100 protein-coding genes and 1 riboswitch (1 of these 101 running past the window's edge) are annotated in these 115,343 nt (G+C 54.5%); of the genes, 51 read left to right on the top strand and 49 right to left on the bottom strand.

Annotation, left to right across the window (positions count from 1 at the left end; all coding sequences use genetic code 11):
- On the bottom strand, positions 1 to 233 hold the 5' portion of the coding sequence (locus AAC086_RS16680; protein ID WP_339780358.1) for an undecaprenyl-diphosphate phosphatase. It extends 598 nt beyond the left edge of the window; only the first 233 of its 831 coding nucleotides appear in the window; its start codon is at positions 231 to 233; the stop codon falls past the left edge of the window.
- Positions 234 to 498: 265 nt separating this feature from the next.
- On the opposite strand from AAC086_RS16680, the gene AAC086_RS16675 reads away from it, so the two are divergent.
- Both AAC086_RS16675 and gltB read left to right on the top strand, forming a co-directional pair.
- On the top strand, positions 499 to 1,929 hold the full coding sequence (locus tag AAC086_RS16675) for an NAD(P)-dependent oxidoreductase (RefSeq protein WP_339780357.1): 1,431 nt from the start codon (positions 499 to 501) through the stop codon (positions 1,927 to 1,929).
- 30 nt (positions 1,930 to 1,959) lie between these two features.
- A complete protein-coding gene (gene gltB, locus AAC086_RS16670; protein ID WP_339780356.1) occupies positions 1,960 to 6,510 on the top strand; it encodes a glutamate synthase large subunit in 4,551 nt (1,516 codons plus the stop codon).
- A gap of 130 nt (positions 6,511 to 6,640) precedes the next feature.
- Here gltB and AAC086_RS16665 read toward each other — a convergent pair whose 3' ends face one another.
- From AAC086_RS16665 to AAC086_RS16650, 4 genes are all read right to left on the bottom strand, one after another.
- Entirely contained in the window at positions 6,641 to 6,877 is a 237-nt protein-coding gene (locus AAC086_RS16665) for a hypothetical protein (protein ID WP_339780355.1), read from the bottom strand.
- Between the two features lie 190 nt (positions 6,878 to 7,067).
- The gene (locus AAC086_RS16660) at positions 7,068 to 7,283 is read right to left on the bottom strand and encodes a hypothetical protein (RefSeq protein WP_339780353.1); all 216 of its coding nucleotides are present in this window, start codon (positions 7,281 to 7,283) and stop codon (positions 7,068 to 7,070) included.
- 220 nt (positions 7,284 to 7,503) lie between these two features.
- A complete protein-coding gene (locus AAC086_RS16655; protein WP_339780351.1) occupies positions 7,504 to 9,858 on the bottom strand; it encodes an ATP-binding protein in 2,355 nt (784 codons plus the stop codon).
- Between the two features lie 44 nt (positions 9,859 to 9,902).
- Positions 9,903 to 11,816: an ABC transporter substrate-binding protein gene (locus AAC086_RS16650; protein WP_339780350.1), complete on the bottom strand. Its 1,914-nt coding sequence runs from the start codon at positions 11,814 to 11,816 to the stop codon at positions 9,903 to 9,905.
- Positions 11,817 to 12,178: 362 nt separating this feature from the next.
- Between AAC086_RS16650 and AAC086_RS16645 the strand changes: the two genes are divergently transcribed.
- The 3 genes from AAC086_RS16645 to AAC086_RS16635 all read left to right on the top strand — a co-directional run bounded on the left by AAC086_RS16645 (position 12,179) and on the right by AAC086_RS16635 (position 14,649).
- On the top strand, positions 12,179 to 13,282 hold the full coding sequence (locus tag AAC086_RS16645; protein ID WP_339780348.1) for a hypothetical protein: 1,104 nt from the start codon (positions 12,179 to 12,181) through the stop codon (positions 13,280 to 13,282).
- A 161-nt stretch (positions 13,283 to 13,443) separates the two neighbouring features.
- On the top strand, positions 13,444 to 13,737 hold the full coding sequence (locus AAC086_RS16640; RefSeq protein ID WP_339780346.1) for a hypothetical protein: 294 nt from the start codon (positions 13,444 to 13,446) through the stop codon (positions 13,735 to 13,737).
- 189 nt (positions 13,738 to 13,926) lie between these two features.
- Positions 13,927 to 14,649, top strand: coding sequence for a hypothetical protein (locus AAC086_RS16635; protein ID WP_339780344.1), 723 nt, complete (start codon positions 13,927 to 13,929; stop codon positions 14,647 to 14,649).
- Here the strand turns inward: AAC086_RS16635 and AAC086_RS16630 are convergent.
- From AAC086_RS16630 to AAC086_RS16620, 3 genes are all read right to left on the bottom strand, one after another.
- Positions 14,616 to 15,413, bottom strand: coding sequence for a Crp/Fnr family transcriptional regulator (locus AAC086_RS16630; RefSeq protein ID WP_339780343.1), 798 nt, complete (start codon positions 15,411 to 15,413; stop codon positions 14,616 to 14,618). The genes AAC086_RS16635 and AAC086_RS16630 overlap by 34 nt on opposite strands.
- A gap of 192 nt (positions 15,414 to 15,605) precedes the next feature.
- Positions 15,606 to 16,286 carry a response regulator transcription factor gene (locus AAC086_RS16625; protein WP_339780341.1) on the bottom strand — a complete coding sequence of 227 codons (681 nt, stop codon included), beginning with the start codon at positions 16,284 to 16,286 and terminating at the stop codon, positions 15,606 to 15,608.
- 120 nt (positions 16,287 to 16,406) lie between these two features.
- Positions 16,407 to 17,810, bottom strand: a complete 1,404-nt coding sequence (locus AAC086_RS16620; protein ID WP_339780339.1) for a cache domain-containing protein — start codon at positions 17,808 to 17,810, stop codon at positions 16,407 to 16,409.
- A 458-nt stretch (positions 17,811 to 18,268) separates the two neighbouring features.
- Between AAC086_RS16620 and pyc the strand changes: the two genes are divergently transcribed.
- The 4 genes from pyc (at position 18,269) to glcF (ending at position 26,112) form a co-directional block, all read left to right on the top strand.
- Positions 18,269 to 21,736 carry a pyruvate carboxylase gene (gene pyc, locus AAC086_RS16615; protein ID WP_339780337.1) on the top strand — a complete coding sequence of 1,156 codons (3,468 nt, stop codon included), beginning with the start codon at positions 18,269 to 18,271 and terminating at the stop codon, positions 21,734 to 21,736.
- 13 nt (positions 21,737 to 21,749) lie between these two features.
- Positions 21,750 to 23,234 carry an FAD-linked oxidase C-terminal domain-containing protein gene (locus AAC086_RS16610; RefSeq protein WP_339780418.1) on the top strand — a complete coding sequence of 495 codons (1,485 nt, stop codon included), beginning with the start codon at positions 21,750 to 21,752 and terminating at the stop codon, positions 23,232 to 23,234.
- A 94-nt stretch (positions 23,235 to 23,328) separates the two neighbouring features.
- Positions 23,329 to 24,636, top strand: coding sequence for an FAD-binding protein (locus tag AAC086_RS16605; protein ID WP_339780335.1), 1,308 nt, complete (start codon positions 23,329 to 23,331; stop codon positions 24,634 to 24,636).
- Positions 24,637 to 26,112, top strand: coding sequence for a glycolate oxidase subunit GlcF (gene glcF / locus AAC086_RS16600; protein ID WP_339780333.1), 1,476 nt, complete (start codon positions 24,637 to 24,639; stop codon positions 26,110 to 26,112).
- A 25-nt stretch (positions 26,113 to 26,137) separates the two neighbouring features.
- Here glcF and AAC086_RS16595 read toward each other — a convergent pair whose 3' ends face one another.
- Complete coding sequence (locus AAC086_RS16595; RefSeq protein ID WP_339780331.1) at positions 26,138 to 26,431, bottom strand: hypothetical protein; 294 nt, start codon at positions 26,429 to 26,431, stop codon at positions 26,138 to 26,140.
- Positions 26,432 to 27,054: 623 nt separating this feature from the next.
- On the opposite strand from AAC086_RS16595, the gene AAC086_RS16590 reads away from it, so the two are divergent.
- The 6 genes from AAC086_RS16590 (at position 27,055) to phoB (ending at position 33,210) form a co-directional block, all read left to right on the top strand.
- Entirely contained in the window at positions 27,055 to 28,086 is a 1,032-nt protein-coding gene (locus AAC086_RS16590; RefSeq protein WP_339780329.1) for a PstS family phosphate ABC transporter substrate-binding protein, read from the top strand.
- Positions 28,087 to 28,225: 139 nt separating this feature from the next.
- Positions 28,226 to 29,605: a phosphate ABC transporter permease subunit PstC gene (gene pstC, locus AAC086_RS16585; protein WP_339780327.1), complete on the top strand. Its 1,380-nt coding sequence runs from the start codon at positions 28,226 to 28,228 to the stop codon at positions 29,603 to 29,605.
- On the top strand, positions 29,598 to 30,947 hold the full coding sequence (gene pstA, locus AAC086_RS16580) for a phosphate ABC transporter permease PstA (RefSeq protein ID WP_339780325.1): 1,350 nt from the start codon (positions 29,598 to 29,600) through the stop codon (positions 30,945 to 30,947). Before pstC ends, pstA begins: the two co-directional genes overlap by 8 nt.
- Before the next feature lies 1 nt (position 30,948).
- Positions 30,949 to 31,755, top strand: coding sequence for a phosphate ABC transporter ATP-binding protein PstB (pstB, locus tag AAC086_RS16575; RefSeq protein ID WP_339780323.1), 807 nt, complete (start codon positions 30,949 to 30,951; stop codon positions 31,753 to 31,755).
- 20 nt (positions 31,756 to 31,775) lie between these two features.
- Complete coding sequence (gene phoU, locus AAC086_RS16570) at positions 31,776 to 32,507, top strand: phosphate signaling complex protein PhoU (protein WP_339780321.1); 732 nt, start codon at positions 31,776 to 31,778, stop codon at positions 32,505 to 32,507.
- Positions 32,508 to 32,511: 4 nt separating this feature from the next.
- Positions 32,512 to 33,210 (top strand): phosphate regulon transcriptional regulator PhoB, encoded by a 699-nt coding sequence (gene phoB, locus AAC086_RS16565; protein ID WP_085579332.1) that lies wholly within the window; start codon positions 32,512 to 32,514, stop codon positions 33,208 to 33,210.
- Between the two features lie 215 nt (positions 33,211 to 33,425).
- On the opposite strand, the gene AAC086_RS16560 is transcribed toward phoB, so the two are convergent.
- A complete protein-coding gene (locus AAC086_RS16560; protein ID WP_339780319.1) occupies positions 33,426 to 35,198 on the bottom strand; it encodes a cation:proton antiporter in 1,773 nt (590 codons plus the stop codon).
- A gap of 435 nt (positions 35,199 to 35,633) precedes the next feature.
- Here AAC086_RS16560 and AAC086_RS16555 point away from each other — a divergent pair, with 435 nt between their 5' ends.
- The 4 genes from AAC086_RS16555 (at position 35,634) to uvrC (ending at position 40,316) form a co-directional block, all read left to right on the top strand.
- Complete coding sequence (locus tag AAC086_RS16555) at positions 35,634 to 36,596, top strand: calcium/sodium antiporter (RefSeq protein WP_339780318.1); 963 nt, start codon at positions 35,634 to 35,636, stop codon at positions 36,594 to 36,596.
- Between the two features lie 100 nt (positions 36,597 to 36,696).
- Positions 36,697 to 37,467 (top strand): SDR family oxidoreductase, encoded by a 771-nt coding sequence (locus tag AAC086_RS16550; RefSeq protein WP_339780316.1) that lies wholly within the window; start codon positions 36,697 to 36,699, stop codon positions 37,465 to 37,467.
- A 71-nt stretch (positions 37,468 to 37,538) separates the two neighbouring features.
- On the top strand, positions 37,539 to 37,964 hold the full coding sequence (gene folB, locus AAC086_RS16545; protein ID WP_339780314.1) for a dihydroneopterin aldolase: 426 nt from the start codon (positions 37,539 to 37,541) through the stop codon (positions 37,962 to 37,964).
- Positions 37,965 to 38,450: 486 nt separating this feature from the next.
- Positions 38,451 to 40,316 carry an excinuclease ABC subunit UvrC gene (uvrC, locus tag AAC086_RS16540; protein WP_339780417.1) on the top strand — a complete coding sequence of 622 codons (1,866 nt, stop codon included), beginning with the start codon at positions 38,451 to 38,453 and terminating at the stop codon, positions 40,314 to 40,316.
- A 78-nt stretch (positions 40,317 to 40,394) separates the two neighbouring features.
- Here uvrC and AAC086_RS16535 read toward each other — a convergent pair whose 3' ends face one another.
- The 7 genes from AAC086_RS16535 to AAC086_RS16505 all read right to left on the bottom strand — a co-directional run bounded on the left by AAC086_RS16535 (position 40,395) and on the right by AAC086_RS16505 (position 46,316).
- Complete coding sequence (locus AAC086_RS16535) at positions 40,395 to 40,919, bottom strand: 2,4'-dihydroxyacetophenone dioxygenase family protein (RefSeq protein WP_085587004.1); 525 nt, start codon at positions 40,917 to 40,919, stop codon at positions 40,395 to 40,397.
- Positions 40,920 to 40,970: 51 nt separating this feature from the next.
- Positions 40,971 to 41,663, bottom strand: coding sequence for an RraA family protein (locus AAC086_RS16530; protein WP_339780310.1), 693 nt, complete (start codon positions 41,661 to 41,663; stop codon positions 40,971 to 40,973).
- Positions 41,664 to 41,690: 27 nt separating this feature from the next.
- Positions 41,691 to 42,398: an SDR family oxidoreductase gene (locus AAC086_RS16525; RefSeq protein ID WP_339780309.1), complete on the bottom strand. Its 708-nt coding sequence runs from the start codon at positions 42,396 to 42,398 to the stop codon at positions 41,691 to 41,693.
- 49 nt (positions 42,399 to 42,447) lie between these two features.
- Positions 42,448 to 43,953 carry a tripartite tricarboxylate transporter permease gene (locus AAC086_RS16520; protein ID WP_339780308.1) on the bottom strand — a complete coding sequence of 502 codons (1,506 nt, stop codon included), beginning with the start codon at positions 43,951 to 43,953 and terminating at the stop codon, positions 42,448 to 42,450.
- Entirely contained in the window at positions 43,953 to 44,426 is a 474-nt protein-coding gene (locus AAC086_RS16515; protein WP_339780306.1) for a tripartite tricarboxylate transporter TctB family protein, read from the bottom strand. Before AAC086_RS16515 ends, AAC086_RS16520 begins: the two co-directional genes overlap by 1 nt.
- 130 nt (positions 44,427 to 44,556) lie before the next feature.
- Positions 44,557 to 45,519 (bottom strand): tripartite tricarboxylate transporter substrate binding protein, encoded by a 963-nt coding sequence (locus AAC086_RS16510; protein ID WP_339780304.1) that lies wholly within the window; start codon positions 45,517 to 45,519, stop codon positions 44,557 to 44,559.
- Positions 45,520 to 45,599: 80 nt separating this feature from the next.
- Positions 45,600 to 46,316 (bottom strand): FCD domain-containing protein, encoded by a 717-nt coding sequence (locus AAC086_RS16505; RefSeq protein WP_339780303.1) that lies wholly within the window; start codon positions 46,314 to 46,316, stop codon positions 45,600 to 45,602.
- Positions 46,317 to 46,993: 677 nt separating this feature from the next.
- Here AAC086_RS16505 and pgsA point away from each other — a divergent pair.
- Both pgsA and AAC086_RS16495 read left to right on the top strand, forming a co-directional pair.
- A complete protein-coding gene (pgsA, locus tag AAC086_RS16500; RefSeq protein ID WP_339780301.1) occupies positions 46,994 to 47,545 on the top strand; it encodes a CDP-diacylglycerol--glycerol-3-phosphate 3-phosphatidyltransferase in 552 nt (183 codons plus the stop codon).
- Positions 47,546 to 47,686: 141 nt separating this feature from the next.
- A complete protein-coding gene (locus tag AAC086_RS16495) occupies positions 47,687 to 48,136 on the top strand; it encodes a molybdenum cofactor biosynthesis protein MoaE (protein ID WP_339780300.1) in 450 nt (149 codons plus the stop codon).
- 22 nt (positions 48,137 to 48,158) lie between these two features.
- Here AAC086_RS16495 and AAC086_RS16490 read toward each other — a convergent pair whose 3' ends face one another.
- The 4 genes from AAC086_RS16490 to AAC086_RS16475 form a co-directional block, all read right to left on the bottom strand.
- Complete coding sequence (locus AAC086_RS16490) at positions 48,159 to 48,449, bottom strand: hypothetical protein (RefSeq protein ID WP_339780298.1); 291 nt, start codon at positions 48,447 to 48,449, stop codon at positions 48,159 to 48,161.
- 52 nt (positions 48,450 to 48,501) lie between these two features.
- Positions 48,502 to 49,365: a hypothetical protein gene (locus AAC086_RS16485; protein WP_339780297.1), complete on the bottom strand. Its 864-nt coding sequence runs from the start codon at positions 49,363 to 49,365 to the stop codon at positions 48,502 to 48,504.
- Between the two features lie 85 nt (positions 49,366 to 49,450).
- Entirely contained in the window at positions 49,451 to 50,113 is a 663-nt protein-coding gene (gene metW, locus AAC086_RS16480) for a methionine biosynthesis protein MetW (RefSeq protein WP_339780295.1), read from the bottom strand.
- 4 nt (positions 50,114 to 50,117) lie between these two features.
- Positions 50,118 to 51,275 (bottom strand): homoserine O-acetyltransferase, encoded by a 1,158-nt coding sequence (locus AAC086_RS16475; protein WP_339780293.1) that lies wholly within the window; start codon positions 51,273 to 51,275, stop codon positions 50,118 to 50,120.
- 163 nt (positions 51,276 to 51,438) lie between these two features.
- On the opposite strand from AAC086_RS16475, the gene AAC086_RS16470 reads away from it, so the two are divergent.
- The 6 genes from AAC086_RS16470 (at position 51,439) to AAC086_RS16445 (ending at position 57,173) form a co-directional block, all read left to right on the top strand.
- Positions 51,439 to 52,329 (top strand): chorismate mutase, encoded by an 891-nt coding sequence (locus AAC086_RS16470; protein ID WP_339780292.1) that lies wholly within the window; start codon positions 51,439 to 51,441, stop codon positions 52,327 to 52,329.
- Between the two features lie 37 nt (positions 52,330 to 52,366).
- Complete coding sequence (gene hisC / locus AAC086_RS16465; RefSeq protein WP_339780291.1) at positions 52,367 to 53,464, top strand: histidinol-phosphate transaminase; 1,098 nt, start codon at positions 52,367 to 52,369, stop codon at positions 53,462 to 53,464.
- A gap of 1 nt (position 53,465) precedes the next feature.
- Positions 53,466 to 54,503 carry a prephenate/arogenate dehydrogenase family protein gene (locus tag AAC086_RS16460; RefSeq protein ID WP_339780289.1) on the top strand — a complete coding sequence of 346 codons (1,038 nt, stop codon included), beginning with the start codon at positions 53,466 to 53,468 and terminating at the stop codon, positions 54,501 to 54,503.
- Between the two features lie 114 nt (positions 54,504 to 54,617).
- A complete protein-coding gene (locus AAC086_RS16455) occupies positions 54,618 to 55,508 on the top strand; it encodes a DMT family transporter (RefSeq protein ID WP_339780286.1) in 891 nt (296 codons plus the stop codon).
- A gap of 58 nt (positions 55,509 to 55,566) precedes the next feature.
- Entirely contained in the window at positions 55,567 to 56,136 is a 570-nt protein-coding gene (locus tag AAC086_RS16450; RefSeq protein WP_339780284.1) for a gamma-glutamylcyclotransferase, read from the top strand.
- 74 nt (positions 56,137 to 56,210) lie between these two features.
- A complete protein-coding gene (locus tag AAC086_RS16445; RefSeq protein WP_339780282.1) occupies positions 56,211 to 57,173 on the top strand; it encodes a DMT family transporter in 963 nt (320 codons plus the stop codon).
- A 142-nt stretch (positions 57,174 to 57,315) separates the two neighbouring features.
- Here the strand turns inward: AAC086_RS16445 and AAC086_RS16440 are convergent, their stop codons facing one another.
- From AAC086_RS16440 to ftsE, 4 genes are all read right to left on the bottom strand, one after another.
- Complete coding sequence (locus tag AAC086_RS16440) at positions 57,316 to 58,125, bottom strand: lysophospholipid acyltransferase family protein (RefSeq protein WP_339780280.1); 810 nt, start codon at positions 58,123 to 58,125, stop codon at positions 57,316 to 57,318.
- A 113-nt stretch (positions 58,126 to 58,238) separates the two neighbouring features.
- Entirely contained in the window at positions 58,239 to 59,075 is an 837-nt protein-coding gene (locus tag AAC086_RS16435; protein WP_339780279.1) for a YdcF family protein, read from the bottom strand.
- A gap of 191 nt (positions 59,076 to 59,266) precedes the next feature.
- The gene (locus tag AAC086_RS16430; protein WP_339780277.1) at positions 59,267 to 60,169 is read right to left on the bottom strand and encodes an FtsX-like permease family protein; all 903 of its coding nucleotides are present in this window, start codon (positions 60,167 to 60,169) and stop codon (positions 59,267 to 59,269) included.
- Between the two features lie 29 nt (positions 60,170 to 60,198).
- Positions 60,199 to 60,882 carry a cell division ATP-binding protein FtsE gene (ftsE, locus tag AAC086_RS16425; protein ID WP_339780275.1) on the bottom strand — a complete coding sequence of 228 codons (684 nt, stop codon included), beginning with the start codon at positions 60,880 to 60,882 and terminating at the stop codon, positions 60,199 to 60,201.
- Positions 60,883 to 61,270: 388 nt separating this feature from the next.
- On the opposite strand from ftsE, the gene AAC086_RS16420 reads away from it, so the two are divergent.
- Positions 61,271 to 62,125, top strand: coding sequence for a DUF3426 domain-containing protein (locus AAC086_RS16420; RefSeq protein WP_339780273.1), 855 nt, complete (start codon positions 61,271 to 61,273; stop codon positions 62,123 to 62,125).
- Between the two features lie 223 nt (positions 62,126 to 62,348).
- On the opposite strand, the gene AAC086_RS16415 is transcribed toward AAC086_RS16420, so the two are convergent.
- From AAC086_RS16415 to argH, 4 genes are all read right to left on the bottom strand, one after another.
- Positions 62,349 to 64,868, bottom strand: coding sequence for a DUF4175 family protein (locus AAC086_RS16415; protein WP_339780416.1), 2,520 nt, complete (start codon positions 64,866 to 64,868; stop codon positions 62,349 to 62,351).
- Positions 64,869 to 65,025: 157 nt separating this feature from the next.
- On the bottom strand, positions 65,026 to 66,291 hold the full coding sequence (gene lysA / locus AAC086_RS16410; protein ID WP_339780272.1) for a diaminopimelate decarboxylase: 1,266 nt from the start codon (positions 66,289 to 66,291) through the stop codon (positions 65,026 to 65,028).
- Entirely contained in the window at positions 66,288 to 66,449 is a 162-nt protein-coding gene (locus tag AAC086_RS16405; protein ID WP_339780270.1) for a lipoprotein, read from the bottom strand. The genes lysA and AAC086_RS16405 overlap by 4 nt, the downstream gene beginning before the upstream one ends.
- The gene (argH, locus tag AAC086_RS16400) at positions 66,449 to 67,864 is read right to left on the bottom strand and encodes an argininosuccinate lyase (protein WP_339780268.1); all 1,416 of its coding nucleotides are present in this window, start codon (positions 67,862 to 67,864) and stop codon (positions 66,449 to 66,451) included. The genes AAC086_RS16405 and argH overlap by 1 nt, the downstream gene beginning before the upstream one ends.
- A gap of 33 nt (positions 67,865 to 67,897) precedes the next feature.
- Here argH and AAC086_RS16395 point away from each other — a divergent pair, with 33 nt between their 5' ends.
- The gene (locus AAC086_RS16395; RefSeq protein WP_339780267.1) at positions 67,898 to 68,452 is read left to right on the top strand and encodes a TlpA disulfide reductase family protein; all 555 of its coding nucleotides are present in this window, start codon (positions 67,898 to 67,900) and stop codon (positions 68,450 to 68,452) included.
- 270 nt (positions 68,453 to 68,722) lie between these two features.
- Here AAC086_RS16395 and xylB read toward each other — a convergent pair whose 3' ends face one another.
- The 7 genes from xylB to AAC086_RS16360 all read right to left on the bottom strand — a co-directional run bounded on the left by xylB (position 68,723) and on the right by AAC086_RS16360 (position 75,120).
- Positions 68,723 to 70,189, bottom strand: a complete 1,467-nt coding sequence (gene xylB, locus AAC086_RS16390; RefSeq protein WP_339780265.1) for a xylulokinase — start codon at positions 70,187 to 70,189, stop codon at positions 68,723 to 68,725.
- A 197-nt stretch (positions 70,190 to 70,386) separates the two neighbouring features.
- Complete coding sequence (locus tag AAC086_RS16385; RefSeq protein WP_339780263.1) at positions 70,387 to 71,274, bottom strand: 3-hydroxybutyryl-CoA dehydrogenase; 888 nt, start codon at positions 71,272 to 71,274, stop codon at positions 70,387 to 70,389.
- A 36-nt stretch (positions 71,275 to 71,310) separates the two neighbouring features.
- A complete protein-coding gene (locus AAC086_RS16380) occupies positions 71,311 to 72,246 on the bottom strand; it encodes an FAD-binding protein (protein ID WP_339780261.1) in 936 nt (311 codons plus the stop codon).
- 15 nt (positions 72,247 to 72,261) lie between these two features.
- Positions 72,262 to 73,011 carry an electron transfer flavoprotein subunit beta/FixA family protein gene (locus AAC086_RS16375; RefSeq protein ID WP_339780259.1) on the bottom strand — a complete coding sequence of 250 codons (750 nt, stop codon included), beginning with the start codon at positions 73,009 to 73,011 and terminating at the stop codon, positions 72,262 to 72,264.
- A 241-nt stretch (positions 73,012 to 73,252) separates the two neighbouring features.
- On the bottom strand, positions 73,253 to 73,855 hold the full coding sequence (locus AAC086_RS16370; RefSeq protein WP_339780258.1) for a cob(I)yrinic acid a,c-diamide adenosyltransferase: 603 nt from the start codon (positions 73,853 to 73,855) through the stop codon (positions 73,253 to 73,255).
- A 103-nt stretch (positions 73,856 to 73,958) separates the two neighbouring features.
- Positions 73,959 to 74,153, bottom strand: a complete 195-nt coding sequence (locus tag AAC086_RS16365; RefSeq protein ID WP_339780256.1) for a twin transmembrane helix small protein — start codon at positions 74,151 to 74,153, stop codon at positions 73,959 to 73,961.
- A 334-nt stretch (positions 74,154 to 74,487) separates the two neighbouring features.
- Positions 74,488 to 75,120, bottom strand: coding sequence for a hypothetical protein (locus AAC086_RS16360; RefSeq protein WP_339780254.1), 633 nt, complete (start codon positions 75,118 to 75,120; stop codon positions 74,488 to 74,490).
- Positions 75,121 to 75,274: 154 nt separating this feature from the next.
- On the opposite strand from AAC086_RS16360, the gene AAC086_RS16355 reads away from it, so the two are divergent.
- The 4 genes from AAC086_RS16355 (at position 75,275) to AAC086_RS16340 (ending at position 79,151) form a co-directional block, all read left to right on the top strand.
- Complete coding sequence (locus AAC086_RS16355) at positions 75,275 to 75,721, top strand: hypothetical protein (protein ID WP_339780252.1); 447 nt, start codon at positions 75,275 to 75,277, stop codon at positions 75,719 to 75,721.
- A 165-nt stretch (positions 75,722 to 75,886) separates the two neighbouring features.
- Entirely contained in the window at positions 75,887 to 77,053 is a 1,167-nt protein-coding gene (locus tag AAC086_RS16350) for an adenosylhomocysteinase (protein ID WP_339780250.1), read from the top strand.
- A 34-nt stretch (positions 77,054 to 77,087) separates the two neighbouring features.
- Entirely contained in the window at positions 77,088 to 77,543 is a 456-nt protein-coding gene (locus tag AAC086_RS16345) for a hypothetical protein (protein WP_339780248.1), read from the top strand.
- 264 nt (positions 77,544 to 77,807) lie between these two features.
- Complete coding sequence (locus tag AAC086_RS16340; protein WP_339780247.1) at positions 77,808 to 79,151, top strand: ferric reductase-like transmembrane domain-containing protein; 1,344 nt, start codon at positions 77,808 to 77,810, stop codon at positions 79,149 to 79,151.
- Between the two features lie 80 nt (positions 79,152 to 79,231).
- Here AAC086_RS16340 and AAC086_RS16335 read toward each other — a convergent pair whose 3' ends face one another.
- The 3 genes from AAC086_RS16335 to ccrA form a co-directional block, all read right to left on the bottom strand.
- A complete protein-coding gene (locus tag AAC086_RS16335) occupies positions 79,232 to 81,346 on the bottom strand; it encodes a methyl-accepting chemotaxis protein (protein ID WP_339780245.1) in 2,115 nt (704 codons plus the stop codon).
- 190 nt (positions 81,347 to 81,536) lie between these two features.
- Positions 81,537 to 83,213, bottom strand: a complete 1,677-nt coding sequence (locus AAC086_RS16330; protein WP_339780243.1) for an acyl-CoA dehydrogenase family protein — start codon at positions 83,211 to 83,213, stop codon at positions 81,537 to 81,539.
- A 272-nt stretch (positions 83,214 to 83,485) separates the two neighbouring features.
- A complete protein-coding gene (gene ccrA / locus AAC086_RS16325; RefSeq protein WP_339780242.1) occupies positions 83,486 to 84,766 on the bottom strand; it encodes a crotonyl-CoA carboxylase/reductase in 1,281 nt (426 codons plus the stop codon).
- Between the two features lie 251 nt (positions 84,767 to 85,017).
- Between ccrA and AAC086_RS16320 the strand changes: the two genes are divergently transcribed.
- Positions 85,018 to 87,093 (top strand): protein meaA, encoded by a 2,076-nt coding sequence (locus AAC086_RS16320; RefSeq protein WP_339780240.1) that lies wholly within the window; start codon positions 85,018 to 85,020, stop codon positions 87,091 to 87,093.
- 87 nt (positions 87,094 to 87,180) lie between these two features.
- On the opposite strand, the gene AAC086_RS16315 is transcribed toward AAC086_RS16320, so the two are convergent.
- From AAC086_RS16315 to ispH, 4 genes are all read right to left on the bottom strand, one after another.
- Complete coding sequence (locus AAC086_RS16315) at positions 87,181 to 89,598, bottom strand: EAL domain-containing protein (protein WP_339780238.1); 2,418 nt, start codon at positions 89,596 to 89,598, stop codon at positions 87,181 to 87,183.
- 236 nt (positions 89,599 to 89,834) lie between these two features.
- Positions 89,835 to 90,278: a ribonuclease HI gene (gene rnhA / locus AAC086_RS16310; protein ID WP_339780236.1), complete on the bottom strand. Its 444-nt coding sequence runs from the start codon at positions 90,276 to 90,278 to the stop codon at positions 89,835 to 89,837.
- A gap of 5 nt (positions 90,279 to 90,283) precedes the next feature.
- A complete protein-coding gene (locus AAC086_RS16305; RefSeq protein WP_339780235.1) occupies positions 90,284 to 91,261 on the bottom strand; it encodes a homoserine kinase in 978 nt (325 codons plus the stop codon).
- A 14-nt stretch (positions 91,262 to 91,275) separates the two neighbouring features.
- Positions 91,276 to 92,223 carry a 4-hydroxy-3-methylbut-2-enyl diphosphate reductase gene (gene ispH / locus AAC086_RS16300; RefSeq protein ID WP_339780234.1) on the bottom strand — a complete coding sequence of 316 codons (948 nt, stop codon included), beginning with the start codon at positions 92,221 to 92,223 and terminating at the stop codon, positions 91,276 to 91,278.
- A 124-nt stretch (positions 92,224 to 92,347) separates the two neighbouring features.
- On the opposite strand from ispH, the gene AAC086_RS16295 reads away from it, so the two are divergent.
- The 8 genes from AAC086_RS16295 to AAC086_RS16260 all read left to right on the top strand — a co-directional run bounded on the left by AAC086_RS16295 (position 92,348) and on the right by AAC086_RS16260 (position 99,741).
- Positions 92,348 to 92,563: a hypothetical protein gene (locus AAC086_RS16295; protein WP_339780233.1), complete on the top strand. Its 216-nt coding sequence runs from the start codon at positions 92,348 to 92,350 to the stop codon at positions 92,561 to 92,563.
- Between the two features lie 56 nt (positions 92,564 to 92,619).
- Complete coding sequence (locus tag AAC086_RS16290; RefSeq protein ID WP_339780232.1) at positions 92,620 to 93,174, top strand: hypothetical protein; 555 nt, start codon at positions 92,620 to 92,622, stop codon at positions 93,172 to 93,174.
- Between the two features lie 108 nt (positions 93,175 to 93,282).
- Positions 93,283 to 93,387: riboswitch (glycine riboswitch) on the top strand.
- 174 nt (positions 93,388 to 93,561) lie between these two features.
- The gene (gene gcvT / locus AAC086_RS16285; RefSeq protein ID WP_339780230.1) at positions 93,562 to 94,677 is read left to right on the top strand and encodes a glycine cleavage system aminomethyltransferase GcvT; all 1,116 of its coding nucleotides are present in this window, start codon (positions 93,562 to 93,564) and stop codon (positions 94,675 to 94,677) included.
- Between the two features lie 69 nt (positions 94,678 to 94,746).
- Positions 94,747 to 95,124 (top strand): glycine cleavage system protein GcvH, encoded by a 378-nt coding sequence (gene gcvH / locus AAC086_RS16280; RefSeq protein ID WP_339780228.1) that lies wholly within the window; start codon positions 94,747 to 94,749, stop codon positions 95,122 to 95,124.
- A complete protein-coding gene (gene gcvPA / locus AAC086_RS16275) occupies positions 95,124 to 96,479 on the top strand; it encodes an aminomethyl-transferring glycine dehydrogenase subunit GcvPA (protein ID WP_339780226.1) in 1,356 nt (451 codons plus the stop codon). The genes gcvH and gcvPA overlap by 1 nt, the downstream gene beginning before the upstream one ends.
- Positions 96,476 to 97,972, top strand: a complete 1,497-nt coding sequence (gene gcvPB / locus AAC086_RS16270) for an aminomethyl-transferring glycine dehydrogenase subunit GcvPB (protein ID WP_339780224.1) — start codon at positions 96,476 to 96,478, stop codon at positions 97,970 to 97,972. The genes gcvPA and gcvPB overlap by 4 nt, the downstream gene beginning before the upstream one ends.
- A 226-nt stretch (positions 97,973 to 98,198) precedes the next feature.
- Complete coding sequence (locus AAC086_RS16265; protein ID WP_339780222.1) at positions 98,199 to 99,134, top strand: protein phosphatase CheZ; 936 nt, start codon at positions 98,199 to 98,201, stop codon at positions 99,132 to 99,134.
- Between the two features lie 196 nt (positions 99,135 to 99,330).
- A complete protein-coding gene (locus AAC086_RS16260; protein WP_339780220.1) occupies positions 99,331 to 99,741 on the top strand; it encodes a hypothetical protein in 411 nt (136 codons plus the stop codon).
- Positions 99,742 to 99,877: 136 nt separating this feature from the next.
- On the opposite strand, the gene AAC086_RS16255 is transcribed toward AAC086_RS16260, so the two are convergent.
- Together AAC086_RS16255 and AAC086_RS16250 are read right to left on the bottom strand one after the other, a co-directional pair.
- On the bottom strand, positions 99,878 to 100,360 hold the full coding sequence (locus AAC086_RS16255) for a peroxiredoxin (RefSeq protein WP_339780219.1): 483 nt from the start codon (positions 100,358 to 100,360) through the stop codon (positions 99,878 to 99,880).
- A gap of 149 nt (positions 100,361 to 100,509) precedes the next feature.
- Positions 100,510 to 102,735, bottom strand: coding sequence for a thioredoxin family protein (locus tag AAC086_RS16250; protein WP_339780217.1), 2,226 nt, complete (start codon positions 102,733 to 102,735; stop codon positions 100,510 to 100,512).
- A 258-nt stretch (positions 102,736 to 102,993) separates the two neighbouring features.
- Here AAC086_RS16250 and AAC086_RS16245 point away from each other — a divergent pair, with 258 nt between their 5' ends.
- The gene (locus AAC086_RS16245; RefSeq protein WP_339780215.1) at positions 102,994 to 103,572 is read left to right on the top strand and encodes a YqgE/AlgH family protein; all 579 of its coding nucleotides are present in this window, start codon (positions 102,994 to 102,996) and stop codon (positions 103,570 to 103,572) included.
- Positions 103,573 to 103,590: 18 nt separating this feature from the next.
- Here AAC086_RS16245 and AAC086_RS16240 read toward each other — a convergent pair whose 3' ends face one another.
- The gene (locus AAC086_RS16240; RefSeq protein WP_339780213.1) at positions 103,591 to 104,463 is read right to left on the bottom strand and encodes a LysR family transcriptional regulator; all 873 of its coding nucleotides are present in this window, start codon (positions 104,461 to 104,463) and stop codon (positions 103,591 to 103,593) included.
- Between the two features lie 129 nt (positions 104,464 to 104,592).
- On the opposite strand from AAC086_RS16240, the gene AAC086_RS16235 reads away from it, so the two are divergent.
- On the top strand, positions 104,593 to 105,765 hold the full coding sequence (locus AAC086_RS16235) for an MFS transporter (protein WP_339780211.1): 1,173 nt from the start codon (positions 104,593 to 104,595) through the stop codon (positions 105,763 to 105,765).
- 152 nt (positions 105,766 to 105,917) lie between these two features.
- Here the strand turns inward: AAC086_RS16235 and AAC086_RS16230 are convergent, their stop codons facing one another.
- Both AAC086_RS16230 and AAC086_RS16225 read right to left on the bottom strand, forming a co-directional pair.
- The gene (locus AAC086_RS16230; protein WP_339780415.1) at positions 105,918 to 106,217 is read right to left on the bottom strand and encodes an antibiotic biosynthesis monooxygenase; all 300 of its coding nucleotides are present in this window, start codon (positions 106,215 to 106,217) and stop codon (positions 105,918 to 105,920) included.
- 64 nt (positions 106,218 to 106,281) lie between these two features.
- Positions 106,282 to 107,301, bottom strand: coding sequence for an NADP-dependent oxidoreductase (locus AAC086_RS16225; RefSeq protein ID WP_339780209.1), 1,020 nt, complete (start codon positions 107,299 to 107,301; stop codon positions 106,282 to 106,284).
- 89 nt (positions 107,302 to 107,390) lie between these two features.
- On the opposite strand from AAC086_RS16225, the gene AAC086_RS16220 reads away from it, so the two are divergent.
- Positions 107,391 to 107,963, top strand: coding sequence for a helix-turn-helix domain-containing protein (locus tag AAC086_RS16220; protein ID WP_339780207.1), 573 nt, complete (start codon positions 107,391 to 107,393; stop codon positions 107,961 to 107,963).
- Between the two features lie 197 nt (positions 107,964 to 108,160).
- Here AAC086_RS16220 and AAC086_RS16215 read toward each other — a convergent pair whose 3' ends face one another.
- Complete coding sequence (locus tag AAC086_RS16215; RefSeq protein WP_339780205.1) at positions 108,161 to 108,976, bottom strand: hypothetical protein; 816 nt, start codon at positions 108,974 to 108,976, stop codon at positions 108,161 to 108,163.
- 1,151 nt (positions 108,977 to 110,127) lie between these two features.
- Between AAC086_RS16215 and coxB the strand changes: the two genes are divergently transcribed.
- The 6 genes from coxB to AAC086_RS16185 all read left to right on the top strand — a co-directional run bounded on the left by coxB (position 110,128) and on the right by AAC086_RS16185 (position 115,270).
- Positions 110,128 to 110,979 (top strand): cytochrome c oxidase subunit II, encoded by an 852-nt coding sequence (gene coxB, locus AAC086_RS16210; RefSeq protein WP_339780204.1) that lies wholly within the window; start codon positions 110,128 to 110,130, stop codon positions 110,977 to 110,979.
- Between the two features lie 11 nt (positions 110,980 to 110,990).
- Positions 110,991 to 112,580 (top strand): cytochrome c oxidase subunit I, encoded by a 1,590-nt coding sequence (gene ctaD, locus AAC086_RS16205; protein ID WP_339780202.1) that lies wholly within the window; start codon positions 110,991 to 110,993, stop codon positions 112,578 to 112,580.
- 80 nt (positions 112,581 to 112,660) lie between these two features.
- The gene (locus AAC086_RS16200; protein WP_339780201.1) at positions 112,661 to 113,587 is read left to right on the top strand and encodes a heme o synthase; all 927 of its coding nucleotides are present in this window, start codon (positions 112,661 to 112,663) and stop codon (positions 113,585 to 113,587) included.
- Positions 113,584 to 113,727 carry a hypothetical protein gene (locus tag AAC086_RS16195; protein ID WP_339780199.1) on the top strand — a complete coding sequence of 48 codons (144 nt, stop codon included), beginning with the start codon at positions 113,584 to 113,586 and terminating at the stop codon, positions 113,725 to 113,727. Before AAC086_RS16200 ends, AAC086_RS16195 begins: the two co-directional genes overlap by 4 nt.
- Before the next feature lie 5 nt (positions 113,728 to 113,732).
- Positions 113,733 to 114,398, top strand: coding sequence for a cytochrome c oxidase assembly protein (locus tag AAC086_RS16190; RefSeq protein ID WP_339780197.1), 666 nt, complete (start codon positions 113,733 to 113,735; stop codon positions 114,396 to 114,398).
- 71 nt (positions 114,399 to 114,469) lie between these two features.
- Positions 114,470 to 115,270 (top strand): cytochrome c oxidase subunit 3, encoded by an 801-nt coding sequence (locus tag AAC086_RS16185; RefSeq protein WP_339780195.1) that lies wholly within the window; start codon positions 114,470 to 114,472, stop codon positions 115,268 to 115,270.
- Positions 115,271 to 115,343: the final 73 nt, after the last annotated feature.

Raw genomic sequence — 115,343 nt, 5'->3', positions numbered from 1 at the left:
ATCCGGCCACTAAACAGGCGGAAAAAACCGACAATCATCGCAAGGACGTCGCGCCAGAAATAGATCAACACAGCCAGAAGTGTTCCGACATGAACCGAAACATCCAGCAGCAGGCCTTGGTCGGCTGCGCCGGTAATTGCGGGGGTCAGGACAAGATGGCCGGAAGAACTGATGGGCAGGAATTCAGTGATACCCTGAACGACTGCAAGAAGAATTATGTGCTGAAGAGTCACACCTGCCTCGGTGCTGATTTTTGAAGGGAGATCTGCTTATAGCAGCTTGTTTTCTCTCGGCGAATACCTGAATTAGTACCATTTCGGTACTAATTAAACTTTTATGACCGGGTATGAGCGCCTTGAAACCCGAGATTTCGGCGGGGCTTTTTGTTAAATTGGTCAGTATTATTGACCTATGGTGTATTTTGTGCTGGATTCTCGTTTCGCGGGCGGGTATATAAAGGTCCACTCCCGCAACAAAACAGCCTTTTTGGGGGCCGCCATGACAGAAAAGATGCTCAAATTTGTTCATCTTGAACAAAAATATCCGCAGAAGCGTGAAGCCGCTGAGCGTCGGACGGACTTTGACGAAATCTATGCCAGCTTCGAACCTGATGCCGCCGCCGATCAGGCCGGGCGGTGTTCGCAGTGCGGTGTTCCGTTCTGTCAGGCTCATTGCCCGCTTTATAATAATATTCCCGACTGGTTACGTCTGACGACGGAAGGCCGGATGGAAGAGGCCTATGCCATTTCGGCGGCGACCAACAATCTGCCGGAAATTACCGGTCGCATTTGCCCGCAGGATCGCCTGTGCGAAGGCAATTGCGTGATCGAACAATCGACCCACGGTGCCGTTACTATCGGGTCGGTCGAAAAATACATTACCGATACGGCCTTTGAAAACGGCTGGGTCAAGGCGCCCGTCCCGGGGCAGGAAAATGGCCTGTCAGTGGGAATTATCGGTGGTGGTCCTGCGGGTATGGCGGCGGCTGAACAGTTGCGCCTTAAAGGCTATGACGTTCATATCTATGACCGCTACGACCGCATGGGCGGCCTGCTGGTTTATGGTATTCCCGCTTTCAAGCTGGAAAAACACATTGTTGAACGCCGCATCAGGCTGCTTGAAGAAGCAGGCATTGTGATGCACACCAACTTTGAAGTTGGCCGTGATGCTTCGCTGGAAGAATTACGCCGCAAGCATGACAGCGTGTTGATCGCAACCGGTGTTTACAAGGCCCGTGATCTTAAGGTACCGGGTGTCGGCCTTAAAAATATCTATCCCGCACTGGAATATCTGACCACGTCGAACCGTCAGGGCATGGGGGATGCCGTTCCGGCCTATGACGATGGCACGCTGAATGCCAAAGACAAGCATGTTGTTGTTGTTGGCGGGGGCGATACTGCGATGGATTGTGTGCGAACTGCTGTTCGCCAGGGGGCCAGGTCGGTGAAGTGCCTGTATCGTCGTGACCGTGCCAATATGCCCGGATCGCAGCGCGAAGTTGCCAATGCCGAGGAAGAAGGCGTTGAATTTGTCTGGCTGACCAACCCAGAAGCCTTTGTTGGTGATGACAAGGTAAATGGTGTGCGCGCGGTCAAGATGCGCCTTGGTGCCCCCGATGCCGGTGGTCGCCAAAGCCCCGAAGTGATCGAAGGTTCCAGCTATACGATGGAAGCCGACATGGCGATCCTGGCCCTTGGGTTCGAGCCCGAAGACCTGCCGTCTCTGTTTGAAGCCCCTGAACTGGGTGTTTCACGCTGGGGAACAGTGAAAATTGATTTCCGCTCGATGATGACCAATCTGGATGGTGTTTTTGCCGCCGGTGACATCGCACGGGGTGCGTCACTGGTGGTTTGGGCGATCCGTGATGGTCGCGATGCTGCTGATCGCATTGACGAATATTTGCTGGCGCGGAAAGAAGCCGCCGCTTAAGCCCGCCGCCGCATTTTGGAGAACTAAGCCATGAACGAAATGATCAAGGATCACGGTGCCGAAGAAATTGCCCGGTTCGAGCGTAACGCCGAACACCTGACGGCAACCGGCCTGTATGATGTGGACGACGAACATAGCAGCTGTGGCGTCGGCCTGATTGGTGCGATTGACGGCAAGCCGCGTCGCGAAGTTGTCGAAGCCGGGATCGAGGCCCTCAAAGCGATCTGGCATCGCGGTGCGGTCGATGCCGATGGCAAAACCGGCGACGGTGCCGGTATCCACCTTCAGGTGCCGCAGGACTTTTTCAAGGCGCATCTAAAGCTGATCAATCAGGAAGCACCCGATTCCATGATTGCGGTTGGCCAGGTGTTTTTGCCGCGTATCGACATGTCGGCACAGGAACGCTGCCGCGCGATTGTTGAAACCGAAATTCTGAAAATGGGCTATTCGATCCTTGGCTGGCGTCAGGTGCCGGTCAATGTGTCGGTGATTGGTGAAAAAGCCAATGCAACCCGCCCGGAAATCGAACAGGTTCTGGTCGGCGGCCCCGCAGCGGTTGATGATGAACAGTTTGAAGTCGATCTGTATGTCATTCGCCGTCGCATTGAAAAAGCGGTGATGTCGGAATCGATCAAGGATTTTTACATCTGTTCGCTGTCATGCCGTTCGATCATTTACAAGGGTATGTTCCTGGCTGAACAGGTTGATATTTTCTATCCTGATTTGCGTGACGAACGCTTTACCTCGAATTTCTGCGTGTATCACCAGCGTTATTCAACCAACACATTCCCCAGCTGGCCTTTGGCACAGCCGTTCCGTGTGCTTGCCCATAATGGCGAAATCAACACGCTGCGCGGTAACGTCAACTGGATGAAAAGCCACGAAGCCCGCATGGGGCATGAAGCTTTTTCGGAAACGATTGAAGACGTCAAACCGGTTATTCAGCCCGGATCATCAGACTCGGCAGCCCTTGATGCCGTGTTTGAACTGATGGTGCGTGCCGGTCGTGATCTGCCGATGGTTAAAACCATGATGGTGCCCGAAGCATGGTCGAAAAAAGCGACCACGCCGGACAGCTATAAAAACCTTTACGCCTATTGTAACGCGGTTATGGAACCGTGGGATGGCCCGGCGGCGCTTGCGGCTTATGGCGGCAAATGGCTTTTGGGGGGCACCGACCGGAACGGCCTGCGTCCGCTGCGTTATGCCGTGACCGGCAATGGCCTTCTGATTGCCGGTTCCGAAGCCGGGATGGTTCATATCGACGAGGAAAGCTGCATCGAGAAAGGCCGCCTCGGGCCGGGACAGATGATTGCGATCAACCTTGCCGAAGGCAAGCTGTATCACGATACCGAATTGAAAGATAAGCTGGCACATCGTCGTGACTGGTCAAAATGGGTGGATCGGACCAAGGTTCTGGATGACCTGTTGTCGCCGGAAAAAACCGAGCCGGCCCATTTTAGCAAAGATCATCTTTTGCGGATGCAAAAGGCAATGGGCCTGTCACACGAAGACCTTGAACTGATCCTGCATCCGATGGCCGAAGACGCCAAGGAAGCGATTGGCTCGATGGGGGATGACACCCCGCTTGCGATCCTGTCGGATCGGTATCGCGGTATGCATCATTTCTTCCGTCAGAATTTCGCCCAGGTGACCAATCCGCCGATCGACAGCTTGCGCGAAGCCCGCGTCATGAGCCTGAAAACGCGCCTTGGCAACCTTGGCAATATTCTGGAAGAAGACGAAAACCAGTGCGATCTTCTGCAGCTTGACAGCCCGGTTTTAACGACCGGCGAGTATGACGCCATGCGCGATTACATGGGCGACAGTGCTGTCGAGATTGATACCACGTTTGATATTAATGCTGGTGCCACCGCCCTGCGTGATGCGATTACCCGTATCCAGAAAGAAGCCGAAGAAGCCGTTCGTGGCGGTGCACTGCATGTTATCCTGACCGACGAGCGCATTGACGCAACCCATGCGGCCATTCCGATGGTTCTGGCTGTTGGTGGTGTTCACAGCTTTTTGGTTAAAAATTCGCTGCGGACTTATATTTCGCTTAACGTGCGCTCGGCTGAGTGCATGGATGTGCATTATTTTGCTGTTCTGATTGGTGTGGGTGCGACCACGGTGAACGCCTATCTGGCCCAGGAAGGCCTTTTGGATCGTTATGCCCGTGGCCTGTTCCCGAACATTCACAGCACGGCCGAAATCATGCAGCGCTTTAAAACCGCGATTGATCAGGGTCTGTTGAAAATCATGTCCAAGATGGGCATTTCGATCATCAGTTCCTATCGTGGCGGCTATAACTTTGAAAGCATCGGCCTGTCGCGCTCGCTTGTGGCCGAGTTCTTCCCCGGTATGCCGTCGCGTATTTCGGGCATTGGTCTTCAGGGTATTCAGCGTCGCACGATTGCCCAGCACAAAGATGCCTTTTCCGGTAATGTTGTCAGCCTGCCGGTTGGCGGGTTGTACAAATACCGCCGCAGTGGCGAACGCCATGTCTGGACCGGTCCGCTGATCCATACCTTGCAGTCTTCTGTCACCACGGGCAGCTATAATACCTTCCGCAAATTCAGCGAAGGCCTGCGCCAGCGCGAACCGTTGCATCTGCGCGACCTGCTGGATTTCCGCAGCGACCGTAAACCGGTGCATCAGGAAGACGTTGAAAGCATCACGCAAATTCGCAAGCGTTTTGTAACGCCTGGTATGTCGCATGGTGCGCTTTCAACCGAAGCCCACGAAGCCCTGGCCATTGCCATGAACCGGATTGGTGCCAAGTCCAACTCTGGCGAAGGTGGGGAATCGCGCGAACGTTTCCGTCCGCGTTCCAACGGGGACAATGCCCGTTCCTCGATCAAGCAGGTGGCTTCTGGCCGCTTTGGCGTGACGGCTGAATATTTGAATAACTGTGAAGAAATTCAGATCAAGGTCGCCCAGGGGGCAAAGCCGGGTGAAGGTGGCCAGTTGCCGGGCTTTAAGGTGACGGTGGAAATCGCCCAGTTGCGCCATGCAACACCGGGTGTGACCCTTATTTCACCGCCGCCGCACCACGATATTTATTCGATCGAGGATCTGGCACAGCTGATCTATGACCTCAAGCAGATCAACCCGCGTTGCCGCGTGTGCGTGAAGCTGGTGTCGCGTTCGGGGGTTGGTACCATTGCCGCAGGTGTCGCCAAGGCCAAGGCCGACGTGATCCTTATTTCCGGTTACGATGGGGGAACGGGGGCAAGCCCGCAAACCTCGATCAAATATGCCGGTATTCCGTGGGAAATGGGCCTGTCCGAGGTTAACCAGGTTCTGACCCTTAACAATCTGCGTCACCGGGTGAAGCTGCGTGTGGATGGCGGTTTTAAAACCGGTCGCGATGTGGTGATTGGTGCGATGCTCGGTGCCGAAGAATTTGGTATCGGTACGGCATCCCTGATCGCGCTTGGATGCATCATGGTGCGTCAGTGCCATTCCAACACCTGCCCGGTTGGCGTTTGTACCCAGGACCCGGCATTGCGGGCCAAGTTTAACGGCACGGCAGACAAGCTGGTCAACCTGTTCACTTTCATGGCCGAAGAGGTCAAGGATGTGCTGGCCGAGCTGGGCTATGATAATTTGCAGGACGTGATCGGGCGTTCCGATTTGCTCCAGCAGGTTCACCGGGGTGCAAAAGACCTTGTTGACCTTGACCTGAACCCGCTGCTGGCCCAGGCCGATGCTGGCGGGCATCCGCGTCATTGTACGACGGTTGGCCGCAACGAAGTGCCCGATACCCTTGATGCCCAAATGATCAAGGATGCGCGTCCGCTGCTTGATGACGGCGAAAAAATGCAGTTGCAGTATAATATTCAAAATACGCAACGTGCCATTGGGACGCGCATTTCCAGCCTGATCACGCAGAAATACGGCATGTTCGGCCTTAAACCCGGCCACTTGCATGTTCGTCTGCGCGGTTCTGCCGGGCAGTCTTTGGGGGCGTTTTCGGTTCAGGGCCTTAAAATTGAAGTCCACGGCGATGCCAACGACTATGTTGCCAAGGGCCTTTCCGGTGGCACCATTGTTCTGCGTCCGCGTCCGTCAAGTGCGCTTAAAACCAACGAAAACACCATTATCGGCAATACTGTTTTGTATGGTGCGACGGCAGGCAAGCTGTTTGCCGCGGGCCAGGCCGGGGAACGTTTCTGTGTTCGTAACTCCGGTGCGACTGTGGTGGTCGAGGGATGTGGTTCTAACGGTTGTGAATATATGACGGGCGGGACTGCCGTTATCCTTGGCGATGTTGGCGAAAACTTTGGTGCTGGCATGACCGGCGGCATGGCCTTTATTTATGACCGTAACAATCATTTTGGCGATGTAGTCAATGACAGTTCGGTTTTGTATCAGCGTATTGAAACCCCGTATTGGGACGATCTGTGCCGTAGCCTGATCGAGGAACATGTTGCTGAAACCGACAGTGGTTTCGCACGCAACCTCCTTGATAACTGGGACCGCGAGCGTGGGCACTTCTGGCAGGTTGTGCCAAAGGAAATCGTCGACAAGCTGGAAAACCCTATTCGCTCGCAGAGCGAAAATCAGGCAACTGCGTGACCTCGGTCACGCAGCTTGCGTAAGCTCCCTTGTCCACACACCCGGACAAACCAACTTACCCCGCATCTTGGTGCGGGGTATCTTTTTTGGGGAAAGGCTTGGGTCTGGATGTGTTTAAGGGAAAAGTGCTTTAGAGCAGCAAATCCAGATAGGTGCCGCGTCGTGCCGAATGGTCGATCTGGTCGGCGGCAATCAGGTTTCGCAGGCGGGCAAGCTGGCTGAGGATATCAAGCTCGGTCGAGGGACGATCTGTCGCAGAACGGCGATTCCCGGCGTTATTGCTGGTCCGGCCCGGACCATGACGGTGCGGGGCTTCGGTAATATCGCCAGTGCTGGTACGTGAACTGCCAAGCGGTGGTAGTGCCATTATGCTTCCCTTGTTAGCCTGAGACTATTCTAGGGGGTTTTTGTCGAAATCTGAACCGTTGTGTTGAGGTGTTGCAGTTTTTGCCATTTTATTTGCACCGTTTGGCATTGGTGTTCGATGACCACCAAAGAAAGAGGGCAGCACTTATGCTGCCCAGTAGAAGCCAACGGGGAGGGAGGCGATGAAAGAATCAGGTCACGATATTGACCCGTGTGCCACGGGAACCACTGGTTTCCAGAGGCTGATAATCTGTCACGATAGAGGCGATGCTTTCCATCAGGCCTTCGGCCTTTTTCATCGACGACCCGGCAGCACTCAGGGGAGCGCCCTCCGCACGTTGTGGTGTGACCCGGTCTGACAGCGCCTGTTGCGCCGAGCTTAAGCCTGAACCGATTGAGCCGACCATGATGATGTCCTCGCCTTTTGCGCCGGATGCGCGATGCTATCGAAAGCGTGCATGCGCCAAACGGCATTTTCATCGTGTTACTAACATATATGTCTGTTTTGGCGAATTTGAAGTGATGGCTGTCACAAACCGATAGAAAAATATGAAACCCCAAAGAAAACGCCTCTGACGGGCAGGGGCGTTAAGAATTTTGACCGGTTTTTTGGCTTTGAGGTTCGCTTTAGGTGCGGCGGCGTTCTGCTTTTTGCACCAGGGCCTCATGTATTGCCTTTTGCAGTTGTGCCGGGCGGAATGGCTTTTTGACGAAAATGTATTCGCCGAGCATTTTTTCCATTTCCTGGCGGGTTCGCGCCGGGTATCCCGACATGAAAACAATGCTTAGATGTGGGTACTGACGCAAAGATTCAATCGCTAACTGCGTTCCACTTAGTCCTCTCATGACCACATCACTTAAGATAATATCGATCTTTTCGCCATCTTTCTGCTCGGCCAGAATTTTCAGGGCCTCGTCGGCATTCTGTGCGCAAATGGCGTTAAAACCGGCATCTTCGAGAATGATTTTTGCCGTTGTACGCAGGGATGGCTCATCGTCAACAATCAGAATACGTTCGCCATTGCCCGGGTGGTAGCTGATGGTGTCGATTTGCTGGGTGGTAACAGGGCCAGGTTCGCAGCGCGGTAGATAGATGGAAAAGGTTGTGCCTTCGCCTTCGACAGTCTGCACATCGATGCAACCGTTTGATTCCTCGACCCAGCTATGAACAATCGACAAGCCAAGCCCGGTGCCTTTGCCCGGTTCTTTGGTCGAATAGAACGGCTCGAATATATGGTCCAGAATTTCATCTGGGATGCCGGTTCCGGTATCCTGCACGGTAATGACCACATAATCGCCCGGTGCACAATCGGGGCTGGTGATTTCATCAAGCGGGTCGCGTTGATCTTCTTCGGGTATGATTTCTGAAGAGCAACTGATTTGAAGATTTCCGCCATTTGGCATAGCATCGCGGGCATTGATCGCCAGGTTAAGAATGCAGGCTGAAAGCTGGGTCGGGTCAACCCGTGTATAAAGGGCGGTTTCGCAGGTCCAAATATCCAGGGTTATTCGATGCTCCAGCAACGTGGTCAGCAATTTTTCCATATCAAGAACGGCATCGTTAACCTGAACAACGGTTGGCTGTTCGACCTTGCGACGCGAAAACATTAAAAGCTGGTCGGCAACGCTGGTGGCGCGTTCGCCAAGCGAAATAATGTGGCCGATATATTCCTTGACCCTCTCATGATCGTCGATCCGGGCGCGGGCAACTTCAGCAAAACTGAGGATACCCGCCAGGCAATTGTTAAACTCGTGGGCAACCCCCCCGGCCATCTGGCCGACAGCTTCAAGTTTCTGCGACGTGGCAAGCTGGCGTTGCAGGGCGTGCTGTTCCTCGGTTGCCTGATGTTGTGCGGTTACGTCGCTGCCCGTACCACGATAACCCTTGAAGACACCATCGAGATCAAAAACAGGGACACCATTGATGCGACCAAAATGATCTTCGCGGTCCTTGCCTTGCCACGAAAATTCAAAATTCTGAAAGGCAAGGTGGCTTTCAAGGCGGCTCATCAGCACGCCCCAGCTTTCGTGGTCGCGTGCGGTCAAACCCAATGTGTCAAATCGTTGTCCTTGCGGGGAGCCGTGCAGTTCCTCGATCAGCTGATAGAATTTGTATGATGCAAAGGTAATGCGCAGGTCCGGGCCCATTTCCCAATACCAGTCGGCCGAGGACAGGGTAAAGTCGCGGAAGCGTTCTTCGCTGTCGCGCAGGGCATCCTGTGCAATCTGGTGCTGGTTGGTGCGGCGTTCCAGGCTTTCGGCCATGGCATTCAGGCCGCGTTCAAGGGAACCGATTTCGTCCTGGCGGGCCGGGTGTAAACGGGCGCCAATTTTACCAAACTGAATATCGCTGACAAATTGTGCGACAACGGTCAGGCGGCGCAATACAGCCTGTTGCATCAGTAAAAAGATCAGGCCCGATGTCAGGAACAGGCACAATAAAGACCCGATCAGCAAAACCGACTGCATACGGTTCTGGCTTTCTTCAAGGCCGACGGTCGAGACCTTTAAATAAACAAACATGAACGGCTGTGTGGCATTCAGGCTGAAAAGCGGCGTAATGCTGATCATTTGCCGGCCGCTGTCGTCATGGATTGTAAAGAGTTTCGGTTCAACAACATCAGAGCCAAACCAGGACTGCGGGTATTTGTTGAGGTCGGCGATGTTGGCGCCGATCAGGGCCGGGTCCATTGAATGGTATATTGTACCGTCAAATCCTATGGCCATGGCATCAATCACATGGGGGCCAAGCAGGCGGCGCAATTGATCCTTGTCGCTGAGGATTGAAATTTTAAGCTGTTCTTCCTGGATCAAACGGCCAGGAGCACTGATTTGTTCTGCGGTGCGACGATCAATTTCTGCGCCGAAATACTGGATGTAATATCCACCAAACAGACCTAGAAAAATGGTTTCGACAATAACAATGGCAAAACCGATTTTGAACGCCAGGCTACCAAACAGCCGGTCGAACAGTTTTTTCAACTTACCCTCTACCCCTGATCCGGTCGTCTCCCGGCTGATGTCGATTACTTGTTCTCAATGTAATATTGCGCCGGATTTGTCGGTGCCGGTGTGGCAAAGCTCCAGGCGGCGGGCATTACCTTGGGAACGTTTTTGAAATTATTTGCGACAATTCCCTTGCGGTTTGGCGGAAGCGCGACACCCATAACATAAAACTGATCCGCACTGATGTCGAGAATTGCGCGCATGAGTTTGTTTTGTTGGCTGGCGTCCGCTGTCGTCTTTAACTGGTCATAAAGTGACAGTTGTTTTTGAACGATTGGCGGTGGCGCTTTTGCCATTTTGCTTGTGTGATCAAGGTACCAGGCCGCCCAGGCTGGCGCGTACCAGGAATCTTTCGAGATCGGCAAGTAGTTGATGGGAAACAGCATGGCGTCCAGGCCGCCATCACCGCCCCAGGCTGTGGCATCGAAATCATTGTCTTTGCGCTGTTCGTAAAACTGGTCGCGGGCAATATTGCGTGCGGTCACATTGATGCCCAGTTTCCGCCAGTACGAGACAACAGCATCCAGGATTTCAAACCGGTTGCTGCCAACGGTATCAATGTTGAAGCTGACCCGGTTGCCATTTGGCAGCAACAAAAAACCCTGGCTATCACGGTTGATCAACCCTGCTTTGGCAAAATAGTCCAGCGCCAGGTCGGGGTCATATGTAATATATTGGCGTGCCAGAACCGAATGAAATAGCGGGCTTTCGGGCCGGGGAGCTGCCTGATGGGGCAGGGCTGTTGGCATGAACTGGTCGATGATGGCGTCGCGGTCAAAGGCATAGGACAGGCCGACGCGAAAGTTTTTGTTCTGAAACAGCGTGCGCAAAACCGGGTCGCGATGGTTCAGGTTAAGTGACAGGGTCAGCTTGTTCATGTCACTTTCGATCAGTGTAAAAGACGACATGTCTTTGCGGCGCGCCAGAATTTCATCGGTGCTGGTGCTGATATGGCGTTCTTGCATGTTGATGCCGCCATCCATCGCCAGTTTGATGGCATCGGTTTTGTTCTCAACCAGTTTGAACGACACAGTATCGATATAGGGCAACTGGCGACCGGCCGGGTCGATTTTCCAGTAATACGGGTTCCGTTTGGCGATCAGCGGGTCCTGTTTGCCATACACCCCGGTGAGCAGCCACGCATTCAGGGTTGGCACGTCAGGATGGCGCCAGCGCGATGGGTCGTCAATTGTGCCAGGCTGGCCAAAGACATTGACGAAACGGTCCTGCCAATTGGCGAACCCCCGTTCTTGGGCCTCGGCATCGGCATCGGGGTTATATTTCGGCAGATATTTTTTAAGGTAATGCGCCGGGTATGAAATCGGTTCGACGGCTTCTGGTTGGGCCAAAAAGGTGGGGAACAGGCCATAGGGGGCGGCAAAATGGAATGTGACCGTATAATCGTCGATTTTTTCAACACGAACCGGCAGGCCACCGCAGGTCAGCCAGTCAGGGACGGTTGATGTCAGGGCCGGGTTTTGTAAAATATTTTCGTACCAGAACAAAATATCTTCGGCATTGAACGGTTCGCCATCGGACCAGCGCATGCCAGGGCGCAGGCGGAATGTAAAATCGGTGGCATTTTTGTTGGTCTGAAAAGACAATGCTACATTGGGAACCGTACCGGTCCATTGTGGGGTCCAGCGCAAAAGCGGCTCGTAACCAATGGTGCGGATAAACAAGGCATAGTCGCGTTTGGCCAGTTGTGCCATATCCCATGTGCCACCATAGTTGCCCAGGCTGTCCACGGGCGATACGATCATGGGGGTACGGGGCAACCGGTCTTCGACCGGTGGCAACTGGTTGTTTTTTACCAGGTCATCAAACAGGGGAGCCTGCCCGAATTCCGCTGCATGGCTGCTGTTCGCGGTGATCGCAAACGCAAGGACAACCGCGGTAATTACGGTGCAGGTCTGGAAAATATTTCGGGGCACGCAGGGCTCCACTGATTTATGCTTTGGTATTATAGCAAGCGGTACGTATCGTGTCCGCTATCCATAGGTGGTGAATAGAGAAAAATTGAGCCAAGGTAAAGATTTGATAGCGTTTATTTGATTATCCTCACGAAAAATTCATGACAATAGCTTTGGGCAGTATTTGTTTACGGTGGTTTCATTCATGATGCTGAACTGGCATCGACATTGCGGGATAAGTATAGATGATAGATTACAATGGTATGATAAATAAGCAATTCTGCATCTTTGATCCAAATTATATTTCACTACAGAAAAAATTCGCCAGCAGGTTGTCCCCTCTGGAAGATCGGCTTTCAACCTTGCAAGAGCAGGGCAACAGCATGGCCGCATCAGACCAAAGGATGATCGAGTGCAAGTGGCTTTTGCAATACACGGCGGACTGGAATTCGCTTCAGGAGGCTATCGGTAAGCTTGCCGAGTCGCTAAAAGACACAAATCAGGACTGGGCTGAGGAACAATCATCGATTGATGGGTCCTGGGGGCCTTGCTATACGCAATGGTTCCTGAAGGTTGATGCGATGATTGATGCGGTCAATGAACTGGCGGACCAGGGCGAGGCACCGCAATATCCGTTCGATTTTCTGGCACCGATTGCCACCATCGAGGGGATGCAGAACTGGTTGAATGATCAGCGCACCTCGAAAATTTGTGTCGATGGCATTGATCGCCGTGATGCGCTGGGGGCCGTGAGTGCGGCCTTGTCGGAAATGTGCTTCAAAAGCGAAATCCGTGATTATTTCCGCCAATATGTCAAAGGCTTCGATCTTAGCGATGATTATATCGCAGCTTATAAAATCTGGCTTGAAGCCTGGCAGGACCCGGAAACCGGTTATTGGGGGGCGTGGTTTGAGCAGGAAGACGGGCCGATTGTCAAAAGCACGGATCTGAGCCTGAGCTTTCACAATATTTCCTATCAGCACGGCAAAGTTGCCTATTGGCCAGAAATATTCGCCACCACATTGTCGTTGCGCGATGGCACCTATCCTTATGGATGGAAACACAATGGAGATTTTAACAACCACAATAATTATGATGTTGCCAAGATTTTCGCCGAAGGCTGGTCCAGTGTCGATGATGCGGCACACCGGCAGGCCAGCGACGACCTGTCGACCCTGCTTGATTGGTGCCTGAATGTCTCCATGACGCAGGATGGCGGTTTTATTGACGATGACAGCTTTTATAATTCGGTTGGCGCTGCCTATTATTACGGTGTGTCGTTCCTTGACGAGATTGGCTATTTCGACCCGTCAAAATGTTTCTGGACCGACGAAACCTTCCCCGAAGGTTCGGCCTTGTGCTGCAAAATCCAGAAAAACATCAAATCCCATGATCTTGATGATGACGAAGCCGATGCCGCAATGGAAAAGCTGGTCGATGCATGTGGCGATTGCAGCAAAAGCAACAAGCGCCGCACTGTCCATTAAGGCATAGGGCAAACGCGCCAATCACGTTGCCGCGGGCTTGATATTGGCAGGGCAGGGGGCAAACATCTCTCTGCCTGTTTGCCTTTATGCCAAAAGCGGGGCATCGTCAGCATGATCGAGATTTAACTTGTTTGCGACGGGGATCGGATCAACACTTCATTATGAACCCTGAAGACACCAATATTCCGGCCATGCCGATGGCAAGTAAACCTGCGCCACCCTTGCCGCGTCAGTTGCCAGGGCGTGCGCCGCAATTAACGTCTAATCGGGGTGCCAGCAATGCTGTGGCCGCAACCGGGATGCCTCATGCACTGCAAAATGATGTGACCCTGGCCCTGGACGGGGTTGAAGGGCGGATCGCGCAAAACCTGATGCATCGCACCAGTGCACTGGTTGATACCGAACCCGACCGGGCATTGGCCGTGCTGCGGCGCTGGTTGCATGAACCATCGTGAGGGTGCCCGATGTCTTCCCTGTTTAAATTGCGACCCCATATTAACCCCGTTGATGTCGCATCAAAGCTGTCGGTATGAAGGTGGGGCAGGTTTAAATTGGCGGGTAATTTGACGGGTTTTTGGGGGCCGCTTTTGCCACTGTGTTATGGGCGTTTTCGGGTGAAGTTCCTGTCGGGTCCATGTCGATGCTTGCGCCGTGCCCGTGCGGTGCTGGCGGTTTTCGCTGCGACCTGTGTGCTTGTTGGCACCTCGGCGCTGGCGATAAACCCGGCACAGGCGGCGGTTTGCCCTGCGGTTAATCCCCCGGAAATCACGTTTGATTTTATTCCCAAATCCCCGCAACTTGATCGCAACCGGTCGGTTAAATGGCTAAACCACAAGGCGGCGTCGCATAATTCGGGCTGGTTTGTCACCGGGCTTACCCGTTATGCCATGCAGGCAAAATTTGAAATGCGGATTGAACCGATTGCCCTTGGGGACGGCAGTTATTGTTTGTTGCCAGCCCTTATTCACCCCACCGTCACAGTCAGCGAACATTTGGTTTACATTGCCAGCGAATTGCCCCGGGGAAGTTGTGAATATAACGTTGTTTATGCCCATGAAGGCCAGCATGTGGCGATCAACCAACATATGGAACTTGATATTCGCAATGCCTTGCCAAAATTTTTAGACGCAGTAACAAGCGATTTTTCGCAAATGCAGCCCCTGTCGCCCCGGCTGGCGGCATCGCGCATTCGTAATTTTCTGTCGAAATATGGCCGCGATTTCAAATTGTTGCTGGCGAAAATAGACAGAAATCGCCAACTCGATCATGGCAAGATCGATACCGCCGCTGAATATGACCGGTTGTCTCATGCCTGCGGGCCAAACTCTGCCTTTCAAACAACGTTGCCTGCCGCCATGCGCAAATAATGAGCAGGTTTGTTGGTGTCAGCCTTCGTCTCTGGTCGCCAGGCGGCACAATCCTCAATCCCGGCCAACAAACGCATGTTGCCGACATTCATGGAAAATTCGTGCCGGGAATAGGTGGTCAGCAAGCCCTGGCGGCGAAAATCGGCAATAACGCGGCTGGCCGTTTCGGTGGTGATGCCCAGCATGGCACCAATATCCTCGCGACCGGGCAAAAGGCATGCCGGTTCGTTGCCATTATCATCATCGACCAGAAACAGGCACAAACGTGCCATCCGTTCCCGGGCCGATCCGGTACACATCCGGGTTAACCAGTAATCGGAATCCATTACCGTTTGATGCCAGCGGGTTAGGATTTGTTTGTGCAGGCGCGGGCTTTCGCGGTCCAGCTTTTCCACCACCGAAACCGGAATGCGGCACAAAACACTGTGCTGCAGGGCTTCGGCATTATGGGCAAAGCTGCCTGCCACCAGGGCTTCAAGGCCCATGGTGCCACCAGCGCGCACCAGACGAACGACCCTTTGCGACCCGTCAATCATATAATGCGTCATTTTTATCAGGCCCGAGCGGAGCGTATAAATGTAGTTTGCCGTATCGCCCGTGTGATACAAAACTTCGCCCTTGCCAAGTTTAACCTCGTCAACGGGCTGATGAACCAGCTTGAAATCCTCGGCGGTCATGTCCGTAAACAGGGCGAGTTGCCGCACACCACAGCTTTTGCACTGCACCATGTCCGGTTTGGGTTTGTTAAAAGCGGTTAGTGACACAGGCACCTCCTTGTTATGAAAAATCAGCCGGGTTTTGCGTCTCACCCGGTGGTTTCATAAAGCTCGAATTTGAACAATGACAATCTTCTATATGATTTAGAATTTGCAAAACCGATTTCAATCGCCGGTTTTTATAAACTGTTTCCTTTCGCACAGATCATACCGAACCAGGACCACAAAGCACGGTCGATGTTACCCAGCCGTACTGGCCAGCGTAACCAGACCTTTTTCAATGGCATAGCGAACCAGACCAGCCGAACTGTCGATGCCCAGTTTGCGTTTGATGTTGCGGCGATGGGTTTCAACCGTCCGAACGCTGATGTCGAGTTCGCGGGCAACATGCTTGTTGCTGGCACCTTGGGCCAAAAGCCGTAAAACCGTCCGTTCGCGCGTGGTTAATGGCATACCGTCATCGTTTGAATCTGAGGTGCTATCGATCCTGTCAAAGGACGGGCTATAGGCTTCACCGCCTGCAGCAATGGATTCGAGTGCTTTAACCATATCGTTTGATGACACGTCTTTAAGGATAAAGCCGCGCACACCCGCCTGTTTGGCCGTGCGCAAATATTCCGGGTTTTCATGCATGCTCAGCATGATGACCTTGATGCCAGGCAGGGTCTCGCGGAATTTTTCGGCGGCTTCAAGGCCGTTCATCACCGGCATTGATATGTCCATCAAGACGATATCGGGTTTCAAATTTTCGGCCAGATCAAGAGCTTGCTGCCCGTTGCAGGCTTCGCCGACAATAGCGATATGGGCATAACATTCCAGGCGTGAACGGATGCCATCCATCACAAGGGCATGATCATCGCACAGCAGGATACGGATCGGGCGATCCGAAGAAAAAACAATAGCTTCACTGGTTATCGTCATCGTTGTCGTCGGTCCCTGTCGGTATGATCTGGCGGCTTTGCGGGGCAAAAGCCGCCGGGAAAAGGCGAAATGGGCACGAAAAGGCTGGTGGCACAGCCGGGAAATATCGGTTTGCGGTCATTATGCTTTCAAGGCCGGGGGCAGGGGCGGTGTGCCCGGTGTTACGGGGACATAGGCGGTAATGGTGGTGCCGTCGTCCCGTTCCGAGGTAACACTTAATCCACCGCCGTGAAATTCCATTCGTTCGCGCATATTGCGCAATCCGATCCCGGCGCGTGGATCGCGATTGCGAATATAGCTTTTGGTTTCAAAACCGATACCGTTATCCGCAACCGTCATGACAACAGTGCTGCCATTGCGGCGAATGCGCACACTGACATGGGTGGCATCGGCGTGGCGTTCGATGTTGGTCAGGCTTTCTTGTAACACACGATAAAGTGTTGTTTTCTTTGCCGGTGTCAGGGCGTTTTCAACCGGGTCGCATTTCACGCCAATCTGCATCCCCGACCGGTCCTGCAATTCGCTGCACATGCTTTCGATGGCGGGTTTAAGCCCCAGGTCATCAAGCACAGCCGGGCGCAGGTCGCGCGAAATACGCCGAACTTCCTGTATCGCATCCTGTAACCGTTTTGCCGCTTTTTCAATGGGTATGGCAGCATCGCTTTTATTTTGCGCCATGCGGTCGCTGGCCAGTTCCACCGAATATTTTACCGAAACCAGTATCTGGCTGATGCCATCATGTAATTCGCGCGAAACCCGCAGGCGTTCTTCTTCCTGCACATCGACCACCCGGTGGGCCAGTTCCTTTAGTTTGGCATCGGCCAGCTTGCGTTCCGAAAGGGTCACCACCGTGCCCGATATCCCCACCAGCAACACCGCAAGTATCGTTATACCGATAATGGAAATGGTGGTTTCACGAATATGGGCGGCCACCTCGGTTTCAATTTCGGTAACTTGCTGGGAAATATCATCAATATAAATCCCGGTGCCAATCATCCAGCCCCATTTATCGAGCATCAGCGAATAGCCGATTTTTTCCGCCGGTAGCCCGGTCGAGGGTTTGTTCCAGATGAAATGTAAAAAATCGCCACCGTTTTCGGCATTCTGGATCAAGGCCTGAATAACCAAATTGCCGTTCAGATCGCGCAGGTTCCAGTATGTTCTGCCCACGCGCCAGGGTTCGGGCGGGTCCACCAGGGCGGTGCCATCGCGGTCATAAATGAAAAAATACCCGTCTTTGCCATAGGACATGTCATGAATGATCGCCTTGACCCGTTCCTTCGATACCGCATCTAGCGGACTTGCCACCGAATAGATGTGATTGATCGACACCATCGCCAGTTGAAGATAGCTTTTAAGTTCTTCCTTGCGGGCTTCGACAATGTTGCGTTCAAACGTGCGCGTTTCGGCCTTTGCCAGCCGTTCGGCCTGGGCGAAAACCAGCCCGGAAATCGCACTTGCCGCCAGCAACAGCGGCAATATCGACAGCAACAGAAATTTCAGGCGCAAATTCAGTTTGGGCATGGTCCGGCGGTCTTTAACTTCAAGAAAAAGAGATTGGCTCCCCAAAAGCGGGCCGACCATAGCATAAAACAAGCGTCTGTCTGCGTTTGATCGCGAAAAAACGTAACGGAATGATCACTATTTTACCTGTTTTCTAAGAAAGTTGTTTTCACATCGTGGAAAGATTGTAGCGGCTCAAATGCAAAATTGGTATTACCAGTTGAAATAACTATTTTGACAGAGGCCGGGCATTGGGCATATATCAAAAGCGTCGCCTGCCCACCAGGCGCCAGGAACTTCGGGTATATTATTCGCGTTTAACGCGTGTTCATATCTGCATGCGTCACCCAGGATACGGTGTTGTCGGCTTTCCGCACCGCAACACGCTACAGGACCGTATTGTGACGTTTCTCTTGGCTTTCGGCAGGGGCGTTCAGGGCCGCTTTTGCCATTCATATCTGGTAGGAGTCCGGTCGTAAATGTCACGTCCAGCACCCAAGAAAATCCGTAAGCTTCTGGTTGCCAATCGCGGTGAAATTGCGATTCGCGTTTTGCGTGCCGCCAACGAGCTTGGCATCCGCACGGTAGCGATTTTTTCTGATGAAGACCGTTTTGCCCTGCATCGGTTCAAAGCCGATGAATCCTACGGGGTTGGCAAGGGCAACAAACCCATTCGCGCCTATCTTGATATCGAGGATATTTTGCGCGTTGCCCGCGATGCCGGGGTTGATGCCATTCATCCCGGTTATGGTTTTTTGTCGGAAAACCCAGACTTTGCCGATGCCTGTACCGACGCGGGCATCACCTTTATCGGCCCTGATTCCGACGTAATGCGATCTCTGGGCAACAAGGTTTCGGCGCGCAACATGGCCGAGGCCGCCGGGGTGCCGGTGATGCCGGCATCCGCAGCCTTGCCCGATGACATCGACGAAGTGGCTAAAATCGCCAGGCAGGTCGGGTATCCGATCATGCTTAAGGCCAGTTGGGGCGGTGGCGGCCGTGGCATGCGCGTGATCGAAAATGGCAAGGACCTGGCAAAACAGGTGCTGGCCGCCAAACGCGAAGCCGAGGCCGCCTTTGGCAATGGCGAAATTTATTTTGAAAAGCTGATCCGCCGTGCCCGCCATGTGGAAGTCCAGATGCTGGGCGATACCCACGGGACCCTGGTGCATTTGTTTGAACGTGATTGTTCCGTGCAGCGTCGCAACCAGAAAGTGGTTGAACGCGCCCCGGCTCCTTATTTAAGTGAGGACCAACGCACGGAGCTGTGCGAGGCCGCCATGCGCCTGGGCAAGGCGGCAAATTACGTCAATGCCGGTACGGTCGAGTTTTTGATGGATGTCGATACATCCAAATTTTACTTTATCGAGGTTAACCCCCGCATTCAGGTTGAACATACGGTGACCGAATGTGTGACTGGGCTGGATCTGGTCAAGGCGCAAATTCTGATTGCGCAGGGCGGGCGCATTGGTTTCCCGTCGGAAACCGGGATTCCGTGGCAGGATAAAATCAAACTGCGCGATCATGCCCTGCAATGCCGCATCACCACCGAAAACCCCGAAAACAACTTTGTTCCCGACTATGGCCGGATCAAGGTGTATCGCGGGGCCAATGGTTTTGGCATTCGTCTTGATGGCGGTACCGCTTATTCCGGTGCGGTGATTACCCCGTTTTATGACTCGATGCTGGAAAAGGTTACCGCCTGGGGCAGTTCCCCGCGTGAAGCGGTGGACCGGATGGACCGGGCGTTGCGCGAATTTCGTATTCGCGGGGTCACCACCAACCTGGCATTTCTTGAAAACCTGATCAATCACCCCAAATTCCGCGCCGGGGATTACACCACCCGCTTTATCGATGAAACGCCGGAGCTGTTTAAGTTTGCCCGCCGCCGTGACCGCGCCACACGCCTGTTGCGCTTTATTGGTGAGGTAAGCGTTAACGGCAATCCCGAGGTGGCAGGGCGTGCCGAACCTGCCAATTTTAACCCGCCGGTGATGCCAAAATCGATTGATCTCAAGGAAATCCGCCCTGGCACCAAACAAAAGCTGGACCAACTGGGGCCAGAGGGTTTTTCGCGCTGGATGAAAGACCAAAAGCGCGTTTTGATGACCGATACCACCATGCGCGATGCCCATCAGTCGTTGATCGCAACGCGGATGCGGACCTTCGATATGTTGAAAATCGCGCCTTATTATGCGCACGGCCTGTCGGACCTGTTTTCGATTGAATGCTGGGGCGGGGCGACCTTTGACGTTGCCATGCGGTTTTTGAAAGAAGACCCGTGGGACCGGCTGGTTAAACTGCGCGAAGCCGTGCCCAATATTCTGACCCAGATGTTGCTGCGTGCCTCGAATGCGGTGGGATACACCAACTACCCTGATAACGCGGTGGACTATTTTGTCAAGCAAGCCGCCGAACATGGCATGGATGTTTTCCGGGTGTTTGATTCCCTTAACTGGGTTGAAAACATGAAGGTGGCGATGGATTCTGTTCTTCGTACCGGCAAGTTGTGCGAAGGGGCCATTTGTTATACCGGCGATATTTTCGACAAGGACCGGTCGAAATATAACCTGGATTATTATGTCGAAATGGCCCGCGAACTGGAAAAATCCGGTGCGCATATTCTGGGCCTTAAAGACATGGCCGGTTTGCTGCGCCCTGCGGCGGCAACCACCTTGTTTCAGGCGTTAAAAGACACGGTGAATATTCCGATTCATTTCCACACCCATGATACCAGCGGTATTTCAGCCGCCACCGTGATGGCGGCGATTGATGCCGGGGTGGATGCGGTGGATGGCGCGCTTGATTCGATGTCAGGTCTGACATCGCAGCCCAACCTTGGCTCTATCGCCCAGGCTTATCGTGGTCTGGAACGCGATCCGGGGTTAAACCCCGAAGCCCTGCGCGAAGTTTCCACCTATTGGGAACAGGTCCGTCGGTATTATACCGGCTTTGAAAGCGACATTCGCAGTGGCACATCGGACGTTTATGTTCATGAAATGCCGGGCGGCCAATATACCAATCTACGCCATCAGGCCCGTGCCGTCGGGCTGGAGGAACGCTGGTCAGAAGTCTCCAAGGCCTATGCTCATGTCAATAAAATGTTCGGCGACATCGTCAAGGTGACGCCGAGTTCCAAGGTGGTCGGCGATATGGCCCTGATGATGGTGACATCAGGCCTGACCGAGAACGATGTGCTGGACCCGAAAAAGGACATTGCCTTTCCCGATAGTGTGATTTCGTTCTTCCGGGGTGAAATTGGTCAGCCGGTGGGCGGGTTTCCGCCAGCCTTGCAGCGCAAGGTGCTTAAAGGCGGCGAAGCGTTAAGCGACCGCCCTGGCAAGCATATGAAGCCGATTGACTTTGTCGCCACCAAGGCCGAGATCGAAAAGAAAACCCATCGCAATACCAGTGATGCCGAGGTCGCATCCTATGTGATGTATCCCAAGGTATTTCTGGAATATGCCGAACATCGCAGTCACAACGCCGATGTCTCGATTTTGCCAACGCCGGTCTTTTTCTATGGCATGAATCAGGGCGAGGAAATTTCGGTTGATATCGAAAAGGGCAAAACTCTTGTCATTCGCTATCTGGCCACATCGGAATTTGGCGATGATGAAGGCCAGCGCACGGTCTTTTTCGAACTGAACGGCCAACCGCGTACCGTAAAGGTTGCCGATAACAAGCTGGCGGTTTCGGGCAAGTCCCGGCCCAAGGCCGAAGATGGCAATCCGATGCATGTGGCAGCGCCAATGCCGGGCCTTGTGGTTGAGGTTTCGGTGGTCGAAGGCCAGAAAATCAAGGCGGGCGATGTGATTTGCGCGCTTGAAGCCATGAAAATGGAAACAGCGGTGCATGCCGAAAAAGACGGGACGGTGGCGAAAATCCACGCCCCGGCAGGCACCCAGGTGGACAGCAAGGATTTGCTGGTAGAATTGACGGAGTAACCTGATGTTAAAAATGCCTGAGCCGGACCTCTCTGTTCTTGCCCGGCGCACGGAAATCATTGCAGCGATGCGGGCCATAGTGCCCGCATCCGGTGCGGTCATTGCCGAGGAAGATGCGCTCAGGCCTTATGAATGCGACGGGCTTATGGCCTATCGCCAATTGCCGATGATTGTGGTGTTGCCCGAAAATACGGCGCAAATTGCCGCGATTTTAAAATATTGCCAGCAAAACAAAATACGGGTGGTGCCGCGCGGGGCGGGCACCGGCCTGTCGGGCGGGGCGTTGCCCATGGCCGATGCCATTACCATCAGCATGATGAAATTTAACCGCGTGCTCGATATTGACTGGGACAACCGCGCCTGCGTGGTGCAGCCCGGTGTGACCAATCTGGGTATTACCCGGGCGGTGGAGCATCGCGGGTTTTATTACGCGCCCGATCCCTCCAGTCAGATCGCCTGTTCGATAGGCGGTAACATTGCCGAAAATTCCGGCGGGGTGCATTGCCTTAAATATGGTCTGACCACCAATAATGTGCTGGGCCTGGAAATGGTCACCATCGAGGGCGATATTTTGCGCCTTGGCGGCAAGGCCCTTGATAGTGCCGGTTATGATTTGATGGGGGTGATTACCGGGTCGGAAGGGTTGTTGGGCATTGTTACCGAAATAACCGTGCGAATATTGCGTAAGCCTGAAACGGCGCGCGCCATGTTGTTAGGCTTCCCCGATAATCAGGCGGGCGGCGATTGTGTTGCCAAAATTATTGCCAACGGCATTATTCCCGGTGGGCTGGAAATGATGGATGCCCCGGCCATTCGCGCGACCGAGGATTTTGTCCATGCGGGCTATCCGCTAGATGTTGAATCGCTGTTGCTTGTCGAGCTGGACGGCCCGGCGATTGAGGTTGACCATTTGATTGAACGGGTCGGCGACATTGCCCGCCAGTGCGGTGCGGTCTATTCGCGCATTTCCGAAACCGAAGAAGAACGTGCCCTGTTTTGGTCGGGGCGGAAAAATGCCTTCCCGGCGATTGGCCGTATTTCACCCGATTATATTTGCATGGATGGCACCATTCCGCGCGGGCGCTTGTCCGATGTTCTGACCGGGATGCAGGTGTTTTCGCAACGTCACGGCCTTCGGGTTGCCAATGTTTTTCATGCCGGGGATGGTAATTTGCATCCGCTGATCATGTTTGATGCCAACCAACCGGGCGAACTTGAACGAGCCGAAGCCTTTGGTGCCGATATTTTAAAACTCTGCGTCGAGGTGGGCGGCTGCCTGTCGGGGGAACATGGCATTGGCATTGAAAAGCGCGATTTGATGCCCGAAATGTTCACCGAAGACGACATGAAACATCAGGAACGGCTGAAGCTGGCCTTCGACGAAGACCAGTTGTTAAATCCCGGCAAGGTTTTTCCGGTGTTGCATGGTTGTGGCGAGTTAAAAACCCTGCACGCGCGCACGGTTGCCGATAAATTTCCCGACATTCCGCGATTTTAACCGGCAAAAAGCCGGATCACTAACCAAAAAACCGCAAGACGTTGTGCCGCACCCCCGCAAAGACCGGCCCAACGAAGCAGGAGAGGAAACCGCCATGGCGGAAATGATAACCCCAACCACCCCGGCACAGTTGCGCGATGCCATTTTATGGGCTTTGGGCGACAAGGTGGCGCTGGAAATTATCGGGCATGGCAGCAAACGGGCCTATGGCCATGATGTGCGTGCCCGCCATGTGCTTGATCTGTCGAAATTGACCGGCATTTTGTTTTATCAGCCCGAAGAACTGGTGATTTCGGCCCATGCGGGCACGCCGCTTGCCGAGATCACCGCGCTTTTGGCGCAAAAACATCAACAGTTCCAGTTTGAACCGGGTGACTTTCCGCTGTTGTTGGGCGGTGGTGATACCATTGGTGTGGCGGGGGATGGCCCGCTTGGGACGCTGGGCGGGCTGGTGGCAACCAACATTTCCGGGCCACGCCGGTTAAAATCGGGTGCGGCGCGCGACCATGTTTTGGGGTTCGAAGCTGTTAGTGGCCGGGGCGAAGATTTTAAATCCGGCGGGCGGGTGATGAAAAACGTTACCGGGTTTGATTTGTCCAAATTAATGGCCGGGTCGTTTGGCACATTGGGCGTGATGCATACCCTGACGTTAAAAGCCATGCCGGTGCCGGAAAAAACCCGAACCGTGATTGTGCCCTGTGACGATGCAAAGATCGCCGTGCAAGCCATGACCGCCGCGATGGGCAGTGAAAACGAGGTTTCGGGTGCGGCATGGGCGCCGACCTCGATATTGGCAGATAGTTCGGCAGAGATGGCTGCGTTGGGTGATGCAAGTCCGGCAACCGCGATGGTTTTTCTGCGGGTCGAGGGACCAGAGCAATCGGTTGACTGGCGGGCGGCGGCCCTGTGCCGGTTGCTGGCCGATATTGGTGCTGCAACGGTGGTGCAAACAGCCGAAAGTCTGGCGTTGTGGCGATCCATCGCCGATGTAAAACCGATGCAAGGGCAGGGTGGGGTTTTATGGCGCCTGTCGGTGCCGCCCGCATCCGGCGGGGCCGTGGTGCAGGCGTTACGCCAAACCGGCGATACCGACATTATGCTTGATTGGGCCGGGGGGCTTGTCTGGGCGCAATTTGCCGCCGGGGATGCCAGCGGGGAAATTGAACAGGCAGGCAAAATCCGCCAGATTGCGGTGAATGCAGGCGGGCAGGCGTGTCTGGTCCGGGCATCGTCGGAACTACGTCGCGAAATTCCGGTTTTTCAGCCACTTTCGCCGGAAATTAACCGGATAAATCGTAAAATATCGGAAAATTTTGATCCGTATGGCATTTTAAACCCGGGGCGCATGGCCCCACAGCGGCAGGCAGATGCCGCACAATCAGACCAAAGGGTGGGGGCGTAAATGCAAACAGGTTTTAGTACCCGGCAGCTTGCCGACCCGATGATGGCGCAATCCGAGCAGATTTTGCGCAAATGCGTGCATTGCGGGTTTTGCACCGCCACCTGCCCGACATTTGTGACCCTGGGCGATGAACTTGATAGCCCGCGTGGCCGCATTTACCTGATCAAGGACATGCTGGAAAACGACAAACCGGCCACGGAACGGGTGGTGCGCCATATTGACCGGTGTTTATCGTGTCTGTCTTGCGCCACGACCTGCCCGTCCGGGGTCGATTACATGCATTTGATCGACCATGCCCGCGCCCATATTGAAAAAACATATCAGCGCCCGATGGCCGATAAATGGTTGCGTAAAATACTGGCATGGATTGTGCCGCGCCCAACCCTGTTTCGTACCGCCCTGGGGCTTGCAAAACTGGCGGCCCCGTTTGCCGGGCTGATGCCGGGGCGGTTACGCGGCATGGTAAAAATGGGCGCACGCCCGTTGCCCCCGCCCAGTTGGGTGGACAAACCCCAGGTCATTCCGGCGCAAGGGGCGCGCAAGGGGCGGGTAGCCATTTTGACCGGCTGTGCCCAGCAGGTTTTGGAAACCGAAATTAACGAGGCCACGGCCCGGTTGCTGACCCGGTTGGGTATTGAAATTGTTGTGGCCAAGGGGGCCGGGTGTTGTGGCTCGCTAGTGCATCATATGGGCAAGGAAGAGGCATCGCACGCCCAGGCGATGAACAATATTGCTGCCTGGTATCCTGAACTGTCCGATGCCGGCGGCGAGGGGCTGGACGCGATTGTGATTACTGCGTCGGGCTGTGGCACCACGGTAAAGGATTACGGTCACATGCTGGCCCATAATCCGACCTGGGCGCAAAAAGCCGCCCGTATTTCCAGCCTGGCGTGCGACATTACCGAATATCTGGCGAAAATTGATCTGCCGGGTAACCTTGTGCAGCCGGTTGGCCTGCCTTCGGCAAGATCGGGGCAAAATGTAACCCCCGATCTCGTACGTGAGCGCGGTGCTGCAAATTTGGCATCGGTATTATCACCGTCGTCGCCGGTCCCGGCATCTGTTTCAGAACATGCGGCAGGTGTTATACGGAATGATGCCGTCGCGCCAGGTCGTGCGCCGGTTGCAATAAGGGTGGCTTATCATTCCGCGTGTTCGATGCAGCATGGGCAAAAAATTACTCACCCCCCGCGCGACTTGCTGCGTAAGGCCGGGTTTGAGGTTCTTGAAATTGGCGAAGGTCATTTATGTTGCGGGTCTGCCGGGGTTTATAACCTGTTGCAGCCCGAAATTGCCGGGCAGTTAAAGGAACGCAAACAGGCCAATATCCGCAATACCCGGCCCGATGTGGTGGCAACGGGCAATATTGGCTGCATGGTGCAGCTTGAAGCCGATGATCTGAAAGTGGTGCACACCGTGCAATTGCTGGACTGGGCAACAGGTGGGCCATGCCCGCAAAAGCTAAGACAGGGATAACCGGGGCGAAACGCGTATGGGGCTGTCAGGGTTTGCGCAGAAAGTCGCGGGCGATGGTTTCGGCATAAGAGTCGCCATGTTCCGGTGATGAAAACTGCGTGGTTTTGGCTTGGATCCAGTTGCTGACATCTTTCTGATCAATGTCGATATTGACCAAAATGGCCGAAATAATGGCCTCCATTGCCAAGGTGTGGCTGGCAACACTGTTGACCGCATCGTGCAGCTCGTCAAAATGCTGCGCGGCCAACTGCGAGACCTCGCCCAGTTCGCCCGACAATTTTTCCAGCCTTGTTTTAAGGTCATCTATTTGCGCACTCACCAGTTCTCTCCCTCGGCAGGCCGCACGTCCGTCCCGTTCGTGTCGGCCTTCTTCCCCATTTGGCAATTTTGTTGCCATTGGGGTAAGGGTCCCCTGTTCTTAAGGATTTGTAAAGGGTGCAACGATGCCACGGGGCGCACTTCCTGATCTGGTTATCGATGCATTACGTTAAATGCCTTTCCGGCCCCGTTGAAAACCGGCGCAAAACCGGGTGTGACGGCAGACGGGCTGGCTGAAAAAACAATCTTTGCGCCGGGGTCCCGGGGCGGAAGCGGGCATTGGGCAGGGGCGAACGCGGTTTGGTTCTCCGGGGGACCTTGTTCACCCGAAAGGCAACGAATCATGTCACCTGTTGATCTTGCAGTTGAAAGCACAGTTTGTAACAATTGAGGCTGCGGTTGCTGTTCGCAACGGAAAATGGCGGTTTGTATCCTTGGAAAGGGTCAAAGACGAATTTAATTAGAATATTGAAAATAAAAGGATATTTTTGACTTTTTTCTCTTTTTGGTGACTGTAACATAACCTTAACAAATGTGACGCAATACGGTAAAAGCATAAAGGTAGAGTCCGCCTCGCAGATCGTTGCACCGTTCCCGACTTGGAACAAATATATGGGGATTTACATGAAGAAGACTCTCGCTATTGCAGCACTCGCGAGCGTTGCCTTGACCGGCGCCGCACATGCGCGCGACCAGATTCGTATCGTTGGCTCGTCCACCGTGTTTCCGTTCGCAACCGCTGTTGCGGAAGAATTCGGCAAGACCACTTCTTTCAAAACACCGGTTATTGAATCAACCGGTTCAGGCGGCGGCTTGAAGCTGTTTTGTACGGGTGTTGGCGAGCAGAACGCCGATATCACCAATGCATCGCGCCGCATTAAAAAGTCCGAAGTTGAAACCTGCGCCAAAAACGGCGTTGAAGCCATCACCGAAGTCAAAATCGGTTATGACGGTATCGTTCTTGCCAATGCCAAAAGTGCACCTTTGTTCGAACTGAGCAAAGAGCAGATCTTTCTGGCGCTGGCCAAAACCGTTCCGTCAAAAGACGGCAAGGAACTGATCGACAATCCTTACACCAACTGGAAAGAAATCGATCCGACCCTGCCGGATGAAAAGATCGAAGTTCTCGGGCCGCCGCCGACCTCAGGCACCCGCGATGCTTTCACCGAGCTGGTACTTGAAGAAGCCTGTGATGAATTCCCGGCAATTGCTGCCCTGAAAAGCAGCGACAAAGCCATGCACAAAGCAGCTTGCGCCGGTGTTCGTGAAGACGGTGCCTATATCGAAGCTGGCGAAAACGACAATCTGATCGTTCAGAAACTCGAAGCCAACCCGCTTGCTCTGGGTATCTTCGGTTTCTCGTTCCTCGACCAGAATGGCGACAAGCTGCATGGCTCGAAAATCGGTGGCGTTTCCCCGACCTTTGAAGCCATTTCCGATGGGTCCTACCCGGTTTCCCGTTCGCTTTACTTCTATGTCAAGAATGCCCATGTTGGCACCATTCCTGGCATCGAAGAATATGTCGCCGAGTTCACCTCGGAAAAGGCATGGGGCCCGGAAGGTTACCTTGCTGATCGCGGCCTGATCCCGATGGATGAAGCCGAGCGCGAAGCTGTTCGCAAAGCAGCAACAAGCCTGACCCCGCTTAGCATGTAATCTGATGTGTAACCGGTGGTGACCCGTTCGGGGTTGCCGCCGGTTTCTTTGTTTCAGAATTGTTTTTATTATTTTACTCTGCCAGCACTGAGCGCACCAACCGGGTTTTCGGGTTCTTTCAGGCAAATGGAATTACACAATGTCCCTGACTTTTTTGTTGCTGACGGTCGCACTGTTATGTGCGCTTTCTTTCGTTTTTGGGCGACAGAGGGCGATTGCACTTTCCGGTGGCCGTTTCAGTAATCTGCATTCGCTGCCGGTCCATTATGGCACATACACCGCCTTGTGGTGTGGTCTGCCAGCCTTGTTATTGCTGATCATATGGTATGTATTGCAAGGTCCGATTACCGAGGCCTTTATCATTAATGACCTGCCGGTCGAAATTACATCCGATTCCGGTCAGTTGTCGCTGGCGATGAATGCCATTTCGCTGATTGCAGCAGATAATGGCCAGCATCTTGATGTTGCCCCTGAAATTGTCGATGCCGGAAACCGGCTGGCGACTTTGCATACCATTTCCAATACGGCCCTTATTATTGTCCTGATTTCTGTGGCGCTGACAGGGCTGTCGCTGTCCTATCGCAAAATTGGCGCGGAAATGCGGGCACGCAACAATGTTGAACGCATCGTCCGCTATCTGATGATTGGCTGTTCGGGCATCGCCATTCTGTTGACGGTTGGCATTGTTTTTTCTTTGCTGTTTGAAACCCTGCATTTCTTTAGCAAGATTAACCCGGTCGATTTTCTGTTTGGCCTGGAATGGAGTCCGCAAACCGCGATCCGTGCCGATCAGGTGGCATCCGACGGTTCGTTTGGCATGATCCCGCTTTTCGCAGGGACGTTGCTGATTACGTTTATTGCCATGCTGGTGGCCGTGCCGATTGGCTTGTTTGCGGCGATTTACATGGGCGAATATGCATCGCCGATGTTTCGGGCCTGGGCCAAACCGGCGCTGGAAATTCTGGCGGGGGTGCCAACAGTGGTTTACGGCTTTTTCGCCGCCCTGACCGTTGCACCGTTTTTGCGTGATAGCGGCGCGACACTGGGGTTAAGTGTCAGCTCGGAAAGTGCGCTGGCTGCGGGCCTGGTGATGGGGGTCATGATCATACCATTTGTATCCTCGCTGTCTGATGACGTGATGTCGCAAGTGCCGCAATCTTTGCGGGATGGGTCCTACGGGTTGGGGGCAACCAAATCAGAAACCATCCGCCATGTGATTTTTCCAGCCGCCCTGCCCGGTATTGTCGGTGCGGTTCTGCTGGCGGTATCGCGCGCGATTGGCGAAACCATGATTGTGGTGATGGCTGCCGGTCTTGCCGCCAATCTGACGGCCAATCCCTTGCAGGCGGTCACAACGGTAACGGTGCAGATCGTGACCTTGCTTGTCGGTGACCAGGAATTTGACAGTGCAAAAACCCTGTCAGCCTTCGCACTGGGCCTGGCTCTTTTCCTTGTCACATTGGGGCTGAACGTCTTCGCCCTGAAGTTTGTTCAGAAGTATCGCGAGAAATATGACTGATATGGCATCCTTGATGGAAGACCGCGCTGCCGCCCGTGCGGACGACGCCAACCTGCGCAAGCCGGTTGACTGGGATAGCGCAGAGATGTCGCGCGGCATCAAAAAACGCTATGCCGCCGACCGCCGGTTCAAGACCTATGGCTTGACCGCGATTCTGCTGGCGCTGTCGGCGCTGGTTTTGCTGGGTTATTCTATTATTTCAAAGGGCTACAGCGCATTTGTTCAAACCTATGTGCAGCTTGAAGTTACCTTTGATCCGACCGAGATTGACCCGGATGGCAACCGCGACCCGGCTGTCATCGGTCGGGCCAATTATGATGCCCTGATCAAGCAAGCCCTGCGTGACCGTTTCCCCGATGTCACGTCGCGCCAGGAAAAACGCAAACTCTATGATATTGTTTCCGGGGGGGCGTCATATGATCTGCGTGAACAGGTGCTCGACAACCCGTCGCTGATCGGGCAGACCCGCAAGATATGGCTTATTTCCGGTGACGATTTTGATATGCTCAACAAGGGGTATATCAGTGCCGAGACCAAGGAAGGCAGCCGTCGCCTTGACAATGATCAGATCGGCTGGTTCCAGGCACTTCAGGCAAGCGATGCCATTGAAAAGAAGTTCCATACCCGGTTCTTTACCAATGGCGATTCCCGCGAACCTGAACTGGCCGGGATCTGGGGGGCTGCTGTCGGGTCGTTCTATACGCTGATTGTGACCTTGCTTCTGTCCTTCCCGATCGGGGTGGCTGCGGCCATCTATCTCGAAGAATTTGCCCCGAAAAATCGCATCACCCAGATTATCGAAGTTAATATCAATAATCTGGCGGCGGTGCCCTCGATCGTCTTTGGTCTTTTGGGGCTGGAGCTTTATCTTAATGTCATGCATTTGCCGCGCTCGGCCCCGGTTGTGGGCGGGTTGACCCTGGCATTGATGACATTGCCAACCATCATTATTGCGTCCCGTGCGGCAATCAAGGCGGTGCCGCCTTCCATTCGCCAGGCTGCCCTTGGTCTTGGTGCCTCGCCGGTGCAAACGGTCACCCACCATGTGTTGCCGCTGGCGATGCCGGGCATTCTGACCGGTACCATCATTGGCATGGCCCAGGCATTGGGTGAAACCGCCCCGCTTCTGATGATCGGGATGGTGGCGTTTATTGTCGATATCCCCGGGGGGGCCACGGATGCGGCAACGGTGTTGCCAGTCCAGATCTATTTGTGGGCAGACAGCCCCGAACGCGCCTTTGTCGAAAAAACTTCGGCGGCGATTATGGTGTTGCTGGCCTTCCTGATTTTGATGAACGGGTTGGCTGTGTTCTTGCGCAAGAAATTTGAACGGAAGTGGTAAAATGGCTGTTGTAACTGCAGATGCAATGACGAACGCACCGCAAACGCGGGGCAACTCGAAAATGGCGGCCCGGGACCTGAACCTTTTTTATGGCACCGCGCAGGCACTTTTTGATGTTGATCTCGATGTGGTTGAACGTGAAGTCACCGCGCTGATCGGTCCGTCGGGGTGTGGTAAATCCACGTTTCTGCGCTGCTTGAACCGCATGAACGATACCATCGACGGTGTTACCATCAATGGCAAGGTGACCCTTGATGACCGCGATATTTACGACAAGGTTATCGATGTCGTGCAGCTTCGCGCCCGGATCGGCATGGTTTTTCAAAAACCAAACCCGTTTCCGAAATCGATTTTTGATAACGTGGCTTATGGCCCGCGCATTCACGGGCTGGTCAATTCCCGCGACGAGCTTGACGAAATCGTCATGAACTCGCTGGAGAAGGCCGGTCTGTATAAAGAAGTCAAAGACCGTCTTGCATCCCCGGCCACCGGTCTTTCCGGCGGTCAGCAACAGCGTCTGTGCATTGCACGCGCGGTTGCGGTCAGCCCCGAAGTTATTTTGATGGATGAACCCTGTTCAGCGCTTGATCCGATCGCGACCGCCAGGGTCGAGGAACTGATCGACGAATTGCGCTCGAACTATACGATTGTCATCGTCACGCACTCCATGCAGCAGGCCGCGCGTGTATCGCAGCGCACGGCTTTTTTCCACCTGGGTAAACTGGTGGAAGTCGGCGAAACGGACCAAATCTTTACCAACCCGCGGGACGAACGCACCAAGGGCTATATCACTGGTCGCTTCGGCTAAGCCGGGCAGGAGGTAATACGATGAAAAAAGAAGAACATCATATCGTCAGTTCATTCGACGATGAATTGACCCGTCTGAACAATATCATTTCGCAAATGGGCGGTCTGGCGGAAAGTCAGCTGATTTCGGCCATTCGCGCAATTTCAAAGCGCGATTCCGAACTGGCCGAACAGGTTATTATTTCGGACCTTCGGATCGACAAGCTTGAACAGGAAGTGCAGGATTTTGCCGTTCGTGTTCTGGCTTTGCGTCAGCCGATGGCCGATGACCTGCGCCAGGTTGTGACGGCCTTGAAATTGTCGAATGACCTTGAACGGATTGGCGATTTGGCCAAGAACATTGCCAAACGGGCACAGGTTCTTAACCAGATTCCACCGATCCGCCCGGTCCAGGTTATTCCCAACATGGCGCGCCTGGCCCAGGAAATCATCAAGGACGTTCTTGATGCCTATATCGAAAACGATGCCGAAAAGGCCCAGCGCGTTTGGGCGCGGGACCAGGAAGTTGACGATATGTACAATTCGCTGTTCCGCGAATTGCTGACCTATATGATGGAAGATCCGCGCAACATCACCGCATCGACCCATCTTTTGTTCATCGCCAAAAATATCGAACGTATCGGCGACCATGCCACCAACATCGCCGAAACGATCTATTACCGGATCAAGGGCGAAGATTTGCCGGTTGATGGTCGTCCCAAAAATGACGCTGCCAATTTTGCCGTGATCGAACCCAATGAGGCAGGGGAATAACAGGATGGATCCCACGGTTCTTATTGTCGAGGATGAAGCCGCCATCGTCACGATGCTGCGTTATAATCTCGAACGTGAAGGCATGAATGTTGTCGAAGCGGGCGACGGTGACGAAGCTTTGAAAATCATGGCTGAAACCCATGTGGATCTGGTTTTGTTAGACTGGATGTTGCCGGTAATGTCGGGCATCGAGGTCTGCCGTCAGATTCGTCGCAAACCAGAAAGCCGCGATTTGCCGGTAATTATGGTCACCGCACGCGGCGAAGAGGGCGACCGTATTCGGGGCCTTGATACCGGTGCCGATGATTATGTGACCAAGCCGTTCGCCATTGGTGAATTGCTGGCGCGTATTCGTGCGCTTTTGCGCCGGTCCGGCCCGGCGCAACCACAGGGGCAGTTGATCTATTCCGATATCGAAATGGATCTGGCCGCGCACCGGGTTAATCGCAGCGGCAAGGCAATCCATCTGGGACCGACGGAGTTTCGTTTGTTGCGGTACTTCCTGGAACATCCGGGCCGGGTTTTTTCGCGCGAACAATTGCTTAACGCCGTTTGGGGGCCGAATATCTATGTCGAAACCCGTACGGTTGATGTGCATATTCGCCGCCTGCGCAAGGCGCTGAATGATGTTAAAGGCACGCGCGACGTGATCCGCACGGTTCGTGCGGCGGGCTACGCGCTTGATGATGATGCGGCGGCGTAACCGGCTATTTTTATTTAAGTAAATTGTGACACAATTTCGCAATTTACACTGAAATTACAAGGCCCTGTCACATGACGGGGCCTTGTTTTTTAGGGCGTGTTCCTGATGCTTTTGGGCCTTGTTGCGTCGGGCGTAATTGCTGGCCCGGTGGTGGAAATGGCCGGGTCATAATACCAAACTGCATTAAAGGAAAAGTGCTTTTTAGTATAAGGCAATTATGGTTTTGCGATATCGGGTTTTGCGGGCGTGGTCGGTGTTGCCTGTTTTTGCGAACCTGCCGAGGCATGTGACGGCGGGCGCGGGGCCAGTTCGTTCATCAGCAACATGTCGGCGCGGCGGAACTTGGCGATTTCGGCGTCAATTTCGTCTTGTGGCACATCGCAGGCAAACAGCACATGATCCGACAGGCGCAGGCCGGTTTCAAGAACCTCGGGAATGGCGGCATTCGCCCCGCTGCGCGAGAGTGCGCCGATATGCGAAATATCCTGGGCGCGGGCAAAAATTTTCAAATGCGGGTAATGCTGGCGCAGCAAGGCCACAGTTTTTTCGGTTTCGTGCGGGGTGCCCATGGCAACGGCGGCGACATTGGCCTGTTCGGTATGGGCAGCCCGGAAACTTTCCGGGCGCGACCCGTCGGCAAAATAAACCGGCAATCCCTCGGCGCGGCCCCGTGCCACCTGCTGGGCATCGGATTCCAGCACCACGAAGGGAATGTTTCGGGTCTTTAACAAACGTGCCAGCACCCGCCCGACACGGCCACAGCCAATAATCAGCACATGATGTTCAATACCTTCGGTATGGCTTTCAATGTCGCCCAGCTGGTCTGTTTCGCGCGGATGCAAAATATCTTCCAGCTTTTTGCCCAAACTGATCAGGCTGGGGGTCAGGGCCATGGAAATGGCAACGATGGGGACCAGGATGGCAGCCAGATCCGGGGTGATGGCCCTGTTTTGGGCGGCCAGGGTAAACATGACAAAGGCAAATTCACCACCACCGGCCAAACCAAGGGCAATGCGCAACGATACCGCGCGGTCAAACCGGGTGGCAAGGGACAGCACAAATAACAGCCCGGCCTTGATCACCAACAGGGCCAACACACCCAAAACAACTGTCACGGCATGATGATAAACCACACCAATATCGACCGACATGCCAACGGACATGAAAAACAGCGACAAAAACACGCCGCGAAACGGGGCAATGTCGGCTTCGATCTGATGGCGAAATTCGGTTTCAGCCAGCATCACACCGGCAATAAACGCGCCCAGCGCCATCGACAACCCGGCCATTTCAGTCAGGATGCTGGCAGCCAGAACCGCAAACAGGGTGCCAATGGCAAACAGTTCGGGGTTGTGCAGGGCGGCAATGGCGCGAAACATCGGGCGCAGCACATAACGCCCGGCCAGCAACAAAAGGGCGACCGCGCCAAACCCGGCCAGAATGCTGACCCAGGGGCTGGTGGTGCTTGCCGTGTTACCCGCCGCCTGTACCATAATCAGGAACGGGCCAACAGAGACGTCCTGTAATAACAAGACAGCCAGGGCCGCCCGGCCAAATCGTGTATGAAGCTGGCGTTCGTCGGAAAGCTGTTTAAGGATTATCGCGGTTGATGACAGGGCCAGGGCGCCTGCAATGACAAGTGCCGCTGGCAAAGGCAAATCAATTGCCACAAGCACGCCAAAGCCGATGGCAAGGGTGACGACAATTTGCAATACGCCAAGGGCGGCAAATTTGCCACCAATCACGTGCAGCCGTTCGCGCGACAGTTCCAGCCCGATCATGAACAGCAAAAATACCACGCCCAGTTCGGCAACGGTCGATATGTCCTTGTTGCTGGGAATAAGCCCCAGACCAAAAGGACCGATCACCAGCCCGCCCACCAGAAAACCGATGATCGAATTGGCCCGCAAACGCTGGGCAAGAGGCACTGCAATGACCGCAGCGCTTAAAATCACGAACAGCTCGAACAGCACATTGCTATGGGGCATCAATAATCATCCAGGGTCGTTAAATTTTCGACCAGTCAACAAACGGTCCCGGTTGCCTTTACCATAGCGCAACGGTGTGAAAAAACGATGTAAATCTGGTTTTGCACGGTCGTATGTTCGGGGGTGCCAGGGTTTTATCGGGTGGTTTTCTCAGTTACAACAATTTCAATTAACCTGTTTCTGACAGGAGAAAAAGCCCCTGTCACATGTGCCGCATTGTACTTTTGCAGATGCAGCATATGTAATGCCACATTCGGTCCTGTTCGGACTGTGTTTCAGGTAACAATGCCAGCATAATAACCGGTAAAAACAGGGCCGCGCGCCGCCATCGGGCAGGACACAGCTTGCGTTTGGCAGGTGTCAATGCCATCTTGCGCGGCAGTGCCCGATGGAAAACAGGGCACCCTGTTTTTAATCATAAACGGCGGACCGGTTTTGGAACAGTTTATACCCTATGCGCAAATAATTGCCGGACTGGTTTTGCTAACCGCCGGTGGCGAGTTCATTGTGCGCGGCGCCGTTGGCCTGGCCTTGCGAATGGGAATTTCCAAGGTCATTGTCGGGTTGACCATTGTGGCGGCGGGTACATCGGCGCCTGAATTTGTGGTATCGTTAAATGCGGCACTGGCGGGGTCGGGCGAAATTGCCATGGGCAATGTCGTTGGCTCGAATATTGCCAATATTTTGCTGATTTTGGGGGCTGTTGCGGTTCTCAAACCGGTTGCAGCCGGTCGCATCACCACGATCCGCGATGGCGGTGCCATGCTGGTTGGCACGTTGCTGTTTATCGGCTTTTGCCAGTTTGGTGTGATTGATCGCTGGGCCGGGCTGGTGATGCTCGCGGTGCTGATTGGCATGTGGTATTTCACCTATAAGAACGACAAAAACAGCCCAAGCGATGCCAGTGCCCTTCATGAAGAGGAAGTCGACGATATCGGCCAGGCACCCGCTGGCTGGGCCAGGCCGGTTATTGCCACCGTAATTGGTGTGGTCGCGCTGACATTTGGTGCCGATCTGCTGGTGAATGGCGGTGTGAGCGTTGCGCGTGAATTTGGGGTTTCCGAAGCCGTCATCGGGTTAACGCTGGTGGCGTTTGGCACATCTCTGCCGGAACTGGCTGCATCGATGGTGGCGGCATTTCGGGGGCATTCGAATGTGGCACTGGGCAATGTTTTTGGATCGAACCTGTTTAACCTCCTGGTCATTATCGGCGGCGTTTCGATCATTTCGCCCATTTCGGTTCCGCTACAAATCGCGCAGTCCGATATATGGATCATGCTGGTGGTAACGGTTGCTGTGCTGGTGGTGGCCTATGCCGGCCGGCGCATTGGCCGCGTGGCGGGGGCGGTGTTTATGGCAGCATATTTTGGATATATCGGTATGCTGTTTGCCGGGTAATTCGGGGCGGATTAAACAAGGATTATGCCGGTTTGGGGCGAATGACGCGCACGACCGGGATGGATCGCAAGACGAATATAATGGCAAAAACGGATAGGCGATGACAGATATTATACCAAAAACCGCCCTGATCACCGGGGCTGCCAAACGGATTGGGCGCGTCATTGCGCTGGATCTGGCAGGGCAGGGATATGATATTGTCCTTCATTGCAACCAGTCGCGCGATGCCGCCGATCAATTGGCGGCGGACATTCGCAATATGGGGCGCAAGGCCCATGTGGTCAGTGCGGATTTGTCCCGCGAAGATGAAACCGCCGGGATCATGGATGCCGCATATGGGGCACTTGGCCCGGTCGGATTGCTGGTGAATAATGCATCGACCTTTGAATATGACGATGTGAAAACAGCGACGCGCGAAAGCTGGGACTTTCATATGGAGGTCAATCTTCGCGCACCGTTTGTGTTGTCACAGGCATTCGCCCGCCAGTTGCCCGGCGATGTTGCCGGCCTGATCGTTAATATCATTGATCAGCGGGTCTGGAATCTGACGCCGCATTTTACCACCTATAGCCTGTCCAAGGCCGGGTTGTGGACCCTGACCCAAACCCTGGCGCTGGGACTGGCACCGCGCATTCGTGTGAACGGCATTGGGCCGGGGCCGGTATTGCCCAGCGTGCGGCAAAGCCAGGAAGATTTCGACGCCCAGTGCCGTAAAACCCCCTTGGGGATTGGGACATCGCCGCAGCAGATTTGCGACGCGATACGCTTTTTCCTTGCAGCACCTGCGCTCACCGGGCAAATGTTAGCCCTTGATGGTGGACAACACCTCAATTGGGCACCGAGCGACAGCACCGAAATGCCTGTCGAATAACCTGACCGCCGATTGCTGGCGGTTTTTACGCCAGTTGTCCCCACCCGCGCAGCACGACGAAGGATATAAACATGACCGCAGGTCTGAAACAGGACGATAACATCACCACCTTGCCCTATGCCGATCAGGCAGGCAGCTTGCGGCGCGTTTTTGTGCGCGACATGGTGATCAATACCTCGATCGGGGTATATGATTTTGAAAAGGACGCCCCCCAGCGCGTACGGATTAATCTGGATTTATCCGTGGTCGAAGGCGAAGGCCCCAAGAATGACGATCTGCAAAATGTGCTGTGCTATGAAGAACTGGTCAACGGCGTGCGCGCAATTTGTGCAACCGGGCATGTGAACCTTGTGGAAACCCTGTCGGAAAACATCGCCGCCATGTGCCTGACCGATCGTCGGGTACGCAAGGTGTGCGTGCGGGTAGAAAAGCTCGACGTTTTTGACGATGTCGGTGCGGTCGGGGTGGAAATTGAACGCTTTAACCTTGCGCGTTAATGTGTGCGATTTGGCGTGGATTAATTTTGATTCATGGGCAAGGAAGGGGGCGAATCTGTGATTCCCAAGGGGCGAATCGTTTAGCTTGTTTATACACAAGCACTCTTGGCGACAAAAACAAAGGGGTAAAAAGATATTTTACGGTAAGATTACGGAATGTTTTCAGGTTGACAGTATTTTTAGTTAATAAAATCAATTACTTAATGTTTTTGCCTAAAATATGGGCAATTCATAGAACGTTAAGACTCCCAACGGCTGCAGAGTTCAGCCCCCGTATTACCCACATACTTATCCACAGTCTTGGTGGAAACTTTTCAAGGGGTACGATTCCCTTGCCAATCGATCCCTGGTCCAGTTGATTCGGCTAGCCCATTGTATAGATATGCTGCCAATTGCGACTGAAAACCCGTTAATTGCACAATTCAGGACCCTTTGATGACTTCCCCCGTACCGCCCGCCTCTGCACCGCGCGACATTGAATTGTCGCTGGAAGACCTTCACGACGGCAAAGCCGGTCGCGGGGTGGCGGCGATCAGCCATGCGTTAAAAACGATGCCGGGCGTTCCGGGTGTTTATCGCATGATCGACGAGAAGGAACGCATCCTGTATGTGGGCAAGGCCAAGAACCTGAAAAAACGGGTGACCAGCTACACCCATATTGCCCGCTTGTCTTTGCGCATTGCCCGCATGGTGGCCCAAACGGTGCGGATGGAAATTATCACCACCCACACCGAAGCCGAAGCCCTGCTGCTTGAATCCAACCTGATCAAGAAATTGAAGCCGCGTTACAACATTCTGCTGCGTGACGATAAAAGTTTCCCCTATATCCTGATCACGGAAGATCATGGGTATCCGCGCATTGTGAAACATCGCGGCGCGCGCGCCAAAGATGGCAGTTGTTTTGGTCCTTTTGCCTCGGCCTGGGCGGTGAACAACACGATTAACCATTTGCAGCGCGCCTTTTTGCTGCGTTCCTGCACCGATGCCGTCTTTTCCAACCGGTCGCGTCCGTGTTTGCTGTATCAAATCAAGCGGTGTTCCGGCCCCTGTGTGGATCGCATTTCAAAACCCGAATATGACGGGTTGGTCGATATTTGCCGCGATTTTCTGTCCGGGCGCAGCAAAGTAATCCTCAAGCAGCTTGAGGCCAGCATGCTTGCGGCATCGGAAAACATGGAATTTGAAAAGGCGGCGATGTATCGCGACCGCATCCGGGCGCTGTCGCAAATTCAGTCGCATCAGGATATCAACCTTGAAGGGTTGGAAGAAGCTGACGTGATTGCCCTGCATCACGAAGGCGGGCAAAGCTGTGTTCAGGTGTTTTTCTTTCGCAGTGGCTCGAACTACGGCAACCGGTCCTATTTTCCGCGTCATGAACAGTCTGCCGAAATTCCCGAAATTCTCTCGGCCTTTGTTGGCCAGTTTTATGCCAACAAACCCGCCCCGCGCCAGGTGTTGTTAAGCCACGACATCGAAGGTCAGAAACTGGTCGAAGAAGCCCTGTGCATTAATAATGGCTACAAGGTTGAGCTGCATGTGCCCAAGCGCGGTGGCAAGCGTAATCTGGTCGAGCACGCCATGACCAATGCCCGCGAGGCGCTGGGTCGCCGCCTGGCTGAAAGCGCATCGCAACGCAAATTGCTGGATGGCCTGGCCGATAAACTCGACCTCGATAGCCCGCCCGAACGCATTGAAGTTTACGATAACAGCCATATTCAAGGTACCAACATGGTCGGCGGCATGATCGTTGCCGGGCCGGAAGGCTTTATGAAAAACGCTTATCGTAAATTTAACATCAAGGGCGACATCGCACCGGGCGATGACTTTGCCATGATGCGCGAAGTCCTTACCCGCCGTTTTGCCCGCGCGCAAAAAGAAGACCCGGACCGTGAAAATGGCACCTGGCCCGACCTGTGCCTGATTGACGGTGGCTTGGGCCAGCTAGGTGTGGCGCGACAGGTGCTGGAAGATCTGGGCATTGAAGATGTGATGCTGGTGGGGGTTGCCAAGGGGGTTGATCGTAACGCAGGCAAGGAAGTCTTGCACATTACCGGCAAGCCCCCGGTGCGGTTGGACCAGAAAGACCCGATCCTGTATTTCATTCAGCGCTTGCGCGATGAGGCGCATCGCTGGGCGATTGGCACGCACCGCGCCAAACGGTCCAAGCAAATAGGCAAAAGCGTGCTCGATGATGTGCCGGGCATTGGCGGGGCACGCAAAAAGGCCTTGCTGCATCATTTCGGCTCTGCCCGCGGTGTCGCCGATGCCGGGTTGGCCGACCTTGAAGCCGTTGATGGCATTAGTGCCGCCATTGCGCGTAAAATCTATGGTCATTTCCATAGCGACGATTAAGGGCAGCTTTGCCCTGGCATCTATAAATTTGCATCAGGCAGGGTCAATAACGGCCTGCCTGATACATTTTCAAATCGCCTAGCGAATGAACTGGTCGACATAATCGGCACCAAGGCCGATTTTGGTGTAATGGGCGCGGCACATGTCGATTTTGGTAAAAACATCTTCATAGCCCATGTGTTTTCCCCATGGGTCGACATAATACATCACGCCGTTAACCTGAAACATCGTGATCATTTCCTCGACATCATCGGGAACAACAAGGGTGTGGGTTTCGCCGGGCGGTTCGTAAACATAGCCGCCTTCATTGGCGACCCAGTCATGCTCCAGATAATGCCAGCGCCCCTTAAGGACCATGCCATGCACCGGGTTGGGGTGGCGGTGGCGGCTAAGCACGCCCGATTTTCGTACTTTGAGCAAATTCACCCAGTACCCTTGGCTGGCATTCAGGCAAAGCGGGCGAAACCACACATTTTCGGCCTGTGGCACCCAAATGCGGTCATCCTTGGGGATGGCATGTTCCACCACAATATCGCGCCCGGCTTCGGCGGGCATCGCCAGTTGATAGGGCATTTTCGCCTGATCCTGGCTGTCCTTGGTCATTTTGCTCTCTCCTTGATCTTGATGATCCGTGTGGGGGTATTAAAGGCGGCTTTACATCACGCCATAGGTAGCAAAGGCTTCGGTCGCACTCATGCCCGAGCGGATGGCGTCGGCGACGACATTTTCGCTTTTGACCTTTTCAAGCGCGCGGGTAATGGCTTCGTGTTCGGCCTTGGCGGGGATGGCAAGCACGCCTTCTTCGTCGCCAAACAGAAGTGTTCCCGGGGCAATTTTGACGCCGCCAATTTCAACGGTGCAGCGATAGTCAATCACCTTGCCACGCGGGCCCTGATCCTGGGCGTAAATGCCCCGGCAAAAAGCCGGGAAACCAAGGTCCCGAATGCCCGCAGCATCGCGGACATAGCCATCAAGGATCGCCCCGGCGGCCTTCAGGTGCAGGGCGCGCGTCGACATCAACTCGCCCCACAGCGCATAACGCAGCGATGCCCCGGTCGCGATATAGATTTCGTTCTCACGCAAATCATCAAGCGCTTCTAGCATCAGGCCGAAGGGTTTGTTTGCCAGTGGCCCGTTTGATGCCGGGTGGCCCAAATCAAAAACATCAGCCTCAAGCACCGGCATGGCCCGTCCGGCAATTTTGGTGCCCACTTGCAACGGGGCAATTTCGGGCGGCAAAAACTGGCGGGTCAGGCCCATCTGGTCCAAAACATCGCCAATCACGGCGGTAAACAGGCTGGTTTTCAGGGTTTTAAAAAGGTCGGCGTCATTTTCAAATTTTGTCATGGTGAAATCCTTTCATGATCGCCAGGGTCAATTGGCCGAAAAGCCGCCATCGACCGGCAAGATTGATCCGGTCACAAACCCCGCCTGATCGGAGGCTAAAAACAAGGCTGGTCCCACCAGATCATCGGGTGTACCCCAGCGTTGCATCGGGGTGCGGGCGATGATTTGCGCGCTGCGTTCGCTGTTCTTTTCAAGGGCGGCGGTTAAATCGGTTTTGATCCAGCCCGGCGCAAGGGCATTCACGCGAATGCCCTCAACCGCCCAGGCACTCGCCAGCGATTTGGTCAATTGGCCTATGCCGCCCTTTGATGCCGAATAGGCGGGGGAAAAGGCACTGCCAAAAAATGTCAACATCGATGCAGTATTGATGATGCAGCCCTGGCTTTGGGCCAGCAGGGACTTGGCGGCCTCGCAACAGCGCAGTGTACCTGTCAGGTTAATGTTAATGACCTGTTCAAAGCCACTGGCGGTAAATTCGGCCCCGTTGCGGCGAATGATTCCGGCACAATTGACCAGAACATCAAGCCGGTTCAGGGTCGTGAAAAACGCCTGCACCTCATGGGTGTTGGCAACATCAAGGGTTTGAAATTCAAGCATGTCACTGGCAAAACCTGCCGGTGCGGCGGGTTCAATACCGGTGGCAATAACCCGTGCCGGGCCTTGCCGGGCAAAGCCGTGGGCAATGGCATGGCCAATCCCGCTAGAGCCGCCAATAACGACAATTGTTCTGGTCATGGGAACCTCGGATAAGCAAAACAGATGTGGGGAAACGGTGTTAAACCGGTCATGACGGCAGGCTGGCGGCTTTTTTGCGTTTTGCATGGCGCAACGACATGAAAACCATCAATGCCCAGATGGTCAGGGTGGCAACGCCCAATGTGCCACTGACCGGGCGCGAGAAAAATTCAATCAGATGCCCGTCGGCCTTGATCATGGATTTCATGAAGTTTTCTTCAATCAACGGGCCAAGGATCAGGGCCAATATCATTGGGGCCAGCGGAAAGTCGTTTTCCTCTAGCACATAGGCAATCAGCCCCACCACCAGCATCACCCAGACATCAAACAGGGTATTGTTGGCGGCATAGGCACCGATGACGCAAAACAGCAAAATGATTGGAAACAATATGGCCTGGGGAATGCCCAGCACATGGCGCGATGCCATAACCGCACCAACGCCAATTGGCACCATGATAAGATTGGCCAGCACAAAAACCATGAAAATGGCATTGACCAACCCGGCATCCATGACAAAAACCATCGGCCCGGGGGTGATGCCTTTCATCAGCAAAACGCCAATCAGGATGGCGGTAATGGTATCGCCGGGAATGCCAAATACCAGCGTTGGCACATAGGCCCCTGAAAGGGCGGCGTTATTGGCACTGGAGGCGGAAATAATGCCTTCGATATGGCCTTCGCCATATTTTTCCGGCGTTTTTGAAAATTTTTTCGATACCGCATAGGCAACCCAGGCGGCAATATCGGCCCCCGCACCGGGCAAGGCCCCGATCATGGTGCCTAAAATGGACGAGCGGGCAACGCCGCCCTTATATTTCCAGATTGTCGATCCGACACCCGACATCATGCGCGAGATATGAACCGGTGGTACTGGAGGCAATTCACGTAATTCGCCAATTTTGCGCAAAATTTCGGTAATGGCAAACATGCCGATCAGGGTGGGGATAATGGAAATACCACCGACAAGTTCGGTATCGCCAAAGGTAAACCGTTTAATGCCCATCACCACGTCAATGCCGATCATGGACAGGATAAGGCCGATGGTCAGCGACAATGTGCTTTTGATGGCCGATCCGCGCGACACCATGATCGCACAGGAAAGGCCAAGGACTGCCAGCCAGAAATATTCATAGCTGGAAAACATCAGTGAAAATTCGGCAATTTGCGGTGCGGCGATCACCAGCACCAGCACGCCCACCAGCCCACCAATCATCGAACAGATCACATTGGTGCCAAGGGCCAGTTCCACCAGTCCTTTTTCACGCATTTTATAGGCTTCGTCGGTATAGGCCGCCGATGCGGGTGTGCCGGGAATACGCAATAGCGCACCGGGAATATCGCCGGCAAAAATCGCCATGGTGGTGGCCGAGACAATGGCACCAATGGCCGGAACCGGGTCCATAAAAAAGGTCAGCGGGACCAAAAGGGCGGTACCCATTGTGGCGGTCAGGCCGGGAATGGCGCCAATGACAATGCCGTAAATCGATGATCCGATGATGATCAGCAACACATCGGGGCGAAAGACCTGCTCAAGGGCGGAATAAAATACATCCATCAGTAAATCACCTTTGTCAGGAGGCCCAGGGGCAGGGACACCATCAGAAAATCGACAAAAAACAGCCACAGAAGGGTTGTTGTGATGGCGGCAATAATCACCGATTTCAGCCAGTTTCGGGTGGTGATGGTCAGGAAAGCCGCCAGTAAGACCGGCACCACAATGGGAAATCCGACGGGCTTGCTCAGCAAAATATAAAGGATCATGAAAACCGGCACGCAGGCCATGTGCACAAGGCCGTCGCGGGTTTTCATTACGGCTGCAAGCCGGATCATGGGTTGGTGCGCCCGTTCCCGATACCCCGAAATGCACAATGCAATACCGCCCAGCATCATGAGGGTGGCAATGATTGTGGGAAAGGTTGCCGGACCATAGGGTTGGTCCGGCAGGGTCGGAAACGATTGCACTGTGATCAGGATTGCGCTTGCCACAAGGACAAAGATAATCCCGAAAAGGGCATCGTTGATTTTCATGTCAGCATCCCAAAACGCGGGGTTAGGCGCGACGGCGTCACGCGGCTTATGCCGTGAAAGGCAAGGGTGTTTTAAGCCCGCCCGCCGACGAAGGGGCGCGTTGACCGGTTTTGATCAACGCGATTTTGTTTTACTGACCAAGACCAAGTTTCTTGATGACGGCCGCGTTGCTTTCATTGGCATTTTTCATGAATTCTTCGAATTCACCCGACGGAAGCCATTTAACGCCAAAGCCGCGCTTGCTCATGAAATCGGTATATTCAGACGATGCCACCACGGTTTTAAGGGCGACTTCCAGCTTTTGCGCCACGTCATCGGAAACGCCCTTGGGCGTTACAATGCCGCGCCACGTTCCGCCCACGGCTTTTTTGCCAATGGCTTCTTCAATGGTTGGCACATCGGGGAAGGCATCCAGGCGTTTGTCCGATAAAACAGCCAGTGTTTTCACCCGTTTTGCCTGGCGCATTGGCACGGCTTCGGGCAGGGAGGACGGCACGATAGCAACCCCGCCAGCGGCCAGTTCCTGAAAGCCCGGTGCGGCCCCCTGGCTGGGCACAACCGGGACCGATTGCGGATCAATGCCGTTGTCATTCAGGAAACCGGCAAAGGCCAAATGATAAGCCGCCCCCACCGGGAAGCCCGACATTTTGTATTTGCCCGGGTTGGCTTTGATGTCATCTAGGGCGGATTTAACATCGTTCCAGTCGCTGTCGGTGGAAACGTTAAAGGCCGAGGCATCAAAGTTCACCAGCCCGATTGCCGTGAGATCCTGATAGGTGATTTGCGAGGTGCCCATTGATTTATAGGTGGTGATTTCGGCGGTGGCCAAACCAATTGTGTAACCATCGGGGTCGGCATCGGCCATTGCGGTATGGCCAACAACGCCGCCCGCACCGGTCCGGTTGACAACATTAACCGGCGTGCCAAGCTGTTCTTGCAAACCCTGGGCAATGGTGCGGCCCACGGCATCGGTGCCACCCCCGGCGGACCATGGCACGATCAGGGTGATCGGGCGTTCGGGATATTCGGCAAAGGCCGGGCTGGCGGCAAAAACAGATGCGGCAAGCACGGCAAGGGTTGTTATCTTTTTCATTGTGTTTCCTCCACTGGATCGTTTGTGTTGCAAGGGCAACTCTTGCGGTTGCCTGTTTGCGGGGGTGTTCTGGTTTTCGGTTATTGAAACACCTTTTTCTGGACGTCGGCGGTGCGTTCAATCAGTGTTACCGCGATACGTTTGGCACCGGCGGAATCCTTGTTTTCAATGGCATCGGCCAGAAGTTTATGGTTCTGCAAATTCTGGGCGTAACTGGTGGGCTGGTTGCTGGCCACGCGGAAACTGGTTTTCAGGGCATGAATAACCGCATCTGCCACCGATTGAATGAACCGGTTGTGCGAGGCGCGAAAAACCGCCTTGTGGAATTCGATATCCACATCCACCCATAAATCGAGATCATCGGTTTTTACCGACTGCGCCATCGCCTGATAGGCGGTTTGAATATCGGCAATTTCCTCGGCTGTGGCGTGGATTGCGGCGGCCTCGGCGGCGGCAGGTTCCAAAAGGCGGCGCAAAACCAGCAACTCGTCGAGAAATTCGGGATCATTGATAAAAATCTCGGCCGCCCATTCGGCGACGTCGCGATCCAGAATGTTCCAGCGTGACCGGGGCAGCACCACCGTGCCGCGCCGCGGGGCGATTTCCACCAGTGACTTTGCCGCTAGCGCCTTCATTGCTTCACGCAGGGTATTGCGCGAAATCGCAAATTCAGATGCCAGATCGGCCTCTTTGGGCAGGCGCTCAAGTTCAGGGAAACGGCCTGCAACAATGGCGCGGCCAATTTTGTCACAGGCAACCGATGCCCCGGAACGCCATGCAGGGTCTGCTGTTTTCATCGCATGTTCCTTATCCCGGTGCTTTGGCGACAGGGATATGTTTCCGGCCTAATGATTTCAGTGCAATAGAACTGATTTTTTAATTGTTATTGGTAGGATGAATAATGCCAAAAATTGATACCAAGTCAATAGGTCCTACCAATGCTGCGGCGCACTGCGGTGGTATGATTCGCTTAAAGGGGTGGCTGCATTTGCAAAAAACACAAAAAAAAGATTGAAACTTTTTTCGATTGGCGCACTGCACACAAAAAAACGGCCCCCTGGGGAGGGGGCCGCTAAATCTGCCGTGGTCGCGGGGTCAGGGGGGGGGGATTTGACCACGACAAAAGAGAAAGAGAAAACGTTTTGGGAAGAGGCAATGTCGGGAAGGGTCACCAAGGCGGCATAATGGGCACACACCGCCAGGACGATATCACATTGCATTCCTATGGAGTTTCAAGGGCAGCCTCCTTCGTTTCGTTTACGTTCGCTTGTTGTATGAACAGACCTTACCGATCCGGGCGGTGCGCCGATAGCTGGTAATCTGGCAACTGTGCGTTCATAAAACAGAACGATCAAAAAGGTTGTGTGACAGGACGTATTATAACCATCTGGCTGCTTGTTAAGCGCGGCCATAGGCTTTAATAATTGGCCGTACGCCATCTTGTCGTAAAATTTCCGGATACAGGCCCGTTTGAATGAAAAAACAGATCCCCAATCTGCTGACATTGTCGCGAATTATTGTGATTCCGGCACTTGTCGCATCGTTTTACATCGAGGGGCCGGTTTCGAACTGGCTGGGCTTCACCCTGTTTGCCCTGGCCGGTGTCACCGATTTTTTTGATGGCTATCTGGCGCGCAGCATGAATGTTGCCTCGCGTCTGGGCCGGTTTCTAGACCCGATTGCCGATAAATTGCTGGTGGCCGCGGCCCTGATGATGATGGTGGCCTTTGGTCGCATTTCCGGGCTGGCGGTTTTGCCTGCCGTGATCATTATGTGCCGGGAAATTCTGGTATCGGGCCTGCGCGAACATCTGGCCGAGCTTAAGGTGCCTTTGCCCGTTACCGTGCTGGCAAAATGGAAAACCACGGCACAAATTCTGGCCATCGGCTTTTTGCTGGTGGGGGAAGCGTCGCCTGATCTGATCCCGTCGATCCTGATTGGCGATGTGTTATTGTGGATTGCAGGTCTTGTAACGGTGCAAACCGGTTATATCTATTTGCGCACAGGTCTTAAGCATCTCGAATAAGACAAATCCTGTTGATCGAAACCGGTCAACAGGCCCCTCAAACGGCGGGCAGGCTTGACGACGTGCTTGCCTTTCGCCTCTCGTTGAACGGGTGTCGCCTGGCTGCGATAAACCCGCCATCGAGCGATACAGGCATTTTTCATGGTAATGATCCGCGTTCAACAACATGACTTTGACCCGGGTGCCGAGCTTGCGGCCTTAACCGACGGACGCACCGATATTGGGGCGGCGGTCAGTTTTGTCGGTTTGGTGCGCGATATTGCCGGGTCTGAAAAAGTCAGTGCGATGACGCTGGAACATTATCCCGGCATGACCGAACGCCAGCTTGAGAAAATTGCCGATGATGCGATGCAACGCTGGCCGCTGGACGGGGTGCGGATTATCCACCGGTTTGGCCGCCTGTTGGCGGGAGACCGCATTGTGCTGGTGATCACCCTGTCAGCCCATCGCCGCGCGGCGTTTGAAGCCTGCGATTTCATCATGGATTTTCTAAAAAGCCGCGCGCCGTTCTGGAAACGCGAAGAAACCGGTCACGGTGAAAAATGGGTGGCCGCCAAACAAGGCGACGAAGACGATTTGGCGCGTTGGTAATGCGGGCTGTTATTTAAGTGCCCTAAACCGGGACATAATTTTTCATAATATCGAGAAACGACATCAAACCTGTTTGCAGGGCCGCGCCGTTTTGCACTTTGGCGGCAAGCGCATTCATTTTTGTAATGTCGGCGGCGTTTACCGTGATGTCCTGGGCAATCTGCGCATCACGTAATTTGATAACAGCGTTGGCCGCCTGGTTGCGTGCGCTTTCAAGGGCAACTTTTTGGGTGATGTTTGCGGCCTGATATTGGGCATCAAGGGCGGTAAAGGTTGAGATCGCCGCACTGATCAGGTTGGTTAGGTCGGACATGGTGGCTCCGGGCATTATGGGGATATGAAGGGTGAGCTTGCGCATCGCTGCGCTATGGCTGTTTTTGGGCCTGCATGGCCATATTGTCGATCATGGAACGGGCCTTTTGTGTGAGCTGGCTTTCGCTAAGGCCCTGATTTTCCGCTATAATGTGCAATCCTTTGTCAATGCCGACCAGAACGGTTCGGGTGCTGATTTTATCGTAGTTTTCGATCTGGTTTTGCAGTTGGTGTCCCAATTGATCTGCTGTAACAAAATGGTGCAGGGCATTTTGATACAGGGTTTTTTCATCCCCGATCAGGGTTTGCCACTGTTGCCACCAGTCTTTGATTTCGCTGGTGCGGGTGGCATCAGGCAGGGTTTTATCGTTGTGAATTTTATTGATGCTGGCGATCAGGGCATCACGTTGCACCAGAAAAACCGGCGGTGATGTGCCCAATGTTTGCGCCAGCTTTGCTAATTGGGTGCGCAGCTTTTGCAACAGGGGGGCCGATGCCTTGATCGTTCCTGCCCCAAAAATATCATCCTCGCCAATATCGGTAAAAATGGCGGCGAAACTTTGATATTGGTTGCGCAATGTTGCCATTTCCTGCTGCCAGCGGGCATTTTCCGCCGGATCAATCGTGATGGCATCGGGGTTGATCAGGATCGGCAGGTTTTGGGCGGTCAAAGTGCCGCTAAATTGTGCCAGATTGGCCATGAACGTGGCCTGCATGGCATCATCGCTGCGCACGGGCGCACTGAATTGGGCGGTACGTAAATCATCCAGGGCTGAAATCGCCTGATTTGTTTCAACACCAAACTGATGTGCCGAAAGTTTCAGGGCATCGGCCTTTTGCGCACAGGCTGCCAGCAAGGCCAGCATCGCGCAGATGCAGCCCCGCCGGATCTGTTTTTGAACCCCGTAAAAACCCATCGAGCATCCCCTGATTGCGCCATGTTGCGTTCGATTGACGCAATACCGGGGATTTTGTGACAGATGGCATTCGGGAAAGGTGAGGTTAGCCCTTTTTGCTCAGCATGAATAAAGCCTGATTGCCAAAGAAATTGGCCAGGTTTGAATGGCTGCCCAGACTGACCTTTGAGCCGCTTTCATTTAGCACCATGGAGCGTTCAATGGTCAGGTCCATTTCTTTGCACAGGGCAACAAAGTCGCGCACGGTGCAGAAATGAATATTGGGGGTTTCATACCACATGATCGGCAGGTTGGGGTTTTGCGGCATGCGGCCATGAAACATCAAATCAAACCGGGCGCGCCAATGGCCGAAATTGGGGAAGGATACAATCGCCTTGCGGCCAATGCGCAGCAATTGCGTCATGACATCGCGCGGGCGATTGGTGGCCTGCAAGGTTTGGCTTAAAATGGCATAATCAAAGGCATCGTTGGGGTAATCGTGCAAATCGCGATCGGCATCGCCCTGCATTACCGGCAAACCCTGGGCCACACAATTGCGCACCCCCTCGTTTGACAGTTCCAGCCCGCGACCGTCCACCTTTTTGGTGCGTTTCAAATAGCCCAGCAATTCGCCATCGCCACAGCCAATATCAAGCACACGCGTGCCGGGTTCCACCATGTCGGCAATTAACTGCAAATCAACACGAATGCGGTCGGACGGGGCGGCGCTGCTGTTAACCGGTGCCGTTTGCTTCAATGTTTGTGTCATGGTCTTAATTCAATCCGCGCGCTTCGGCGGCCCCTTCGATAAAGCCGCTTAGAACCATGTGAAAATCGGGTTCATCGAGCAAAAAGGCATCGTGGCCCTTGTCGCTTTCGATTTCAACACAACTGACATTGCAAGATGCCGCGTTAAGCGCATGGGCCAAACGGCGGCTTTCGGCGGTGGTAAAACACCAGTCCGACGAAAACGAAATGATGCAGAACCGCGTGTTTGAGCCACGAAAGGCTTCGGCCAGCCTGCCATCAAAATCAACCGACAGGTCGAAATAATCCATCGCCCGGGTGATATAAAGGTAACTGTTGGCATCAAACCGGTCGACAAACGATTTGCCCTGATGGCGCAAATAGCTTTCGACCTGAAAATCATGATCGAAGCTATAAGTGATCGCGCCACGATTTTGCAGCTTGCGGCCAAATTTGCGATGCAAGACCGGCTCGGACAAATAGGTGATATGCGCGGTCATGCGCGCCACGGCCAGGCCACGGGCGGGTTTTTTGCCTTCCAGCAAATAATTGCCCCCGCACCAGTCGGGGTCGGCCATGACGGCCTGGCGGCCCACTTCGTGAAAGGCAATGTTTTGCGCCGAATGGCGGTATGATGTGGCAATGGGGGCGGCGGCAAAAACCCGGTCAGGATAGCTTTTGCACCATTCGAGCACTTGCATCCCGCCCATGGAGCCGCCAATAACGGCAAACAGGGTTTCAATGCCCATATGGTCGATCAGCATGGCTTGCGCGCGCACCATGTCGCCAATCGTGATCACAGGAAAATCCAGCCCCCACGGCTTGCCGGTTTCCGGGTTGGTTTCCTTGGGGCCGGTGCTGCCAAGGCAGCCGCCAATCACGTTGCTGCAAATAACAAAGTATTTTTCGGTATCAATAATTTTGCCCGGGCCAACAATGGCGCGCCACCAGCCTTCCTTGCCGGTGATCGGATGCACATCATCGGCAACATACTGATCACCGGTTAAGGCATGGCACACCAGTACCGCGTTGGATTTATCGGCATTAAGCGCGCCATAGGTTTGATAGGCCAGCGTGAACGGGCCAAAATCGACACCGCTATCGAGGCGTAATTTGTCGGTTTCGCCCAGCATAATCTGATGGCCAGGCAAGGTGCGGCGCGACAGCGGGGCAGAAATGGACATGAACGTTATCTCCCTTGGTCCGGGCAATATCTGGCACGTCAAACGTCGCACCAGCCTTTTTTGTTCGTTCTAGCTAGGAACAGGCGTGCTTTTAGTCAATCTTTTCTTTGCAAATGCCGGGTAGTTCCCTAAAACTGAGCCCCGTTTGGCAAAAGAGTGGATCATGGCGCAAAACGACGAAAATTTGGCAAATCTTGACCTTAATGAGCTGCGGGCTGAAATCGATGACATCGATCAGACGATGCAGGCATTGATCATTCGCCGTACCCGCGTGGTGCAGGCCGTTGGTGCCTTCAAAGACCGGCAGATTGCGGCTGGCAGCAAGGTGCATGTGCCTTACCGCCCGGCGCGGGAAGCCCGCATCATGCGCACCCTGGTGCGCCGCCATGAAGGGGCCTTTCCCAAAACCGCGCTGATTCAGATCTGGCGCGAACTGATCGCGGCGGGCACCCGCCTTGAAGCGCCCTATACCGTGGCCCTGTGCCGCGATGCTGACGGGCAGGATTGCTGGGAACTCGCACGGCTGAATTTTGGCTGCCTGAACGAAATTGTCGAATTTGACAGCCAGCTTGACGCCATTCATGCGCTGGAAGAAGGCCGGGCCGCCGTGGGTGTGTTTCCAGCCCCGGTGCCGGGCGAAGGCCATTCCTGGTGGCCATTGATTGACCGCGACAGCGCGGTCAAGGTGGTTTCAAAGCTGCCCTTTGGCGGGCGTCCGGTTGGTCGGGGCGAAGATACCGAAGGGTTTGTTCTGGCCGCGATTGACCTTGAAGAAAGCGGCGATGACCGCACATTGTTTATGGTAACGCTGGATTTGCCCTGTGACGCGGCTGCCTTGCGCAAAGATTTTGCCAAAGCGTGCCCGGGTTCGGCAATCCTTGGCGTTTTTAGCCCCGATGCGACAAACCATTGTTTTGTCCTTGTTGATGTTCCCGGATTCCTTTGTAATCAGGGCGAAAATTTTCGGCACACCCTTTTGGATCATGGTTTGAAATGTGGTGATGTGCGGGTATTGGGGGCTTATGGTGTCCCGATTCCTGCGACCGAAATGTGAACGAACACACGACCATACCCCCAGGGAGTTTCCTGTTATGACCGCGCCCACCCCCCGTCCCGGTATTCTTGATATTGCCCCTTATGTTGGTGGCAAATCCAGCTCTGCGGGTGCCACTCGCGTGATCAAGTTGTCGTCAAACGAAGGCGCACTTGGCCCCAGCCCCAAGGCGATTGAGGCATTGCAAAAGTCGGCGACCAGGCTGCATCGCTATCCGGATGGTGGCTGTGATCTGTTGCGCACGAAACTGGCGGAAAAATACGATCTGGAATTTGACCAGATTGTCTGTGGTGCCGGGTCTGACGAACTGATCACGCTTTTGATCCGCGCCTATGCCGGGCCGGGCGATGAAGTGCTGTATTCGCAGCACGGCTTTTTGATGTATCCGATTGCGGCCAAGGGTGTCGGGGCCGTGCCGGTAACAGCTGCTGAAACCGACATGACCACCAGTGTTGACTCGATGCTGGCAGCGGTAACCGAAAAAACAAAAATTGTTTTTCTGGCCAACCCGAACAACCCGACCGGAACCTATATTAACAGCAGCGAAGTTGCGCGCCTGCGTGATGGCTTGCGCGAAGATATTTTGCTGGTGATCGATGCGGCCTATGCCGAATTTATGACCGGTCAGGAAGATTATACCGCCGGGGCCGAACTGGTTGCGGCAGGCAGCAATACCGTTATGACCCGGACATTTTCCAAAATTTACGGGCTGGGCGGCATTCGTTTGGGCTGGTGTTATGCGCCGATTGCAATTGCCGATGTTTTGCAGCGTCTGCGCAACCCGTTCAATGTCGGTTTGCCGTCGCAAGAAGCCGGTGCCGCCGCCCTTGATGATGACGAATTTTTCGATGCCTGTGTGCGCCAGAATTTGGAAAACCGGGAATGGTTCCGCGAGGAAATTAACAAAATTTCCGGTCTTAAGGCCCATCCGTCCTATGGCAACTTTGTCATGGTCGAATTCCCCGCAGGCGAAGGCAAAAACGCCGATGCTGCCAACGAATTCATGATGGCCCGTGGCGTGATCCCGCGCAAAATCGGGGCATATGGCTTGCCGCAAATGCTGCGCATTTCCATTGGGACGCGCGAAGAAATGCAGATTTGTCTGCAAACAATCAAAGATTTTATAGCGAATTAAAATGACCAGTTCCGTATCGACGACCCCGCTGTTTGAAAAAGTTGCATTTATTGGCATGGGCCTGATCGGGTCTTCCATGGCACGTCGCATGATCCGCGATGGCCTGGCCGGTTCGATTAGCTGTGCCGTACGTTCCGAAGCCACCCGTGAAAGGGTTTTGGAACTGGGCATTGCCAATTATGCCTATTGTGACATCGAAAGCGCGGTCAAAGATGCGGATCTGGTGATGCTGTGCGTGCCGGTGGGCATTAACGAAACCATCGGCCAACAGCTTGAAGGCCACTTGAAACCGGGCTGTATCGTTTCTGATGTCGGTTCGGTCAAACAGGCGGTTATTCGCGATATTGCCCCGCATCTGGGCGAAGGGGTGCATTTTGTGCCCGGTCATCCGCTGGCCGGGACCGAGCATTCCGGCCCTGATGCGGGTTTTCCCGAATTGTTTGAAGGGCGCTGGTGCATTTTAACACCGATCCCCGGCGTGCCCGACGACGCCAATGCCAGGGTTCAGGCCCTGTGGGAAGCCTGCGGGATGCGGGTGGAATGCATGAATGCCGATCATCATGATCGCATTTTGGGCATAACATCGCATTTGCCGCATTTGATTGCTTACACCATTGTCGGCACGGCAACCGACCTTGAAGACGCCATGCGCCAGGAAGTGATCAAGTTTTCGGCGTCGGGTTTTCGTGATTTTACCCGTATTGCCGCCTCGGACCCGACCATGTGGCGCGATGTGTTTTTAAACAATCGCGAAGCTGTATTAGAGGTTTTAGGCCGTTTTCAGGAAGACCTGATGGCCCTGCAACGCGCCATTCGCTGGGGCGAGGGCGACAAGCTGTTCGATTTGTTTTCGCGCACCCGTGAAATTCGCCGGGGCATTGTTGATGCCGGACAGTATTTTACCAATTTCTCGGCCGAAGGTGAAAATCGGAAATCCGACGAAAGTGCCAAAGCCAAAAAGCTGAAAGCCGACACGGGTTCTGATTGTGTTTCTGGCGCGGACACGGAAGCCGAGCCTACCCCCACCTCTGATGCATAATCTGCCCGATTAAAAGGGATCGGCTTTGACCGGTCCCGGTTTGGGTGCCAATGTCGTTTGGCCGTGTGAAAGACCGTCGCATAAAGAACGGTCCTGCCAGCAAGGAAACCCGCCATGCCCGCCCAAAATATATCAAACCACCCGGCCTTTGCCCGGTTCATGCCGTTTGTGTTTGTCTTTTTGTGGAGCACGGGCTTTGTCGGGGCCAAGTTTGGCCTGCCTTATGCCGAACCGTTCACCTTTTTGCTGATCCGGTTTTTGGTGGTGGTTGCCATTATGCTGCCGGTGGTGTGGCTGCTGCGTGCGCGCTGGCCCAAAACCCTGGCCGAAACCCTGCATATTGCAGTTGCCGGGATGCTGGTGCACGGCATTTATTTAGGCGGGGTGTTTGCCGCCATCCATCATGGCCTGCCTGCCGGGCTTTCAGCCTTGATTGTTGGCATGCAGCCGGTTTTAACCGCATCGGTGGTCGGCGCGTTGCTGGGCGAACGGGTTACATCACGGCAATGGCTGGGGCTGGTTTTAGGGCTGGTCGGTGTCGGGCTGGTGCTGGGGCCAAAAATTGGCGATGGCTCGGGTATTACGGTGGTTGGTGTGGTGCTCGCCCTTGGTGCGCTTTTGGGGATGACGGCAGGCACGCTGTATCAAAAACGGTTTTGCACCGGCATGGATTTGCGCAGCGGCACGGTTATTCAATATATTGCTGCCAGTGCACTGGTAGCAATTGCCGCCTTTTGCTTTGAAACCCGGCATGTCGACTGGACGCTGGATTTTGTACTGGTGATGGTGTGGCTGGTGCTGGTGTTGTCTATCGGGGCCATCATGCTGTTGATGGTGCTGATCAAACAGGGCGAAGCCACGCGTGTTGCCAGCATGTTTTATCTTGTACCGCCCACGGCGGCCTTTTTTGCCTGGATTTTGTTTGATGAACAGATTGGTCTTTTGGGCTTTGCCGGTTTTGGTGTTGCCGCCCTGGGGGTGGCAATGGTGATGTCGAAACGTTAGGGTCAGGACCCGGGTGAAGGCAAGCGCATAAATAACAGGCCCAGGCAGGAGGTTTTGAATGACGGATGATGCAAGCTGCGATGATAAATGGGTGTTTGGCTATGGGTCGCTGTTATGGCGGCCCGGTTTTACCTGCGTGGAACGCGCCCAGGCGCTTTTGCGCGATTATCATCGGTCCTTTTGCATCTATTCGCATCATTACCGGGGCACACCGGAAAACCCGGGGCTGGTTCTGGGCCTGTCGGCCGGGGGCGAATGCCACGGCATGGCCTTTCGCGTCAAACCGGAAAACTGGCCGATGGTCAAAGCCTATCTTGATGAACGCGAACTGGTGACCAATACCTATATTCCGGTTGATATTGATGTGGAACTGGCCGATGGCCGCCATGTTATGGCCCATACCTATGTCGCCGATCCGTCGCACCCGCAATATGCGGGTAACTTGCCGATGCGACAGGCGGCTGAAATTATTACAGCCGCCTATGGTAATGTCGGCCCCAATCTGGAATATCTTGAAAATACCGTTAGCCATCTTGATCAGATGGGCATTGTTGACCCGCCGCTGCATGATTTGATGGATCTGGTGCGCCGGGAATATGGACAATTAAATATGGGGGCCGGGATTTAGGGGCATTACCCGTCCCGCCCTGGCACATAACAAAAGCTGCTTGGCCAAATACGGGCCGGTTCGGGGAGGATTTGATGTCTGAGGCACCGTCAACGACAGGTAAAACACAGGCCGTTCCGGTGATTGCCTATATATTGCTTATTGCCTGCGCGCTGATGTGGGGGTCCAACCATGTGGTGGCGCGCGGGGTTAATGCGTCTGTTCCGCTGGCGGCACTGGCGTTTTGGCGCTGGGTTGTTGCCCTGCTGCTGCTGCTGCCAGTCTGTATGGGCAAGGTGGCACGCGACTGGCCGCTTATTCGTCAGGGGTGGAAACCAATATTTCTGATCGGCACCACCGGGACATTCATGTTCACCATTGCCATTTATTTGGCGGCGTATAACACCACGGCGGTCAATACCGGCCTTTTGAATGCGACAACGCCGATCTGGGTGTTGCTGTTTGCGGCCCTGTTAACCGCCGATAAACCGCGCATGACCCAATGGGTTGGCGTGCTGGTTGCCGGTTTGGGCACCGCTGTTATCATTGCCAAGGGCGACATTAATGTTTTTCTGGAAATGAATTTTGTTTCCGGCGATCTGTTTGCCTTGATTTCGGCGATGATTTGGGCGGCCTATTCGATGCTGCTTAAATATGCGCCGCGTGGCATTCATCCGTTCAGTCTGATTTTTGCCGCCATCGTGGTCGGGTTGCTCTACCTGACGCCGATCTATCTGTGGAGCATTCTGATCAATGGCGACCCGTATTTCACCCGTCTGGACCCCGCCTGGCCCGATATGATCAAAATCGCCTATATCGGTGTCGGACCCGCCTTTTTGGGGTATCTGTTCTGGAATCGCGGCGTGGGCATGGTCGGGGCCGCCAATGCCGGTGTGTTCCTTTATCTGATGCCTGCCTTTGCCAGTGTGCTGGCGATTATTTTTCTGGGTGAAGAACTGCATTTATATCATTTGGGCGGCATCGCCCTGATTGCCGTGGGCATCTGGCGGGCAACCCGTCGTCATGTGTCAAAACCGGCTCCGGCCAAAACCGCCTGATCCAATTTGACCTTGCACATCATGATGCAAAAGGCCGGGCAGAAAATCTGTCCGGCCTTTATATTAAAGGAAACGTGCTTTAAACTGCATTGATCAAAACCGGTCAATGTCGCCTTGGTATTACCGGGGCAATACCAGCCTTTTATGTCGTGCGGTGGCTGTCACCTGCGGAGGGGGCGGCATCATCGGGTTCGCAAATGCCCGGGGTTGGCGGCGGTGCGGGCAGGTCAAATTCGACCTGGGCGATTTTTTCCAGCTCGCGGGTGCGGTTATCGATGCGCGATTTGATTTCGCGCATGAATGTTTTGCGATCCAGGCCTGGTTCCATTGGCGGCAAAAATTCCAGCGTAACCTTGCCACTATATTTCATAAATTTCCCCCGGCCCCAGAACATGCCCGAATTAAGGGCAACCGGAATCATGGTGACATTGGGGAAGGCCCTGTATAGCGCATAAACGCCTGGGTGATAGGGGCGGTCCGACCCCGGGGGGGTGCGGGTTCCTTCGGGGAAAATGACCACGCGTGCGCCCCGTTTCAACCCGGCATCAACCCCTTTGATCATGTCTTTAAGGGCCGATCCTCCGGCAGAACGATCAACCGGGATTTGCCCCGAATATTTTAAAAACAGGCCAAAGACCGGAATTTTGATCAGTTCTTTTTTCAGAATATAGGCGGGATCATGCAGCAGGGTATGAAACGTAAGTGTTTCCCACGCCGACTGGTGTTTGGATACCAGAATGCACGGCCCCTTGGGCAGATACTGGCCGCCCACGATGCGGGGTTCGAGTTTGACCGTAACCTTTAACAGCCACTGGACCCACATGCACCAGAAACGCCCGGTTTTCTGACCAATTTCGGGGCCAAAAAACAAAAAGGGCCACAGCACCAGGCATTCAACGGCGGTGCCGCCAAAAAACAGGATGTTGAAAATCAGGGCACGAATGGTGCGCATCTTTACGTCCTTCAAACCAAATTCATTGCGTGTCGGTCTTTTAGGGGGTTTTGCAGGCAATGTGAAATAAATGCTGTATCGGGGCAAAATGCCCCTGCGACAAAACCCGCCGGTTAACCCCGGTTGGCGTTGGACGCCGCTGCTACAGGCGCGTGACGGGCACTTTGTATGCCGTTACTTGTGGTGGCATTTATACCGTCCGGGGCCGACGACACCGGTTGTTCTGCTAAAGGTGCGCCCATGGGGTTGGCTGCCGATAGCTGGTTATTGTCGGGGTTTTCGTCGGGCACAGGTGGCAGGCTTTCGCGCGTGGATGGAAACCATTTCAGCACTTTGTTGCGAAAAGCTGCGAACAGATATTTGTTATATTCACTGGAAATCAAAGCTGCCGTGCCCGGCCAGCGCCACCAGGTATCGACTTTGACATTTTCGGGAAACACCGGATGGGCGACAATTTCGACATCGGGCATCAGGTTGTGAAATTCCAGCAGCGAGCGCGGCATGTGGTAATTTGCTGTCACAATACGCAGGCTGCGATAGCCTTGTTTATAAACCCAGGTGGCGGTTTCAAGGGCATTGCCCCGGGTGTTTTCGGCCACATGGCCCAAAACAATGCAGCACGCTACCAGATCGGGGTCGGCATGACCGGCACTGAGCAATTCGTCAACCTCGACACCGCGATATACCCCGGAAATAAACAGCTTTTGCGCCAGATGACGGTTCAATAACCGCCGTCCTTCGCTCAGCCGTTCGCTGCCGCCAGTCAGAACAACAATGGCATCGGTTTTCTGATAAGGATTAAGAACATGGTCGGGAATTTGCCCGACATACCAGAAAAAACCGGCACCCCAGGCGAGTACCAGCATGATCAGGGTGGAAATCAGAAATCGCATACGGCGCGACCGGCGACGGTTCTGGACCGAGCGGGGCACAGTTCGGGTTCTCTTCATTCCGGGATGCCTTTTGAGGCGCCGGGGCGCAGCCGCATCTTGGGTCTCCCATTCCATATCGTAAAACGCATCAGGGATGCTTGGTCAATGATGCATACATTACGCACATTCAAGGCGGGGTTGTCTACCGGTGGAACGTGGCAGGGCGGGTAAAGTGTAGGGGATAAAACAACATTAAATCAATGTCGTGGTCATAACATCCGCCGCAATACGTTTAAGACGGTGCGCTTTGCAGTGAGCCAGGCTGCCGTCGATATTGCGACAGGAACAAGCAGCACCAGAATTAAAAACAGCGGTAAATGCAGTGTTGCAGGAATTTGCCAGCCCGCCCGCAAACCCAGATAGCCAATCAAAAGCGAGACCGGCAAGGCGATGGCAATGCCAATCAGGCTGCCAAAAAATGCCAGCCGCATGGTATGGCGCGCAAACTGGCCGGCAATATAGCCATCGGGTGCGCCAATCAGATGCAGCAATTCAATGATCGATTTATGAATGGAAAGCCCGGACCGTGTGGCAAAGAAAACCGACAGAATGGTGGCGGCAAACAGAACGCCAATTAACGTGACCAGCGCCATTTCAACCGATACCGCCACATCACTGATCCGTTCGAGCCAAATACGGTGATCATCAAGGACGGCTTCGGGCGCGGTTTTCGATACCGTGGCTTCGAGCACGCTAAAGTCAAAACCGGAGGATGGTGTAATTTCAATGATACGCGGAATGGGAAGGTCGCTGATCATTTCATTGGGACCGAGCCACGGTTCAAGCAATTCTGCCATTTTATCGGGGCTAAGTTCGGCAATGCGCACAATGCCAGGCTGGCCTGAAACGGCGGCAATAATGGTTTGCACCCGGTCTTCCAGGGCGGCTTCGCGTTCTTTGGGGTCAAGCTGGGACAGGCCGGTGGGCGGTACCTGAATGGTCAGGCTGCCGTCAATCTGGGTGGCCCAGCGACCAACGGTATTATGCAAAAGAGCAAGACCGACAATTGAAAATGTCAGCAGAACCACCATCAGAGCGACAATGCTGGGCAGGAACCTGCTTGACGAGTCGTTTTCAAGCGGCAAATGCGAGGGACGGGAACGGAATGCCATAATGCCTGGGTTTTTCCTGCTTTTTGTCGTTATGCCTGGGGGCGATGGTCAAGGTCGTGAATGGTGCCACCTTCGAGCAACCAGTGCTTGTGCCCGAACCGGCGGATCAGGTGGCGGTTATGGGTGGCAATCAACACCGTGGTGCCCAGTTTGTTCAATTCTTCGAACAGGTATAAAAGGCGCATCGCAATGCGGTCATCGACATTGCCGGTCGGTTCATCGGCCAACAATAAGGCCGGGCGGCTGATCACGGCGCGCGCAATGGCCACGCGTTGCTGTTGCCCGCCCGAAAGCCGCGATGGAATCGCATTAATCTGATCGCCAAGCCCAACCCATTCAAGCAATTCCGTGACATTTTTGCGGATTTGCAGATCTTCAACCCCGGCGACGCGCAGGGGCAACGCCACATTTTCAAAGGTCGATAAATGGTTGATCAGGCGAAAATCCTGAAACACCACGCCGATTTTACGGCGGATCGCGGGCAATTCGTCACGCGGGATGCGAATGTTATCGCGCCCGAAAATGCTGATTTCCCCGCGCGTTTGCCGCAATGCCAGATAAAGCAGGCGCATCAGGGTTGATTTACCAGCCCCCGACGCCCCGGTTAAAAAATGAAAGCTGCCGCGTTTGAGCGAGAAATTCAGTTCACGCAGAACTTCCGGTCCCGATTCATAGCGGACCCCGACATTGCGAAAACTGACGACATCGTTCACCTGCGTCCTCCTGACTGCGTTTAAGCGCCGTGTGGCCGGGTTGTGGCACGACCTGCCATCAAATAATGCCACAGACCGGCTTATACCCGAAAATGCCTTAAAAATGCATGGATATGCAAAACAGGCGGCACGGGTGCCAGCCATACCCCTGTTTTATCAAAAAAAATTATCAATCAAGGGTGTGTTTTGTCGCTCTGGTGTGTGATCCTGCACGCAGTTTATGGCCTGCTTTGCTCAGCTTCTGTTATCTTTGCTTAACAGTCTGTTAAATCGGCGCTATTTACATATAGTATAAGGCGGTGAAAAGCGGGGGGTGTCCGTCGACCGTTTTTCCTGTATCCACCAGGTTCGGAATTCTAGCTGCTGACAGCTTTATGCCAGGTTTGCAATGATCATAACTTGCCCAGACTGTTCTAAAAAATATTCTGTAAAGGCCGAGTCAATCGGACCGAAAGGCAGAACTGTACGCTGCAAAAATTGCGGTAACAGCTGGCACCAGGACCCTCCGGGGGTGAAACCTGCTGCGCCATCTGCTCCTGCACCTGCGCCTGCGCCAGCATCATCGCCTGCGGGGGACGATGACATGTCACCACCGCCCTTTGCCCAGGATGCGGCATCGGGCGCGGTTTTTGGCGCAGATCAGTATGACGGCGATGTTGATGCCGGCTTTGAAGGGGCTGATCGCATTCCTGATCCGCCGCCTTTCCCGCGTCAGCTCAGCCGAAATGACGATCCGTCGCCAAAATCGAAAAAGGGTATTTTCGGCTGGATTCTGTTTTTGCTGATTGTTGCCGGGATTTGTGCCGGGGCCTATTTTGCCAAAGATACGCTGATTAATGCGTGGCCGCCGATTGCCAAGGTCTATGACATGGTCGGGCTTGATGTCCCCCATGTTGGCGAAGGCCTTGATATTAAGGAAATGCCGCCAACCCGCGAAGAAGAAGACGGGGTTGATGTTTTGGTGGTGCGTGCCGAAATCGTCAATATCAGCAAAGTGGACCGGCCTTTGCCCTATTTGCTGATTGAACTGCTTGATCCGCTTGACCGGGTGGTTCAGCGCAAAAAAGTGGCGCTGGTTTATGATCAGAAGGCCGCCCAGACCGAACCGGGTATGCCGATTGCACAACAGATTTTGCCGGTTGGCAAAACCCTGAATGTGGAAACCAAAATTCGCAAGCCGAACCCGACGGCGACCCGCCTTCAGGTAACGTTCCTTGACCCGCGTGAAGCCCTTGAACCCTAAGATCAATTAATGGCGAACTGATTTGTTTTGAAACGGGCGGGCAACGGGTCCGCCCGTTTTGTTTTGCCCGGTGGTATCGCGTTTCGGCGGATGATATCAATTGGCGGTGAGCAACACCGGTTCACGACACCGGGCAACGACACTCTGCCCGAGGCCGGGGTTTGCACAAGCCTGTTGCGCTTTAAGTTGGTTTTTTTGGGGCGAAATCGCTGGTGAACCTGATCTAAAATCGTTTCAGCAATCGGTCGATATAATCATGTTCGATCACCGGGCGTTCGGGGTCGCTCGAACGGCGGCGCAATTCCTGCAATATCTGCCATGTTTTGTTCAGGGTATCGGCATTGGGAATATGGGTGCCGTTATCGCCATCTACCGGGCGCCCCAGCGGGTCGCGCTGACCGGGTTGCCCCAGTTCGTCGAACATCGGTGCCATTTTGCTGAGGCTTTCCAGGGTCTGACCCAACGTGCCAATGCCGTCGCGCAGGCTTTGCAGGGCGTTTTGCTGTTCTTGCAGGGCTTCGTGCTGGCGGCCGTGGCTCAGGGCATCGGCGGCACGTTTCATGGCGTCGATGGCATCTTTCAGGCCGCTATCCTCGCCAAACCGGTCAAAACTTTTATTGGTGGTCAGGGAACTGGCATCGTCCGACAGGTTTTGCTGGGTCTGGGCGCGGTTCTGGCTGCTGGGACCGTCAGTGCTGCGACTGTCGCCCTGATCCATCAGTTCCTGTTGTCGCCGGGCAAGGTCGCGCATACCGTCAAGCATCTGGCGCAACGGACGGGCCATTCCCTGCCCTTTGCCATCGGTGGTGACTTGCATGTTTTCAACCAGCTGGCGCAGTTTGTCGATCAGGTTGCGGGCTTCGTTCCGCGCGCCAGATCGCATCAGGGCGGCGATCTGGTCAATCACGCGCGACAGGTCCTGTTGTTCGATCATCTTGCCTTGTGGGGCATTTTTTGCGGCATCCGGTGCGTCTTTTTGGGCAAGTGCCGACATATATTCGTTAAGTGCCTGGCGGTAACGCTCGATCAGGTCGGAAATTTCCTGTTCGCTGATGTCGGGGTTCGACAGGGCATCTAGCAGTTCGTCTTCGGCGTCCATCAGGTTGCGTTCCGCCAGCCCATAATGGCCCCGTTCAATTTCTTCGGCGATGTGCCACAACAGATCGCCAACATTCTGATGCCAGGCAATATCACCAAGATGCCCCGACAGCCGGGCGGTTGCCACCGACAGGCCCAAAAACACCCCGATATCGCCGCCATAGGCCTGCGGCGCATTCAAGACCGGATACAGATTATCGCGCAGTTCGCGCGCCCGTGTGGGGTAACGCAGCAAAGATTTGCGAATATCAATCAGCTTGCGGGCCACCGGATGGGTAAATTCACGTTCGGGCAACACCAGTGACTGAATATCGCTTTGGGCTGTCTGATTGAAATTATCGGTCGCCACCAGTTGCAAATTAACCGGCAACCCGGCCCATGAGTGGGCCACCATATTTAAAAAATACGGTCCATGCAGGTTGGTGGTACTCGGGTCGGCATCGTCCTTGCCGGTTTGTTCGCCGGGTTGGGCGCTGGTCTGGTTTGCCGGAGTCGGGTTTGTTGTGTCGGTCGCACCGGACAGATTAATCACAATGGCGTCTGTTTTACCGTAAATAGCAGCGGGCGTTGCTTCCAGCCGGGGGCGTATCACAAGGTCTAGCGTGCGAATGCCGTAATCGTCACTGGCGATGTAATCAAGACGCACATGGTCACGCCTGGTGGCGGTTGGCGGGGCGATAAATGCCAGAACCGGCGGTGTGTCGGGAACGATATCAACCTGCAAGGTAAGGCGGCTGGTGCCCCAAACGGTGATGTTCCATTCGCCCGGCTGGTCGAGAAGCGTGGACAGGGCATAAGTGTTGTTGTCGCTGTTTTCAAGCGGGCGGTTCCGGCCATCCGGGGCGATCAGGGTCGGTTCCCAGGCGCTGTTAATGCTGCCTGCCAGAATTGTGCCTGCGGGGATGCGCAAATGCACCGTGTGGGCAGTGTCTTTTGCGCTTCTATCGTCGCGCGGCGGGGGGCTGCCCGGGCTGTTTTGGTCATTTGTCACGAAATAGGAAATTTTGCCGTCGCGTTCGGGGGTGATTACGCGGGGGATTTTGCCCGTATAGGCGGGTGGGGTAACCCATAAACTGGTGGAAAAGGCCGCAGAACCCAGTCGGCTTAACGGGTCAAAGGCGGTGGCAAGGCGGTCGCCATATTTGCCCTGCCCGGCCAGAATGCCAATAAACAGCAGCAATACCGGAATAACCGCCAGCCCGAACGGGTCGTGCTTTGCCAGCACGGGCCGGGGGCGCGGCAGGCGCAGATCGCCAAGTTGCGTTTCGTTATTCTGTAACTGGCGCTGCCATAAAAACGATGTCAGCGGGTCATCCGATGCCGTGATGCCATCGATCTGACTTTGGATCGGGGTGTGACGCAGGCTGTTTTCGGCCTCTATTCGGGCCATGACCTGTATGTTGGAGGGCGATTTTAACGCGATGCAGGCAAAAAATCCGCACACACCCAACCCGACAAAAGCCAGTGCCAGAATAGCAATATGCACAATAGCGGGTAATTGGCCGAGAATACCGGTCAGGGCCAGGCCGAGCGTTGTGGCAATAATCGATAAAACCGGTATCAGGCGCGGCCATACCCGTTCCCACATCAAAATCTGACGGGCGATTTTTAACCGACGTTCCAGCCGGGCGGATGTGACCATCATATTCACGCAAGCGGCCCTGTGGTGGATCATAAACCCAGTTTGGACGCCCAATACTTAAGGTCAAGCAAAGACCGCGTGATCTGTCGTAAAAAAGGGCCGCGTGTGCGACCCTTTATCTATAGCGGCGTATCTGACAAATGCAGGCAGGATGGTAAAATCAGTCCAGCCAGCCCGGAATTTTATCAAGCGCAATCAGATCGTCAATCGACTGGCGTTCGCGAATAATGGCGAATTCATCGCCGCTTACCAGAACTTCCGGTGTCAGGGCACGGGTATTATAGGTCGATGACATCACCGCGCCATAGGCCCCGGCAGAGCAAATCGCGACAAGATCACCCGGTTGCAGATGATCGGGCAGTTCACGGTCTTTGCCAAAGGTATCGCCGGTTTCGCAAACGGGGCCAACCACATCCATCCGCGCCATCTTGTCATCCGTGCCGGGTTCTTTAACGGCAATGATTTCGTGATAGGCGTTATATAATGTCGGGCGGATCAAATCGTTCATCGCGGCATCAAGGATGGCAAAACGTTTGGCTTCGCCGTCTTTGATATACATAACGCGCGAGACCAGAATACCGGCATTGCCGACAATCAAACGGCCCGGTTCCAGGGTGATGTGGCAGCCAAGATGCCCCACCGTTTCGCGCACCATCTGGCCATAAGCCGCAGGCAGGGGGGGTGTTTCGCCCTGATAGGCAATGCCAAGACCGCCGCCAAGATCCAGGTTTTTAATCTCGATGCCATGCGTGCGCAATTCTTCGACCATGCTTGCCAGACGGGTGAAGGCCTCGCGGAACGGGGTCAGGTCGGTTAACTGCGATCCGATATGCATGGCGATACCGGTAATTTCGATGCCATCCATTTTGACAGCATCGCGGTAAACCTCAATCGCGCGGGTCCAGTCGATGCCGAATTTGTTTTCGGCCTTGCCGGTGGCGATTTTTTCGTGGGTTCTGGCATCGACATGCGGGTTGATGCGCAACGCAATACGGGCTTTTTTGCCCATATCCAGTGCAACACGGTTCAACTCGACCAGTTCAGGGATCGATTCGACATTGATTTGCGCAATGTCGGCATCCAGTGCTTCGCGCATTTCGGCATCGGCCTTGCCCACGCCCGAAAAAATCACCTTTGACGGGGCAATACCGGCGCGAAGGGCGCGGCGCATTTCCCCAACCGAAACCACATCGGCCCCGGCCCCCAATTTGGCAAGGGTCTTGATGACAGCCTGATTTGAATTGGCCTTTAGCGCATAGCACACCGTGGCATCCAGCCCGTCAAACGCGCTGGCATACACCTTGTAGTGGCGTTCCAGGGTTGCGGTCGAATAGCAGTAAAACGGGGTGCCGACTTTTTTTGCCAGTTCCGGGATCGCAACGCTTTCGGCGTTTAAAACGCCATTGATATATTCAAAGTGGTTCATTGGCTGGGGTAGCTCCGGGGATAATCTTTACCAGCTTCCGTTGGCGGTTCAAGCGGGCCTTTTTTGCCACAGGCAGCTACCGACAGGCCCATGGTGATGGCAAGGGCCATCATCAGCGCACGTGCGCCAAGGCGCGAAAAACGTGTTGTTTTATGCATTATTTCAAAAACCTTTCCTTGGCACTGGCAACGGCTTCGCGCACCCGTTCCGGGGCGGTGCCACCAAAACTTTTGCGGGCCGCAACCGACGCATCCACGGTCAGTACTTTAAACACAGCATCGGTAATTTTCGGTTCGATTTTCTGCAAGTCAGCCAACGGCAACTGGTCAAGATCGCAGCCCCGGGTTTCGGCCAGTTTAACGGTGGCCCCAACCACATGGTGCGCATCGCGAAACGGCATACCCAGTTCGGACACCAGCCAGTCGGCAAGGTCGGTTGCCGTGATGTAACCGGCCCCGGCGGCCTTGCGCATATTATCGGCAAAAACCTTCATGTCGGCAACCATGCCGGTCATGGCAGCAACGCACAGACCCAAATGGTCATGGGCGAAAAATACCGGTTCCTTGTCTTCCTGCATGTCCTTGGAATAAGCCAGCGGCAAGCCCTTCATCGACAGCATCAGCGAATTATAACACCCGACAATCCGACCGATTTTGGAGCGGATCAGTTCCGCTGCATCGGGGTTGCGCTTTTGCGGCATGATCGATGACCCGGTGGAAAACTTATCGGACATGCCAATAAATTTGAACTGGGCCGAACACCAGATCACCATTTCCTCGGCCAGGCGCGACAAATGCATGGCGGTGATCGAGGCCGCGTTAAGATATTCCAGCGCAAAATCGCGGTCCGACACGGCATCAAGCGAATTGGCCGCCGGGCGGTCAAACCCCATCGTTGCCGATGTCAGGTGCCGGTCAATCGGGTAGGGGGTACCGGCAAGGGCTGCAGACCCTAGCGGGTTTTCGTTCATGCGAACCTTGCAATCCGCCACACGCGAGCGGTCACGGCCAAACATCTCAACATAGGCCAGCATATGATGGCCAAATGTCACCGGCTGGGCAGCCTGCAAATGGGTAAAGCCCGGCATGACGGTATCAATGTTCTTTTCCGCCTGGCCGATCAGGGCTTCTTGCAGCCCGGCAAGACCGACTTCAAGATCATTCAAGGCAACATCGCGCACCCACAATTTAAAATCGGTGGCAACCTGATCATTGCGTGACCGGCCGGTATGCAGGCGACCAGCTGCCGGGCCGATCAGTTCACGCAGGCGGCTTTCGACATTCATGTGAATATCTTCAAGGGCGGTTGAAAAGGTAAACTGGCCGCTCTCGATTTCTTGAAGAATGAGGCCTAGACCTTCGATGATTTTCTCGCCATCCTCAGCCGGAATAATGTTTTGTTTGACCAGCATGGCACAATGGGCCTTTGATCCCTGGATGTCCTGGGCATAAAGGCGTTTATCGAACCCGATCGAGGCATTGATTTCTTCCATGATTGCGGAAGGGCCTGCTTCAAAGCGACCGCCCCACAAGGCGTTGGCGTTTTTTGGGTCGGCAGAGGTCTGGTCGGTCATGTTGTTTTCGCTTTGGTCTGAAAGGTGTCTGTTGTGAAGCCGCTGCTTCAATATGTAAAACTTGGCGTGATTGTCGCCATATCCGCCATTTATGCAAGCCCTGCCTTTGCCAATGTGGATGTCCCTGATCAACTTTCCAAACTTGATGCTGCAACACATGCGGGTCCACTGCCCGGTAAAACCGGATTTAGTGACGAAAATGGCAATATTCACGATTTGAAAGATTTTCAAGGCACGGTTCTGCTGGTTAATTTATGGGCGACATGGTGTGCGCCCTGTGTCCGCGAAATGCCCGACCTCAATGATCTGGCGCGTGCCATGTCCGACAAACCGTTTCGTGTGATTGCAATCAGCCAGGATCGCGGCGGGGCCAAGGATGTGCAGGCGTTTTACACGGAAAACGATATTCATAATCTTGATGTCGCCCTTGACCCCAAGGGCGTGCTTGCCCGTTCGTTCAAGGTGCGAGGCTTGCCGACCAGCATTTTAATCGGCAAGGATGGCAACGTGATCGGTTATGTCGAAGGGGTCGCGCCGTGGGCTGATTCTGCCATCATAAAATATTTCACCGATCTGACAAACGACTAAAGCATATTTCCTTTAATATGACCCATTTTGCCAGGCGGCAGACTGCGCTGGCCCACAGGGTTTGTTTTTGGCGGTGTTTGGCGGCGTTACACCGCTCGCCCGATGCGCCGCATCGCGCAGCGCGCTGTGCCTTGCCAAACGACACGCCAAAAACAAACAAAATGGGTCATATTAAAGGAAACATGCTTTAAGTGTGCGTTTGTTATCGCGGTGCTGCCTGCCCGGTAATTCCGGGGCCAGCCCGACCACGGACCCTAAATTACGTTTCCTTTAGCGATCCTGAAATTCGGCGGCCAGGGCGTCATACAGGCGGCGGAATTTGGCCATGCGGGGCAGGTATTGTTCGTGCCGGTTTTGATCGGGTTTTAAAACATTTTCGATGACGGGGGGCGTGCAAACATCCTCGATGGTGCCATCCTTGACCGCCAGGCGCGCCAGCCGTGCCGCGCCAAAGGCCGGGCCTTTGGCCCCGCCCTGATAGCGGGCCAGCGGGGTGCCCATGATATCGGCGATCATTTGCGTCCAATACAGGCTACGTGCGCCTCCGCCAATCACACCGGGCAATTCGCAATGTGTGCCTGCGGCATGAAGGCCCGCTTGCGCGTCGCTCAGGGCAAAGGCAACGCCTTCTAACACGGCCTGTACCATGGTTTCGCGCGTGGTGCTGGTACTGAGCCCAAAAAATACCCCGCGGGCATAGGGGTTGTTATGCGGGGTGCGTTCGCCGCTAAGGTAGGGCAGAAATATCAGGTCGGACGGGGTTTTGTGCCGGGCTTCGGTCCGTGCCAAAAGACCCGCGATACTGGTTTCGCCCAAAAGATTTGCCACCCATGCCAGGCAACTGGCACCATTTAGCAAAACCGCCATTTGAAACCAGCGATCTGGCACCGCATGGGCAAAACTGTGCAATAGCAATTCCGGTTTCGGGCGATAACGGTCCGATGCGACAAAAAGCTGCGATGATGTGCCCAGCGAAATAAACCCGTCGCCATGTGTGACGGCCCCGGCACCAATGCCGCCAGTGGCCGCATCGCCGCCGCCTCCGGCAATGACAATATTTTTGCCCATGCCCCAACGCGTGGCCAGGTCTGCCCGCAAGATACCGGTGGCGTCACTGCCTTCAAACAGGGTCGGTAATTGGTCGGGCGTTAGGCCGGTGGCGGCAATGGCCTCGGGGTTCCATGCGCGTTTTTCCTCGTCCAGCCATAATGTCCCGGCGGCATCGGACATTTCGGTGGCCTTTTCACCGCATAAATGCAGGCGGATGTAATCTTTGGGCAGCATGACGGTGCGAATCGCGTCAAACAGATCGGGTTCGTGTTTGCGCAGCCACATGATTTTGGGAGCCGTCATGCCGGGCATGGCGACCACACCGGCGCGCAGGGCAAGGCCGGGCAGGGTGGCTTCTATGGCGTCACATTCGGCTTTGGCGCGGCCATCATTCCATAAAATCGCCGGGCGCAGAGGCGTATCATCGGCACCCAGCACCACAGCCCCGTGCATTTGCCCGGAAAGGCCAATGGCGCGGACCTTTGATAGTGCTGTGGCATTCTTTGCCATGATCAGGTCAATCGCCTGCCGGGCGGCATCCCACCAGTCGTCCGGGTTTTGTTCGCTCCAATACGGGTGCGGGTTGCTCAGCGACAGGGCGATGTCGGCTTCGGCGACAATTGCCGATGTTTCATCCATCAGCAGGGCCTTTACCGCTGATGTGCCCACATCGATTCCCATAAACATCGCGAACGCCTCCCGTTGATTTTATTCCCTACAGGAGTACAAATTCGCGCGCCAAGATCAACTTATTTGATTGCGAATTTTTTGTGCCTGCGCCCAAAGATTGGGGGCGCCACAAAAAAAGCCACCGCCCGGGGGCGGTGACCTTTGAAATTATGTCTGCAAAAATTGCCTTTGCGACAACGGCCTGTGCGACCGTGTTAGCGGGTCGGGACCGGTTCGTCGCCGGAATAGTCGTAAAAACCGCGGCCAACCTTGCGGCCAAGCCAGCCGGCTTCGACATATTTTACCAAAAGCGGGCACGGGCGATATTTGGTATCGGCCAGGCCATCATGCAGCACATGCATGATCGACAGGCAGGTATCGAGACCAATGAAATCGGCCAGTTGCAGCGGGCCCATCGGATGATTGGCCCCCAAACGCAAGGCGGTATCGATCGACTGCACATTGCCCACCCCTTCATACAGGGTATAGACCGCTTCGTTGATCATGGGCAGCAAGATACGATTGACGATAAAAGCCGGGAAATCTTCGGCACTTGCCGTGTCTTTGCCCAGTTTTTTCGTCAGTTCATGAATGGTGCGATAGGTCGTTTCATCGGTGGCAATGCCGCGGATCAATTCGACCAGTTTCATGAGCGGCACCGGGTTCATGAAATGCATGCCCATGAACTTTGCCGGGCGGTCGGTATAGGATGCCAGGCGCGTCACCGAAATGGACGATGTGTTGGTCGCAATAATGGCTTCTTCGCCCAGAACCGGACACAGCGACTTGAAGATCTGCTTTTTGACTTCTTCGTTTTCCGTCGCCGCTTCGATCACGAGATTGCAGTCAGACAAAAACGTGTATTCCACCCCGGTGGTAATCCGGGACAGGGCCGCGTCTTTCTCGGCTTGCGAGATCATCTCTTTCTTAAGCTGGCGGTCCAGGTTCTTGCCGATCTGAACCAGCGCTTTTTCAAGTGCCTGTTCCGATACGTCAAGAAGACGGACGTCATAACCGGCCAGTGCGATCACATGGGCAATTCCGTTGCCCATCTGACCGGCACCAATGACGCCGATTGTTTTGATATCATCCAATGAAGCCATGTTTCCCCACTTAATCCCTATCCAAAAAGGATCTGACTATTTGTCGAGTTCACTCGCCAATGCGGGAAGGGCCTCGAACAGGTCCGCAACAAGCCCGTAATCGGCAACCGAAAAGATCGGCGCGTCTTCGTCCTTGTTGATCGCAACAATGACCTTACTGTCCTTCATGCCGGCAAGGTGCTGAATAGCACCTGAAATGCCTACCGCAATGTATAGCTGCGGTGCAACAACTTTGCCAGTTTGACCCACCTGCCAGTCGTTCGGAGCATATCCTGCATCAACTGCGGCGCGCGAAGCGCCAATGGCAGCCCCCAGTTTGTCGGCAATTGGTTCGATCAGGTGGAAGTTTTCACCCGACCCCATGCCGCGCCCGCCAGAGATCACAACCGAGGCTGCGGCCAGTTCCGGGCGTTCCGACTCGGTCAGTTGCTGACCAACAAAGCTGGATTTACCAAAATCCGACGCAATCGCAACATTTTCGACACTGGCCGAACCGCCTTCGCCAGAAACCGGATCAAACCCGGTGGGGCGCACCGTAATCAGTTTCAGGCTGTCGGAGGATTGAACCGTGGCAAGGGCGTTACCCGCATAAATCGGACGCACGAAGGTATCGGCACTTTCAACATCAATGATGTCGGAAATCTGTGCGACATCCTTTAAGGCCGCAACGCGCGGCATAAAGTTTTTGCCCGTGGTTGAGGCGACCGCCAGAATGTGGCTGTAATCCCCGGCCAGCTCAATGACCAGACCGGCCAGGTTTTCCGCCAGTGCGTGGCCGTAAACGGCATTGTCGGCCAGCAATACCCTGGCAACACCCTCGGCCTTTGCGGCGGCATCGGCAACGGCGGCACAGTTTTCACCGGCGACGAGAACGGTAATGTCACCGCCAATTTTTTTGGCAGCAGCGATGGTGGAAAGGGTCGCGCCCTTTAATTCGGTATTGTCGTGTTCGGCAATAACTAGAATGCTCATTGGACCTGCCCCTGCTTAAATTACTTTGGCTTCGTTACGAAGCTTGTCGACCAGTTCGGCCACATCGGCAACCTTGATGCCCGCCTGGCGTGATGGCGGTTCGGTCACTTTCAGGGTTTTTAAGCGCGGCGTGGTATCGACCCCCAGATCGGCAGGCGACAGGGTATCAAGCGGCTTTTTCTTGGCCTTCATGATATTGGGAAGCGACGCATAGCGCGGTTCGTTCAGGCGCAAATCGGTGGTAACAATCGCCGGAAGGTCCAGCTTGATGGTCTCAAGGCCGCCATCAACTTCGCGGGTGACATCCATTTTGCCATCGGCAATTACGATTTTCGAGGCAAACGTGCCCTGCGGCCAGCCCAGCAATGCCGCCAGCATCTGGCCGGTCTGGTTGGCGTCATCGTCAATCGCCTGTTTACCCAGAATAACCAGATCCGGGGCTTCTTTTGCCACCACTTCCTTCAGCAGCTTGGCCACGGCCAGCGGCTGTAATTCATCGTCGCTTTCAACCAGAATGGCGCGATCCGCACCCATGGCAAGGGCCGTGCGCAGGGTTTCCTGCGACTGTTTCACCCCAAGGGACACGGCGACCACTTCGGTGGCGCTACCGGCTTCCTTCAGGCGGACGGCTTCTTCAACGGCGATTTCGTCAAACGGGTTCATGGACATCTTGACGTTGTTTAATTCAACGCCTGACTGGTCCTGTTTGACTCGGATCTTGACGTTGTAATCCACAACGCGCTTAACGGCGACAAGAACCTTCATGACAGACCTGTTCGTTTTTGTTGTCTAACCAATGAGTGCAACCAACCTGTTAACGGCGTGGTGCGCCCGGTGTTACTGTTTTCCCTGCGATGCACAATAATCGGCACATGCGGGCTTGTCAATTTACGTAAAGAGGTTAACGTTAACGATAGCTTCTTTACTGAAAAATTGATCCTGTGGGATCAAAAACAATATTTTCAGGCGTGTTGGCAACCTGCTTTAGCACGCCTGAAACGGTATTTTATGTTTTTTGCACATCTGTTGCATCGCGGGTAAGGCCCGGTTGCCACAAAATGTCGTCCTTTCCGCCATTATTGGCCTGGCGCGAAAGGACAAACATATGGTCCGACAGGCGGTTGATATAACGAATGGCCTGCGGGTTGATGTTTTCCTGTGCGGCCAGTTCCACCATCAGCCGTTCGGCGCGGCGCGAAACCGTGCGCGCCATGTGCAATTGTGCGGCAAGGGCGGTGCCACCGGGCAGGATAAAGGATTTTAACGGGTTCAGATTGGCATTGATGGCATCAATTTCATGCTCCAGCCGGGTCACCTGGCTTTCGGCAATGCGCAGGGCCGGGTATTCGCCCTCATCATTGGTGCCGTCGCCCGGGGTGCATAAATCGGCACCAAGGTCGAACAGGTCGTTTTGAATGCGGGCCAGCATGGCATCGATGTCGGGGGTATCGGCACTGTGCAGCCGGGCCACACCAATCACCGCATTTGTTTCATCAACCGTGCCATAGGCCGCAACCCGGATGTCGCTTTTGGCAACCCGTTTGCCGTTACCAAGGGATGTTTTGCCCTTGTCACCTGATTTGGTGTAAATGCGTGTCAGTTGAACCATGTTGTGCGGACTCGTCCCTTTTTGCCCGATAGGGGTCAGCGGTTGTCGCCTGTGACCCGGGGTTATGTCTGTTGTTGCAGGCGGCCTTGAATTGCGGCCATATCTAGCGTCCCATTGCCATAACCGACAAGATTAGCAGCAACAAAATAGCAGCGGCCTGCGCGATAATGCGCCATTGCATCAATTTGTTCGATGCCCGCGCATTTTTGCCCCGTGCCATCGTGATAATGCCCAGCACCAGAATAATGCCAACAGCTGCCATTGCCAGCAAAACACCGATTTGCAAAAACGCAGCCATGTTTCGTCTCCGTTAGAACCTGCCCGATATCTAATCTGGCGCGGTGTTTGCGCAAGAAATTGTAATGATTAATGCCATACTTGCAGCCTCAAGGGTCGCCATGCTGCGACAATCTGCCAGCCAGAGCAAGTTTTGCGGCAACGATAATAAAAAAAATCGACCCGCCTCAACCGGCCAGGCAAGGATGCGGGGAAGAAAATGGCAGCAAACAGCAAAAGGAAGCCAGCGCAAATGGCGCTGACCTCCGTTGTTTTTCTTATTTTTTGCCCTACGGGGGCAGGGAAGGCTGTTCCCGTATGGCGGGAAGGCCGGGCCGGGTTATGCGCGGCGATTATCAAGCATGAAACTGGCCGCTTTTGCCGTCATAGGTCATTTCAATTTCAGTGATGCCGCCGCCGAATTTAGCCATGGCTTTGCTGCCCACCACATCGCTGACGATGGTGGAACTTTCGAAATGGCCTTCCAGCCAGATATAGACGTCGGTGTAAGGGGTTATCCGGATATGCTGGTTGGCCAGAACCGAATTGGCCGAGAGCGGCTTGCGTTCTTCAAGCTTCTGATTGACCTGGGCGCTTTGTGACAGGCCAAAGGTCAGGCAGGGATATTTGTCATAGGGCATTTCATTCTTTGCGGCAAAGCTCCCGGCATCGACATTCGTGTTTTGGATCGGTGCGCCGAAAGTCGCGGTCTGGTTAAAGGTATAGATCGAGCCGCCCATGGCCGGGCCGGGCTGAACTTCAGACAATTTGGTGATTTTTTCGCCGTTTTTGCCGATCGCTGCGGTTGAGGCATAGATCCAGTATTCTTCCGACCACTGAATGGTGTTGCTTTCAAACGGGTCGAAAGCCACCCAGATCACACTGACCGCAGCATTGCCAACCGGTTTGGCCAGGGCAATTTTCTGCTGCGCACCATTGATGATGTTCAGGTCAGCGGGATTAACATTAAGGGTGAGAGAAAAATCCATTTTGTTCTCCTGAAGTTTTATTGCACCGAGCTTTTTGCTCGCCGTTAGGAATACGTTAAAAGAAATGCGCGCATAACGGGTATGGTTCCACTGAGTAGAAACCTTAAATCATCATAGGGTCAGGGGGATGTAAACTGCAATCAGGGGCAGGAATATGGAGCGTCAAATCTTTAAGGGGTTTCCGATCTATGATCAGGTAGCCTTTGCGACCCTTGAACAATTGTTTGAAGAAAACCGAGGATTGGTAATGGCTTCATTGCCATGGCTGGTCGCTGAACTGATCGAGGATTTTGGATTTCGCAAGGCGCTTGAATTTGTTTATTGCCACGGGGGACGTAAAATTTATCTGCGAAATGATCGCGCTGATCTGGCCCGGAAAATGGATCTAAATATCTCGCAAAAGTTGCATGAGCGTATTTTGAACTTGTCGAGCAGCAGCGGATATGTCGAAATTCCGTCGCCGTGGGGGGTATCGGAAGCCATTCGTCGGGCCCTGATCATGGGCGATTACAACAAGGGCATGAAGCGAGAGGAGATCCGTCAGACTTATGGGCTATCGAGCCGGGCGCTAACCAATATTTTCAGTGTGAACAAACACTAGGCCGGTTGTCGCGATTGTTGCAATGGGTGATATGCCCCTGTTTTGTGGTGTGGGACCACGGGCAGGGGCGTTTTTTTTGGCAGCAAGCCTGCTGTGTGCTTTTCATTCGCTGTTGGACCGATTACCAAGGCAGTCTGATCACACTTGAAAAATGGGCCCCACACCATGAATAGCCGCATTAAAGATGCCAGCCTTGCCGCACAAATCACCGAGGAAGCCCTGGCCTGGCGCCAGGTGATTTGCCCGGTTACCGACGCCTATGGCAAATATGTCTCCCGGCGCGACCTGCACGGTAAAACCATTGTCAGTTTTCAGCATGTTCTCGAAGATACCATTCCCACCCTGCTGCCTTTTGTGCAGGCCGGGGCGCGGGTAAAGGTCGGGGCGTGCAACCCCGATAGCACCGATGATGCCGCTGCGGCCTATTTGGCAAAAAACGGGGTTGAAGTTCATGCCTTTTCCGGGATGACCCCCGATGAATATGCCACAAGTATTGATATTCTGTCGAACGAACCGGCCGATATTATTGCCGATATGGGCGGCGAACTGATCGAGGCGTTTGTTAAAAAAGGCCATCAGGTTGACGGGGCGCTTGAAGCCACCACAACCGGTGTGCACCGGGTTGAAAAGCTGGATCTGAATTTTCCGGTTTTTAACTGGAACGACATTGCGATCAAGGATCGCTTGCATAACCGCCACCATGTCGCACAGGAAATGTGGCCGGTTTTTTCCAATGTGACGGGCCTGGCCCTTTATGGCCGAACGGTGCTGGTGATCGGGTTTGGTCCGGTGGGGCGGGGTGTTGCCGAACGGGCGCGCAACCTGGGCGCTGTGGTGTCGGTGGCAGAGCGCGACCCGGTTCGGGCATTGGAGGCCCAGCATCATGGCTGTGCCGTGGTTGATCTCGAATCCGGGCTTAAAAACAATGCCATCATTGTAACCGCCACCGGCCTTTCAGGCATATTGGGCAAGGTTCAGTTACAACAGGTGCGTCGCGGGGCGGTTTTGGTCAATGTGGGCCATTCCAATACTGAAATTGATGTGGCGTGGCTCGATACCCTGCCAAAAACCCGGATGCGCCGCCATATCGAACGGTTTGACCTCAGCGATGATAAGCGGGTTTATCTGCTGAACCGGGGCAGCCTGCTTAATCTGGCACCGGGCATGGGCGGATCGGGCAAGGATCTGTTTGATCCGTTTTCGGCCATTTTGTTGCGCGGAATCGATTGGCTGGCATCGGGCGGGGCCGCGTCGTTCAAGCCTGGCTTCTGGGATTATCCTGCCGACCTTGAAGTTGAAATCGCGCAGCGGATTTTGGCTTCGCATAGCTGAGTTTAACGACAACCACAAAGGCCGCAGGGACCCGATGAAAGCGTTGGAATGGATTGAAGGAAAACTCCGCTACGCCAGTGCCCTGCGGCTTTATTGTGGTGGGCTGGCCGTGCGGGCATATGGCGGCACGCGGCCATTGAATGATATTGACCTGTTTGTGCCTGATGCGCATTTCTGGCCGTTGGTTGATGCGTTACACGATTTTGTTCGCAAACCGGCCACCCGCCAGCAAGAGGCAGGATGGGATCTGACCTATGTGCAGTTTGTGTATGAGGGGGTGAAAATCGAAATTGGCAGCGATGACCGTCCACGCATTCAGGATCGCGCATCGGGGGAATGGGTGGCACTTGATATTGATTATGCCACAGTCGAACTGCGGACTTATGAAGGATGCACGATTCCGTTGATGGCACACAAACAGTTGATTGCCTATAAGCGCACGCTGGGTCGGGAAGTTGACCTGATAGATGTTGGCGAAATTGATCGGTAGGACGATATTTGCGCCGATCTTGTGGATGCTGCGTCCGGAAGCATCCTGACCAGCTTTGTCATCTCGATGTGCACGGCAGATTATCGCGTAAGTGCCAAGATTGGGATAATTCTGAATTACAGTCGCAAAATCAACGGATTAACTGATACAATTCATTACAAAACTTTGATCTTCCGCCATACTTGTGCGACGTGTTTGTGATCTAACAGGGGGACGGCAAATGGCCCTGAAGATGAAAGCGGCGCAAGCGCAAAGGACGAGATCATGCGAAACATCAAATGGATTTTCTGTTTGTTTCTGTTGGTTGTGGCAGGCTTCTGGATCGGGTTTCACCCTGATTTCTGGGCGCAGGACAATATCATTTTACTGCGAAACCAGTTTCTGCAACTCACCGGACTGATCGCCATTTCGTCGATGAGCCTGATCCTGGTGCTGGCCACCCGCCCCAAATGGCTGGAACCATGGCTGGGCGGGTTGGATAAAACCTATCGCCTGCATAAATGGCTGGGGATAACGGCCCTGGTAATGGCTGTAACCCACTGGCTGTGGATCGAAGCCCCCAAATGGGCGCGGGATCTTGGTTTGATCGAAATTAGTCGCCCGCCGCGCCCGTCGCGCGAAGGTATGGGGGCGCTTCAGCAGTTTTTGATGTCGCAAAAACATCTGGCCGAAGGCATTGGCGAATGGAGTTTTTATGCCGCTGTGGCCTTGATGGTGGTGGCCTTGGTCAAGCTGGTTCCCTATCGCTGGTTTGTGAAAACCCATAAATTGATCGCCATTGCCTATCTGGCGCTGGTTTTTCACGCGGCGGTTTTGTTTAATTTTGACGATTGGGTGACGCCCTCTGGCATGATTTTGGGCGTTCTTTTGCTGGCCGGGGCCTATAGCGCTGTGCTTGTGCTGACCAACCGTGTCGGGCGTCGATCCACCATCACCGCCACACTTGAAAAAATTGAGACATTCCCGACAATGCAGTCGGTTGAAGTGACCGTCAATGTTGGCCAGCAGTGGCCCGGGCATCGGGCCGGGCAGTTTGCCTTTGTGACCTTTGATGACAAGGAAGGCGCGCATCCCTTTACCATTGCCTCGGCCTGGAATCCCTCCGATGGCAGGCTTAAAATACTGATCAAGGCGCTTGGCGATTATACCAGTACATTGCACAGTCGCCTGAAACCGGGCAGCACAGCCCGGGTCGAAGGCCCCTATGGCGGGTTTACCTTTGATGATGCCGACGCGCGGCAGGTTTGGATCGGCGGTGGCATTGGCATCACGCCGTTCCTGGCCCGGCTCAAGGATTTGGCCCAGCTTCCGGCGGGCGCGGCGCGACGAAATATCGACCTGTATCATGCCGTGCCGGTCGAGGATGAAAAGCTGTCGCTCCGGTTAAAAGATCTGGCGTACCGGGCGGGCATTAATTTGCACATCATTGTTGATAGCCGGGATGGTTTTTTAACCGGCGAACAGGTGCGCAACGATGTTGCAGACTGGAAATCGGCCAGTTTCTGGTTTTGTGGTCCGCGCGATTTTGGAACGGCCCTGTCGCGTGACCTGACCGGGAATGGCTTGCCCGATACCCGCTTTCATCAGGAACTGTTCGAATTTCGCTAAGCAAAATATTGGGGTGAACTTCGGATAGAAACAGCGGGGCATGGTTGGCGTGCCCCGTTGTTTTATGATGTGCGGGCGTATCAGGCGCGATAACCGATGCGCAAATTGCCCCAATGTTTGCCATTCACCATAATCGGCACATCGCATTCCTTCATGAAGACCACCTTGTCGCCCATGTCGCGGAAATAGGTTTGCAAGAAGACCGGTTTGGTGTTGCGCGCCGCCATCAGCCCGGCGCGGTCATCAAAAATGCGGCGGTGGCGCGCGTTTCCGGTGTTCCATACAGGGTCATTGGGCCGTTGGGGCTGGCTGAAAACCTTGTTATGGGTGGGCAAATAACCGTTCTGGTCTACCGCAACGGCAAACACAATATGCGAATCCTTGCTCAACGCGCTTTCTTGCAAGGGGCCAAAATGGGTGTCGGTAAAGTTTAAAAACGGTGTGGTAAATTGTTTGGGGTCTGTCCCCTCGATCAATTGGTAACGTGGCTGCATCAGATCATTGATTTTTAATTCACCACGGCGAACAGCATCGTCAAACAGCTTGCCAAGTTGCTGTGCCAACGGTTTGCCCAGCTCGGCGATTTTTTCGTCATGCGCCCGGGTTTTAACCAGCATGTCGTCGATCACTTTGTGGGCTTCTGCGGTGAGTTGATCAAACTGGATATGGGCCCCAAGGTTTGATACCGCCTTTAAGGTGCCGTGCAGTTTTGTATTGCCCTCCAGTGTAATCGAAACCGCTTTCCCGGCATCTTTTTCACTGGCGTCAATGCGGGCGAGCAACCCCGCAGTCGACATGTCGGCGGTAACACCTGTACGGCTGTCACCTTTGCCAAAATCAACCATGATATCAACGGCAATTGGCACGCGGCGGCGGGTCTTGTTATTGCTGTCATTGTTGCTGCCGTCACGGGTGGCTGTGGTGCGCAAAACGGCCCGGAAACGCTGGTCCATTTCTGTTACATCGCGGCGGATGTTGGTGGCCAGTCCGCGCAGGTTTTCCGATGTATCGCGTGCATTCTGCGCTTTGCTGTGGGCCAGGCTGATATCTTCGGCAATGCCCCCCATATGGGTGGATACTTCCTGTGCGCTGCCTGAAATTTCGTTGATCGCGGCAGTTTGCTGTTCGATCGAAACCGAAATATCGCCCGACAGGCGGCTGACTTCGTCAATGGCGCTGCCAATGCCTTCGATGGCACCCACCGCACTTGATGTTGCCTGCTGAATCGCCTGAATTTGCGCATTGATATCGGAAATGGCTTTTTCCGTCTGGGTGGCAAGGTTCTTCACCTCATTGGCGACCACTGCAAAACCTTTGCCCGCATCTCCGGCCCGGGCGGCTTCGATGGTGGCATTCAAGGCCAGCATTTTGGTCTGGTCGGAAATGCGTTTAACAATATCGACCACCTTGCCAATTTCACCTGCCGTGTTTGACAGGCTGGCCATTGTCCCTGTCGTTTCCTCAACCCGGATCACAGCTTGCCCGGCGATATCGCTGGTTTGGTGAATGCGTTGGGCAATTTCCTGGCTTGATGCCTGTAATTCTTCGGTGGCTGCGGCAACGGTGGCAACATTGCCGCTGGCAATTGCGGTGGTTTCGGTAATGCGTTCCACCAGTTTGGACAGTTCGCGCGAATCGGTTTCCATCACTTGCGAAACGTCATTCATCCGCCCGGCCTGAAAGCCGACTTCGGAAATGATGTTGTCGGTTTCGCGTTCGATAATTTCCGAAATTGCCTGAATTTCGCTGTTTGTGCGATGGTCGGTGCTGGCCGGGCCGGTTATGGCCAGCCGCCCCAGAACCGCCCCCATATCGGTGCAAAACGTGGTGCGAAGGGCATCGGCGCACAATTGTGCCTTGCGAGCATGCATATGTGCAGCCACATGGTGCAGGGCGGTCGATATGGCATTTTCATATGCCGTAACCAGCAAGGGTATGGTGGCGGCAGGAAACAGAGTGGCGAGCGGGTTTTTACCCAATTCACGGGTGATGGTTTCGGGGCCACTGGCACTGAACAAATCCTGCCAGTATTGCGCGAGTGCTGTTGCTTTTTGGGCGGCGTCCGGGCGGGACGTATCGGCCAGACAGGCGGTAAAATCTTTGGCGAGTTGGCCAAGATGCGGGGATATGACATCAAATGCAGCGCGGGCATGGGTCAGGGATACAGCCCCTGAGGCTGCCTGGCGAATATCCATGGGACGTCTCCTTTGGATTTATCAGTTTTTCTCTGATAATTCATTTTGTTGTCATGAAGCCTATCTCTTAATGGGGGGCGATGTCATATTGTACTTTAGGTTGATACGGAAAAAAAACGGGTGCCAGCATGCTGACACCCGCAAGGCTGGGCCAATTGGCCCCGGTTCGGTTTGGGGACGGACTAAATTTTTAGCGCCCCAAAAGCCCACGGGTCACGACCTGTGCCTGAATTTCGGCCGCCCCTTCAAAAATGTTTAAAATGCGCGCATCACATAACACCCGGCTGATCTGGTATTCGGTGGCATAGCCATTGCCGCCGTGAATTTGCAGGGCATTATCGGCGTTGGACCACGCCACGCGTGCGCCCAGCAACTTTGCCATGCCCGCTTCAATGTCACAGCGAATGTCCTGGTCTTTTTCGATCGCAGAAAAATAGGTCAGCTGGCGCGCAATCATGGTTTCGACCACCATCCAGGCGATTTTGCCATACACACGTGGAAAAGCATAAAGCGGTTTGCCAAACTGAATGCGGTCCTGGGCGTAGCGCATGCCAATTTCCAGGGCATTTTGCGCCACCCCGACGGCCCGGGCTGCGGTCTGGATGCGGGCGGATTCAAACGTTGCCATTAATTGTTTAAATCCCTGTCCTTCCACCCCACCCAAAAGGTTTTCGACCGGCACGTTAAACCCGTCAAAGCCCAGTTCATATTCCTTCATACCGCGATAGCCCAAAACCGCGATCTCGCCACCGGTCATGCCCTTGGCCGGGAACGGGTTTTCGTCGCAACCACGCGGTTTTTCCGCCAGCAACATCGACAGGCCGCGATACCCGGCCTGATCGGGGTTGGTGCGCGCCAAAAGCGTCATTAAATCAGAGCGGGCGGCATGGGTGATCCAGGTTTTGTTGCCCGTTATGCTGTAATGATCGTCGTTTTTAACGGCACGGGTGCGCAAATTTGCCAAATCGGACCCGTTATTGGGTTCGGTAAATACTGCCGTGGGTAAAATTTCGCCCGAGGCCAGTTTGGGCAGGTAATGTTCCTTTTGCGCATCGGTGCCGCCCAGGCGGATCAGTTCGGCGGCAATTTCGGATCGCGTCCCAAGCGAACCGACCCCGATATAACCGCGCGAAAGTTCCTCGGTGACCACACACATGGCGGTTTTTCCCATACCCAGCCCGCCAAATTCTTCGGGAATGGTCAGGCCAAACACGCCCAGTTCGGCCATTTCATTGACAATTTCAATCGGGATCAGTTCGTCACGCGCGTGCCAGCCATGGGCATGCGGGCTGACTTTTTCCTCAACAAATCGGCGAAACTGGTCGCGGACCATATCAAGGGTGTCGTCTTCCAGCCCGCTATGGCCAAATTGGCCGCTGGCAAGGCTGTCGTTAATTTCATCAGCGATGGCGCGACGTGTCGCATCGACATTGCCCTGTGCGATCAGGGTTTGAACGGCGGGGCTGGCATTAAATGCTGTTATGCTGGCAATATCGGTGCCCATTGCGCCCAACCGAATGATCTCGCCTTGTGACATGGCGATGCCCCCGGCAATTTGCGCCAGATATTCGCCAAAGGCCGCCTGCAAAATCAGTTGTTCCAGCCGCCCGAATTTATCTTGCTGTTCCAGCCGCCCGGCCCAGGCCCGCATCTGGCGCAGCGCGTTGACATAGGTGGCAAACCAGGCAAAGCCGTGGGCGGCGAATTGATGTTGCTCCACCAGATCAGCGTCGAGTTTGCCATCGGGGCAAACCGTGCTTTTCACCGCATCCTGTGTTGCGGCATAAAGCGGGTCCAGTGCATCAAGGGCCCCGTCACACAGGGATGTCAGGTTCGGGATGATGGCATTTTTTGCTGTGGCGTTCATTGCTTTATCCTGTCAGGCGCGGATCTGGCACTGCAGATCACGAAGGGGGCTTTGCCGTTCCATGTGCGGCATCGGCTGGCGTGGTAATTGGGGATGCGGTTGCCATTATGATGTGGTGCGGCCGTCAAATGGCAAAACTGTTTATCGCGTGGTTCAGCTATGGGATGGAGTGATCCCGCCCAAAACGGGCGACGTTCGGGCGAGATCACACCGGTCACAGTCAAAGGGGCATCAAGATGGGCTGAGGGGACCAGCATCGATGCCATGTGGGATTATCCTTCGACTGCGTCTTCAAGCGTATGCATACCCGGGCGTTTGGCCTGAACCAGCACGGCCATGTTGCCGGGCTTGTGTTCGTTGCGCATCATTTTCATGTGGGCGCGCGGAATATCTTCCCACGAAAACACATCCGACATGCTGGGGTCGATCCGGCGTTCGATCACCAGCGTGTTGGCCTGTGCCGCCTGTTTCAAGTTGGCAAAATGGCTGCCCTGAATGCGTTTTTGCCGCATCCAGACAAAACGGGCATCAAATGTCAGGTTAAAGCCGGTGGTACCGGCACAAAAAACCACCATGCCACCACGTTTGGCCACATTGCACGAAACGGGGAATGTCTGTTCGCCCGGATGCTCAAATACAATGTCGACATCAACGCCCTTGCCGGTAATATCCCAGATCGCCTTGCCAAATTTGCGCACTTCTTGCATGTAGGCGCCAAATTCCGGGCCATTCACGGTGGGAAGCTGGCCCCAGCAATTAAAATCCTTGCGGTTGATGACGGCCTTGGCCCCCAGGCCCAGCACAAATTCGCGTTTGCTTTCATCGGAAATAACGCCAATGGCATTGGCCCCGGCGGTCGTGATCAACTGGATCGCCATTGATCCCAGCCCGCCCGATGCCCCCCAGACCAGCACATTATGGCCGGGGCGCAAAATATGCGGTCGATGACCAAACAACATGCGATAGGCGGTGGCCAGCGTCAGGATATAGCACGCACTTTCTTCCCAGGTCAGGTGTTTGGGGCGAGGCATTAACTGTTGCGATTGCACATTGGTAAACTGGGCAAAGGACCCGTCGGGGGTTTCATAGCCCCAAATGCGCTGGGTGGGCGATAACATCGGGTCGCCGCCATTGCATTCCTCGTCATCGCCGTCATCCTGGTTGCAGTGAACAACAACTTCGTCGCCCACTTTCCAGCGTGTGACCTTGGAACCCACAGCCCAGACAATGCCTGCGGCATCGGACCCGGCAATGTGAAACGGTTCGTGATGAACATCAAATACCGAAATCGGTTTGCCAAGGGCCGCCCAGACGCCGTTGTAATTCACCCCGGCCGCCATCACCAGAACCAGCACCTCGTGCGAGTCGAGGATCGGGACATCCACCACTTCGCATTGCATTGCGGTATCGGGGTCGCCATGACGTTCACGGCGAATGACCCAGGCATACATCTGTTTTGGCACATGGCCCAGTGGCGGGATTTCGCCAATGTCATAAAGGTCTTTGACGTCCGGTCCGCCCCGGCACGATACGATCTCAGCGGCGGTGTTCATGGCCTTCACTCCTTTTTCGGGCCGCGCATGGCACGGAATAACGACTTGTCGGCTTTGGGGAGTCGAAATGGCGAGTCCCCCCGATTGCGATGGCATCTAACGCTTTGGTTTCACTGTATTGCGTAATTTTGCTTTTATCGCGTTGCACAAATTGTTATATAATTACCCATTGAATGTCCAGTAGGTAATTTAAGAACGTTTTCACGAAACAATCGGAAAGCGTTTAAGCAACAAATGTACGCGAGGTCGCCATGTCATCAGATCGCACACGCACTGCAACATCGCCGGAACGCGACCGGCCATGGCTGATCCGCACCTATGCCGGGCATAGCTCGGCCCAGGCATCCAACGCGCTGTATCGGCAAAACCTGGCCAAGGGGCAAACCGGGCTGTCGGTGGCCTTCGATTTACCAACCCAGACCGGGTATGACTCGGACCATGTTCTGGCGCGCGGTGAGGTGGGCAAGGTCGGCGTGCCGGTATCGCATCTGGGTGATATGGCTGCTTTGTTTGACGGCATCCCGCTAGATAAAATGAATACATCCATGACCATCAACGCCCCGGCGGCATGGTTGCTGGCCCTTTATATTGCGGTGGCGGAAAAGCAGGGTGTTAACCGCGCCGATTTGCAAGGCACCACCCAAAACGACATCATCAAGGAATATCTGTCGCGCGGGACCTATATTTTCCCGCCAGCCCCCAGTTTGAAACTGATTACCGATGTCGCGGCATTTACCTATCGCGAGGTGCCAAAATGGAACCCGATGAATGTGTGTTCCTATCATTTGCAAGAAGCCGGGGCGACGCCGGAACAGGAACTGGCCTTTGCCCTGGCAACGGCGGTTGCGGTGCTTGATGCCGTGCGCGATTCGGGCCAGGTGCCGATGAATGAATTTGGCCAGGTTGTTGGCCGGATTTCGTTTTTTGTGAATGCCGGTATTCGCTTTGTCACCGAAATTTGCAAAATGCGGGCTTTTTGCGAGCTGTGGGACGAGATCACACGCACGCGGTATGGCATTACCGATGAAAAGTTCCGCCGTTTTCGCTATGGCGTGCAGGTGAATTCACTGGGCCTGACGGAACAGCAACCCGAAAACAATGTATACCGTATTCTGATTGAAATGCTGTCGGTGGTGTTATCAAAAAATGCCCGCGCGCGCGCGGTGCAGCTTCCCGCCTGGAACGAGGCCCTGGGCCTGCCGCGCCCGTGGGACCAGCAATGGTCTTTGCGTTTGCAACAGATTATGGCCTATGAAACCGACCTTTTGGAATATGAAGACCTGTTTGATGGCAATCCCGCGATCGAGCGCAAGGTGGCGATGTTAAAACAGGGCGCGCTGGACGAACTGGCAAAAATAGATGCTATGGGCGGGGCGATTGCCGCGGTTGATAGCGGTTATATGAAAGGCGAACTGGTGCGTGCCAACGCCCGTCGGCTGGCCGATATTGAAAACGACGTGACCCGCATTGTTGGTGTGAATGCCTTTGTTGAAACCGAACCTTCGCCGCTAACCGCTGATGGCATTTCATCGATCATGACGGTGGATGATATGGCCGAAGGCGACCAGATCGACAAACTGGCCCGTTGGCGCGAAACCCGGGATAACGACGCGGTAAAGGCCAGTCTGCAAAAACTGGAACAGGCGGCCCGGAACGGCGGAAATATCATGGAACCTTCCATCGCCTGTGCCCATGCCGGGGTCACAACCGGGGAATGGGCGCAAACCCTGCGTGTTGTTTTTGGTGAATATCGCGCCCCGACCGGGGTTACCTCGATCATTTTGTCAGATGATGACGGGGCCGATGGCAAAATGACCGATTTGCGCCAAAAGGTAGATGCGGTGTCGGCCCGCCTGGGCACCCGGATGAAAATGCTGGTCGGCAAGCCGGGGCTGGATGGTCATTCCAACGGGGCCGAACAAATTGCCATGAAGGCCGGGGATGCCGGTATTGATGTTTTATATGACGGTATTCGCTGGACGCCCGATGATCTGGTGCAAAATGCCCTGACCCACAAGGCGCATATCGTTGGCCTGTCTATTTTGTCGGGCTCGCATGTGGCGTTGGTGCGTGATGTGGTGCGCGGCCTGCGCGATGCTGGGGCTGCGCACATTCCGGTGGTGGTGGGCGGGATCATTCCCGAGGCCGACATGCTGATTTTGCGGCAAATGGGGGTGGCGGCGGTTTACACCCCCAAGGATTACCAACTGGTCGGGATCATGACCGATATGGTCAAACTGGTGGATGGACGGGTGGATCAGTATCGCAATGCCGATGCCGATAATGACATTGGCGGTCACCGACACGACCCGGCAACGATTTACTGATCCTGGCGATACATAACAGGGCCAGCGGGAAACGCGGTTTTTTGCCGGGGTGTTTCGGGCGCGGTTTATGCGGGGCTGAAAACAGGATCAGAGTTCGCGTTTAACGATTTCCGCCTCGAGGATGGATGCCTTGTATTTCGCGGCGCGTTCCGTAACCCATTTTTCAAATACCGGCACTGGCAGGGGCCGGGAAAACAGGAAACCCTGAATAAAATCGCAGCCCTTTTGTTGCAAATATTGCAGTTGTTCAATTTCTTCCACCCCTTCGGCAATCACATCAAGGTGCAGGCTGTGCCCAAGCCCGATCACGGCATCGACAATCGCCATGTCGTCAGGATCGACATTGATATCACTGACAAAGGAACGGTCGATCTTGATCGATGTTACCGGGAAGCGTTTAAGGTAATTCAGCGATGAATAACCGGTGCCAAAATCGTCAATCGAAATGCCAACGCCGAGTTTTTTCAGTTCCTTAAGGGTGGAAACGGCTTTTTCCGGGTTGTTCATCAGGATCGATTCGGTAATTTCCAGCTCCAGCGTGCCTTCGGGCAGTTTGGTGGTTTCCAGGGTTTTGGTTACCGTGCGGACAAGTTCGGCATCCTGAAACTGAGCCGGCGACAGGTTCACTGCCATGCGCAAATCGGGCATACCGTTTTCGCGCCAGATTTGTGTTTGCCTGCAGGCCTCGCGCAGGACCCACGCGCCAAGGCGGTTAATCAGCCCGCATTCTTCGGCCACCGAAATAAATTCACCAGGCAAAATCAGGCCGCGTTGCGGGTGGTTCCAGCGCACCAGGGCCTCGGCCCCGACCACCTGTTCGGTCTGGCAATCGACCTTGGGCTGGTAAAACAGCACTAACTGGTTGGAATCCAGGGCGTTGCGCAAATCTTCTTCGATGGTTTTGCGTTCCTTGACCCGCTCATGCATCGAGGGCAGGAAGAAACGGTAATTGTTGCGGCCTTCGGCCTTGGCGGCATACATCGCCATATCGGCGTTTTTAACCAGCTGTTCGGGGTTGTCGCCATCCTCGGGGAACAGGGTGATGCCGATGCTGGCGGTTGAATGCAGGCGAATGCCGCGGCAATCAAAAGGTTGCGACAAATCTTCGATAATGCGCTGGGCCAGAACAATGGTGTCTTCGATATTTTGCACATCGGTCTGGATAATGGCGAATTCGTCACCACCCAAGCGGGCGGCTGTGTCTGAATCGCGAATGATCCGCGACAGGCGCTGACCCATTTCCTGGATCATCAAATCGCCGACATCATGGCCGAAATGGTCGTTAATGTCCTTGAACCGGTCCAGATCGACAAACAATACCGTGACACCGCGCTGAAACCGGCGGGCCGACAGCAAAGCCTGGCGCAAGCGGTCCAGAAACAGGGTCCGGTTGGGCAGGCTGGTCAGCACGTCATGCACGGCCAGGTGGCGCATGCGGGCCTCGGTCTGTTTGCGTTCGGTAATGTCGGTATAGGTGGCAACATAGCCGCCACCGGGCATCGGGTTATGGTCAACCTGTACAACCCGGCCATTGGGGCGGGTGCGTTCCATGCGATAGGGTTCGCGTCGGCGTGCAATCGCCACCCGGTCTGATATCAGGGCCGGGATGCTGACTTCGCCATATTCGCCGCGTTCCCCGTTAAAGCGCAAAATATCCGAAAGCGGGGTGCCTTCCTTAACCAGGTCGCGGGGCAGGTTCAGAAGCTCGATATAGCGTTCATTCCACACCATCAGGTTCAAATCCTGATCAAACAGGCAAATTCCCTGGCCGATATTATGCAGGGTGGCTTCCAAAAGGGCCTGTTTGCGCTGGGCTTCTTCCTGGGCCTGGCCCTGTAAGGCCACCATTTCATTATATTCGCGAATAAGCAGGCCAAGCTCGTCAGCGCTGTTCCATTCGACCGGGCGGCGGAGTCGGCCATGTTTGGTCATGCGGATGGAATGCAAAAGCCGCGACAGGGGTTCCTTGATCGACCGGTGATTGGCAATCAGCAGGCTGGCTGTTACAACCGCGATCAGCAACGCAAACAGGATCAGATCAATGACGACCCGTTGCCACAACAGTTCGCGAACCCGTGCTTCGGTAAAATGAATGACCAGTTCGCCCACATCATGGCGGACATTGTTGCGTTCAAAGTAAACCCGGCGCGACAGGCGCAATGTGTTTTTAAGCTCGTCTTGTGATGCGCCGGTCCGGGCAAATTCGGTGCCATCGGCCCCCAATGCGCGCACGGCGACAATATCGCGGTCGCGGCTCATGGCGTTCAGGGCGGATTCAATATTATCAACATCAAGATACCAGAACGGCGTTGCCAGAACGCGGGCATTGATATCGGCGGTTTGTTCGATTTTTTCGTTCAGATCATCGCGCAGGCCAACATAGCTGGCATAGCCAAAAATAACGAACAGGATCAAACAGCATAAAGCGACAAGCGGCAGCGCAATGAACAGCAGCCGGCTGCTAAGCGATTTTCGCTGCAAAAAGCCGTAAGACCCGTACGACAACGATCCCTCCTGACTGGCCTAGTCTTTTGGCCAGCGCTTGTCCCCTGTTCGGATGCGTATCCTATACCCATCCCCCCTGCTTACTTGTATCGCATCCCGGCAACACGGCGAAGCACAAGATTGATTTTAACCACATAATTTGATCATACGAACGAAAAAACACCAAGGACGTTTTTAAATGATTGTAATCGTCCAGGCTTTTGCCACGTCGCTTTAAAAGCGACGGTCGGTTAATCTCATCTGGGAACCGCCATACGGGCCAGTTCATCGCACCGTTCGTTTTCCGGGTGACCGGCATGGCCTTTGACCCAGTGCCATTCAATTTTGTGTGGACGGGCGGCTTCTAACAGGCGCTGCCACAGCTCCACATTTTTAACCGGTTTTTTGTCGGCGGTTTTCCAGCCCCGCTTTTGCCAGCCAAACACCCATTTGGTAATACCGTCGCGGACATAGGAACTGTCGGTATAAATATCGACGGTGCAGGGGCGTTTGATGGCTTCGAGTGCTGAAATCGCGGCCATCATTTCCATGCGGTTGTTGGTGGTGGCCGGGTCCCCGCCCGAAAGTTCCTTTTCCACCCCGCGAAAGCGCATGATCGCGCCCCAGCCCCCGGGGCCGGGGTTCCCGCTGCATGCGCCATCGGTAAAAATGGTGACTGTGTCTTTATCGTCTTGCGTCATTGGTTTTATCGGTCCCCAAGGCCATAGTCGCTTGCTGCTTCCACCTTCTGGTGAAAGCGCAGCTTGTTTATATATTCGCGGGGATTTTTGGGGGTCACAAGGGCCCCGGCAGGAGTATTGATCCAGTCATACAAACGGGTAAGCAAAAACCGCAATGCCGATCCGCGCGCCAGAACGGGCAGGGCTGCAATTTCATCGGCCGACAGCGGGCGCGCCCGGTTATAGTTTGCCAGAAGGTTTTGCGCCTTGGTGATGTTAAAGCTGTTATCGGGTTCAAAACACCAGGCGTTCAGGCAAATCGCCACGTCATAGGCCAGAAGGTCATTGCAGGCGAAATAGAAATCAATCAGGCCCGAAACATCGTCCTGACCGGGGAAGAAAAACACGTTATCGGTAAATAAATCGGCGTGAATAACCCCGCCAGGCAATTTTGTCGGCCAGTTCGCTTCGAGATAATCAAGTTCGCCGTGGATCAGGTCGCCAAGGCCGGGCATTACCGTGTTGACCCCGTCATCGCCGCAACTGGCAAATAGCGGGCGCCAGGCCTTTACCGACAGGGCATTGGGGCGGTAATAGTCAAAATCCTGCCCGGCGATATGCAGTTTCGCCAGTGCCTTGCCCAGCCCGGCACAATGATGGGGCAGCACGCGGCGCGGCGACATGCCTTGCAAAAATGATGTAATGGCGGCGGGCCTGCCGCACAGGCGGCGCAAGGCAACCCCGTCGGTGCCATGAATGGGGGTGGGGCAATTTAACCCCTTGGATGATAAATGGTCCATCAATCCCAGAAAAAACGGCAGATCATCGGGATCAACCCGCTTTTCATACAGGGTCAGGATGAACGGGGCCTGATCGGTATGAAGCAGGAAATTGGTGTTTTCAACGCCCTCGGCAATGCCCTTGAACGAGACAACTTTGCCGATGTCATATTCCGCCACAAAACGGGCGATATCTTCATCGGACACATCGGTATAGACAGCCATAAACGCGTAAATCCTTAGCTGGCAAGTTCACGGGGAAGTTTGAAGGTAACGTTTTCGTCTGTCAGGGTGAGGGTTTCGACGCTGACTTCGTAACGTTCGCGACAGGCATCAATCACTTCCTCGACCAGAACTTCCGGGGCCGATGCCCCCGCCGTAATGCCCAGGGTTTTGATGTTTGCAAGTTTTGACCAGTCAATATCGCGCGCCCGCTCAACCAGAACCGACACCGCACAGCCTTCGCGTTTGGCAACTTCCACCAACCGGTTGGAATTTGATGAATTGGGCGCGCCCAGCACCAAAATCGCATCTGCCCGTTCGGCAATCATTTTCACCGCATGCTGACGGTTGGTGGTGGCGTAACAAATGTCTTCTTTTTTGGGCACCGAAATGGTCGGGAACCGGTCTTGCAAAATGGCGATCATTTTGGCCGTGTCATCTAGCGACAAGGTCGTCTGGGTAACAAAGGCAATGTTTTCCGGGTCGGCAACTGCCACGGTCAGGGCATCGTTTTCGGTTTCGATCAGGGTCATGCTGCCCTCGGGCAACTGGCCCATCGTGCCGACAACTTCAGGGTGTCTGGCATGGCCAATCAGCAAAATATGCTTGCCTTCGGCGTGGTGACGTTCGGCCTCGCGGTGTACCTTTGACACCAGTGGGCAGGTGGCATCCAGATAATGCAGGGCGCGCTGGTCGGCATTTTGCGGCACAGATTTGGGGACACCATGGGCCGAAAATATCACCGGTACGCCATCGGGCACGGCGTCCAGCTCATCGACAAAAACAGCGCCCATGTCGCGCAGGCGATCAACGACGAATTTGTTATGCACAATTTCGTGGCGCACATAAACCGGGGCACCGTATTTGACCAATGCCTTTTCGACAATTTCAATGGCACGGTCCACCCCGGCGCAAAAACCGCGCGGGTTGGCCAACAGAATGTGAAGGTCCGCTTTGTCGGGCATCGGCACCGCCTCGAAAATGCAAAGGATACCGGTTTGCGCCGGTATCGGGTTAACAGGTATTTCCGGTTACATAACGCGCCTGCGACAAAGGTGCAATGATGGCGCATGGATATATTGCCATGCTTTGGCCCGCGAGAATAACGATCTGTGCGCCATTTATGGGGTTGCCGTGCCATGTGTTGCCGGTTTTTCGGGCCATCGGCCAGGGCTGTTTGATCCGTGGGGGCGTTATTTTGGCGGCCTTGATGTTGGGGGCTGGATGAAAAATATACCGGGCCATGTCGGGCGCATTGCACAATGTGCACTGCAACGGGTTGTGCCGGGCAGATCAACAGCATAGACTGCGCCAAACTACCTGTGCCGGGGACTTCGGCGTGTCTGATCAATGAGGCTTTGATGACGATTGCATGCAATCTGCGGCGCGCAAGTGCGCTTGGTGTGGTTCTGATGGCAGCGGGCCTTGCGGCCTGTGGTGCCGATCCGTTTGGGGAAACGCCTGTGCCGTCTTGCCCGCGCACATTCCTGCCCACGGATACCGCCCAACTGACCCAGTTCAAGGATAGCGGCCGCGATCTTACCGACGTGGTTTTTGAGGCCGGGTTTGAAGGCTATAAGGGCGAATGCAGCTATGATCTGGAAGACAAGAAACTTGATATCCTTATCAGCCCGGAATTTTCGGCCCAGATGGGCCCGGCAGCGACCAATCGTTCGCAGCATCTGCAATATTTTGTCGCCCTGAAAAATCCGGGGGGTGAATTTGTTCAGAAATCGGTTTTCGATGTTGATCTGACCTTCCCCAAGGATGCGAACAAGGTGCGCTATACCGACGAACAGGTATCGCTGCATGTGCCGCTGGCCGATGTCAATTACGGGCCAAACTATGAAATTTACATGGGCTTTCAGTTAAGCCACGACCAGCTTGATTATAATCGCCGCTTTGCCAAAAATTAACGGTTGCGGGCCTTTGGACCGGTTTTAAATTGTGCCTGCATGATAGCCGCAGCGTAATGTTTTGACTGGTGCAATGGCCCGACACTCCGTATAAGGGGCGATACCCAAGTGATCCCCGTGGGAGAGTTCCGCGGTCATTTGACAATGATAGCGCGGACGCCGAAGGAGCAACCACCCCGGAAACTCTCAGGCATAACGGACCGCGGGGAGATGGGACTCTGGAAAGTAGGCGGCATGGTTTTTGACATGTGCGCCTCGCCGAAGATGTAAGCCGGACCCGGTGCAAATTTTGCCCGGAAATGGTGATTCTTTCAGGCTCCAAGACAGAGGGGGATGTGGTTGGCCAATGGTCGGCTATGTTTCGCAACGACTGTCACGGAGAGCCTGATGGCGGATCAACAAGCCGAAAATCTATATAAAACAGCCCTTTATGATCTGCATGTTGAACTGGGTGCCAAGCTGGTGCCTTTTGCTGGTTATGCCATGCCGGTGCAATATCCGTTAGGGGTTAAGGGCGAACATCTTCATACCCGTGCCAAGGCCGGGTTGTTTGACGTGTCGCATATGGGCCAGGTGCGTTTGGTGGGCGAACATCGCGTTGCCGAACTGGAAAAACTGGTGCCGGGCGATATCGCCGTTTTGAAGCCGGGTCGGACCCGCTATTCCGCTTTTACCAATGATGATGGCACCATTCTTGATGACCTTATGATCACCAATGCGGGCGATAGCCTGTTTTTGGTCATCAATGCAGGCTGCAAGGATGACGACATTGTCCATATGCGCGCCAATCTGGATAATGGCGTGGAATTGCAGGAATTGAGCGACCGTGCCCTGATGGCCTTGCAGGGGCCGGAAGCCGCCAGCGTTCTGGCGCGTTTTGCCCCCGATGTTGCCAGCCTTAAATTCATGTCTTTTGCCGAAATCGATATTGCCGGTATTCCGTGTTTTGTCACCCGGTCGGGTTATACCGGCGAAGATGGCTTTGAAATTTCAGTACCTGAAGCCGATGCCGAAAAACTGGCCCGTTTGCTGCTGGCCGAAGACGAGGTCGAGGCGATTGGCCTTGGTGCGCGCGATTCGCTGCGTCTTGAAGCTGGGCTGTGCCTGTATGGCAACGATATCGACACCACCACCACCCCGGTGGAAGGGGATCTGAACTGGATTATCAACAAGCGTCGCCGTGAAGAAGGCGGCTTTCTGGGCGCAGATATTATTCTCGACCAGTTGGCCAACGGGGCAGATCGCAAACGCGTCGGGATTAAACCCGAAGGCAAGGCACCGGCCCGTGAACATACGATGGTGCTTAACAAGGATGGATACGATATTGGCGAAATCACCAGTGGCGGCTTTGGCCCCACTGTCGATGCGCCGATTGCCATGGGCTATGTCGCAATTGAATTTGCCGAGCCGGGCACCAAGGTGGACCTGATGGTACGTGGCAAGGCCCGCCCGGCGGAAATTGTAGCGTTGCCGTTTACACCGCATCGTTATTTCCGCGGCTGATTGCGCCGTATTGTGTTCAAAACGCAGCAAGAATTAAGCAGACAACCAAATTTGCAGGGACAAATCGAAATGGCTAAAAAATTCTCTAAAGAACATGAATGGCTTGAAATTGACGGCGATGTGGCAACTGTCGGCATTACCGACCATGCCCAACAGGCGCTTGGCGATATCGTTTATGTTGAACTGCCCGAAGTCGGCAAAAAGCTGGCGAAGGACGGCGATGCGGCAGTTGTCGAATCGGTCAAGGCCGCCAGCGACGTTTACGCCCCGGTTGACGGCGAAGTTGTTGAAGCCAACGAAGAACTCGACGCCAACCCGGCCTTGGTCAACGAATCGCCGGAAAATGATGGCTGGTTCTTTAAAATCAAAATAACCGATGCCTCCCAGCTTGACGATCTGATGGACGAAGCCGGTTACAAGGCATTTGTCGAAGGTCTGGAGGACTGATGCGCTATCTTCCGCTGACCAAGGCAGACCGGGCCTCGATGCTTGAAACCATCGGTGCGGGCTCGGTCGATGACCTGTATTGCGATGTGCCAGAAGGTGCATTGTTAAAAGAACCGGTCGACCTGCCCTATCATCAAGGTGAAATGCAGGTCGAACGCGATATGGCCAAACTGGCGGCCAAAAACATGGGGACGGCATCGGCCCCCAGTTTTCTCGGTGCCGGGGCTTATCGCCATCATGTGCCTGCAACGGTGGATTATGTTATCCAGCGCGGCGAGTTCTTGACGGCCTATACCCCGTATCAGCCCGAAATTGCCCAGGGCACGTTGCAGTACCTGTTTGAATTTCAAACCCAGGTCGCCTCCATCACCAATATGGATGTCGCCAATGCATCGATGTGGGACGGGGCAACGTCCTGTGCCGAAGCGGTGCTGATGGCGTGCCGGGCCACCCGGCGTAAAAAAGCAGTTCTGTCGGGTGGTTTGCACCCGCATTACCGCGAAGTCACCGAAACCTATTGCCAATATAGCGATACCGAGGTTGCCGGTCGCGATGGTCACCCGGAACATCAGGCTTCTGCCGATGAGCTTGATGACCTGATCGACGATCAGACCGCCTGTGTTGTGGTGCAGTACCCTGATGTGTTTGGTCGCCTTGATGACCACACCAAACTGGCCGATGCCTGCCACGCCAAAGGCGCGCTGTTGATTGTGGTGTTCACCGAGGCCGTTGCCTTTGGTGCCATCAAATCACCGGGCAGTTTTGGGGCCGACATCGTTTGCGGCGAAGGCCAGTCGATTGGCAATGCGCTGGGCTATGGCGGGCCATATGTTGGTTTGTTTGCCACCACCAGCAAACTGGTGCGCCAGATGCCGGGCCGCCTGTGCGGTGAAACCGTGGATCAGGATGGCAAGCGCGGTTTTGTGCTAACCCTGTCGACCCGCGAACAGCATATTCGCCGTGAAAAGGCGACTTCGAACATTTGCACCAATTCAGGGCTGTGTTCGCTGGCCTTTACGGTGCATATGAGCCTGCTGGGCGAAGACGGCTATCGCAAGCTGGCTGCGATTAATCATGAACGTGCGGTTAAAACCGCCGACGCACTTGACGGCGTTGCCGGTGTTGAGGTGGTTAATGACAGCTTCTTTAACGAATTCACCGTCAAGCTGAGCAAACCGGCCGCCGAGGTGGTCGAAGCCCTTGTCGCCCGGGGCATTATGGGCGGCGTGCCCTTGTCACGCCTGTATCCCAACCGCGATGATCTGGGCCGGTTTATGCTGGTGGCAGCCACCGAAACCAATAGTGACGACGATATCGCAGCCCTTGCGGCGGCCCTTAAGGAGGTGCTGGCATGACGTTTCAGACCCATACCGGCAATCGTGGCCTTGTCCTTGAAGAAAAACTGATTTTCGAACAGGGCGAAGCCGGACGCAGTGGCGTTGATCTGCCCGATCCCGGACCGGTGAAAAGCCGCATGGGTGGCCTTGAACGCGATAGCGACGTTGGCCTGCCAGGCTTGTCCGAACCGCAAGTGGTGCGGCACTATACCCGTCTGAGCCAGAAGAATTTCGGCATTGATTCCGGCTTCTTCCCGCTGGGTTCCTGCACCATGAAACATAATCCGCGCCTGAATGAAAAAATCGCCCGCTTGCCCGGGATTGCCGATTTGCACCCGATGCAGCCCGAAAGCACTGTTCAGGGCGCGCTGGAACTGATGGACCAGTGTGCACACTGGTTGCTGGTTTTGACCGGGATGCCTGCCGTTGCCATGTCGCCCGCGTCGGGCGCGCAGGGCGAATTGTGCGGCATGATGGCGATTCGTGCCGCCCTGGATGCGCGCGGTGAAACCCGCCGTCGGGTGCTGGTGCCCGAATCGGCCCATGGCACCAACCCGGCAACGGCTGCTGCCTGTGGCTTTACGGTGGATTCCATTCCTGCCACCGCCGATGGCCGGGTTGATCTGGCGGCATTTGAAGCCAAGCTGGGCGATGATGTGGCGGGTATCATGCTGACCAACCCCAATACCTGCGGGTTGTTTGAACGTGATGTGCGTAAAATCGCCGATCTGGTTCATGCCGCAGGGGGATATTTTTACTGCGACGGAGCCAATTTTAACGCCATTGTCGGTCGCGTGCGCCCGGCGGATCTGGGCGTTGATGCCATGCATATCAACCTGCACAAAACCTTTTCCACCCCGCATGGCGGCGGTGGTCCGGGTTCAGGGCCGGTGGTCTTTTCCGAGGCACTGGCACCGTTCGCGCCGATCCCCTATGTGGTCAAAACCGAAGACGGCTTTCATCTGGTGGAAACCGCCGATGAGCAAGACGGCAAAATGCCGTTTGGCCGCCTGAAGGGGTTTCATGGCCAGATGGGTATGTTTGTGCGCGCCCTGTCCTATATGAAAAGCCACGGGGCCGACGGGTTGCGTCAGGCATCGGGCGATGCGGTGCTGAATGCCAACTATTTGCTGGCACGGTTAAAAACCAAACTTAGCGTGGCCTATCCTGGCTATTGCATGCACGAAGCCCTGTTTGATGATGATTTTCTTAAAGGGACCGGTGTTTCGACGCTGGATCTTGCCAAGGCGATCATTGATGAAGGTTTCCACCCGATGACCATGTATTTCCCGCTGGTCGTTCATGGTGCCCTTTTGATCGAACCGACCGAGACCGAAACCAAAGAATCGATTGACCAGTTCTGCGATGCAGTTTTGTCGTTGGTTGCCAAGGCAGAGGCTGGGGATTCGGAATTTTTCAAAAATGCACCCTATTTGACTCCGCGGCGGCGGTTGGATGAAACAGCGGCTGCGCGCAAGCCTGTATTGCGCTGGAACCCTGCAAACGCTTGATCCATAATGCTGCACTGCGATTTTTCACACCCCGGTCTTATGGCCGGGGTGTTCTTTTTCAACGGCTTTCAAGGGCTTGCTCTTGAAAGCCGTTGGACTCGTCGCAATTTGGACCCTTATAATCGCAATACATTTGCGAATGACCGGTCATTGTGGGAAGGCTGGTCTGGAAATGCGTGATTGGAAGACCAGGGCATATCGCCCGTGGCGGAGGTAAGAGACTGTTATGATGCGTCCCGTGCAGAAGATTTTTACAGCCGAACGACGTTTGCGGGAACGTCAGGGTGCTGTCGTTGAAGACTGGTCAGATTCATTTTTTGATCCGTCCCTGGAAACCGGCATGGGGGCCGGGAAACTGTCGGCACCGTCACCCACCGTTTCACCTGCGCCATCGACGCCTTCCGGGGGCGATAGCCATTTGATTTTGGAAGAAATTCGCGCGATGCGGGCCGAAATGGCCCAGTTGCGCGGGGCGATTGCCCAGGGGGGCGTGGCCCCGGTTGCCGATGCAGGCGAAGAGGCCGCCTCGCAAGCCAATGCTGCCAATGACGGCCCCCTTGATATTCTGCCGGAACCGGTTTCAAGCAACCCGTCGCATTCCAGGCGTCCGGGTGCGAGCGAACCCGACCGTGATGACCTTGAACTGATTCGCGGTCAGATCGAGGAAATGAACGAACATATTCACAAGGCGAAAATTCAGATTGCCGCCTTGCGACACCCCAAGGCACCGGATGACCGGCTGGTGACGGCTGCCAGTGAACTTGACGCAATCGTCAAGGATACCGAAATGGCGACACATACCATTCTGGAAGCCGCCGAGCAGATCGACGATCTGGCGATGACGTTGAAAAATTCTGCCACCAGCGACTTTGTGGCCGATCATGTCGAACAGATTGCCTTTATTGTTACCAAAATCTTCGAATCCTGTAACTTTCAGGACATTACCGGGCAGCGCATCAACAAGGTGGTTAACACCCTGGAATTCGTTGAAAAACGCGTTCACAATATGATCCTGATCTGGGGCGAAGATGCTTTTGCCGACCTGCCGATGTCCGAAGAGGAAGAAGAGGTCGCCAAAGCCGAAGATGCTGATCTTTTGAACGGCCCGCAAATGGAAGGCGAGGGGATCAGCCAGGACGATATCGATAAATTGTTTGATTGAGTCTTTAATCTTTGCGCATGAATACCAATGTCCGATAGAGTTCCCCCCCTTCGTAAGGGGTGGATATATAATGCAAACGCATTATAAATCTATGTGGCACGTATTCTTCGCCTGACTGGCGCTTGGCGGCGCTGGTAGATTTAAGCGAGCATCCGGGAGGGATTTATCCGCTCCGGAGGTTCTGGAGGACATGGATATGGCATTTTGGTCAACAACCAAAGCGAATGCAACACAGGCCAGGGCGCAGGACATCAAGTGGCGCGCAGGCCCGCGCGGTGATTATTTTCGCCTGTATATGCTTGATGATATCAGCGAGTTAAAGGTCGACGGTGTCGGCGGGGTTTATCTGGTGTGGCATGGCGGTGTGAAGCCGGGCTGGCTTCTGGCAGGCAATGCCGGGGATCTGGGGCATGTTTTTCGTGAATTGCGCGGGGACCGCGATATTCGCGATTATGATGGCCGTGGTGGCGTTTATATCAGTTGGTCGCCGATCAAGGACGAATACCGCGATGGTGTGGTCCATTTTCTGGCGCGCAGCATCAAGCCGGTGTTTGAATGCGAGTTCGACAGCCGCAAGGATGCGATTCCTGTCATGCTGCCGCGCTAAAGCATTTTTCCTTTAATATGGGCTGCTGCTTTATCAAAACAGGCCAAACTGCGGGCGTGCGGTCTGGCCTGTTTTTATTGGCAATTGCGCGCATCGTGGATGTCACGCGGTATGGGTATGCTTGCGGGGTGCCAGCTTAAAGGGCCGCCAGAACCGATTCCGCACTGGAAACATCAAATGCGCCCGGTTCTTCGATCGCAAGGTGGGTGACTTTGTTGTCGTCAATGATCATGGCATAACGGTTGGCCCGTTCGCCCAGGCCCTTGCCACGTAGATCCAGTTTCAGGCCGGTGCCATTGGTGAAATTCAAATCACCATCGGCCAGCATGGTGATCGTTTCACCAACATTTTCCGATTTGGCCCATGCCTGCATCACAAAGGCATCATTGCTGGCAAGGCAGAAAATTTCGTCCACACCTTTGGCTTTGATGTCATCTGCCTTGTTGATAAAGCCGGGCAGATGTTTGATCGAGCAGGTCGGTGTGAAAGCGCCAGGAACGGCAAAAAGAACAACCTTGCGACCCGCAAACAGGTCTTTGCTTTGGACCGCTTCGGGGCCATCGGGGGTGGCACGGTGCAATACGACGTCGGGTAGCGTTGCGCCTTCGGCGATGGTCATGACGTTTCTCCGTTTTGTGAATGTCGCATCAATGCAGACATGATTACCGGTTCAGCGCCCGGCAGAATATCAGCTTGCGCCTGATGGTCACTTAGAATGACTTAAAAAATCATTCTGTGCCAGCGGCTTCCCATGAAGTGTGATGCGGGTTAGTTATTTGCAAGCCCCTGCATGCCTGTTGCGGTTGCAACAGCCGAAATGACCTGATCCTTGCCAAGCAATTCCGACAGTAATATGCCATCGGGCGCTGCCGGGCCGAATACGGCATCAAACGGAATGCCATAGCGGTCATATTTGGCCAGAAACGCGGCAATCTCCGGGTCGGGGCGGGTCCAGTCACCTTGCATCAACACAATATTTTCATGATCCAGAGCAGATCGAACCACATCGGTATTTATCACCAGGCGTTTATTGACCTGGCAGGTCACGCACCAGTCGGCGGTAATGTCCACCAGCACGGTTTTACCCTGTGCCACAAGCGATGCGATTGTCTCGGGCGCAAAGGGCTGCCAGGGCAGGCCGACGTCATCGACGGCCTTTGACATGGCATTTGCAGTGCTGTTTGCCGGTGGTTTGGAAAATCCGGGCGCAAACAGGGCCATCAGCACGGCAAGGGTGGCTAAACCCGCCAGCAATGGTTTGCGTTTGTCATGGCTGGTTTTATGCCGCCACCAGATCAGCCCGCTGGCAAGGATCAGGCCTGCGCCAACAGCACTGGCCCCGTTGGTGCCAATTTGCCCGGCCAGCACACTGAGCAGCCAAAGTGCCGTACCCAGCAGCGCCAGCCCCAGAATGAATTTTACCACCGCCATCCAGCGGCCCGGTTTGGGCAGCAGGCGGGCAATTTCCGGGCGGGCGGCGATTAAAAGGTAGGGCAGGGCAAAGCCGATGCCCAACAGGGTGAAAATCCAGAAAATGTCGAAAATTGTGCCGGCAAGAGCAAATCCAACCGCCGTCCCCAGAAAGGGGGCTGAACAGGGGGTTGCCAACAAGGTGGCAAACATTCCGGTCAGGAAATGTCCGCCCATGCCGCCATGGTCGGGTGCAGATTGACCGGTGCGGGGCTGATGATGGTCAATCGCATCATTGGCAAGGTTGTTCAAGCGGCTGGCGCTGATTTCAAACAGGCCAAACATGTTGCAGGCAAACAAAACCACAATGATGGTCATCACGGTTAAAAACAGCGGTTGCTGAAACTGAATGCCCCAGCCGATAGATCCCCCTGCCAGTTTCAGGATGCTTAACGCCCCGGCAATGATCCAGAAAGAAACCAGAATGCCCAGCGCACTGGCGATAAAGCCACGTCGGGTGTGGGCACGGTTTTTTGCACTCAGGCCAATGGCGCCCATAACCTTGATCGACAGAACCGGCAACACGCACGGCATCACATTCAGGATCAGGCCGCCCAAAAGGGCCAACCCGCCGATAACCCACCATGCGGTACCGGTACCGGTATCGGTGCCGGTGTTATTCGCCCTGGCAGGCTGGGCCGTTGACAATGTGGTATTGGTGGTCACCATGCCCGATTGTGGTTGCGTGCCAACGCGAACGGGTTGTTCAATCGCCAGATCACCGGCCAGAACGGTCGCGGTCATGTTCTGTGTGGCAAAACTTTCGGCTTTGGCCTTGTTCTGAATGGCCAGCCGGTAAACCGGGTTGCCATCCATCGTTTGCCCGGTGGGGGCGGGCGGGCCAAAACTGTCGGTCGCTTTGCCTTCGATCAAAATGTCCGGTGTTGCCCCTTCGGGCAGATCCCGCAGGGCAACATTAAGGTAGTTTGCGCTGCGATCGCTGCTTTGCCAGATGGCCGATACACTCATGGGCAGGGTGTCGCCGGTTAGCGGTACCTTGGCGGCGAATTTTTCAATTTCGTGGGCATGGCTGGAAATATCGGCGCGATCGGCGGGCAGGGTCAGGTTAAGATCAGCGGTTGCCGGAACGCAAATGTCACTACATGCCAGATAATCGACCAGAACATGCAGCTTTACCGGCTGGGACGGGTCCAGAACCGGAATGTCGATGGGGAAAATAATCCGGTCTTCATAGCCAAAGGTTTCCAGTCCGAAAATGGAAAAACGAACCGGGGCAGGCCAGCGCATGGTGGCGGCATCGGTGTCGACATTGGTTGAACCGGCCCAGTCAATTTTGGGCGGAAAACCGGCATCACCGGCGCTGCGCCAGTAAACTTTCCAGTGTGGTTGCAGGGCAAATTCCAGCCCCAGACGCAGGCTGTGCACATCTTTGACCCCGTCGCGCGCACTTAAAACACGCACAGATGCAAAATCCTCGTCCTGCCAGGCGCTTTGGGCGGGGGCGGCCTGTGCCATATGGGGCAACAATATCAAAAACAACAGGGCAAGAAAACGCTTGGTCACGACGGGCATTCCTGGAAAAATGGTCAGCAAGGCAGGGGTACGACGATGAAGGGTTCAATGCAAGCCACGAACATGTTACCGCTGCGTCAAACCTGTTATGTCATCAATACACGACTGGTGTGGTTCGCCTTTTATACCCATATGAAAACCGTACCCATTTGATTAAGAACAGGCCACGGCGAATATTTTAACACCAGGCTTGGCTTGACCCGTCAGAACGGGGTAGTCTTGAGTTTCAGTGAATAAGGATGGCGAAAAATGGCACATGCAGGCAACGACGGAGAATATCTCTCGGGCAAGCTCCTGATTGCCATGCCCGGCATGCGCGATCCGCGCTTTGCTCAAAGTGTGGTCTATCTGTGCGCGCATAACGAAGATGGTGCCATGGGCATTGTTGTGAACCGCCTGATTGACTCGATCACGTTCCCCGAACTGCTCGAACAGCTTGGCATCGTGCGCCCGGCCTCGACCATTGCCGATATTCAGGTGCATTTTGGCGGGCCGGTTGAATCGGGCCGGGGTTTTGTTCTGCATTCCAACGATTTTCAAAACGATGCCACCTTGCAGGTTGACCGCGATGTATCGGTGACGGCAACGGTGGATATTCTGGAAAATATCGCCCTTGATAAAGGGCCGCATAACAGCATTCTGGCCCTTGGTTATGCCGGTTGGCGCAGTGGGCAGCTTGAAACCGAAATTCGCGCCAATGGCTGGTTGCATGTCGATGCCGATGCCGAATTGCTGTTTGGCACCGATTGCGAAGACAAATGGCAACGCGCCTTTACCAAGCTGGGCTTTGCACCTGAATTATTGTCGGGCGAAGCAGGTCATGCCTGATCGGGCGTTGTCTTGTGCCTATGCAAGGCTGATATTTTTCGCCAGATAATCCAGAAATACCCGCATCCGCAGGGGCATTTGCCGTTGGCCGACAAACACGGCATGGATTTGTTCAAATTCCGGTTCGACGGTATCCTCTAACAAGGGGTGTAAGCGCCCTTGTTCAATATCGGGGCCAACGTGGAACCGGGCCAGGCGGCCAATGCCAACCCCGGCCAGGGCCAACTGGCGCATGGTTTCACCGTTATTGACCTGCAAATTGCCGGTTCTTGCACCGGGGTCGTCGTTGCCGGTGTGGTTTAGCGCCCATTGGTCCTGGGCGCGGCGAAAATTGAAATTCAGGCAATTATGATTTTCAAGGTCGGCCGGGCTTTGCGGGCAGCCAAAGCGTTCCAGATAGGACGGGGTGGCAATGATCACGCGGCGGCTCACGCCCAGTTTGCGCGCCAGCAGGCGCGAATCGCGCAAGGTGCCACTGCGAATGGCAATGTCGGCGCGTTCACCCAGAATATCAATCACATCGTCGGTCAGGCTCAAGTCGATCGAGACTTCGGGGTGTTTTTCCAAAAATCCACCCAGAACAGGTACCAGCACATGGTTACCAAACGGGATGGTCGCATTGACACGAATAAGCCCGCGCGGGGTGGCGCTGTCATGGGCCAGCCTGGCTTCAAGTGTGTTGATATCCTCAAGAATGCGGCTGGCATCCTGGTAATAGGCATGGCCTTCGCGGGTCAGTTTCAAATTGCGGGTGGAGCGCACAAACAACTGCGTGCCCAGTCTTTCTTCCAGCCGCGCAATCAGCTTTGCCACTGCCGACGGGGTTAGTTGCAAGCGGCGCGCGGCGGCCGAAAAGCTGCCCGCATCGGCAACCCGCAAAAATACTTCCATTTCGCCAGACCGGTTTGGTAACATTTGATAATAAAATTCCAAACTGATTATAATTGATGAATTATAGTCACATCAAAGCAAAAAAGCCATAGTGCAAGCCATGTAAAATATTAACCAAAAGGCTTTGTTATGCCCCTTGCAATCTATGCGCTTGCCGCCGGTGCCTTTGGCATCGGCATGACGGAATTCGTCATTATGGGCTTGCTGCTTGATGTGGCGCGCGATCTTGATGTGTCACTGTCCAGTAGCGGGCTTCTTGTTACCGGCTATGCCCTTGGCGTGGTTGTTGGCGCCCCGGTTCTAACTGTCTTTACCGGCAGATGGCGGCGTAAAAATGTGCTGCTGTTTTTGATGGTGGTTTTTATCATCGGCAATTTTCTGTGCGCCATCGCGCCTGATTATGCCACGCTGATGATCGCCCGTATCATTGCCGCCTTTGCCCACGGGGCATTTTTCGGCATTGGCGCGGTGGTGGCAACCGACCTTGTCGCCAGCGAAAAAAAGGCATCGGCCATCGCCATCATGTTTACCGGCCTGACCGTTGCCAATGTGCTGGGCGTGCCGTTTGGTACCTGGCTTGGTCAGATCTATGGCTGGCGCGCCACGTTCGAGGCGGTGACCGCGATTGGTGTTTTGGCATTGATCGCCACGGCGTTTTTGGTGCCGCGTGATAAAAAACACACCACCATCAATGTTGCTGCCGAAATGAAAGCCTTGCTGCGCCCGCAGGTTTTGATGGGGCTGGCGATTACGGTGCTGGGGTTTGGCGGCGTATTTACCGCCTTTACCTATATTGCACCGTTGCTGACCGAAATTGCCGGTTTTTCCGATGCGGCTGTGTCGCCGGTTTTGCTGTTATTCGGGGTGGGGCTGTTTGTTGGCAATCTTTATGGCGGGCGGCTGGCGGATCGGCGGCTTATGGCAACTTTGATCGGGTCGCTGGTGTTTTTGTCGGTCGTGCTGGTGGTGCTGACCTATGCGCTGGATAATCAGATCGTCACCATCATTACCGTTGGTGTGCTGGGGGCGGCGGCTTTTTCAACGGTGCCGCCATTGCAAATGCGGGTTCTGGCCAAGGCCGAAGGCGCACCCAGCCTGGCATCCTCCATCAACATTGCCGCCTTTAACCTTGGCAATGCCGGGGGGGCATGGTTGGGCGGTATTGCTATCGACCACGGGCCGGGCCTTGCCGGGGTGCCTTTGGTGGCCGCTGCGATGACAGCGGGTGGGCTGGTTCTGGCCCTGGTCAGCTGGCGGATGGATCGATCCCCTAAAGGCGCATTGGCCTCGCTGGCATCGTGATTCTAAATCGTTACAACCTGATAACCTTTCTGCGATTACAAAAGACGGCCCTGTGACGGGGTCGTCTTTTGTTTGGTGCGCATTATTTCGGGCGGGCTTTTGGGGTAATTTACCCCGGTGCTTGGGGTTTTATATACACATTGCCGTTTTGGTTACGCCATTAGCGGGCGTTCATTGGTGGCGTCATATTTCAGAACCTCTCCTTGCATTCTGCCTGACCATTTATTGATAAATGCCAGCGTTTCCTGGCGGGCCAAATGGGCACTTAATGATTGTTGATCCTGCCAGCGTTCAGCTACCTGCATGCGTGCCACCTCGGGATCAGCGATTGTGATGGCATAGGAAAGGCACCCGCTGCCGGTCTTGTTGGCGGGATTAATTTCTTTGATATCTCGTAGAAATTCATCCCTGTCTGCCGGGGCGATTTCGATATGCCCTAAAACAATAATCATCACCGTCCTTGTCCTTTTATTGCGCCTTTTGGGGAATTTGGCGGGATGCCAGCATTTTATGTTCTTAATCGACGGTAAGGACGATTTTGCCCTGGATATGCCCTTTGGCGGCGCGTTCATGGGCTTTGCGGGCGTCGGCAAGCGAAAACATGCTGTCAAGAACCACCCGGATCGACCCGTCATCAAGCAAACGCGCGACCTCGGTTAGCTGCGCCCCGCTTGAACGGACCTGGGTTGCCGAGACGGTGACGCCCAGCTTTTCGGCTTCCTTCGCGCCGGAAAAGCCTAGCGGAAATATCGGAAACAAGGCACCACCCCGTTTTAGCGTGGGCAGGAAACGACCGGTGGTTGGGCCACCAAGCGCATCGATCACTAGGTCAATGTCACGGGCAATGTCTTCGGGCGGGGTTTTGGTATAGTTGATGAATTCGTCAGCTCCGAGGTCACGCAAAAGGGCTTCGTGCGGGCCCGATGCCACGGCGATCACGTGTGCTCCTTTCAGCTTGGCGATTTGCACGGCAAAATGCCCCACACCGCCCGCAGCCCCGTTCACAAGGACGGTCTTGCCCGCAAGCGGCACGGGCTGATGCATCTCGGGTTGCAGCGGGTTTGGTTCGTTGTGGCCCAGATCAATCATGAACTGCCACGCGGTTAGCAGCGACATGGGCGCGCCCGCGGCGTGTGTATGGTCAATCCCGGCCGGTTTGAGGGCAAGTTCCGAGGCTGGCACGCTGACATATTGCGCATAAGCTTTGCTCTCTCCGGCAAGGCCCGTGGGAAAGCGCACCATGGCGTAAACAGCGTCGCCAATTGCGAAATCCGTCACATCATCGCCAATTGCGGTGACCACGCCCGATATGTCGGTGCCCAAAATGACAGGAAAGGAAACCTGTGGCCGCCACTCGGGTGGCAGCATTTTATATCCGTCGCGCAGGTACCAGTCAGGCGGGTTAAGGCCCACGGCGTGAACACGTACAAGCACATCGCCCGCCGTTAATTCCGGCATCGGGGCGTCCTCGTAATGCAGGACTTCCGGTCCGCCAAAGGCGTGCTGGCGAACCGCTTTCATCAATGTTTGTTTCATATCTTTTCCTTGCCTTGGAGCTGTGATATTCATAATCGGAGCGTTGCTCCATATAAACGGAACACTGCTCCGATTGTCAAGGAGTAAAGATGCGCGCGGACGCCCGGAAAAACTATGACCACTTGCTTGTCGTTGCTCATGAAGCCGTGACAGAGCACGGCGCAGACGCCTCGCTGCGCGATATTGCCCGCAAAGCAGGCGTCGGGTTTGGCACGCTGTATCGCCATTTCCCGACGCGAGAAGCGCTGTTTGAGGCGCTGCTTCGCACACGCTTTGATGAATTGACGGTATTGGCGCGCGAATTTGAAACATCGACCACAACGGCGCTGGCCCTTGTGTCGTGGTTGCGCGAGGCGGTGGCGGTGACGCAAAATTACAGCGGTGTGATTGCCCCAATGGTTGCGGCCATTGCCGACCCGGATTCGGCCCTTCATGCGTCATGTGTTGCCATGCGCGCCGCCGGTACGCAGCTTCTGGTGCGCGCACAGGCCGCACATATGGCGCGTGCCGATATCGACGGGACAGACCTTTTCGGGCTGGTCGGTGCGCTGGGCTGGCTGGGTGATCAACCTGCACTGGCCCCACGGGCGGAACATCTGTTCGGGGTTATTTCAGACGCCATTCTGACCGATCAGGGCCGTGGCGAAGCGGGCCGGAAATAACCCGCCCGTCCGTCGCCAAAAATTTCAGCCAAGGGTCACAGGCACGGCCAACATCAATATGCACAGCATCAGCCAGCGCCAGAAGATGACGTTGCGTTAAATTTCCATGGGCCGATATCTTAACGGAAGCATGCTTTAACGGGCAGCCCACCAGAAGGTGCGCTGCCCGCATAGGAGAAAAACAATAACAACACCGGTTAATCGAACAGGGCGTCGATTTCGTCTTGCGAAAAAATCTGATCGACTTCGTTCTGGTTGTTCTTTTCCTGATTCTGCGGAGAGCGGGTAACGGTTTTGTCGAGGTTATCGAGGCCCTTGGGTTCAGGCGGCAGGTCAAAGTCATCAAAATCATCATCACCCCAGATCTCGATCACGCGGTTTACACGTTCTTCGATATATTTCATGGTGTTGACGACTTTGGTAATGCGCTGCCCGGTCAGGTCCTGGAAGTTGCACGATTCAAACACCTTGACCACAAGTTCGACAATATCGTCCGCCAGTCCTTGCACATAATCATCGGTCGCTGCCGAACGGATATTATGGGCCACGGTATCAATGTTTTCGACATTTTCCAGAATATTGGCTGTGGCTTCCTCGGTCGCTTCGACGATGGAGTCCAGTTCGCCCTTCACAATATTCAGGCGCGTTCCGCTGGTATCATCGGGCGAGGTATAAAGGGCGGCAATTTCTTTTTTGGTTTCCTGGATCGAGTTGGCCAGCGCCCGAATTTCGGTTTTCAGCATCCGAAGCTCGCTGCGGGCATCGCCCTGCTCTTCAGGGGCCTCAACGTGCTTGCGCTGCTCGTCGATCATGATCTTGATGTCGGACAAAAGCTCCAACTTCAGATCTTCAATTGCATTGTGCAACGATGACATATCCGGCGCAGGCCCCGGCCCCTGTCCGTCACCGTAATTTGCCGGTTCGGGCAGCGACACGATATCGCTCATATGTTCCAGCCTGTTTAACAGCCGCATTTCGGCAGTGAACAGCTTCTTTTGATTTTGACGAGCCATAGGCAAACCTCAATAACGAAAATCTGTCTTAAACTATACTGTACTATACCCAAGCGCAGGGTCCGAAAATCTTCGAATTCGGTCGTTGCGAGCGCGCCAGCAATTTCAGTCACGGGTTCTGCAAGGCGGTCATTGCCGCTTGCCATGCTTTGATAATGGGGAAAGCTGGCGACAAGTAAAGAGACCACTGTGAGTAATTTTTATAAAAACCGTCGATCTTGCCGCTAAGGCAGAGACAGACCATCTTATACCATTGTCGAGGCTTTCGCCAGACCGCGTGTCTTGCATACAGGTTTTACACGCGAAAGACAGCCGCAGGTGCGGTTTTGACATCCGTTAATGCACGCAACACCCGGTTTTAAGCCGGTTTTGCCACTGCCCCGGTATCGGGCGCGCCGATTGGCCCAAAAAATGGAATGGCGGCGTAAAAATGCAGTGTAACGGGATGCGGGTTATGCGGCGACAGGCCCCTGCCGGTTTACCTGATTTGCGGTGCGACAGAATAAAGCGTTCTGCCGGTAAAAACCGGTCATGCAGGGGGCCACACCGTGTTTTGACGACCAGGCACCGAAACGACCGGACGATTCGCGTTGTTTTTGCACCTTTTCCGGCAAAACCGTACCTGAATATGTAAATCAAAGGTTGCGACGCGGCGAAACGCGTCAGGGGTGAATTGAATTATTTTAGAGAAATTTTGCGGTTGCATCCCGATGCGCGCCGCACGCACATAGCTTTGTTGGCTTTGGCTACCGCAGGGCGAGAAGGCATTGCGGGCGCTGTAGTTGGGTTGATATAAGGGGAATATTCCTTTTGATCCATAGGTTTAGTTTTAGAAAAATCCTTAAATCAGCTAAAAGACTATGGCAAAACACAAAATTAATTTGTGCGATGCAGCAAGGTTTTTTGTGGAACCGGTTGAAAAGATAAGCTATTTGCCACGCATACCGATATGCTTGGCATATCAGGATAATAGAATTAGTCTTAGCTAATTAGTTCATAGTTTTGATGTCGGGACCGATCCGCGGTCCAATGTCATGGCGGGTCATTTTCGGGGAGCGACCGGGGCTTCCCGATCGGAATATGTCACGCTGTTCGGCGTCGCCGAAAATGGCACTAATGCCTTGAGTTGTAATGCGAGGGGGCAGATTCGCATGTCGATCAAGATGCTGTTTCCCATTTTGTTGCTGGGATTGGCAGTTCTGACAGGACTGGATTCATCTGCGGTTGCCGCAGTGGGCCAGCCCGAGCCGTGGCAACTGGGTCTTCAGGACGCAGTTTCGCCAGTGGCGGTTGAGGGCCAAAAGTTTTTTACATTGCTGGTTTGGCTGATGACGGCTGTTGTCGTCATTGTGCTGGTGTTGCTGCTTTATGCGCTGTTCCGTTTCAGCCACAAGCGCAATCCGACACCATCAAGGACCACCCACCACACCTTGCTTGAAGTGGCATGGACGGTGGTTCCGGTCCTGATCTTGCTGATCATCGCCATCCCGTCCTTCCGTTTGCTTTATTTTGCAGACCATGTCGAAGATGCCGATATGACGCTGAAAATTATCGGCAAGCAGTGGTATTGGACCTATGAATATCCCGACAATGGCGATTTCACCTTTGATTCGCTGATGATCGATGAGGATACCGCCGTTGCCGAAGGCAAAAAACGCCTTCTTGATGTGGATAATCCCGTTGTTCTGCCCGTCGACACCGACATTCGCCTGATCATGACATCCGAAGATGTGATTCATAGCTGGGCGATGCCGTCACTGTTCATTAAACTTGATGCCGTTCCGGGTCGTCTTAACGAAACCTGGACCCGCATTCCGGCAGAATTTGCCGGAACCATGTTCTATGGTCAGTGCTCGGAACTGTGTGGTGTTAATCACGCCTATATGCCGATTGCGGTTAAGGCCGTGACCAAGGAAGAATACGCAGATTGGGTCAAGACGGCTCAGGAACAGTTTGCTTCGGCCACCATGCCAGCGGCTGTTTCAGTTGCCTCGGCCGAGTGAGGGAGAGTTCAATGGCTCACGCTGATACATATGCGCATGATCACGATCATACGCCCGGCTTTTTTCGCCGCTGGTTTTTGTCGACCAACCACAAGGACATCGGATCGCTGTATCTGATTTTCTCGCTGCTGGCCGGTTTGATCGGCGGGGCATTTTCGGTGTGGTTCCGTATGGAACTGGCACATCCGGGAACCCAGATTATTGAAGATCACCAGTTTTTTAACGTGCTTGTGACCGCACATGGCATGATCATGGTGTTCTTTGTTGTCATGCCCGCCATGATTGGCGGTTTTGGCAACTGGTTTGTGCCGATCATGATTGGCGCACCGGACATGGCCTTTCCGCGCCTGAACAACATTTCGTTCTGGCTGCTGGTTCCGGCCTTTTTCCTGCTGCTGCTTTCGGCGGCGGTCGGCACGGGGGCCGGTACGGGCTGGACGGTTTATCCGCCGCTTTCAAGTACGCTGGGGCATCCCGGTGCGTCGGTTGATCTGGCGATTTTCGCGCTGCATCTGGCTGGTGCCAGCTCTATTTTGGGGGCGGTTAATTTCATCACCACCATTTGCAACATGCGTGCGCCGGGTATGACCCTGCATAAAATGCCGCTTTTTGCCTGGTCGATGCTGGTTACCGCGTTTTTGTTGTTGCTGGCGGTGCCGGTTCTGGGTGGTGCCATCACCATGCTGCTGACCGACCGTAACTTTGGCACGACATTCTTTGATCCGGCCGGTGGCGGGGACCCGATCCTCTATCAGCACCTGTTCTGGTTCTTTGGTCATCCCGAAGTTTACATCATGATTTTGCCGGGTTTTGGCATCATCAGCCACATCATTTCGACCTTTTCGCGCAAGCCGATTTTCGGCTATCTCGGCATGGCTTATGCGATGGTGGCGATCGGGGTTGTCGGCTTTATCGTGTGGGCACACCACATGTATACCGTCGGCCTTGATGTTGACACCCGTGCCTATTTCACCGCCGCAACAATGGTGATTGCGGTGCCAACCGGGGTCAAGATTTTCTCGTGGATTGCCACCATGTGGGGTGGTTCCATCAGCCTGCGTGCGCCGATGCTGTGGGCGATTGGCTTTATCTTCCTGTTTACCGTTGGCGGTGTGACAGGGGTTATCCTGGCCAATTCCGGCATGGATCTGCCGCTGCACGATACCTATTTCGTGGTCGCGCATTTTCACTATGTGTTGTCGCTGGGCGCTGTGTTTTCGATCTTTGCCGGTTTCTATTACTGGTTTGGCAAAATGACCGGCTACGAGATTTCCGATCTGGGCGGCAAGATTCACTTCTGGCTGTTTTTCATCGGCGTCAACCTGACCTTCTTCCCGCAGCACTTCCTTGGGCTGGCAGGTATGCCGCGTCGGTATGCCGATTATCCTGATGCGTTTGCAGGGTGGAACCTTGTTTCGTCCTATGGTGCGTATATTTCGTTTGGGGCAACGATTTTCTTCCTTGGTGTGGTGGCACACGCCTTTATTCGTGGTAAGAAAGCCGCCGCAAACCCGTATGGCGAATATGCTGATACCCTGGAATGGACGGTCAGCTCGCCGCCGCCGTTCCATACTTTTGATGAACTGCCGCGCATTAAATAAGCCATGCGATCTTTTGTGATTTGCCGGGATACTTCCGGCAAATCACAACCACCAAAGCCAGAAAGAAGACCGCACCAGTCATGAGCAAGACCGCACTTGATCAGACGCTGACCCTTGATACCGTTCCGAGCATTCCGGTTTCGACCGTGCGTGATTATTTCACGCTGCTTAAACCCGGTGTCATGACGCTTGTTGTTTTTACCGGTGCCGTTGGCCTGCTGATTGCGCCTGGCCACCTGCATCCGTTTCTGGCCCTGGTGGCCATTGGCTGTATTGCTGTTGCCAGTGGCGCTGCTGCCTCGATTAACATGTGGTATGATCGCGATATCGACATTCACATGAAACGGACCATGAACCGGCCAATACCTGCCGGGCGTGTGCCTGCCGATGAAGCCCTGTCGATGGGAATTTTCCTGTCGATTGTTTCTGTCACCGTCATGGCGGTTGCCATTAACCTGGTGGCGGCGACCTTGCTGGCGGTGTCGATCGGGTTTTATGTTTTTGTTTATACCATGTGGCTGAAACGCCGCACGCCGCAAAATATCGTGATTGGCGGGGCGGCCGGGGCTTTTCCGCCCATGATCGGCTGGGCCGCGGTAACCGGTGGCATCGACCTTAATTCGGTTGCGCTGTTCATGATTATCTTTATGTGGACACCGCCGCATTTTTGGGCGTTGGCGCTGTTTCGTTGCGGCGATTATGCCAAGGTTGGCGTGCCGATGATGCCGGTTGTGGCCGGGCCTGATGCGACCAAAAAGCAGATGCTGGTTTACACCATTTTGCTGGTGCCCGTGACGCTGGTGCCCTATTTCACCGGTTTGCTCGGCGTGTTTTATGCCGCCACGGCGGCCCTGACCGGGCTGTGGTTTTTACGTCATGCCTGGCGTGTTTTGTGCAATGCCGAAGAAAAGGCACCGCAAAAAATGTTTGGCTATTCGATTTTGTACCTGTTTGTGCTGTTTGGCGCGATGGTTGCCGACATCTGGCTTGAAAGTTTCATCGCATGACCGAACACCCCAAAATGACCGACGAAGAACTTGCCGCTTTTTATGCCAGCCGCCGGCGTAAAAACTGGGTTCTTCTGGGAATACTGACAGGCCTTGCGGTTTTGTTTTTTGTGATCACCATCCTGAAAATGAGTGGCTGAAAAAAATGACGCGCCGTAAACGCAGAAACCCGGAAAGCCGCAGGAAGATCCAGGGATGGATCTTTTGTATTGCAGCGATTTTGACGGGCGGGTTTGTCGGCTTTAAAATGGCATCGGTGCCTGGTTTGTTTGACGGCGGGGCAAGCGATGTGCAAGGCGAGAGGGCCGGGGATGGTGGTATCGTTTTGGCGGCATCGGCCCGCCCGGTTGAGGGGACGGTTGCGAACCAGATCATTCCGGTAAGCGCGCCGCAGAATGGCGCTGTTGCCCAGGGTATGATCAAGGTTTCGTTTGACGGAACGTCGGACCCGGAAATGAACTGGGAATTTGCCCCCGAACAGGCGTCGATGACGGTGCCGTTAGGGGAAAACAGGCTGGCATTCTATGCCGCCCGGAACATGTCGGACAAGGCTGTGACCGGCGAGGCCGCCTATAGTGTGACCCCGGTTGAAGCCGGTCGTTATGTGAACAAGCTGGCGTGTTTTTGCTTTGATGCACAGCGCCTGGCACCGGGCCAGTATGTCAACATGCCGATCAGCTTTTTTGTTGATCCGGCGATTGCCGATGATCCGGCATTACGGGATTTGAGCGACATTAAGCTGTCTTTTGCCTTTTATGCCGTGAAAACGGCGACCCAGGCTGAAGACAGATCCGGCGAGAACGGAGGCTGATCTGACAGGTCCAGCATTCGGGAATGAGTGGTTTGACAATTAATTTATTCAAGGACTGAGGGGGGCGAGGAATGAGTGATCACGCTCAGAAGCATCCGTTCCATCTGGTAGACCCAAGCCCGTGGCCGATGGTGGCTGCACTTTCGGCGGGTCTGTTTACCGGTGGCATGGTCTATTTCATGCATTCAGATCGGATGTTGACCGATTTCTGGCTGGCAGCCATGGGCATTGCCGGTATCTTGTTTGTGATGTTCCGCTGGTGGAGCGACGTTGTCCACGAATCACGTATCTATCACAACCCGGTTGTGCAGATCGGGTTGCGCTATGGCATGTCGCTGTTCATTGCGTCTGAAGTCATGTTCTTTGTTGCGTTTTTCTGGGCCTTTTTCCAAAGCGCGCTTCTGGATTTCAATCCGTCTGTTACCCAATGGCCGCCTGCGGGCATCGAAGTGCTTGATCCATGGGATTTGCCCTTTATCAACACCCTGATCCTGTTGCTGTCGGGCTGCACGTTGACCTGGGCGCACCATGCCTGCCTTGAAGGCCATAAAAAACACATGGTGCAGGGGCTGGCGATTACCGTGCTTTTGGGCATCGCGTTCCTGTCGTGTCAGGCCTATGAATACCATCATGCGTCATTTGCCTTCGATAGCGGGATTTATGCGTCGACCTTCTATATGGCGACGGGGTTTCACGGGTTTCACGTTTTTGTCGGCACGGTGTTTTTGGCGGTTTGCCTTTATCGCGCCAACCGTGGCGATTTTAAACCCGACCATCACTTCGGCCTCGAAGCTGCGGCCTGGTATTGGCACTTCGTTGACGTGGTCTGGTTGTTCCTGTTTTTCTCGGTCTATATCTGGGGCGGTGAATAATCCCGTATCGGCCCGCCCTTAAAGCACTTTTCCTTTAATATGACCCATTTTGCCAGCTCAGTCTGCCGCCTGG

This window comes from uncultured Thalassospira sp. (genome assembly GCF_963976115.1).
Taxonomy (GTDB): domain Bacteria; phylum Pseudomonadota; class Alphaproteobacteria; order Rhodospirillales; family Thalassospiraceae; genus Thalassospira.
This window is presented reverse-complemented; position numbering and strand designations above follow the sequence as displayed.

What these genes read in the sequence shown, in the direction of transcription:
- AAC086_RS16675 (WP_339780357.1), top strand. Translation starts at nt 499, where the DNA reads ATGACAGAAAAGATGCTCAAATTTGTTCATCTTGAACAAAAATATCCG.
- gltB (WP_339780356.1), top strand. Translation starts at nt 1,960, where the DNA reads ATGAACGAAATGATCAAGGATCACGGTGCCGAAGAAATTGCCCGGTTC.
- AAC086_RS16665 (WP_339780355.1), bottom strand. Translation starts at nt 6,877, where the DNA reads ATGGCACTACCACCGCTTGGCAGTTCACGTACCAGCACTGGCGATATT.
- AAC086_RS16660 (WP_339780353.1), bottom strand. Translation starts at nt 7,283, where the DNA reads ATGGTCGGCTCAATCGGTTCAGGCTTAAGCTCGGCGCAACAGGCGCTG.
- AAC086_RS16645 (WP_339780348.1), top strand. Translation starts at nt 12,179, where the DNA reads ATGGCCGCATCAGACCAAAGGATGATCGAGTGCAAGTGGCTTTTGCAA.
- AAC086_RS16640 (WP_339780346.1), top strand. Translation starts at nt 13,444, where the DNA reads ATGAACCCTGAAGACACCAATATTCCGGCCATGCCGATGGCAAGTAAA.
- AAC086_RS16625 (WP_339780341.1), bottom strand. Translation starts at nt 16,286, where the DNA reads ATGACGATAACCAGTGAAGCTATTGTTTTTTCTTCGGATCGCCCGATC.
- AAC086_RS16620 (WP_339780339.1), bottom strand. Translation starts at nt 17,810, where the DNA reads ATGCCCAAACTGAATTTGCGCCTGAAATTTCTGTTGCTGTCGATATTG.
- pyc (WP_339780337.1), top strand. Translation starts at nt 18,269, where the DNA reads ATGTCACGTCCAGCACCCAAGAAAATCCGTAAGCTTCTGGTTGCCAAT.
- AAC086_RS16610 (WP_339780418.1), top strand. Translation starts at nt 21,750, where the DNA reads ATGCCTGAGCCGGACCTCTCTGTTCTTGCCCGGCGCACGGAAATCATT.
- AAC086_RS16605 (WP_339780335.1), top strand. Translation starts at nt 23,329, where the DNA reads ATGGCGGAAATGATAACCCCAACCACCCCGGCACAGTTGCGCGATGCC.
- glcF (WP_339780333.1), top strand. Translation starts at nt 24,637, where the DNA reads ATGCAAACAGGTTTTAGTACCCGGCAGCTTGCCGACCCGATGATGGCG.
- AAC086_RS16590 (WP_339780329.1), top strand. Translation starts at nt 27,055, where the DNA reads ATGAAGAAGACTCTCGCTATTGCAGCACTCGCGAGCGTTGCCTTGACC.
- pstC (WP_339780327.1), top strand. Translation starts at nt 28,226, where the DNA reads ATGTCCCTGACTTTTTTGTTGCTGACGGTCGCACTGTTATGTGCGCTT.
- pstA (WP_339780325.1), top strand. Translation starts at nt 29,598, where the DNA reads ATGACTGATATGGCATCCTTGATGGAAGACCGCGCTGCCGCCCGTGCG.
- pstB (WP_339780323.1), top strand. Translation starts at nt 30,949, where the DNA reads ATGGCTGTTGTAACTGCAGATGCAATGACGAACGCACCGCAAACGCGG.
- phoU (WP_339780321.1), top strand. Translation starts at nt 31,776, where the DNA reads ATGAAAAAAGAAGAACATCATATCGTCAGTTCATTCGACGATGAATTG.
- phoB (WP_085579332.1), top strand. Translation starts at nt 32,512, where the DNA reads ATGGATCCCACGGTTCTTATTGTCGAGGATGAAGCCGCCATCGTCACG.
- AAC086_RS16560 (WP_339780319.1), bottom strand. Translation starts at nt 35,198, where the DNA reads ATGCCCCATAGCAATGTGCTGTTCGAGCTGTTCGTGATTTTAAGCGCT.
- AAC086_RS16550 (WP_339780316.1), top strand. Translation starts at nt 36,697, where the DNA reads ATGACAGATATTATACCAAAAACCGCCCTGATCACCGGGGCTGCCAAA.
- folB (WP_339780314.1), top strand. Translation starts at nt 37,539, where the DNA reads ATGACCGCAGGTCTGAAACAGGACGATAACATCACCACCTTGCCCTAT.
- AAC086_RS16535 (WP_085587004.1), bottom strand. Translation starts at nt 40,919, where the DNA reads ATGACCAAGGACAGCCAGGATCAGGCGAAAATGCCCTATCAACTGGCG.
- AAC086_RS16530 (WP_339780310.1), bottom strand. Translation starts at nt 41,663, where the DNA reads ATGACAAAATTTGAAAATGACGCCGACCTTTTTAAAACCCTGAAAACC.
- AAC086_RS16525 (WP_339780309.1), bottom strand. Translation starts at nt 42,398, where the DNA reads ATGACCAGAACAATTGTCGTTATTGGCGGCTCTAGCGGGATTGGCCAT.
- AAC086_RS16520 (WP_339780308.1), bottom strand. Translation starts at nt 43,953, where the DNA reads ATGGATGTATTTTATTCCGCCCTTGAGCAGGTCTTTCGCCCCGATGTG.
- AAC086_RS16515 (WP_339780306.1), bottom strand. Translation starts at nt 44,426, where the DNA reads ATGAAAATCAACGATGCCCTTTTCGGGATTATCTTTGTCCTTGTGGCA.
- AAC086_RS16510 (WP_339780304.1), bottom strand. Translation starts at nt 45,519, where the DNA reads ATGAAAAAGATAACAACCCTTGCCGTGCTTGCCGCATCTGTTTTTGCC.
- AAC086_RS16505 (WP_339780303.1), bottom strand. Translation starts at nt 46,316, where the DNA reads ATGAAAACAGCAGACCCTGCATGGCGTTCCGGGGCATCGGTTGCCTGT.
- pgsA (WP_339780301.1), top strand. Translation starts at nt 46,994, where the DNA reads ATGAAAAAACAGATCCCCAATCTGCTGACATTGTCGCGAATTATTGTG.
- AAC086_RS16495 (WP_339780300.1), top strand. Translation starts at nt 47,687, where the DNA reads ATGGTAATGATCCGCGTTCAACAACATGACTTTGACCCGGGTGCCGAG.
- AAC086_RS16490 (WP_339780298.1), bottom strand. Translation starts at nt 48,449, where the DNA reads ATGTCCGACCTAACCAACCTGATCAGTGCGGCGATCTCAACCTTTACC.
- AAC086_RS16485 (WP_339780297.1), bottom strand. Translation starts at nt 49,365, where the DNA reads ATGGGTTTTTACGGGGTTCAAAAACAGATCCGGCGGGGCTGCATCTGC.
- metW (WP_339780295.1), bottom strand. Translation starts at nt 50,113, where the DNA reads ATGACACAAACATTGAAGCAAACGGCACCGGTTAACAGCAGCGCCGCC.
- AAC086_RS16475 (WP_339780293.1), bottom strand. Translation starts at nt 51,275, where the DNA reads ATGTCCATTTCTGCCCCGCTGTCGCGCCGCACCTTGCCTGGCCATCAG.
- AAC086_RS16470 (WP_339780292.1), top strand. Translation starts at nt 51,439, where the DNA reads ATGGCGCAAAACGACGAAAATTTGGCAAATCTTGACCTTAATGAGCTG.
- hisC (WP_339780291.1), top strand. Translation starts at nt 52,367, where the DNA reads ATGACCGCGCCCACCCCCCGTCCCGGTATTCTTGATATTGCCCCTTAT.
- AAC086_RS16460 (WP_339780289.1), top strand. Translation starts at nt 53,466, where the DNA reads ATGACCAGTTCCGTATCGACGACCCCGCTGTTTGAAAAAGTTGCATTT.
- AAC086_RS16455 (WP_339780286.1), top strand. Translation starts at nt 54,618, where the DNA reads ATGCCCGCCCAAAATATATCAAACCACCCGGCCTTTGCCCGGTTCATG.
- AAC086_RS16450 (WP_339780284.1), top strand. Translation starts at nt 55,567, where the DNA reads ATGACGGATGATGCAAGCTGCGATGATAAATGGGTGTTTGGCTATGGG.
- AAC086_RS16445 (WP_339780282.1), top strand. Translation starts at nt 56,211, where the DNA reads ATGTCTGAGGCACCGTCAACGACAGGTAAAACACAGGCCGTTCCGGTG.
- AAC086_RS16440 (WP_339780280.1), bottom strand. Translation starts at nt 58,125, where the DNA reads ATGCGCACCATTCGTGCCCTGATTTTCAACATCCTGTTTTTTGGCGGC.
- AAC086_RS16435 (WP_339780279.1), bottom strand. Translation starts at nt 59,075, where the DNA reads ATGAAGAGAACCCGAACTGTGCCCCGCTCGGTCCAGAACCGTCGCCGG.
- AAC086_RS16430 (WP_339780277.1), bottom strand. Translation starts at nt 60,169, where the DNA reads ATGGCATTCCGTTCCCGTCCCTCGCATTTGCCGCTTGAAAACGACTCG.
- AAC086_RS16420 (WP_339780273.1), top strand. Translation starts at nt 61,271, where the DNA reads ATGATCATAACTTGCCCAGACTGTTCTAAAAAATATTCTGTAAAGGCC.
- AAC086_RS16415 (WP_339780416.1), bottom strand. Translation starts at nt 64,868, where the DNA reads ATGATGGTCACATCCGCCCGGCTGGAACGTCGGTTAAAAATCGCCCGT.
- lysA (WP_339780272.1), bottom strand. Translation starts at nt 66,291, where the DNA reads ATGAACCACTTTGAATATATCAATGGCGTTTTAAACGCCGAAAGCGTT.
- AAC086_RS16405 (WP_339780270.1), bottom strand. Translation starts at nt 66,449, where the DNA reads ATGCATAAAACAACACGTTTTTCGCGCCTTGGCGCACGTGCGCTGATG.
- argH (WP_339780268.1), bottom strand. Translation starts at nt 67,864, where the DNA reads ATGACCGACCAGACCTCTGCCGACCCAAAAAACGCCAACGCCTTGTGG.
- xylB (WP_339780265.1), bottom strand. Translation starts at nt 70,189, where the DNA reads ATGTTTATGGGAATCGATGTGGGCACATCAGCGGTAAAGGCCCTGCTG.
- AAC086_RS16385 (WP_339780263.1), bottom strand. Translation starts at nt 71,274, where the DNA reads ATGGCTTCATTGGATGATATCAAAACAATCGGCGTCATTGGTGCCGGT.
- AAC086_RS16380 (WP_339780261.1), bottom strand. Translation starts at nt 72,246, where the DNA reads ATGAGCATTCTAGTTATTGCCGAACACGACAATACCGAATTAAAGGGC.
- AAC086_RS16375 (WP_339780259.1), bottom strand. Translation starts at nt 73,011, where the DNA reads ATGAAGGTTCTTGTCGCCGTTAAGCGCGTTGTGGATTACAACGTCAAG.
- AAC086_RS16370 (WP_339780258.1), bottom strand. Translation starts at nt 73,855, where the DNA reads ATGGTTCAACTGACACGCATTTACACCAAATCAGGTGACAAGGGCAAA.
- AAC086_RS16365 (WP_339780256.1), bottom strand. Translation starts at nt 74,153, where the DNA reads ATGGCTGCGTTTTTGCAAATCGGTGTTTTGCTGGCAATGGCAGCTGTT.
- AAC086_RS16360 (WP_339780254.1), bottom strand. Translation starts at nt 75,120, where the DNA reads ATGGATTTTTCTCTCACCCTTAATGTTAATCCCGCTGACCTGAACATC.
- AAC086_RS16355 (WP_339780252.1), top strand. Translation starts at nt 75,275, where the DNA reads ATGGAGCGTCAAATCTTTAAGGGGTTTCCGATCTATGATCAGGTAGCC.
- AAC086_RS16350 (WP_339780250.1), top strand. Translation starts at nt 75,887, where the DNA reads ATGAATAGCCGCATTAAAGATGCCAGCCTTGCCGCACAAATCACCGAG.
- AAC086_RS16345 (WP_339780248.1), top strand. Translation starts at nt 77,088, where the DNA reads ATGAAAGCGTTGGAATGGATTGAAGGAAAACTCCGCTACGCCAGTGCC.
- AAC086_RS16340 (WP_339780247.1), top strand. Translation starts at nt 77,808, where the DNA reads ATGCGAAACATCAAATGGATTTTCTGTTTGTTTCTGTTGGTTGTGGCA.
- AAC086_RS16335 (WP_339780245.1), bottom strand. Translation starts at nt 81,346, where the DNA reads ATGGATATTCGCCAGGCAGCCTCAGGGGCTGTATCCCTGACCCATGCC.
- AAC086_RS16330 (WP_339780243.1), bottom strand. Translation starts at nt 83,213, where the DNA reads ATGAACGCCACAGCAAAAAATGCCATCATCCCGAACCTGACATCCCTG.
- ccrA (WP_339780242.1), bottom strand. Translation starts at nt 84,766, where the DNA reads ATGAACACCGCCGCTGAGATCGTATCGTGCCGGGGCGGACCGGACGTC.
- AAC086_RS16320 (WP_339780240.1), top strand. Translation starts at nt 85,018, where the DNA reads ATGTCATCAGATCGCACACGCACTGCAACATCGCCGGAACGCGACCGG.
- rnhA (WP_339780236.1), bottom strand. Translation starts at nt 90,278, where the DNA reads ATGACGCAAGACGATAAAGACACAGTCACCATTTTTACCGATGGCGCA.
- AAC086_RS16305 (WP_339780235.1), bottom strand. Translation starts at nt 91,261, where the DNA reads ATGGCTGTCTATACCGATGTGTCCGATGAAGATATCGCCCGTTTTGTG.
- ispH (WP_339780234.1), bottom strand. Translation starts at nt 92,223, where the DNA reads ATGCCCGACAAAGCGGACCTTCACATTCTGTTGGCCAACCCGCGCGGT.
- AAC086_RS16290 (WP_339780232.1), top strand. Translation starts at nt 92,620, where the DNA reads ATGACGATTGCATGCAATCTGCGGCGCGCAAGTGCGCTTGGTGTGGTT.
- gcvT (WP_339780230.1), top strand. Translation starts at nt 93,562, where the DNA reads ATGGCGGATCAACAAGCCGAAAATCTATATAAAACAGCCCTTTATGAT.
- gcvH (WP_339780228.1), top strand. Translation starts at nt 94,747, where the DNA reads ATGGCTAAAAAATTCTCTAAAGAACATGAATGGCTTGAAATTGACGGC.
- gcvPA (WP_339780226.1), top strand. Translation starts at nt 95,124, where the DNA reads ATGCGCTATCTTCCGCTGACCAAGGCAGACCGGGCCTCGATGCTTGAA.
- gcvPB (WP_339780224.1), top strand. Translation starts at nt 96,476, where the DNA reads ATGACGTTTCAGACCCATACCGGCAATCGTGGCCTTGTCCTTGAAGAA.
- AAC086_RS16265 (WP_339780222.1), top strand. Translation starts at nt 98,199, where the DNA reads ATGATGCGTCCCGTGCAGAAGATTTTTACAGCCGAACGACGTTTGCGG.
- AAC086_RS16260 (WP_339780220.1), top strand. Translation starts at nt 99,331, where the DNA reads ATGGCATTTTGGTCAACAACCAAAGCGAATGCAACACAGGCCAGGGCG.
- AAC086_RS16255 (WP_339780219.1), bottom strand. Translation starts at nt 100,360, where the DNA reads ATGACCATCGCCGAAGGCGCAACGCTACCCGACGTCGTATTGCACCGT.
- AAC086_RS16245 (WP_339780215.1), top strand. Translation starts at nt 102,994, where the DNA reads ATGGCACATGCAGGCAACGACGGAGAATATCTCTCGGGCAAGCTCCTG.
- AAC086_RS16240 (WP_339780213.1), bottom strand. Translation starts at nt 104,463, where the DNA reads ATGGAAGTATTTTTGCGGGTTGCCGATGCGGGCAGCTTTTCGGCCGCC.
- AAC086_RS16235 (WP_339780211.1), top strand. Translation starts at nt 104,593, where the DNA reads ATGCCCCTTGCAATCTATGCGCTTGCCGCCGGTGCCTTTGGCATCGGC.
- AAC086_RS16230 (WP_339780415.1), bottom strand. Translation starts at nt 106,217, where the DNA reads ATGATTATTGTTTTAGGGCATATCGAAATCGCCCCGGCAGACAGGGAT.
- AAC086_RS16225 (WP_339780209.1), bottom strand. Translation starts at nt 107,301, where the DNA reads ATGAAACAAACATTGATGAAAGCGGTTCGCCAGCACGCCTTTGGCGGA.
- AAC086_RS16220 (WP_339780207.1), top strand. Translation starts at nt 107,391, where the DNA reads ATGCGCGCGGACGCCCGGAAAAACTATGACCACTTGCTTGTCGTTGCT.
- AAC086_RS16215 (WP_339780205.1), bottom strand. Translation starts at nt 108,976, where the DNA reads ATGGCTCGTCAAAATCAAAAGAAGCTGTTCACTGCCGAAATGCGGCTG.
- coxB (WP_339780204.1), top strand. Translation starts at nt 110,128, where the DNA reads ATGTCGATCAAGATGCTGTTTCCCATTTTGTTGCTGGGATTGGCAGTT.
- ctaD (WP_339780202.1), top strand. Translation starts at nt 110,991, where the DNA reads ATGGCTCACGCTGATACATATGCGCATGATCACGATCATACGCCCGGC.
- AAC086_RS16200 (WP_339780201.1), top strand. Translation starts at nt 112,661, where the DNA reads ATGAGCAAGACCGCACTTGATCAGACGCTGACCCTTGATACCGTTCCG.
- AAC086_RS16195 (WP_339780199.1), top strand. Translation starts at nt 113,584, where the DNA reads ATGACCGAACACCCCAAAATGACCGACGAAGAACTTGCCGCTTTTTAT.
- AAC086_RS16190 (WP_339780197.1), top strand. Translation starts at nt 113,733, where the DNA reads ATGACGCGCCGTAAACGCAGAAACCCGGAAAGCCGCAGGAAGATCCAG.
- AAC086_RS16185 (WP_339780195.1), top strand. Translation starts at nt 114,470, where the DNA reads ATGAGTGATCACGCTCAGAAGCATCCGTTCCATCTGGTAGACCCAAGC.